Here is a 115,343-nt window from a genome sequence, read left to right as displayed (position 1 = left end):
GCATCACCTGTGATGTTTAGTGCGGTACGAATCATGTCGAAGATACGGTCAAGCGCAAACAATAGTGGGAGACCTTCGATTGGAATACCAGCAGCAAGCAGTACCGCGACTACTAGGAATGAAGGACCAGGAACACCTGCTTGACCTACTGCGCCCAGTGTCGAAGTGACGATGATCGCAACGTAAGCGCCCATGCCTAGGTCGATGTTGAACAGTTGCGCAAAGAAGATTGCCACTAGGCCGTAGTAAATCGCGTTACCTGACATGTTGATGGTTGCGCCAAGCGGTAAAACAAATGAAGCGGTTGAGTTTCTTACGCCCAACTCTTTCTCACACGTATCCATTGTTACAGGCAGCGTTGCCATTGAAGAGGCGGTAGAAAGGGCAACTGCTTGTGGCTTCTTCATTGCTGATACGAATTTCTTCGCCGATGTCTTAGTGAAGATATGTACCATTGCTGGGTAAACTACGAAGCCGAACACTAGGATTGCCGCTACGTAAACGACGAACAGTTTGAAGACCACCATTAGGGCACCAAAACCGAATGTACCTACCGCTTCAGCCATCAGACCAAATACACCGATAGGCGCAATGATCATCACTTTGTTGATCATCCAAACCATAGCGTCAACGATGCAGTTAACACCATTGATGATTGGCTCGCGACGTGATTTTTCTTGTTTTGAAATCGCGATACCGAAGAACATACAAAACACAAGGATCTGAAGGATGTTCGCTTCGTTTAGTGATTGGAAAACGTTAGTTGGGATCATACCAGTGATGGTTGCCCAGAAAGTAGGTAATTCACCTTTTGAAGCGTATTCAGCTGAGAACATACCTTCAACGCCAGAAACGTCGATGCCCATGCCTGGTTGGAATACTTCACCCATAAACAGTGCTAGTGCGACAGCTAGGGCAGACGTTAGACCAAAGTAACCTAGGGTTACCAAGCCCACTTTACCTGCAGATTGGCTATTGCCTAGACCTGCTGCACCTGAGATAAGCGCTACTGCGACCAGAGGGATCACAAGCATCTTGATCAGGTTAATGAAGATAGCACCTAGTGGTGCAAATACTGTCGCGCTTTGACCCATGAAGGCACCAACGGCAGTACCTACGATCATTGCAATGACGACTTGTACGCCAATGTTGTTTAGTAAACTCTTTTTGTTTAACACTTCCATAACCTCTGTGCTAATAAAATGTAAAATCCTAAAATTACCCACCAATATAAAGTTGTTATTTGGATAATTATATCGCCTTGCTTTTTACACTTATCATTCACAATTAGCAATACAATTTCCGTACAAACTTATCAACTGATCGGGAATTCATTGATGAATGGTAGTTTTTTAATCACAAGCAAACGATTGCCATCGATCGTGCTGATATTTTTACTCGGTGATGTTTATAAAATATATGGTAAGAAAGAGGGAAATTTAGAGAATGGATGTTAAAAAAAAGATCGATTCCGAATGGTAAATAAGGAATCGATCTCATATTTATGCGAGTAGCAATACGTTATTTTTGTGTTGCTGCTTTCATAGCAGAAACGAATTCACTTAGCTTGTCTAGCATGATTTGTGGTTGCTCAACGTGCGCTTCAATGATCTTCACCACGGCTGAGCCAGAAATCGCACCAGCGGCACCAGATTCTAGTGCTTGTTTCACCTGTGCCGGCTCAGAGATGCCAAAACCAAGTAATGCTGGTGGCGCATCAAATTGGTTCAGTCTATCGAGCATGTGACCTACAGGCATGTTTGCTTTGGTTTCTGCGCCAGTAACACCTGCACGAGATAGTAGGTAAGTGTAGCCGCCACCTAACTCTGATACTTGCTTCAGTGTTTCATCACTTGCCGTTGGTGGTGCGATGAAGATTGGGTGAATACCAAACTTTTCTGCAGCAGCAACAAATTCGGCACTTTCATTAGTTGGTACATCTGCAATCAAAACAGAATCGATGCCTGCTTTTGCGCAACGCTCATAGAAGTTCTCGATACCACGAGAGTAAACAAGGTTCGCGTACATCAGAAGACCAATAGGCAGGTCTGGGTACTTAGCTCGGATCTTACTAATTTGCTCGAAGCAGATGTCTGGTGTTGCACCTGAATCTAACGCGCGAATGTTAGCGCCTTGGATGGTTGGGCCATCGGCTAGCGGATCTGAGAATGGAATACCAAGTTCAAGGGCATCTGCGCCAGACTCAACCAGTGTTTCCATGATTTTGTAAGATTGCTCTGCGTTTGGATCGCAAACCGTTACGAACGGTACAAATGCGCCTTGGTTCTTTTCGTTTAGGCGCGCAAACATCTTCTCATAACGGCTCATTAGATCGCTCCTTTTTCTTCTAGGATGGCATGTACAGTGAAGATATCTTTATCACCACGACCAGATAGGTTAACAACCAGCAATTGCTCTTTTTCTGGATTCTCACGTGCCATACGCAGTGCGTGTGCCACGGCGTGAGAAGATTCAAGTGCAGGGATGATGCCCTCATGGCGTGCAATCTCTTGGAATGCTTCTAGCGCTTCATCATCTGTTACGTTGTCGTATTCAGCACGGCCAATTGCGTTTAGGTGTGCGTGCTGTGGACCAACTGAAGGGAAATCAAGACCCGCAGAAACAGAGTAAGACTCTTCAACTTGGCCGTTTGGATCTTGCATCAATGGCGCTTTCATGCCGAAGAAGATGCCTGTTTTACCATGTTTAAGTGGTGCACCGTGTTGGTCTGTATCGATACCTTTACCTGCTGGCTCAACACCAATTAGGCGAACGCTTTCTTCTTCGATGAAGTCAGCAAACATGCCAATCGCATTTGAACCACCGCCCACACATGCGATAACCGCATCAGGAAGACGACCTTCACGTGCCAAAATCTGATTCTTCGTTTCTTCACCAATCATGCGTTGGAAGTCACGCACGATGGTTGGGAATGGGTGAGGACCTGCCGCTGTACCTAATAGGTAGTGCGCGTCTTCATAAGTTGCAGACCAGTCGCGTAGCGCTTCGTTACATGCATCTTTAAGTGTCGCTGAACCCGAGTGAACAGGAATGACTTCTGCGCCCATTAGCTTCATACGGAATACGTTCGGGCTTTGACGTTCAACGTCTTTGGCACCCATGTAAACGCGACACTTAAGTCCAAGCAGCGCACACGCAAGTGCCGTTGCAACACCGTGTTGACCTGCACCCGTTTCAGCGATGATTTCGTTTTTACCCATGCGTTTCGCAAGCAGAGCTTGACCTAACACTTGGTTGGTCTTGTGCGCGCCACCGTGAAGCAAGTCTTCACGTTTTAGGTACAGTTTGGTTTTCGTACCTTTGGTTAGGTTACGAGTTAGAGTCAAAGCCGTTGGACGGCCCGCATACTCTTGAAGAAGCGTCATGAATTCGCTCCGGAACTCTGGATCTTCTTGCGCGTCGATAAACGCTTGCTCTAGTTGCTCCAATGCTGGAACTAGAATTTGCGGAACGTACTGACCGCCGTATTCGCCAAAGTAGGCATTCAGTTTTGCCATCGTTATATTCCTTCTCGTATTTTTCGCTACGAATAGCTTTAAATTTTTTAGCTGATATCCAGCTTTAGTAGTTGCGAATGGCGGTGAATGCCGCGAGCAACTTCTGTGAATCTTTTTTGCCTGGTGCGCTTTCTACACCAGAGTTTAAATCTAATCCCAAGCAACCTAGTGTCGCTGCTTGTTGAGCATTTTCTGGCGACAGTCCGCCCGCTAGCATAATTTGACTTGGGTCGCCAATCAGTGACCAGTCGAACACTTGGCCGGTTCCGCCTGTTTGAGTGCCGACTTGCGCATCTAGTAGATGGCGGTCAATGTTGTCTGCAAGCAGTTCTGGCTTCGCATCTGTCACACCGTAAGCTTTCCAAATTTCTACCGCTGCTGGCAGTTCGGCTTTGAGTTGGTTTACGTAAGCTTGGTCTTCTTGACCGTGCAGCTGCACTGCTTTTAAACCCAAAGAGGTCACGACAGAAGCAACAAAATCGATATCGTGATTTTGGAAAACGCCTACGTAGTTCAGTGGAGCACCGCTCATGGTTAAGCGAGCACCCTCAAGGTCAACCGCACGCTTCGACTTCTCGACAAAAATCAGGCCACCAAATACTGCGCCAGATTGATACGCTTTTGCTGCGTCATCTGGATGCGTTAAGCCACACACTTTGTTTTCACCCAACGTGACTTTGCGTACTGCAAGTTCAAGGTTGTCTTCTGCCATCAGCGAGCTACCAATCAAGAATCCGTCTGCGTATTTCGCTAAATCACGAACTTGTTGATGCGTATAAATGCCAGACTCTGAAATCACGGTCGCGTTTGGTGCTAATTCGCGAATTGTCGGTGCCAACTCTTTAGTACGATTCAAATCAGTACTTAGGTCGCGCAAGTTCCGGTTATTGATGCCGATAACGCGTGCGCCTAGCTTAACGGCACGATGAAGCTCTTCTTCGTTGCTGACTTCGGTCAGGATGCCCATGTTCAGGCTGTGTGCTGCTTCTTCTAGCGCTTTGTACTCTTCGTCATTGAGGACAGACAGCATTAGTAAGACAGCATCAGCACTGTAATGACGCGCTAGGTAAACTTGGTAGGTATCTACCATGAAGTCTTTACAAATAACTGGTTGTTTGACTTGACCACGCACTTGAGGAAGAAAGTCAAAGTTACCTTGGAAGTACTTTTCGTCTGTTAAGACTGAAATGGCATCTGCATGGTTGTTGTAAACCGATGCAATGTAATCCAAGTCGAAGTGATCACGAATTAAACCTTTAGAAGGAGATGCCTTCTTACATTCGGTGATGAATGCCGTCTTTTCGCCACTCAGAGCATCGTAGAAGCTGCGGTCCGATGGCAGCAAATCAGACTGAAATGTGCTTAGCGGTTGAGACACCTTACGGTCTGCTACCCACTGATATTTGTCGCGGACAATTTTCGCCAGTACTTCTGCCATTTCTGCTTCTTTCTTAGAAACGTGTTCAGACAGGTTGCCAGCTTGCTGAGTGTTGAAGTCAGTCATCTTCTTCAATTCCTTAAGCGTGTGCGGCAAGTTGTTGTACCAATTGGTACGCCTTGCCTGAATTCATTGCCTCAATCGCTTGTTGCGTGTTGGCTTTTAAATCTTCGTGGTCGAATAGACGCATTAGCAGAGCAACGTTTACTGCCACTGCGCCCAATTGTGCGTCTGTACCTTTACCCGTCAGAATATTGGTAATGATCGCTTTATTTTCTTCAGGATCGCCACCTTTGATCGCTTCTAGTGGGTGTGCTTCTAGACCGAAGTCTTCAGGCGTTAGTTTGTATTCTGTGATCTTACCGTCTTTGATTTCGGCAACGGTTGTTTCACCGTGAATTGCTACTTCGTCCAAGCCACTGCCGTGTACGACCGCGGCGCGCTTCATACCCATTTGTAGCATGGTTTCTGCGATAGGACGAACCAGTTCTTCACTGTAAACACCCATCAATTCGATGTTTGGACGAGCTGGGTTAATCAGTGGGCCAAGAATGTTAAAGATGGTACGTGTTTTCATGGTTTGACGCACTGGCATCGCATGGCGCACACCACCGTGGTATTGAGGTGCAAATAGGAAAGCAACACCGATATCGTCTACCGCTTTGCGCGTATCTTCTGCGCTCATTGCTAGATTGATACCAAATGAATCAAGAAGGTCAGAAGAGCCTGATTTGCTGGAGACGCTGCGGTTACCGTGTTTCGCTACTTTTAGACCACATGCTGCAGCAACAAACGCCGCAGTGGTTGAAATGTTGATGGTGTTGTGACCGTCGCCGCCAGTACCTACGATATCTGCGAAATCGTAATCTGGGCGAGGGAATGGGTTTGCGTTTGCCAGAAGTGCTTTCGCCGCGCCTGCAATTTCATCTGGTGTTTCGCCTTTGATTTTTAGTGCAGTCAGTGCTGACGCCATCAAAATTGGGTCTAGTTCACCACGGATAATGATGTCGAATAGCTGTTGGCTCTCTTCCTGAGTAAGCGATTCTTGCTCGTACAGTTTAGTAATAATAGGGTTGATGATTGCTTCCATATTTCCTCTCCTAAATTTCTTATGTGCCAAGTGCTTTTTAAGCAGTGAGTGGGTTCGCTGAAGTTTGTTCTTCAAGTGCCCATTCAATGGCATTGGCCAACAGTGTTGCTCCGTAGGTCGTCATAATAGATTCCGGGTGGAACTGGAACCCGCAAACTTTATCTTCTTCATGTACAACAGACATTACCAAGTCATCCACTTCTGCTGTGATGGCTAGGCTCTCAGGAACCTTGGTCGCAACTAGCGAGTGGTAACGCGCAATCGCAAGTGGTGATGGTAGGTTTTGGTAAATCGCATGGTTTTGGTGCTCCATCATGGAGACCTTACCGTGAATGATTTCGCCTGCACCAGCAACGGTACCGCCGTACGCTTCAACAATCGCTTGGTGACCAAGACAAATGCCGATCATTGGAACTTTGCCTTTCATCAGTTGAATCAGTTCTGGCATTGAGCCTGCTTCTGACGGTGCACCAGGACCAGGCGATAGCAGAACCACTGGGTTTTCAAGCTCGTTCACCGCTTGTTCAATGGTTTGTGCTGGGATGTTATTTCGGTAAATCTTGACTGAGTGACCTAGCGAGCGGAATTGATCCACAAGGTTGTAGGTGAACGAGTCAAAGTTGTCGATAAAAATGATATTAGCCATCTCTGAACCCTATTCCTTATTGTGACTTATGCGCTGCTTGGATAGCAGAGATTACTGCTTGTGCTTTGCCGCGCGTTTCGTCTGCTTCCGCTTGTGGATCAGAATCGAATACTACGCCAGCACCAGCTTGAACTTGAGCAATGCCGTTCTCAACGTACGCTGAGCGGATCACGATACAGGTGTCGAGTGTGCCTTCACCAGTTAGGTAACCCACAGCACCACCGTAGCTACCGCGACGTGCGCCTTCTACATCGCGAATCAACTGCATTGCGCGAATCTTAGGTGCGCCTGTCAACGTGCCCATGTTCATACACGCTTGGTATGCGTGCAGTGCGTCTAGGTCTTCACGTAGTTGACCGACCACACGAGATACCAAGTGCATTACGTGGCTGTAGCGGTCGACTTTTAGAAGGTCTGCTACGTGGCGAGTGCCAGCTTGAGCAATACGAGCGACGTCGTTACGTGCCAAGTCAACCAACATCATGTGTTCTGCGTTTTCTTTCTTGTCGGTGCGCAGTTCAAGTTCGATGCGGCTATCTAGGTCGAAATCAATCTCGCCGTTAGGGCGCTTGCCACGGCGACGAGTGCCTGCGATTGGGTAGATTTCAATTTGGTTGGTATCGGTTTCGTACTTAAGCGCGCTTTCTGGTGATGCGCCAAACAAAGTGAATAGCTCATCTTGCATGTAGAACATGTAAGGGCTTGGGTTGCTCTGTTTAAGTTCTTTGTAGGCTGCCAATGGAGAAGGGCAAGGTAGCGTGAATCGACGAGATGGTACGACTTGGAATACATCGCCTTTCACTACGTACTCTTTAAGGTCACGAACGATTTGGCAGAAGTCTTTATCTTCGATGCTAGGTTGAGCGTGAACATTCTCAAGTTGGGCGGCACTAGGTAGCAGCTTAGGAGAAGTACATTGAGTACTGATTTCTTCGATTCTTGCTTTTAACGCTGACTTTTGAGAATCATCGACAAACAAAGTTGCCTGCAAATGGCAAGACTCTGTCTGATGATCCACAACCAATAGCGTTTCTGCTACGTAAAACACGTAGTCTGGGCATTGGTTAGTTGCTTCTGCATTGCCCAACGGTTCGAAGTTCGCAACTAAGTCGTAGGCAAATAGACCACCAAGGAAAATTGCGTGTTTGTCTTGCTCTGAGATATCGAAGCTGTGCTGAACCAAGCGAAGTGCATCAAAAGATGACGCTTCACGTAGACGAGAATCTTCATCCAGTGTGTCGCATGGTTGTGTAAATTCTAGCGTTAATGTGTCAACGTCAAATTGACGAGAGACATCACCACGGACATTTTGGTTTAAGTGTGCTAGTAGGTTTTTGCCGTTACCCGTGAGAGCTTGCATGGTGACAGTGTGACCAAAGCAGACGATACGAACTGCCGAATCAACCAGTAACAGGGATTTCAAGTCTTGCTTTGAATCGATTTCAGCAGATTCCAGCAATAGGCTGTCAGTTTTGTTCTCACATAGCGTGTGGAACAAGCGAGTCGGGTCTTGAGTATAAGGGACGGAAGCCGTAAGCACTTCAAGCTGTCCAAGTTTCTTAATTTCAATGGCCTTGTTCACAAGACCTCCTTATAGCTGTTTACATCTTCCTGCCGTACATAGTCGCATAAAGCAAACGTTCACCCAATCAAGTTTTGGTCATATTCGATGAATGTTTAAGCAGTTGAATGTGAGATGGACGACAAAACAAAAAGCCCGCTGAAGTAGCGGGCTTTGTGACATTTAATTCTCTAAACTAGAAGTACACGTTCGCCCACCAAGAACTTGTCCAAGTGCGCCACCAAGCAACGTCTACGGAATTCATCTTATTCAGACGAACCGCAACTTTCGCTTTCTGGTTTTGGTTAAATTCTTGTAACATGGTGAGCCTTAAATAGGTACTTCGTATTTGTGTACTAGTTAACTAGTGCGGAGATAAAAAGTCAACCCCAAAACAGCATTAAAACGACAAAAAGATGAGAATTGATTTACACAGCCACACTACAGCCTCGGATGGTCGATTTGCGCCGAGTGATTTGGTGGATCGGGCACTAAGTTTTGATATCGAGGTTTTGGCGATCACGGATCATGATACGGTTGACGGCTTAGCTCCGGCCAAGCAATACGTTGAAGAAAATAATCTGCCGCTCAAAATCATTAACGGTATCGAGATCTCGACTGTTTGGCAGAACAAAGACATCCATATTGTGGGTTTGAATATTGATCCGGAAAGCCCAGCATTGGTTGAGTTAATTCAGCAACAGAAAACGCATCGCGTAGCAAGGGCGCAGCTGATTGCAGAGCGTCTACAGAAAGCCACTCGCGATGGGGTGCTCGAAGAAGTTCAGTTAATTGCCGGTGATGCGCCAATCACACGAGCTCACTTTGCTAAATGGCTTGTGGACAATGGCTACGCAAAAAACATGCAGATGGTGTTCAAGAAGTTTTTGACGCGTAACAATCCAGGTTATGTTCCACCGAACTGGTGTTCGATGAAAGACGCTGTCGACGCGATTCATGCTGCTGGTGGACAAGCTGTTTTAGCACATCCAGGGCGATACCAACTTACCGCCAAATGGGTGAAGCGAATGCTGGCTGCGTTTGTGGAGGCGGGTGGTGATGCTATGGAAGTGGCTCAGCCCCAACAAGCACAACAAGAAAGACGCAACTTGGCTGATTATGCTATACAATACAAACTATTAGCTTCTCAAGGCAGTGATTTTCACTATCCGTCACCGTGGATGGAGCTGGGAAGAAACCTCTGGTTGCCTGCGGGTGTAGAACCAGTTTGGAAAGATTGGGGTATTGATCCTTCGTTGAATGCTCAACCTGACGAAGTCGAAACGCCATAAAAAATATAGAGCCGAGAGGTTCGATAATGAGGAATTACAATGAGCCAGTTTTTTTACGTTCATCCAGAAAACCCACAGGCTCGCTTGATCAATCAAGCAGTAGCAATCATTCGTAACGGCGGTGTGGTGGTTTACCCAACCGATTCAGGTTACGCACTAGGCTGTCAATTGGAGAACAAGCAGGCGCTGGAACGAATTTGTCAGATCCGTCGTCTGGATGACAAGCATAACTTTACGTTGTTGTGCCGCGATTTGTCGGAGCTTTCTCTGTACGCACGAGTGGATAACTCGGCATTCCGACTACTGAAAAACAACACACCGGGTCCTTACACTTTTATCTTCAAAGGCACAAAAGAAGTGCCACGTCGTTTGATGAACGCAAAACGCAAAACGATTGGTATCCGTGTTCCAGATAACCGTATCGCATTGGACTTATTAGAAGCGCTTGGCGAGCCGTTGATGTCAACATCGCTAATTTTGCCAGGTAGTGACGTGACGGAATCGGACCCTGAGGATATTCGTGACAAATTAGAGCACGCGGTTGATGTCATCCTTAATGGTGGGTATCTGGGTGAGCAACCGACAACAGTGATTGACTTTAGTGATGGTGAGCAAGTGATAGCACGCGTAGGTTCTGGAGACCCAGCGCCATTTGAGTAAGCTCGTCAACTCAAAAGCAAATACGAAACTAGCACAAAGCTAAATAAGAAAGGGAGGCGAAGACGCCTCCCTTTAATTTTTGAATCAATGAGTAGAAGTTCACATTCGTGGATTATGCGAAGTCAAAGATATCGATATTGTGGTGCTCAATGTAGTTCATGTAACCCGCATCAATACCTTTCAACGTTACTTCCACATTAAACTCGTCGCTAGAGAACACAGCCCAACCAAAGTCGTTGTATGACAGCGTTAGGTCGTCTGCGGAATCGAGGAACGTGTCGCGAATACCATCGTCGTTGGTATCGAGACCCATATCAAACACAAGCTTATCGTGGCAAATGTTGAAGTCTAGGATCTCTGCTTTCACTTCAATGTCGTTTGAGGAAACTGGCTGATCTGGAACGCCAACCGCAAGACGGTTTGTCATTACGAACGTGTCATCACCACACCCACCAGCAATCACAGAGTTGCCATCACCAACGACGACCGTATCATCACCCCAACCGGCATTGATGAAGTTGTTGCCAGAGTAGTCGAAAATCGTATCGTCACCACAACCACCAAATAGAGAGTCATTACCCAAGCCGCCAGACAAGTAATCGTCGCCTGAACCACCAGCTAGTAAGTCATCACCTCTGCCGCCTAATAGAGTGTCGTCACCACGGCAACCAAAGACATAGTCATTTCCGTCGAAACCAACAAACTTATCATCGCCACCAAAACCGACGAAAACGTCGTTGGTATCTGAGCCTTTTGTTCCGGTCATGTTGTCGTCTTCTGAGGTGCCAAATATCCAATTTAGGTCAAGATTTGTATGAGACATTTATTATTCCTTTTCATCTGATTAAGGGAGCTAGCAAGCTGAACAGTTATCTTTCTTATAACCTTGATAATTTTATCAGGTGCACCAAAAATTCAGAGGTGTGGACAGACCCATAATAGTGCGGTTCTACCCTAGTGCGGCTTAGTACTAAGTTGGAGAAGATGATGAGTTAAGTGTGAGTTTTAGAGCGAGATTTTAACGAGATAATCTGGACGATTTCACTTACATTAAATGGGAGAATCTCGTATAATGTCCGACCGAAAAAATCCCATTTACATGGGTAACTTGCAAAATGAAGACCAATTCTGGTCTCGACGTCTGTGAAGACGACACATAGGTAGATAAATGAGCGAAAAGTTACAAAAAGTATTAGCACGCGCAGGTCACGGTTCTCGTCGCGAGATTGAATCGTTAATTAAATCTGGTCGCGTTAGCGTGAACGGAGTCGTAGCTAAACTTGGTGAAAGACTAGAAGATGAGAACAGCGTAGTTCGTATCGATGGTCACGTTGTGTCTGCGAAGGTACAAGAAGAAGTGATCTGTCGTGTTTTGGCTTATTACAAGCCAGAAGGTGAACTGTGTACTCGTCACGACCCAGAAGGTCGTCGCACTGTTTTCGATCGTCTGCCAAAGATCCGTGGTTCTCGTTGGATTTCAGTAGGTCGTCTTGATGCTAACACATCAGGTTTGCTGCTGTTTACAACAGATGGGGAACTGGCGAACCGCCTTATGCACCCAAGCCGTCAGGTTGAGCGTGAATACCTTGTTCGTGTTTTCGGCGAAGTAACTGAACAGAAAGTGAAAAACTTAGTTCGTGGTGTTGAACTTGAAGATGGTATGGCACGTTTCGAAGATGTGGTATATGCGGGTGGTGAAGGTATGAACCACACGTTTTATGTTGCTATCAACGAAGGTCGTAACCGTGAAGTTCGCCGTCTGTGGGAATCGCAAGATACGACGGTTAGCCGCCTAAAACGTGTTCGTTACGGTGATATCTATCTGGATAAGAAACTGCCTCGTGGTGGTTGGATGGAACTTGATCTTAAAGAAGTAAACTACCTACGCGAATTGGTAGAGCTTCGTCCAGAAAAAGAAACCATGCTTGATCTGAACAAAGACAACACCTCACGTAAACGTGAACGTGCTCGTAGCCAAAAAATCCGTCGCGCTGTTAAGCGTCACGAAGAGCGCGTAAATACGCCTAAAGGCCGCAGCAACAACCCTTCTCGCCGTAAGCCAAAGAAGAGCGCAGGTGATCAGGGTGCACGCAACAAGCATCGTTAATCGATAGCGAAAATTAGAAAGGCTTGCCACTTGGCAAGCCTTTTTCTTATCTAGCGTTTCGCGTTCGTAATCTTTCGTGTTTGCCAATCACACGTAACTTTAACTTACTGACATAAAAAAACACCAGCGAGAGGCTGGTGTTTTTGATCATGATGAGGAAATCGTTAATCACGTTTCCAAAGCATATGGCAGAACTTATGTTCTGGGTCTCGACTGATTAGCATACGAGCAAAAACGTCATCAAGTACGTCATTTTCCTCGTTTACTAAGCCGATTCGAACTTCTGCATACACTTCTTTGTCGATGTCGAAGCCAACATGTTCAACCCAGTCATCACCGGTTTCAACAAGCTCTGCGGCACCACGATCTTCAAATTGCGCAGTAAACAGAATGACATCAGCTGGCTCTAGGTTATCTGGAGCCATTTCAAGGAAGATGTCGTACGCAGCGTCGATAACGTCGTCGTAAGAAATCAAATCAGACATGCTTATGCTCGGCTCATGTATTTACGTTCAGTCGTGTTGATGATCACGCGGTCACCAGTCGCGATGTACTCAGGAACTTGAATTACAAGGCCTGAAGCAAAGCGTGCTGGTTTAGTACGTGCAGATGCAGACGCACCTTTAATTGAAGGGTCAGTTTCTTCAATCACTAGCTCAACAGAAGAAGGAAGCTCGATACCAACAGCAGAGCCGTTGATTAGAATAAGGTGGATACCTTGAGTGTCTTCGTTGATGAACAGAAGCTCATCTTCAACTTCGTTGTGTTTGAATGTGTATTGTGAGTAGTCTTCGTTATCCATGAAGATGTGCTCATCGCCATCAGCGTATGAGTACACAACTGCACGTTTGTTCATTTCTACCGTTTCAACCACATCATCAGATTTGTAACGCTCATCTACACGAGCGCCAGTGTTTAGATCTGTACAACGCATTTTGTAGATCTTAGCGCCGCCACGACCACCAGGAGTCGTAACTTCGATGTCTTTAACTAGAAGAGTTTTACCATTAGACTCGATTGCGAAGCCTTTTTTGATTTCACTTGCCTTTGGCATTGTATTTTCCTATTTACACTTATTAAGCAAAACTTGGTGATTATAGCGCTAACTTGTTTGTCTGGCACCAAAATTAATCGTTGTTGTTTAATCCTAATGAAACGGCTGAATGGGCTTGATTCAAAACCATAGCTAGTGGATCATATTGACCATCGTTCGCTAAAAACTCGAGATCGCGTTTCAATCAATGTCTCTCTCTGTTATCAATCCAAAACAACCTTTCCAACCAGAATTTGAACCTCTTATTCGAGAGGTGCTAGCGTGCCTAAAAGGCGGCCTCGGTGCTAACCTGCATAGTGTTTACGTGTATGGCAGTGTTGCGCGAAAAAGTGCCATTGCAGGTAAATCAAATCTTGATCTGGTGGTGGTAACGAAGTCCAATTTTGACAACAACCGAGCAACAATACTCAACACCATCAAATGGCGAGCGCAGCAGGGACACCCACAAGTTCAAGGTGTTTCTATTCGTACCGCGCTGGTGAGTGAGGTAGCAAACCTAGACAGTATTTTTACTTGGGGGTTTATGCTCAAGCATTGTTGCGTTTGTGTGTATGGTGAGAGCTTAGGCGATTGTTTTGGCGATTATGTTCCAAGTTGGGAAATTGCTAAACACTGGAATATGGATGTGGAAGATTGGATCTCAGTCTATCGAAGTAAGATTAGCCAAGCCAGCAGCGTAAAAGAGCAGGTAGCGGCACAAATCGTGATTGCGAAGAAATTACTGCGAGCGTCTTATTCGTTGGTGATGTATCGAGATAAACGTTGGTTTGATGATCCTGTTGAATGCGGTGAGGTATTTTTGAAGTATCACCCTGAAAAGCAATTGGAGGTCGAACGTTTGGGTATCTTGCTGGCTGGTCGAGCAATTCCCAAACGCTCTGTAGTTGGTTTGATGGATGGCTTTGGAAGTTGGCTTGTAAAGCAGTATCAAAAAACCGAGTTCCGAATAGGTTAAGCCACGCCATCTATGCGTAGTATCTTCTAAAATAATCCCATTTGAGGCGCTGACAGTTGCTCAAAGTCAGTGCCGATAAACGGCAGAATAGCATCGGCGACCGGCTTTAGTTGTTTATCAATGTAATGTTGGTAATCGATAGGACTGTTTAGGTATTCGTGTGGCTCTGGTCCATTTACGGTAATCAGGTATTCGATTCGACCACGGTTTTGATACTGCAACTGTCTCCCAAGTTTAGCATTGATGTCATCTGCTAAGCGTGCGGCTCGCACCTGTGGTGGAATGTTCTTTTGGTATTCGTGCAGCTTTCGACGCAGGCGTTTCTGATACACCAATTGATCATCGAATTCGCCGCTGTTGGTTTTCTCGACCATTTCTCGCACGTAGTCACTTGGATCTTCACCGTGAAAAACCATTTGATACAAGGTGTTCTGGAACTTCTGTGCCAGAGCCGTCCAGTCAGTCCGAGCGCTTTCTAATCCTTTGAAGATAATGCGCTCTTGTTCGCCTTCGCCAATCAGCCCGGCGTAACGTTTCTTAGAGCCTGTCTCTGCTCCACGAATTGTCGGCATTAAGAACTTGCGGTAATGGGTCTCGTATTCAATTTCGAGAATAGACGTTAAGTTGTATTCACTCCGTAAGTGTTCCGTCCACCAGTGGTTGATGTAGTCGACCAGCGTATTCCCAACCTCATCCGCCTCTTCTTGGCTATAAGCGCCATTTAAAGATACGAAGGTGGAATCGGTATCGCCATAAATCACTTGATAGCCTTTGTCTTCAATCAGCACTTTGGTTTGCTTCATGATCTCATGGCCACGCATGGTGATGCTTGAAGCAAGGCGGGTATCAAAGAAACGGCAGCCAGACGAACCTAGCACACCATAGAATGAGTTCATGATGATCTTAATTGCTTGCGAAAAGGCTTTCTCGTTATTCTTTTTGGCGACATCACGCGCGGCCCACAGCTTCTCAATCATCTCCGGTAGGAAGTGTTTCGAGCGATGGAACTGACCGCCACGGAATCCCGGGACGGCTTCATCATCTGCCTTGCCGATTTCGAGCTGTAAACCTTCGACTAAGCCCATTGGGTCAATCAAGAAAGAACGAATGATCGATGGATATAGGCTTTTAAAATCCAATACCAAGACTGAGTCATACAGATTCGGAATAGAATCCATCACATAACCGCCTGGGCTAGCGATCCAGTTCTCGGGGTGTAGGTTAGGTGCGACATAACCTGCACGGTGAATCTGTGGCAAATACAAGTTAGTAAACGCTGCCACTGAGCCCCCTACGCGATCCAGTTCCACTCCCGTTAAACGTGATCGTTCAATAGCGAAGTCGAGGAGGTGGGTATGGTCGAAAATCTTATTTACCAAAACGCAATCTTGCAGGTTATATTTTGCAAGAGAGGGCTTATCCAATCGGTACATGCGATTGATCTCGTCCATACGGTCATGCACGTTATGAATTTCTTTACCTTCGCCAAGCAACTCTTGAGATACAGACTCAAGTGACCATGAACGGAAATGATATGTTGCTGTCTTTAAGGTATCGATACCATCGAGAACCACACGGCCGGGAATCGAGATAAACCCTTGCTGGCTTTGCGCTGAACTCCGGAAAAAGCTGGCTTGATCCGCTCGACCAATCATTAGCTTCATACTGTGCCATTCTGCACGTTTGTGTAAGAGGCGGAAGTCGAAGTCAATGACGTTCCAGCCAACTATGACATCCGGGTCGAACTGCTTAAACCAATCAATCATAGCTTCAAGTAATGCTCTCTCGTCTTTCACCCATTGGATTTTTGTTTCTGCGGGCTCCGGTTCACCAATCATGATTACGCGAGAATCTACAGGGCTGTCTAAACCGATTGAATAAAGAATGCCTTTCTCTGAACATTCCAAATCAAGGGAAACAACGTGCAGATTTGGTTCATATTCGCCACTACGGCATTTCGCATTTTGGACACGTTGGAAGCCATTAAGGAACTGTTGGTTGCCCGTAAACTCAATACTACCTTTGATAAAACGTTCCATAAGGTAGCGATCAGCTAAGCGCACATCCCCTTCATAATGAATGATGTCATTTTGTGTCAGAGCATCTTGCAAAGCGAAAGCGTCTTTGGTGTTGTGGGTGTAGCAAGCCGCGAGAGCTGAGTGTTGGAAGTTTTTGAGTTGGAGTGGTTTTACTGACACCTCGAGCTGTTTTGAAGCAGCCAGCATATTGACTTGTTCAAGGTGCGCTTGTTCAACAAAGAACACCGTTTTTTCCCCATGAATCAGCAATTGAGTTGGTCCGTCCTCTGTCGAAAGCCAAAGTTCAATTTGCGTTTGGCCTTTGATGTCTCGTGCTTGACGAGTGAGTAGGAAGCCTTGTTGGATATTCAAAAGAGAGAAACCTTATAATTCTTTGAGTTCACTATTCTAACATTAAGAACTGTAAAAATAACCAGTAAAACCCTGAGTCGGTATGGGGGAAGAAGAGCCCATGTTTTCGCTTGTTAGGCCACGTTTGCTCGCTTATGGAATAGCCATTTAGGGTTGATATTGCGCACTGCTAAACAATATGAAACCTAGTTGCTTGATTTATGGGAATTTCTGTTGTTAATTAGCTTGTCTTAAATTTCGGCTTTGCAGGTCTTTCACTCAAATAATAGAGTGGTTTATGAATAAGTTCTTGCCAAATTTTGCGTTTGAGCACATATTCATAGAAAGCAATTTTTTGCCTAATGCGTTATTATATAGGCACTCATACTGATATCCACATTTAACCAAGTTATGTGGGTGCAGAGCCAATAAAAGTGTGGAGATACAAGTTTGATAAATGTTTTCCTTGTAGATGATCACGAGCTGGTTCGCACAGGGATACGACGTATTATTGAAGACGTCCGTGGAATGAACGTAGCAGGAGAAGCTGACAGCGGTGAAGAAGCAGTAAAATGGTGTCGCAGTAATCATGCCGACGTTGTTTTAATGGATATGAACATGCCAGGAATTGGCGGCTTGGAAGCCACGAAAAAAATTCTTCGCGTGAATCCTGATGTAAAAATCATCGTACTAACCGTTCATACGGAAAATCCGTTCCCTACTAAGGTGATGCAGGCAGGGGCTTCTGGTTATTTGACCAAAGGCGCAGGTCCTGATGAAATGGTTAATGCAATTCGTGTAGTTAATAGTGGGCAGCGTTATATCTCCCCAGAGATCGCGCAACAAATGGCGTTGAGTCAATTCTCACCAGCCTCTGAGAACCCATTTAAAGACCTTTCAGAACGCGAATTACAGATCATGATGATGATCACCAAAGGTCAGAAAGTTACGGATATTTCTGAACAATTGAATTTAAGTCCAAAAACAGTCAACAGCTACCGCTACCGTCTGTTTAGCAAACTGGACATTAACGGTGACGTTGAGTTAACACACTTAGCGATTCGCCATGGAATGCTGGACACCGAGACCCTTTAGTGTGAATCCTCCCTTCGATTCGGCTTCCTTTCTCAAGACAGTAACTCATCAGCCCGGCGTTTACAGAATGTACAACGCCGAGGCTGTTGTTATTTACGTAGGCAAAGCCAAAGATCTTCAAAAGCGTCTTTCCAGTTACTTTCGTAAAAAAGTAGACAGTGAAAAGACCCGCGCCCTCGTTAGCAATATCGCCAAGATTGATGTCACAGTAACTCATACAGAGACGGAAGCGCTCATTCTTGAGCATAACTACATCAAGCAGTATTTACCCAAGTACAATGTCCTATTACGTGACGATAAATCCTATCCTTACATTTTTATTAGTGGACATAAACATCCTCGATTATCTATGCATCGTGGTGCTAAAAAACGTAAAGGTGAGTACTTTGGTCCATATCCTGATTCTGGTGCAGTGCGCGAGACGTTGCATTTATTGCAAAAAATCTTACCCGTTCGACAGTGTGAAGATACGGTTTACTCTAACCGAACTCGACCGTGCTTGATGTATCAAATTGGTCGCTGTGCAGGACCTTGTGTCAGTACCATTATTTCCGACGAAGAATATGCTGAACTGGTGGGTTTGGTCCGGTTGTTCTTGCAAGGCAAAGATAAGCAAGTGCTAGAGCAACTCATCGAAAAGATGGAGTTGGCCAGTCAGCAGCTCCGCTTTGAAGACGCGGCTAAGTTCCGAGACCAAATTCAAGCTATTCGTCGTGTTCAGGAGCAGCAATATGTTTCTGAAGACAGCATGGACGATATGGATGTACTCGGTTTTGCACAAGAAAACGGCATCGCTTGTATCCATATCCTGATGATCCGTCAGGGTAAGGTGCTAGGCAGTCGCAGTCATTTCCCTAAGATCCCGCACAATACCAGTCAACAAGAAGTCTTCGATAGCTTTCTTACTCAGTACTATTTGAGTCATAACGAGGCGCGTACCATCCCTTCTCGCATTATTTTGAACCAAGAGCTAGGTGAGGATGTGTTGTCTATACAGCAAGCGTTAAGTGACGTAGCAGGGCGTAAGGTGCAATTTCATACTTCACCGACAGGCTCTCGTGCTCGTTACCTCAAACTGTCCAACACCAACGCATTGACGGCGATTACGACTAAGATTAACCATAAGATGACCATTAACCAACGCTTCAAAGCGCTGCGTGAGGTGTTGGGAATGGAGTCGATAAGTCGTATGGAATGTTTCGATATCTCGCACACGATGGGCGAAAGTACGATTGCGTCGTGTGTGGTATTTAATGGTGAAGGCCCGGTAAAACAAGAATATCGCCGTTACAACATCACGGGCATTACAGGTGGTGATGACTATGCTGCGATGGGGCAGGCGTTAGAGCGTCGTTATTCAAAGCAGTTGGACGTAGAAAAGATCCCAGACATCATCTTTATCGATGGTGGTAAAGGTCAGCTAAATAGAGCTCATGAGATCATTTCGCAATATTGGGGAGACTGGCCAAAGCGTCCAACGATGATCGGTATCGCAAAAGGGGTAACCCGTAAGCCGGGGCTTGAAACCTTAATTACCGTAGATGGTGAGGAGTTTAACTTGCCAAGTGATGCGCCAGCACTGCACCTCATTCAACATATTCGCGATGAAAGCCATAATCATGCTATTGCAGGTCATAGAGCCAAACGCGGAAAAACCAGACGTACCAGTGCGTTAGAAGGGATTGAAGGCGTTGGTCCCAAACGTCGTCAAGCTTTGCTGAAATACATGGGCGGTTTACAAGAACTCAAGCGGGCAAGTGTCGAAGAAATCGCCAAAGTGCCAGGAATTAGTCACTCTTTGGCAGAAATTATTTTCCAAGCATTGAAACAATAAGGAAAATCCCGCAACATTAACACGCAATGTGTAAGAGAATAATAAAATGCGTTTGAATATCCCGAACATTCTGTCTCTACTTAGACTGTTCCTAATCCCAGTTTTCGTGGTTGTTTTCTATCTACCTTACTCTTGGGCTCCTTTTGCTGCGGCAATGGTTTTCTGGGTTGCGGGTTTTACCGATTGGTTAGATGGCATGTTAGCCCGTAAGTTAGGCCAAACCTCTCGATTCGGTGCTTTCATTGACCCAGTAGCAGACAAGGTACTGGTGGCGACAGCGCTGATTTTGATTACTGAGCATTACCACTCGATTTGGGTAACGATTCCAGCCGTCACAATGATTGCTCGTGAAATCATCATCTCTGCATTGCGTGAATGGATGGCAGAAATCGGTAAACGTGCGAGTGTTGCGGTTTCTTGGGTCGGCAAAGTCAAAACCGTATCTCAGATGTTCGCCCTTTGGGTTCTGATCTGGCGTTACGACGACTGGATGGTATGGCTTGGCTTTGGAGCGCTTTACGTTGCCACGTTCTTAACATACTGGTCTATGGTTCAATACCTAGCTGCGGCGAAAGATGATTTACTTAATGAAGAACATCACTAAGTAATCGAAACAGATGAATTTAGAAAGCAGGCTATTAGCCTGCTTTTTTATTGCTTGAGGGAAAGCTGCCTTAAATAATAACTGTGATCTAAGTCTGGTTTTTACTCGCTGGGCCGTGGTCGGATACTCAAGTACGAATTTCTCTACTGTTGGGGGCTAGCGGAATACATGATAAAGGGAAGGAAAGTAGCCCAAAATTCATGATAAACAAGTGTTTTTGGGAGATTCTCAGTATTAAAACTAATCAATTTACCGTCTTTCGCACAAAATCTGGTCAAACGATTTAAAAAAATAAAAATAGTGTTGACTCGATCGCTCGAATCCGTAGAATGCATCCCGTACCCAAGAGAGCATTGCTCGAAAGGGTGGTGAAAGAAGTTGACCTTCCTTCACAAATGAGGCGCCTTGGCAGAGTGGCTATGCAGCGGATTGCAAATCCGTGGACCTCGGTTCGACTCCGGGAGGCGCCTCCATTATTCTCTTTGAGAATGAATGCGACACTAGCTCAGTTGGTAGAGCGCAACCTTGCCAAGGTTGAGGTCACGAGTTCGAACCTCGTGTGTCGCTCCAAATAAAAATGATATGGCGTTAAGCGGTATCAGATGATGGTGTTTTACTTTTCTGTAAAGGCATCACAAAGAAATTTGTGTGCCCTGGTGGTGGAATTGGTAGACACAAGGGATTTAAAATCCCTCGACGTTCGCGTTGTGCCGGTTCAAGTCCGGCCCGGGGCACCATCTCAACATCTGCGACACTAGCTCAGTTGGTAGAGCGCAACCTTGCCAAGGTTGAGGTCACGAGTTCGAACCTCGTGTGTCGCTCCAGATTCGAAAGCCCAGCATTTATGCTGGGCTTTTTCGTATCTGTCATTCCGCATGGCTGTTTTCATCAAGGCTTCATTTTTAGTGGTGGGCTTTGAATATGCCTCTCACGCTTTTTCTTTTCAGATCTTCTGAACCGTTTCTTCCGTTCCTCGAATCGCTGTTATCGATAGTCTGTTTCCTCTAAAGCACGAACCTTTACGTTGCAAAACTGCAGCGATACGGTTTGATATGATTAAAAATGAATGGAGTAAACGTTTGCTGTTGTTTGTGATCTCAATCAATATGCAACCTGTGAAAATATATTGCCAGAAGATTTTATTTTGTGATAAATTCGCGCGCAATCTCGGAGCGTAACTTTTACGACATTTGATTCTCTGGGGGATACGCGTAGTGACCATTCAAGCTGATTGTGACACTACGTAGGGTAGGTATCGGCAAAGCCATTTGTCGATAGACGGGATACTAATGCTGTAAACGCAGCATGTTTATGGGAAACCCAACATTGAAACCTTTTAACAACCACACACTAATCAGCTTCATACTGCCGAAATGTCCTGTTTTACAAAACGGATGCATTACGGAACCTTGATTACTTCCCAATATTTATAAAAGTCGCGCTTGTCGTGACGGGTTATCTGTATTTGTCATTTAAGTAATGACGAATGCGGAGGTGTATCTGTATCTCCTGTTATTTAATACTAACGATAATAAATACAGGAAAGAGAATCATTATAATTCAAGGGATTATGTAGTATGAGCACTGCCTTTGAAGTCGATAATACTATCGCAAACTTTTTTTCTTCCCAGGTTCCTGTAGTTGAAGGAACGTATGATTTAACGCCAGATCAAATTCTTATTGATCAGGCGGAGCATGAATCTGAGGTTCGATCTTATCCACGTCGTCTGCCAATCGCGATAAAACAAGCCTATGGTTGTTTGGTTGAAGACACTCGTGGTCAAATCTTCTTAGACTGTCTTGCGGGGGCGGGCACTTTGGCTCTGGGTTATAACCACCCAGAAATCAACCAAGCGCTAAAAGAACAATTGGATTCTGGTTTGCCGTACCAGACTCTGGATATCGCAACATCTGCGAAAACGCATTTCATTAAGTCTGTTAAAGGCTTCCTACCTCAAGAGTTGAGCGACAACTGTGTGATTCAGTTTTGTGGCCCTTCTGGTGCAGATGCTGTTGAAGCCGCGATCAAACTGGCGAAGCAAACCACAGGTCGTAATACCATGTTTGCTTTTCGCGGTGCCTACCACGGCATGACGAACGGCACTATGGGCATGATGGGTAACTTGGGCACTAAGGCTCGTCGTACCGGTTTGATGTCAGACGTACACTTTATGCCCTTCCCATACAGCTTACGTTGTCCGTTTGGTCTAGGCGGTGACGAGGGTGCGAAAGCGAGTATTCGTTACATCGAGCGTCTACTGAACGACGACGAAGCAGGCATCATGAAACCTGCTGCAATCATTGCAGAACCGGTACAAGGTGAGGGCGGTGTTATTCCTGCTCCTGCGTTCTGGCTACGTGAACTACGCCGTATTTGTGATGATCATGGTATCTTGTTGATCTTCGATGAAATTCAATGTGGTGTTGGCAAGTCGGGCTACAACTTCGCGTTTGAAGAAGCGGGTATTGTTCCTGATATTTTATGTTTGTCTAAAGCGATCGGTGGTGGCTTGCCAATGTCACTATTGGTGATCAACAAACAACACGATACATGGAAGCCAGGTGAGCACACTGGTACTTTCCGTGGCAACCAGTTAGCAATGGTGTCAGGTGCGAAAGCACTAGAAATCATCCAGCGCGACAACCTTGTAGAGCATGCAAACGTTGCAGGCCAGTACCTACGCTTTGGTCTTGAGAGCATTCAAAAACGCGTAAACTGTATTGCAGATGTACGCGGCAAAGGTTTGATGCTTGGCGTTGAGATTAAACATCCAAGTGGCGAGCTAAACAAGTTTGGCGAGCCTTTGTCGGATGGCCAACTTACTCTAGATATTCAACGCGCGGCACTTGAGCGTGGCTTGATGGTAGAAAAGGGCGGCCGTGACGGCTCTGTGATTCGTTTCCTTCCACCACTTATCATCTCTTTCGAGCAAATCGACTTTGCCCTCCGAGTATTGGAAGACGCCATTATCGCGGCGGGTGGTAGCCACGTTGAAACAGACCCACAAGAAGAGTGGAAGAAGCACTTCATTCAAACCGGTGAGCTTGGTGGTGCTGAGTTTGCGTCTGTGATGAATCACATGACTGCAGCAATGAAGTCAGTGTTTGAGCAGGTGAATTCACCATACTCGGGAATGGAGCCAAAATTGCTGGAAGCGGCGATTAACGCGGTCGACCTAGACAACAAAAACGCATCGCTAAAATCAGTGATTGATGAATCAGCAGAGCTTGTTGCGAAGAATGCGATTTTCACTCAGCACCCTGATTGTATTGCTCACTTGCATACGCCTCCCCTCATGCCTGCGGTAGCGGCAGAAGCCATGATTGCTGCGTTGAACCAATCAATGGATTCATGGGATCAAGCATCGTCTGCGACTTACGTTGAGCAGAAGGTAATTAACTGGCTGTGTGACAAATACGAGCTTGGTGATAAGGCGGATGGCATCTTCACTAGCGGCGGTACACAAAGTAACCAGATGGGCCTGATGCTGGCGCGTGACTGGATTGCAGACAAGTTAAGCAACCACTCAATCCAAAAGCTCGGTCTTCCTGATTACGCAGACAAACTGCGCATTGTGTGTTCTAAGAAAGCACACTTCACGGTTCAAAAGTCAGCATCTTGGATGGGGCTAGGTGAGAAAGCCGTGATGACCGTCGATGCGAACGCTGACGGCACAATGGACATTACTCAGTTAGATCAAGTTCTAACGCAGGCAAAAGCAGAAGGTTTGATTCCATTCGCTATTGTTGGCACTGCGGGTACGACTGATCACGGTGCAATTGACGACCTAGATTTCATTGCTGATATGGCAGCGAAACACGAAATGTGGATGCACGTGGATGGCGCTTACGGTGGCGCATTGATTCTTAGCAGCCACAAATCACGCTTGAAAGGTGTAGAGCGTGCACACTCAATCAGTGTCGACTTCCACAAACTGTTCTACCAAACAATCAGCTGTGGTGCGTTGCTGGTGAACGACAAGTCGAACTTTAAGTTCTTGCTTCATCATGCTGACTACCTAAACCGTGAACACGATGAGCTACCAAACTTGGTCGACAAATCTATCGCAACCACGAAGCGTTTTGATGCATTGAAAGTCTTTATGACGATGCAAAACGTCGGTCCTAAGACGCTTGGCGATATGTACGACCACTTATTGGTACAAACGCAGCAAGTTGCTGACATGATTCGCAACCACGAGCAGTTCGAACTTCTCGCTGAACCAGCACTTTCTACAGTTCTATTCCGTGCAACAAACGTTCCCGTAACAAACGTGTGTGCTGATCTAGATGAACTGAACAAAGCATTGCGTCTTGAGGCGCTGACTCGCGGTATTGCAGTTCTTGGTGAAACCATTGTTGATGGTAAGACCGCTCTTAAATTTACGATTTTGAATCCTTGTTTGACGACAGCGGACTTTGAATCTTTGCTCTTGAAAATCAACACGCTAGCAGTTGAGCTAGTTTAATAAAGGTAACGGAAAACTATGGCAGTTCTACAGATTGGTGCAGGCGGCGTTGGCTGGGTTGTTGCACATAAAGCAGCACAAAACAACGACGTTCTGGGTGATATCACAATCGCATCACGTACTATCGGTAAGTGTGAGAAGATCATCGAATCGATTCAGAAGAAAAACAACCTGAAAGATTCAGCTAAGAAACTAGACGCGCGTGCAGTGAATGCTGACGACGTAGATTCTCTGGTTGCTCTTATTGAAGAAGTAAAACCGGATCTAGTGATTAACGCGGGTCCTCCGTGGGTTAACATGCCAATCATGGAAGCGTGTTACCGAGCAAAAGTTTCATACTTAGATACATCAGTAGCAGTAGACCTATGTTCTGAAGGTCAACAAGTACCAGAAGCTTACGATTGGCAGTGGGGCTACCGTGAAAAGTTCGAAGAAGCGGGCATCACGGGTATCCTAGGTGCGGGTTTCGATCCAGGCGTAGTATCAGTATTTGCAGCGTACGCAGTGAAGCATCTGTTTGATGAAATTGACACGATCGACGTAATGGACGTGAATGCAGGCGACCACGGTAAGAAGTTTGCGACGAACTTTGACCCAGAAACGAACATGCTTGAGATCCAAGGCGATTCGTTCTACTGGGAAAACGGCGAGTGGAAACAAGTACCTTGTCACTCTCGTATGCTAGAGTTCGATTTCCCGAACTGTGGTTCACACAAAGTGTACTCAATGGCGCACGATGAAGTTCGCTCAATGAAAGAGTTTATCCCTGCTAAACGCATTGAATTCTGGATGGGTTTCGGTGACCGTTACCTAAACTACTTCAATGTAATGCGTGATATTGGCCTATTGAGCCCAGATCCGCTAACGCTACACGATGGTACAGTCGTTCAACCTCTTCATGTACTAAAAGCGATGTTGCCAGATCCAACGTCTTTAGCGCCAGGCTACACTGGCCTAACGTGTATCGGTACTTGGGTTCAAGGTAAGAAAGACGGTAAAGAGCGTAGCGTGTTTATCTACAACAACGCAGACCACGAAGTGGCTTACGAAGATGTAGAACACCAAGCGATCTCTTACACAACAGGTGTGCCAGCAATTACAGCTGCGTTGCAATTCTTCCGCGGCGAATGGGCAGATAAAGGTGTGTTCAACATGGAACAGCTGAATCCAGACCCGTTCCTAGAAACGATGCCAACTATCGGCCTTGATTGGCATGTTCAGGAATTAGAAGCAGGCCAAGGTTTGCCGCTGATTCACGAACTGAACAAATAAGTTTAACGTCAAACTTATTTAGATAACTCGAGCAGTCATGGCGTGAAGCCGTGGCTGCTTTTGTCGTATTTAAGGTTAACCCCTCCCAGCCTCCCCTTGAAAAGGGGAGGAGCAAAGACAGGCCGTTAGTGGCTTCAATCTCTCCACTTTTTTGGCAAGAGTAGAGGTGGCTTGGTTTAATCCTCCCCCTTTCTAAGAGGGAGTTAGAGGGGGTTAATCGTTGATAAATGGTTAGTTATGAGTAAAGAGCAACTGAAAACCCCGTACTTCATGATCAATGAAGACAAGTTGGTTGAGAACTTAGAGAAAGCAAAACAGCTGAAAGATATCTCTGGTGTGAAGCTGGTGTTGGCACTGAAGTGCTTCTCAACATGGGGTGTGTTCGACATCATCAAGCCTTACCTAGACGGGACAACCAGCTCTGGCCCGTTTGAAGTAAAGCTTGGCTACGAAACTTTCGGCGGTGAGACGCACGCATACAGCGTGGGTTACAGCGAAGATGATGTCCGTGAAGTAGCCGATATCTGTGACAAGATGATCTTCAACTCTCAGTCACAGTTGGCGGCATACCGTCATATTGTTGAAGGCAAAGCGTCGATTGGTTTGCGCTTAAACCCTGGAGTGAGCTACGCAGGTCAAGACTTAGCGAACCCTGCTCGTCAGTTCTCTCGTCTTGGCGTACAAGCAGACCATATCAAGCCGGAAATCTTCGATGGCATTGATGGCGTGATGTTCCACATGAACTGTGAGAACAAGGACGTCGATGCGTTTATTAGCTTGTTGGATGCCATATCTGAACAGTTTGGTGAGCATTTAGATAAGCTTGATTGGGTAAGCATGGGCGGCGGTGTGTTCTTCACATGGCCGGGCTATGACATTGAGAAGCTAGGCTTAGCACTAAGAGCTTTCTCCGAGAAGCACGGTGTACAAATGTATTTAGAGCCGGGCGAAGCCATCATTACCAAGACCACGGACCTTGTGGTTACCGTAGTGGACGTCGTAGAAAACGTGAAGAAGACGGCGATTGTGGATTCTGCAACGGAAGCGCACCGCTTAGACACGCTTATTTACAATGAACCCGCGTCAATTCTGGAAGCCTCAGAAAACGGCGAGCATGAATACGTGATTGGTTCTTGCTCTTGCTTAGCGGGTGACCAGTTCTGCGTAGCGAACTTCGACCAACCGCTTGAGATCGGCCAACGTCTACATATTCTAGATAGCGCGGGCTACACCATGGTTAAGCTGAACTGGTTTAACGGTCTGCGTATGCCTTCGGTATACTGTGAACGTTCAAACGGCGAGATTCAAAAGTTGAACGAGTTTGATTACTCAGACTTTAAGCGTTCGTTATCTCAATGGACAGTGAAGTAATCACCAAATTGTCCAAGAAAAACCGAAAAAGAGCAGCATAACACTGCTCTTTTTATTGGATGATAGAGTGGGGACAGGGCGTTAACCTTCCACAATAACGCGCGTATCTTCACTTAGTGCTTCTAGCTCATTCGCTACGTCATCAATGCCTAACTCACTTGGTAACTTAATCGCCATTTTGGCACTGAATAGACTTGAGCTAACGCCACCTCCGCCAGCAATAAACACACGTTGGCAGTCCATATCGAGAATAGAGATGCCTTGTCCGTCTAGGACATGAGTGATTTCATTGACGATACCAGCTCGATCGTTCGCATCCAGACGTAATTGAAAAACCGTATCTTCTGAGTGAGCATGCGGCTCTGAATCCACAAATTTTACGACCAATGTTTGGCACGCTGAAAACGCTTCTTTAACAATGTCTGCGTTTTCTTCAGGAAGCTCAACCTTGATAACACCGGCGACCTGATCTTCAATAAAGTTCACTTTACTGATTAACCATTTGCCGTCGTTTTCGTGTGTAACAGCTGCAAGCTGTTTAATGGTCGCTGGTGATGCCTGACCGACAAAATTAACGATAAACACTGTGTTCATAATGTCCCCTCCCGGAATAAGGTTTGGGTGCGGCACGGTAGACGTATCGCTATAGTTATTTGGGCTTAAGGTTCAAGAACTTAAGTTATTAGAGTTTTTCCTTAAATTCAGTGTAGATGTTGGGGGAGGGTTAGGTTTGACAAAGGTCAATTTTTCACACTAATTCGTGATGTAAATAATGAAAACTATGCTTGGGGCACAAAAAAAAGCAGCTCGTGAGCTGCTTCTTAAATGTTTGGTTTTAGAAGGTTACCTTCATTTCAAAACCGTAGAAGACGTTGTCGTAGCTTGCGCCTGCGTCCATCGCGAATTTCGCGGCATCTTGGTTGCCGAACCAAGGCGATGAGCTGAATTGGAATTCTGCGCTACCACCCCAAGCGTCGGATACCCAATAGTGGATATGACCAACCGGGTTTAGGAAGAACAGAGACACATCCCCCATTGTTTCTGAACCCATCACCTCGCCACCACCTGCAATAATGTCTTGCTCGGCTGTTAGCATCATCTCACCAACCACGGCACCAAAAAATGGAGTAATAAACAAGTCTTGCCATGATGGGATTTCTGCAAATGCTTCTACGCCGTATTCCCAGAAGAACGTCGACATGGTCGCAGAATATAAAAACGATTCAAACTCGTTGTAGCCTGCGTGACGTGCAGCCGTATAGTAAACACCGCCAAAGTATGGGTGCATAACGTAGTTTAGGAAGTGTTCATCACGATCCCAAACTGGACCGCTTGAAACGTTGTCTTTCCATTTACTACCAAGCTTACTCATGTCACGATCTTCATCGTCCCATTTCGTGATGCTTTCAGGTAGCAGTGTCATCAAACCGACGGTTGCGACACTCAAGCCAAGAATGGTGTATGTCTGCCCCATTAAATAGTCCCAATCTTTATCTTTAGGGATGATGAGGTGTTTTGGTTGAAGACCAGCGTCAAGGTTTAAAGAGTCATCATTATCCAGACCCATAGCGAAACTACGATTTTGTGGCTCGAAGCTATACAGAGTGGTTGTTTCGCAGTAACCTGACAAGCAATCAGGCGTGTAAGAAAACTCAATATGATTAGTCATATCGTACTGGCTTGCGTTTGCTGAAGCAGATGCTGTCAGAACAAGACCACTTAGCGTTTTCTTGAACATGGATGATTTTGACACAGAGGTCTCCGAGTTGTTGGTTTGATGATCGGGCTCACAATTATCCCTTAAAAGAACAGCCATTTAAATACTTGACCTACATTTAATCTCAACAATTTGACTAAGAGATTAGTCTAATAAAAAGAAAACGATATAGGCACAATGTCGAAAAAAAGTGAATTTTGCCTATTTCCAGGAGTCAGTTGTGAAAATTGCGATGCTTAGTACCGGAGAAGAAGTGCTTCACGGTGATATTGTTGATACGAATGCAGCTTGGTTGTCGAGCTTGTTTTATCAACATGGATTTGGCTTAACCAAGCGCTCGACGGTCGGAGATAAACAGTCGAGCCTTATTGAAGAATTTCTCATGCTTAGCTTTAACAACGATGTTGTTATTGTTAATGGAGGTTTGGGCCCAACTACAGATGACATGAGCGCCGCGGCAGCGGCAAAAGCCGCCGAATGTAAGTTAGTACTGTTCAAAGATTGGTTAGAGAATCTGGAGTCGATGTACGCTCGTCGTGGTATCCCAATGCCAGACAGCAACCTCAAGCAAACGATGTTGCCAGAGACGGCAGAAATCGTAGATAACCCAATCGGCACCGCTTGTGGTTTTAAGATGCTGATCAACGATGCGGTTTTCTATTTTACCCCAGGTGTGCCAAGTGAATTTAAGTTGATGGCAGAGGCGCAGATTCTGCCTGATTTAAAAAAACAGTTTCCTGAAATCGAAAGCTCGTCATGCAGTCGAATTTATACCTTTGGTCTCTCTGAATCTGGTATTTCTGACAAGCTCGATCAAATGAAATTGCCGCAAGGTTATGAGCTTGGCTACCGCTCTTATTTGCCTTTTATTGAAGTGAAGCTGTTTGGGCCATCTAATCAACTAGAGCAGCGTATGAAGCTCATGCAGCTCATTCACAAGCACCTTGAGAGCAACACGGTGAGCGTTGACACACCAATGGTTGAGCACGTCGGCCACTTGCTGGTGGAGAAAGGATTAACCTTATCGGTTTCTGAGAAGAGCAGTGCCGGGCATTTAACTTATTGGCTCAATGGCGATGAGAACGTCGAAAAACAATTTGGACATGGATGGGTGCTCTCAGCGCAGAGCCAAACCATTACTGATGAAGGTGATCCGTTAGCGGCGACGTTTGCGCTGGCGGGGGCGACGCGTGAGAAGTGTGGTACTGATTTAGCGTTAGTCACAGGTAAGCTTGATGAGGGCGTTTTCTCTGTCGCACTTTCCACTTCAACGGGAGAGTGGGGCGCGTTGTATAAGTTATCGAGAAAATACCAACGTGACGACCAAGTGAAAGTCATCAGCGCGGCGGCACTAGATATGCTACGTCGTTATTTGGAACGCAAGCCAATGTCTGCACAATACGCTTTCTTAGAGAAAGTCAAAGAAATGCACATTCCAAGTAGTGCGCTTTAGGCTAATGGCAGACTGCCCAATTTACATAGCAAAAAGCCAAGACGATTTGTCTTGGCTTTTTTGTATTTGTTAGAGCTAAGCTTATGCGCGTTTTTCTTTCATCGCATAGTTTACGCCACTAAGCGAAACACTGGATTTCGCTTTGCAAATACAAGGCAGAATCTCATCTGGCTGAGTGTAAGCCATTGCAAAACCTACATACTCTACCTCACCAGATTCTAACTTGCAGCGACAAGCACCACAGTGGCCGTCTCGGCAGTTATATTCTGGTAACAGTCCAGCTTGCTCCATCGTCTCCAAAATAGTATTGGATGGGTTAGACTCAATGCTGACGAGTTTGTTGATTTTGATGGTTGGCATTACAGCTCAAATCCTTCGAAGTCGTCTGCGCTTACTTCGTTGTCAATTTGACCAACAAGGTAAGAAGAAATCTCTGCTTCTTGTGGCGCTACTTGAACGTTATCCGATGACAACCAAGCGTTGATCCATGGGATAGGGTTCGTTGTTGCTTCTGGGTATGCCATTGGTAGACCTACCGCTTGCATACGGATGTTGGTGATGTACTCAACGTATTGGCTCAGGATATCTTTGTTCAGACCGATCATTGAACCGTCTTTAAATAGGTACTCTGCCCATTCTTTTTCTTGCTCAGCCGCTTCTTTGAAAAGATCAAAACAGTCTTGTTTTGCTTCTTCAGCGATTTGCATGAATGTGAAGTCATCTTGACCGTTGCGTAGCAAGTTGATCATGTGTTGCGTGCCGTTCAGGTGAAGGGCTTCATCACGTGCGATCAGCTTGATGATTTTCGCGTTACCTTCCATCAGCTCACGCTCTGCGAAAGCGAATGAACAAGCAAAACTTACGTAGAAGCGGATGGCTTCTAGTGCGTTTACTGACATCAAGCACACGTACAATTTCTTCTTCAAGTCGTACAGGCTAACTTTAACCGTTTCGCCATTTAGAACGTGCTCGCCTTCACCGTAGCGGTGGTAGTCATTTGTCGCTTGGATCAAATCATCATAGTAGTGTGCGATGTCTTTCGCGCGCTTTAGGATATGCTCATTTTCAACGATGTCATCGAATACAACACTTGGGTCATTCACGATGTTACGGATGATGTGCGTGTATGAACGAGAGTGGATCGTTTCAGAGAAAGACCAAGTCTCAATCCATGTTTCTAGCTCTGGCAAAGAAACAAGCGGAAGTAGTGCTACGTTCGGGCTACGACCTTGGATTGAATCTAGAAGCGTTTGGTACTTCAAGTTCGAGATGAAGATGTGCTTCTCGTGATCTGGTAGCTTGTTGTAATCGATGCGGTCGCTTGACACGTCAACTTCTTCTGGACGCCAGAAGAACGACAATTGTTTTTCGATTAGCTTTTCGAAAATTTCGAATTTTTGTTGGTCGTAACGAGCAACGTTCACGGATTGACCAAGGAACATTGGTTCCTTTAGCTGGTCATTTTTGTTCTGGTTAAAAGTACTGTAAGCCATAATGCCTCAATTCCTTTTAGACCTCCCCAAGAGGGGGAGGCGTTCGATAGTCTGTTTTTACGTATTGTTCAGTGGGGAAGATTAAATCTTACAACCGCCGCCTGCACAATCGTCATCTTGTGGTTGAACTGCGTCTTTCTGGTCGTCTTTCGCGCCATCACGAGTGTTATGGTAGTAAAGTGTCTTCACACCAAACTTATACGCAGTTAGCAGGTCTTGAAGAAGCTTCTTCATTGGAACCTTGCCAGTTTCGTAACCTGATGGGTCGTAGTTTGTGTTAGCTGAGATCGCTTGGTCAACGAATTTCTGCATGATACCCACAAGATGCAAGTAACCGTCGTTAGAACCGATGTTCCAAAGCAGTTCATAGTTGTCTTTCAGCTCAGTGAAATCAGGCACAACTTGCTTCAGGATACCGTCTTTCGATGCTTTTACTGATACATAACCACGTGGTGGCTCAATACCATTTGTTGCGTTCGAAATTTGAGAAGAAGTCTCTGATGGCATCAGCGCAGTCAGTGTTGAGTTACGTAGACCGTGTTCAACGATTTCTTTGCGTAGACTATCCCAGTCGTAATGAAGTTCTTCTTCACAGATAAGATCGATGTCTTTCTTGTAAGTGTCGATTGGCAATAAGCCTTTCGCGTAGTTCGTTTCGTGGAACGAAGGACACTTACCTTGTTCTTTCGCAAGTGCTACCGATGCTTTCAATAGGTAGTATTGAATCGCTTCGAATGTACGGTGCGTTAGACCGTTTGCGCTACCGTCAGAGTATTTAACACCGTTCTTCGCTAGGTAGTATGCGTAGTTGATAACACCAACGCCCAGCGTACGACGGTTCATTGTCGACTTGTATGCTGCTGGTAGTGGGTAATCTTGGTAATCAAGTAGTGCATCTAGTGCACGGACTACAAGTTCAGATAGCTCTTCGAAATCATCAAGAGATTTGATTGCACCAAGGTTGAACGCAGAAAGCGTACATAGTGCGATCTCGCCTGAGTCATCTTCAACGTTCTTCAGAGGCTTAGTTGGTAGTGCGATCTCTAAACATAGGTTTGATTGACGAACTGGCGCGACTTCTGAGTCGAACGGGCTGTGAGTGTTACAGTGGTCTACGTTCTGAATGTAGATACGACCCGTTGATGCACGCTCTTGCATTAGCAGAGTGAACATTTCAATCGCTTTAACGGTCTCTTTCTTGATTGAAGGATCGTTCTCGTATTTCACGTATAGACGTTCAAATTCTTCTTGGTTTTCGAAGAATGCGTCATATAGGCCTGGTACGTCAGATGGTGAGAACAGCGTGATGTTGCCACCCTCTACCAAGCGTTGGTACATCAGTTTGTTTAACTGAACACCGTAATCCATGTGACGAACACGGTTCTCTTCAACACCACGGTTGTTTTTAAGAACCATCAGTGAACGAGCTTCACCGTGCCATAGTGGGTAGAACACCGTCGCAGCACCACCACGAACACCACCTTGAGAACAACATTTCACTGCAGTTTGGAAGTATTTGTAGAATGGGATACAACCAGTGTGGAATGCTTCACCACCACGGATTTCAGAACCTAGCGCACGGATACGACCTGCGTTGATACCGATACCAGCACGTTGAGATACATAACGTACGATTGAGCTCGCCGTTGCGTTGATAGAATCAAGGCTATCACCACACTCGATCAGCACGCATGAGCTGAACTGACGAGTAGGAGTACGTACACCAGACATGATCGGTGTAGGTAGAGAAATCTTAAATGTCGATGTCGCATCGTAGAAACGCTTGATGTAATCAAGGCGTGTTTCTTTCGGGTAATTTGCGAACAGACAAGCTGAAACTAGGATGTATAGGAACTGAGCACTTTCGTAGATCTCGCCAGATACACGGTTCTGTACGAAGTACTTACCTTCTAGCTGTTTTACAGCAGCGTAAGAGAAGTCTAGATCGCGTTTGTGGTCTAGGTACGCATCAAGTTCGTCTAGTTCTTCTTTTGTGTAGTCTTCCAGAATGTGCTGATCGTACTTACCCATATCAATAAGACGAGCTACGTGATTGTATAGCGTTGGCGGCTCGTATTGGCCGTATGCTTTTTTACGTAGGTGGAATACCGCTAGGCGAGCAGCTAGGTATTGGTAGTCCGGTGTTTCTTCTGAAATCAGGTCTGCGGCAGACTTGATCATCGTCTCATGGATATCTGACGTGGTGATGCCGTCGTAAAACTGGATGTGAGCACGCAGTTCTACTTGAGATACTGAAACGTTGTTAAGACCTTCGGCAGCCCAAGTGATAACGCGATGGATTTTTTCCAGATCGATAGTTTCTTTACGGCCATCACGCTTGGTGACGGTAAGTTGTTGGTTCATTCTGCTTTATTTCCCTAAGAAAACTGATAAAAGCCGTGTTTTTGTTTGTTTATGTGCAAAACTTGTAAAATTTGCGGCGGCTTTGTGATCAAAGTCTATCTATATATTGTAGCTTAAACACAACATATAGGGGTTAATTTGTTTTCGAGTTACAAGATAGTGCTGTTACCCCAATTTTTCAAGGCACAGGTTTGGGATGACTTGTGGATAACTAACAAAATAAAAAAAATCAGTAAGTGAACACTAACCGATGAGAAAAGGGCGGACTTGAATGGGGAAAATTACGTTTTTCAGATCGGTTCATAAATAACCGCATGTAAAAATATTTTCCTTGATCTTTGATAGTTTTTGTCTGTTAAAAATAGATTGGTCAAAATGGAATCTAGAGCACTATTTTTATACAGGATATGACAAAAAAAGCGGTGCATTTATGCTACCGCTTTTCACTTAATTTCATATTTTAATGAAAGGATATCTCTTGGCGAGATGGTGACATTATCAATACTTCTGAGTGTGTACGATGTAGTTTACATCCACATTACGGCCTAGTTTGTAACTGTCGTTTAGTGGGTTGTAATGTAAGCCGGTGATGCCCATTTCTGTTAGGTCAGTTTGGTCTATCATCTTCATCATTTCTGCTGGCTTGATGAACTTTTCATGGTCGTGCGTGCCTTCAGGAACAATCTTTAATAGTTTTTCAGCACCCACAATCGCAAACAAGTAAGATTTGATGTTGCGGTTTAGTGTAGAGAAGAAGACATGGCCACCAGGTTTCACAAGTGCCGCACACGACCGAATAACTGAAAGCGGGTCTGGCACGTGCTCAAGCATTTCCATACAAGTGACGACATCGTAAGACCCCGCATTTTCTTCTGCATGGTCTTCAATCGTGCTTTGGATGTAAGTCAACTTGGTGCCTGTTTCAAGCGCATGAAGACGAGCAACTTCGAGAGGCTCTTTACCCATATCTAGCCCGGTAACTACGGCGCCTTCTTTTGCCATACTCTCGGCAAGGATGCCACCACCGCAGCCAACATCGAGCACTTTCTTCCCAAACAGGCCATCGGCTTTGTCTAAGACATAGTTCAAGCGAAGCGGGTTAATTTGGTGAAGAGGTTTGAACTCGCCCTCTAAATCCCACCAACGAGAAGCCATCTCTTCGAATTTCTTAATTTCACTAGGGTCGACGTTTTGTGCTTTAGTCATGATAGTTATATCGCTTCGCTAATAGTCCTTTGGAAGGCGCGATTATACTCCAATGGTACGATACGTTAAAACTGCTTCTTTTCTCACAATCGCTACAGGGGAGATTTTTGAACGACGTTGGTGGAAATATAGTCAGTTTTCAGAAAGATATGGGATGAATGTGCAAATTCTCTTCATTTAACTCATAACGAAGCTCACAACCTGATAAAAGGAGCGGGAAAGTGATGCCCCGTTGATGAATTGTGTGTTATATTTTTGCACCTTACACGTATCGTAATTACGATCAGATAATAGAGGGATAATGGCTCTATGAGCGATTTAGCTAAAGAGATCACGCCCGTAAACATTGAAGATGAGCTTAGAGGTTCATACCTAGACTACGCGATGTCAGTAATCGTGGGTCGTGCTCTTCCAGATGTGCGTGATGGCCTAAAACCAGTACACCGCCGCGTTTTATTCGCGATGAACGTACTAGGCAACGATTGGAACAAACCATATAAAAAATCAGCCCGTGTTGTCGGCGACGTAATCGGTAAATATCACCCACACGGTGATAGTGCTGTGTACGACACAATCGTACGTATGGCTCAGCCGTTCTCACTTCGTTACATGCTGGTCGATGGTCAAGGTAACTTTGGCTCGATCGATGGCGACTCTGCTGCGGCAATGCGTTATACCGAAGTACGTATGGCGAAAATTGCCCACGAGCTTCTGGCTGACCTAGATAAAGAAACCGTGGACTACGTACCTAACTACGATGGTACGGAGCAAATCCCAGCGGTTCTTCCAACGAAAATTCCTAACCTATTGGTAAACGGTGCTTCTGGTATCGCGGTAGGTATGGCAACCAACATCCCGCCACACAACCTTGGCGAAGTGATCGATGGCTGTCTTGCATTCATCAATAATGAAGAAATCACCATTGATGAACTGATGGATTACATTCCTGGTCCTGATTTCCCTACGGCAGCACTTATCAGCGGTCGTAAAGGCATCGTAGACGCGTACAAAACTGGTCGCGGCAAAATCTACATGCGTTCAAAAGCGGACATCGAAGTGGAGAAGAATGGTAAAGAAACCATCATCGTCACTGAAATCCCTTACCAGGTAAACAAAGCTCGCTTGATCGAAAAGATCGCTGAGCTAGTGAAAGATAAGAAAGTAGAAGGCATTAGTGCACTGCGCGACGAGTCGGATAAAGACGGTATGCGTATTGTTATTGAATGTAAGCGCGATGCAGTGGGTGAAGTTGTACTAAACAACCTTTACGCACAAACTCAGCTTCAAACGACTTTCGGTATCAACATGGTTGCGCTAAACAACGGCCAGCCACAGCTATTCAACCTAAAAGATATGTTGAAGTGCTTCGTTGACCACCGTCGTGAAGTGGTAACTCGTCGTACTATCTTCGAACTGCGCAAAGCGCGCGAGCGTGCTCATATCCTTGAAGCACTGTCTCTTGCTCTTGCAAACATCGATGAAGTTATCGAGTTGATCAAAAACGCACCAACACCAGCAGAAGCAAAAGTTGGCTTGGTATCGCGTGGTTGGGATCTTGGTAACGTAGCATCAATGCTTGAGCGTGCTGGTACTGATGCAGCTCGTCCAGAATGGCTAGAAGATCAATACGGTATCCGTGATGGTCTGTACTACCTAACTGAGACTCAAGCGCAAGCAATCCTAGAACTTCGTCTACACCGCCTAACCGGTCTAGAGCACGAGAAGATTCTTGATGAATACAAAGCACTTCTAGAAGAAATTGCAGAGCTAATGCATATCCTTGCAAGCACTGAGCGTCTAATGGAAGTGATCCGCGAAGAATTAGAAGCAGTTCGTGATAGTTACGGTGATGTTCGTCGTACAGAAATCACAGCAGCAACCCATGACATTGACATGGAAGAGCTGATTGCTCGTGAAGACGTGGTTGTGACTCTGTCTCACGAAGGTTACGTTAAGTACCAAATTCTAAGCGACTACGAAGCTCAGCGTCGTGGTGGTAAAGGTAAGAGTGCAACGAAGATGAAAGATGAAGACTTCATCGAGCGTCTACTTGTTGCAAATACTCACGATAACATCCTATGTTTCTCTACTCGTGGTAAGACTTACCGTCTGAAAGTTTACCAATTGCCGCATGCAACTCGCACTGCTCGTGGTAAGCCAATCGTAAACATCCTTCCGCTAGAGGAAGGCGAGCGTATTACTGCAATCCTTCCTGTTGATGAGTTCTCTCCAGAGAAATTTATCTTCATGGCAACGGGTGACGGTACGGTTAAGAAGACCCCACTGAACCAGTTTGCTAACGTACGTTCAAACGGTCTAATCGCTGTTAACTTGCGTGATGATGACTCGCTAATTGGTGTTGATATCACCAACGGCGATAGTGACATCATGCTGTTCTCTAAAGCAGGTAAAGTGGTTCGCTTTAGCGAAGACAAAGTACGTGCAATGGGTCGTACAGCGGCGGGTGTTCGCGGTATGAAGTTAGCAGACGATGACCAAGTGGTTTCTCTGATCGTTCCATCGAACGAAGGTGACATCCTAACCGTTACTCAAAATGGTTATGGTAAACGTACTGAACTAGCAGAATACCCAACGAAAGGTCGTGCAACTCAGGGCGTTGTGTCTATCAAGGTTTCTGAACGTAACGGTCCAGTAGTTGGTGCGGTACAAGTAGAAGAAGGCGACGAGATGATGATGATCACCGACGCTGGTACTCTAGTTCGTACACGTGTTGCAGAAGTTAGCCAAGTTGGTCGTAACACTCAAGGTGTGACTCTGATCCGTACAGCAGAAGACGAGTCAGTGGTTGGCCTACAGCGTATCGATGAAGTTGAAGAAGTTGAATTGCCTGAAGGCGAAGAAGCAGAAGCAGCCGAAACGACAGAAGTGAATGCAGAGCAACAAGCACCTGAAGCGCCAAAAGCAGATGACGCAGAAGAAGGCTCTGAAGAAGAATAATCTTCACCTTCATAGCTAAATGTGAAAGCCGAGCGAAATGCTCGGCTTTTTTGTATTTGTATCACCGCAATTCAAATCATAAACCAGTAAACTGTGCGTACATTCTCCGATAGGTCGTGTTATGTCTGTTTGGTTTTTTGTTGCCATCACGTTGATGGGTTTGTTCATCGTCTTGTTGTCCTTGAGCGCGTCTCGAATAAAACCGGCAAAATGGTTTGGTTTTTGCGTATTAGTTTTCGTTCTGACGACCGCTGGCTTTTTGCTATTTCGACAACCGCCGCCACCGCCGATTCAAGCCGAAATGTCACGCATGATGACCACTCGCGACATCATGGAAGAGATTCAAACCCAACTTCGGGAGGAGCCTAATAATGCCGAGCTTTGGTTCCAGCTAGGGCAGGGCTATTTGCTCGAAGGAGAGTTTGATGGTGCTCTTATTTGTTTCGACTACGCGATCCAATTGACTGACCCTGTCAGTGCTACTCAGCTTGCCGCTAAAGCGACGACCCTGTATTACATTCATAAGCAAGCAATGACGGATGAAGTGGGTTTGTTGCTTGAACAAGCGCTACAACTTGAACCTCACAATGAAGCGGCTTTGTCTTTGATCGCAAATGACCATTTTTTGTCATTCCGCTTTCAGGAGGCCATTGATACTTGGGTACTATTATTAGATTCTAATGATCCAAACTTAGATAGAGTGCAAATCATTAACTCTATCAACAAAGCAAAAGAGCTGTTGTAGGCGTACAATTTAATAAGCAGTAGAGGGAAAGGTGGGCAACGAATGAAAAATAAAGCACTGAGCATATTGGTTTTGCTGTGCGGCTCTATATTGGCGGGTTGTAGCTCTTCCGATCATTCTGGCTCTTCCTCTTCGGTTTATTATTCTTCAGGTTACTATGATCCTTGGTGGTACGATCATGACGACTACTGGATTTATTACTACCCGGGTTGTTGCGACAACGACGATGAATACAAAGAGAAGCTCGAAGAATGGTGGAATGGCTTAGATGAAGACCAACAGCAATCGATTAAAGACAAGGTAGAAGATTGGAAGGACGATGATATGTCCGCCAATATTGACAATATGAAGCGTCAGTTAGACGACCATTGGCAATCGCTTCCTGAAGAACAAAAGCAGGAGATTCAAACCAAGTGGGAAAATCGTCCGGAGCGTATTGAGCCTGCAGCTTTACAAGACAAAGCCTTGAAAGAAAAGGTTCAACAAAGAAAAGCATTACCTGAAACGAAAATCCAGCGACCAGTTGCTCGTCCAAATGTGCAGATGCCTAAAGCACGTCCAAATATCCAACCTAGGCCGAGGCTTCCTCGTCGCTAGTGAATCTAATTTTTATCTCTCGATAAGATCGAGGGTGAAGAAATAAAGAAAGGGGCGTACTGTGCGCCCCTTGTCGTATCTATTTAACCATATCTGTCAGTTTAATTAGTACGTGGCTTCGCGTTCGGCTGCAGCCTTATCCCAATCTGGAGCAATGGTTTCCAAGAAGTCTTTCTTATCGGCGTTCATTTTCTCCATGTCCATACCGAGTGCTTGCTGCGCTTTCGCTTTAGTGGAGATGTCCGGGATCTGTACTGGTTCGGTAATGCCTTTCTTCGCAAGTAGACGAACAAGTTTAGTACGCGCATCCGCAGCACGGTCAACGGCGGTACCGAGCACTTCGAGCGCAACTTCAGGTGCATGCATGTGGACACCGTGAGACGCTATTGCATAGTCCCAACGCCATTGTGCGTGACGGATGTCTTGTAAGATTGGTTGCATTTCTTCTTCTGTTGCACCGGCATCCCAAGCCGCTCCTGCTTCAAAGTGTGCAGCAACGATTTGTTTCTCGGCGGTTAGCTTCATGTTCAATACTTGCGCCTTACGTGTTGAAACGATGCCCTGTAGCTGCTCTTTTGTTTGAGTGTGGCATTGCGCGCACGTATCATCAAAGCGATCAAATGGGTTACCGACTTTATGATCGGTATACACAGTGCCATCTTCTTTGGTTACTTTCGGCATGTGACAGTCTACACAAACTACTTTGTTCTTACCGTGGATGCCTTCTCGCCAAGTTTCGTAACCAGGGTGTTGTGCTTTTAACATGGGTGCTTTAGAAACGGCATGCGTCCAATCTTTGAAGTTTAGTGCGTCGTAATACTTCTCCATGTCGTTTACTGAAGTTCCCATATCCCAAGGGAATTTGACCGCTTTTGTTGGGCCTGTGAAGTAGTATTCAACGTGGCATTGTGCACAAACAGAGGCTTGTTGATCGAGGCGGGATTGGTCATCAAATTTTTTTCCAAACGTATCAAAAACTCGCTCAACATACGGGCGAGTGACCGCAAGTGCTGGCTCGCCATTTTTGAACTCCTCAGAGCGAGTATCGTGACAGTCAGAGCAGCCAATAGGATTTACGATTTCTGAGCCCAAGCGTGCCCATTTTCCCTCGAAATACCCATCTTCACCTCGTTCATCAATCACACGTGCGACATCTGGGCTCTTACAGCTCCAACACGCCATTGGCATGGGGCCTGATTTTTCATCGGTGGGCGCACCAGTGCGAAGTGTTTGACGAACATCATCGAGAGCGTAAAAGTGCCCGCGAGCCTTATTGTAGTCTTTAGCGAAGCCATAGCCAGCCCAAAGAATGACCATATTAGGGTCTTCTCCGAGTGCATCTTCAATATGTTCGCTTTCAGATGTCGCTTTCCAAGAATGGTATTGGTCAGGGTGGTTTTGTTCGAAGGCGTCATTGCGTGGATCGATGAGACCTTTATCTTCCGCCGCCAACGGAGCGCCGACCAAAAATAATTGGCTGGCGAATAAGGTCGCAACCGCGATAGGTGTGCTCATCCAGTGTTTTATGCTCACGGTGTTATCTCCATATTCATTTTTATTAGCAGCGTTGTGAGAAGCTATTCCAAATAAGAATCGGAGATCTACTGTTTATAATATGACTTAATTAAATAGATGAAATAGTGAGCGGAACTTGTTTTGTTTTAGATCAATTTATACCAGTGATCTCAATCATGTTTGAATTTATATAACCCTAAAGGGGTAGTTATCAATGCTTTGTTTGATAAGGGGTTAGCTTTTTAACCATTTTAAAAATAGGGTGATTAAGCTCGCTTTTTGAACGGTTGTCTCTACCTCTTATGAATAATAGAGGTATTATAAATATAGGTTTAGCGTTGTGGCTTTCTGAAATAAGAATTGATGTCATTTGAAGATGTTAAAAATATCTTCAGAGGAAATTAATTGTCGCTCAAATAAATAATTGAGAATAATTATCACTTATTTAAGAGCTAAGGAAAGAAAATATGGGCAATATAAAATTGGCCATAGAGACAATGTTGAAACTTCTCTTCATCTTTGCCGTCTATGGTTTTTCCATCGCCGCCCATGCGACTTCTTCAGAGCCTGTTGAAGGTGTTCAAACCGAGCGCCATCAAGTCGAATTAACCCGTGACAGAGACTATAAATGTCTCCAGTGTCATAAGGACGCCAAAGATACTCTGAATCTATCGCATGACCCGCAAGCGCTATTAAGCCAGGGCAAACAGCTCAACTGCACGAATTGTCATAGTAATATCGGACCCGATCACCGTGAAGGTGCTTCGGAGGTGATTAAGTTTTCCGCAGCACAATCTCAAGCCGTTCACGATAAAGTCTTTCTTGATCCAAGTTTAATCCTTAAAGCCAATAGTCAATGTGTGGATTGTCATACACCGTTGAAGTTACGTGAAAGTCACTGGACGCATGATGTACACGCGAAAAACCTGACGTGTTCAAATTGTCATGATGTGCATGCTGCGAAAGCCAAAGCGCTGGCATACGACCGTAAAGAACTGATTAAGCAATGTGTCGACTGTCACTCTGAATTTGCCATCGAGCCTGAACTCGCAAAAGAGGAGGAGAGATAGCATGAAATGTTCTAGAAGAAATTTCTTAGCCGGTAGCGGCGCACTGATTTTGACCACAGGCGTTGCAGGCACTTCCGTTGTGAGCTCTTCTCTTTATGCCAGTGACAGTGAGCGAGCTAAACGTTTAGGTATGGTACACGATGAAACGGCTTGTATTGGTTGCACCGCGTGTACTGATGCGTGTCGTGAAGTGAATAATGTTCCGGAAGGTGTGACTCGTCTTAAAATTCATCGGGGAGAGCCGATAGGGGAATTCCCTGATGTGGAATACCAATTCACTCGTGAATCTTGCCAGCACTGTGATAACCCACCTTGTGTGTATGTTTGTCCAACAGGCGCTGCATATAAAGACGAAACGACAGGCATCGTCGATGTGCACAAAGAGAAATGTGTCGGCTGTGGTTATTGCTTAGCGGCCTGCCCTTACCAAGTGCGCTTTTTCAACCCTGTTGACCACTCTGCAGATAAATGTAATTTCTGTCGCGATACCAATTTAACGCAAGGTAAACAGCCAGCTTGTGTGGAGTCTTGTCCGACGAAGGCACTGATATTTGGTGATTTGAACGATCCGACGAGTGAAGTGAGCAAAGTGATAGAAGGCCACGTTGTTTACCGGGATAAATCGCACCTAGGTACGCAACCTAAGCTGTATAAAATTCCGCATAGCAAAGGGGAGGTGTCATCATGAACGGCTTTGAAAGTGCTTTCCACTTTGACTCGTTAGTCTGGGATTGGATTATCGCGATCTATTTGTTCTTAGCGGGTATGTCCGCTGGTGCGGTGATGATTGCCATCTATCTAAAACGTAAAGTCATCGAGGGTGACCCAGCAAATAACGGCATCATGAAGGCCATGGCTTGGTTGGCGCCATTTGGTATCATTGCTGGTTTGGTTATTCTGATTTTCCACCTAACTAAACCGCTAGAGTTTTGGAAGATCATGATTTACTACAATCCGACTTCCGTGATGTCGATGGGCGTTATCCTGTTCCAAGTGTACATGATTGTGTTGTTTGCCTGGATCGGCGTAATTTTCCGCCATCCTATCATCAACTTCTGTGAAGGAAAGCTGCCAAGTAAGCTACTGGACTTTGTTGATGGTCTGCTTATTAAGTTAGGTAAAGGCAACAACGCCATAGAACTTTTTCTGGGATTCTTAGCGATAGTCTTAGCTGCATACACCGGTTTCTTACTGTCTGCATTGAAGACCTACCCAATGCTTAACAACCCAGTGCTGCCTATTTTATTCTTGTTCTCGAGCTTGTCTTCTGGCGCAGCGGCTTGCTTGATGTTCGGAATTCTCGTCTTTAAAGAACCGACTAGCAGCCCTAGCGTGTCTTGGGTTCACGGGTTTGAACGCCCAGTGGTGTTGTTCGAATTGTTCGTATTGGTGACATTTTTCACGGGCTTAATCTTCAGTGGAGGGCAAAATGAAGCAGCTGCGTGGAACGCGATATCCAGTGGCTTTTGGGCGCAGTGGTTCTGGGTTGGTGTAGTACTAATAGGTATGCTAACACCTCTTACCATGAACTGGCTGATACCTTCAGAAGTGCGCCATAAAGGCAGTTATGTCTTTGTCGTTACCACTTTGAGCTTGGTCGGTGTAATCATGCTACGTACGTTCATCCTTTATGCAGGCCAAATGACGGTTGTATAAGGAGGTAAAATGGAAGCTGAATTGGGGTTTTTCTTACTGGTATTGGTGGTCATGGCGTCCAGCAGCGCAGCATTGTTGCACTGGTTTCGACGTGCTATCGGAAAGAACGTGGCGTTAACACATCAAATTGCCACGTCGCACATCATCAGTTTAGCTTCCGTTATCTGTCTATTGCTTCTTGTTCTTTGTTTCATTAAAGACAACTTCGCTCTTGAATATGTCATAGCTCACTCTAATAGCCATTTGCCAGTCTCTTTTAAGGTTGCTGCCGCATGGGGAGGGCATCAAGGCTCGATGCTGTTTTGGGTGGTAACGCTTAGCGTGTGGGCGTCATTTATTGCGTTTAAATCTCCTATTAGTACGCAATATATAGGTGACTGCTTAGGCATCATGAACGTCTTAATAGCCGTCTTTGCGTGGTTCACATTAACAATTTCTAACCCCTTTGAATACGCTCAAGTCCTAGCTACAGAAGGACGAGACTTGAATCCGATGTTGCAAGACATTGGGCTTATTATTCATCCACCACTGCTTTACTTAGGTTATGTCGGTTATGCCGCGATATTGGCCTTTGCTTTAGCTGCTTTGCTGGGTAAATGTCCTCTGAGTGAATGGTACGGGATTGCTCGTCGTGCCGCTTTCTTTGCTTGGGGGACACTCACTGTCGGTATTTTGGTTGGCTCTTGGTGGGCTTACAACGAGTTAGGGTGGGGCGGTTGGTGGTTCTGGGACCCAGTAGAGAACGCTTCATTATTACCATGGTTAACCGGAACCGCACTGTTACACAGCGGAGTTCTAGCTCAAAGACATAAAAGTGCTCTATGGAGTACCTATGCGTTGGCATTTGCGACTTTTAGTTTGAGTATTTTGGGAACATTCATTGTGCGCTCTGGGGTTCTTACCTCGGTGCATGCTTTTGCGGTTGATCCAACCAAAGGCTTATTACTGCTGGCGGTGTTGAGTCTGTTGGTCGTGGTCACTTTTGGGATACTTATCGTTCGAGGTGACGGCATCAAAGCTTTTAAGCTAGTTTCTCTTCTTAGCCGAGCATACTTGACTTACGTTGCGATAGGCTTGTTCGTCATTACTACAGCGATTGTTTTCTTGGGTACGTTCTACCCGATGGTCTACCAACTGTTAGGACTTGGTAATATTTCCGTTGGTGCTCCTTACTTCAACAGCTTTCTATTCCCATTGTCATTATTAGCATTGGGCGTAATGGCGATTATTCCTTTGCTTAGGTGGCAAAAGGGAGCGGATAAAAATGCTTTTATCTTTGCCTTGATTGCTATGTTGGCAGTGGTGAGCTCTGCTTTCGTGTTTGTTTTCTCGGTTGAAAGCGTGCGTACAACCAGTTTGATCACGATTATGTTAGCGGTGTGGGTTGTGGTCGCCCATTTTTTGCTGATATTAACGTCTGAGGCTAAGGTGACGCTGATTCCTATGGTAATGGCACATATTGGTTTTGCCCTCGCCGCAAGTGGGGCGGTGATAAACAGTGACTATTCTTATGAATATCATTTGCGAGTTGAGCCTGAGAGCTCGCACCAACGTTCAGACGTTAGTATTGATTATCATGGCATTGAGTGGGTAATTGGTCCAAATTACACCGCAGAACGAGCGAGTATTTATCTTCATTTGGAAGATGGTCGTACCTTGTCCCTTCAACCGGAAAAACGCCATTATCCAGTTCGAGTTATGAATATGACCGAGCCAGCCATTCGTTCATTGTGGCATGGAGACTACTATGTCACGCTAGGCGATAAAGTAGATTCCAATGCCTATGCAATTAAACTTCAGTATCGAGCCGGTATCTGGTGGATTTGGAGTGGTGGGCTAATCGCAGTATTTGGTGCGTTAATGACACTCGCGAACAAAAGAAAAAAGGTGGCACATGGTGTCGAAGAATACGCTTAAGTTGTTATTTCTTGTTAGCGTTGTGGCTTTGTTTGCTGTTCTTACGGCAACCGCTCTGTCTGACAGGCCCAATGTTGAATTGTCTGAGCAGCGCAAGTTGGTGATTCCTAGCTTTACCTCGATATCATTGCTTTCTGAAAAGGAAGTAAACCAAACCGTGTTTAAAAGCGAAGGTTATAAATTGCTGAATATTTGGGCTTCTTGGTGTGGAATATGCAAGAGTGAGCACGATGAATTACTTCTATTAGCAGAGCAGGGTGTACCCATCATTGGTTTGAATTACCGAGACCAAAAACAAGCTGCTCGTGAATATTTGAGCTTTAAACGAAATCCATATAAAGAGGTGATCAGTGATCCCAATGGAAAGCTTGCTGTTGAACTTGGTGTAATAGGTACACCAGAAACTTACTTGATTGATCAAAATGGAATCGTGTTGATCAAATATCGTGGAGAGCTCACTAAAGGTAAATGGAATGATATATTTTCGGAGTATTTTGATGTTTCGATTTAATTATCTACTCGCCTGTTTGTTAGCTTTTACGTTATTTTCATCTTTAGTGAAAGCGGAAGACATTAAGCAGAATGTTGATCTATTTCAGTTTTATTCTGTTGAAGTGCAACAACAGGCAACCGCTCTAGCCAAGACATTACGCTGTCCTCAATGCCAAAATCAAAACCTTGTTGAATCAAATGCCCCAGCGGCAAAAGACTTACGTTTAAAGGTCTACACGATGGTGAATGAGGGGAGTAGTGAACAAGAGGTCAAAGAATATTTAGTTGCAAGGTATGGGAATATTGTTCTTTATCAGCCGCCGTTTAATTATTCCACAGCATTGTTGTGGATCTTTCCTGCGCTATTTTTGATCTTTTTTGTCTTATATTCGATCCGAATGACAAAACGTAATTAATGTGATGATAATTCCACTATTAAAAATAAATTGTGCACATAACAAGCAGAATGTTATCATTTTGCAGAATTTATGAAGGCTCCAGTGAATAGCAGACCATAAAAATGAGCTGGAGAAGTAATAAAAGAACGAAAGGTGTACGCAGTGGATTCAGTTATATCGCAATTAAAAAAGGACTTTTATTCGCAGATTCGTGCATTGCAGTCACCGAAGCTGCCACAAGTCACTTCGTCTCTCGCCGTCTTAACCGACGAGGAAATTCAAGAACTCGAAGCCGTTTGGATTGAGCTCGCTGTATGGAAGCGAAGCCAAACTCATTAAACCGATTCAAACTTAGCGACTTTAAACCCCAGGCAAATTTGTCTGGGGTTTTTTTATTGTAGTTAGCTGTAAATGTTATACTATAACAAATGTAAAGTCGGCAGTTGGGGATCATTTTCGCTATGAATTCTCGCTGTTGCTAGAATAAGAGTACGCCTTGTTGTGATCTCAACATTGAAAAATGCGGTATCAATCCCCATAGTTGAAGAGCAAATGAGAGCAATCCCATGAATGCGATAACGAAAATGCATCAAGCAATAAATCGAGTGAGTGTAGATATGGCGGAAGTACGTGCCAGAGTAGATTTTAAAGTCGGGGCTAACAGCAACATAGATGCCGAAATCCTGTCTTTCCATGGCCTAAAGACAGATAAAGAGCATGTAGCAATTATCTTTAAACAAGCGGATCAAACGCAGGATATGCCTTTAGTGCGTATGCATTCTGAGTGTCTGACTGGCGATGTGTTCCACTCTTCACGCTGTGACTGCGGTGAGCAACTAGAAGAGACCATCAATCGAATGGGCGAATCAGGTGGCATTATCCTATACCTTCGTCAAGAAGGCCGCGGTATCGGTCTTTATAACAAGATTGATGCATACCGTCTTCAAAGTCAGGGTATGAATACCTACGAAGCAAATAATCATTTGGGCTTCGATGATGACTTACGTGACTTCACAGAAGCAGCACAAATGCTTGAAGCACTAGGTGTGAATAAGATTCAGCTTGTTACTAACAACCCTAAGAAGATACGCGAGTTGTCAGAGTACGGAATTGAAATCGCAGAGGTTGTCAATACTTCTGCGCACATCAAAGATGGCAATGAAAATTATCTGAAGGCGAAAGTTTCCCATGGTAAACATCACCTAAAGGTTTAATCTTTAAAGATAAATCTAACAATAAAGCATTTTAAAAGCCTCATATTTATGAGGCTTTTTTTGTATCTAGAGTTGCAAATAAATTGTAAATTTGTATTATCTCGGGACAAAAGTGCAAATAAGAATAATTAGCACTACGAATAAGATTATTAAAAACGCTCAACAAGGATGCTTCTGATGAATGCAAAAAAAGTGTTAGTCCAATCTATTGCTGCATCACTTCTCATTGCTAGTGGTTCTACGGTTGCTGCTTCAGTAACTCAACAACAAGTTGTCGAACATTACGCGGACGTTGCTCATGCTGTATTTGCTGATTCAGTGACAACAGCTAAAGCACTCGACGTAAAAATCGACGAATTCCTAAAATCCCCATCTGCTGCAAAGCTTGAAGGAGTAAAACAAGCTTGGCTTGACTCTCGTGTACCTTACCAACAGTCTGAAGTTTTCCGTTTTGGTAACGCAGTCGTTGATGATTGGGAAGGCCAGCTAAATGCATGGCCACTGGATGAAGGGCTGATCGATTACGTTGCGACAGATTACCAATACGAATTAGGTAACGAAGGCGCCTCTGCTAACATTATTGCCAATACAAGCCTACAGATTGGTGCGTCTAAACTCGATGTATCAAAAATTACACCAGAATTAATTGCGGACTTGAACGAAGTTGGCGGCTCGGAAGCAAACGTGGCTTCTGGTTACCACGCGATTGAGTTCTTATTATGGGGCCAAGACTTAAACGGCACTAACGCAGGTGCTGGTCAACGTGCTTACACAGATTTTGTTGTGGGATCTGAATGTACTAACGGTCACTGTGACCGTCGCGGCGAGTATCTAAAAGCCGCTGCTGATCTGCTGGTTCAAGACCTTGAGTGGATGGAAAAACAGTGGTCTGCAGAAGTGAAAGGCAACTACCGCGAAGAGCTACTTGCTGGCTCGGCTGAAAATGGTCTACGCAAAATGCTATTCGGCATGGGTTCTCTTTCTCTAGGTGAGCTGGCGGGTGAGCGTATGAAGGTGGCACTAGAAGCGAACTCGACAGAAGACGAGCACGATTGTTTCTCAGATAACACGCATAACTCTCACTACTACAATGAGCAAGGTATCTACAACGTTTACACTGGTACCTACAAAGGTGTAAACGGTAAAGAACTGTCTGGTCCAAGTATCGCTGATCTTGTTGCTCAAAAAGATCAAAAAGCAGCGAAAGAGATCCAAAAGCAGTTTGACATGACTCGTAGCCAAGTTGGTGAATTAGTAACGTCTGCTGAGAAGAACAACCAGCACTTCGATCAATTGATCGCAGCGGGCAACGCACAAGGCAACGCGCTAGTAAACGACACCATCATGTCATTGGTAGCCCAGACCGGTGCGATTGAGCGAGCGGCAAACATTGTCGGCATCGACAGCCTAAGCCCTGATACTGCTGACCACGAGTTTTAATCGTTCATAACCATAATAAATAAGGGCTCTTTGTGAGCCCTTTTGCCGTTTGAGCTCGTTGTTATCACCCTTGTTGTATATGTAGAGCAATGATATGAAGCCATACCTAATTTCTGCGCTAGCCGCGCTCCTTTCTTCTTCTGCCATGGCTTACGATGTTAAGTCTGGTGGCAAAACCAGTGTTAAAAAAGACGGCGCGAATGCGTATTCTCTTCCTGCTGCCAACTTGCCGATGAGTAAGCGCCTCGATTTCAGTGTAGGTAACAGCTTTTTTCGTAACCCTTGGGTACAAGCGCCAGCGTCAACAGATGCTCGTGATGGCTTAGGCCCGCTTTTTAACACTAATGGTTGTCAGAACTGTCACATCAAAGATGGCCGTGGTCATCCACCAGAAAAAGACGATTTACATGCGGTGTCTATGCTGGTGCGCTTAAGCATTCCTGCAATGACCCCAGAACAAAAGAAAGCGTTCATCAAAGACGGCGGAATTCCTGAACCAACATACGGCGGCCAGTTACAAGATTTTGCACTCCAAGACCAAAAACCAGAAGGAAAAATCGACATTACCTATACCGATGTTCCGGTGCAGTTTAAAGATGGAACGACAGTCGTTTTGAGAAAACCAAACCTGAAAATTACCGAATTAGGCTATGGTGACATGCACCCAGATACGGAATTTTCCGCGCGTGTTGCGCCGCCAATGATCGGTCTTGGTTTGTTGGAGAGTATTCCTGACGAAACGCTACTTACTTGGGCTGATGAGCAAGATGCCAACAAAGATGGTATCTCAGGCAAAGTAAATAAGGTGTGGGACATTGAGAAGGGTGACTTCTCAATTGGTCGTTTTGGATGGAAAGCAGGACAACCGACGTTGATGCAGCAAAATGCGGCGGCATTCAATGGCGATGTGGGTTTGACAAGCCATTTATTCCCGAACGAAAACTGCACCTCGAAGCAAAGCATTTGTGACGACATGCCAAATGGCGGTAAACCAGAAGTGAGTGAAAATATTCTCGACTTCGTTGAGTTTTACAGCCAGCACTTGGCGGTGCCGATTCGTCGCAATGTCAAGGATCCGAAAGTGCAACTAGGACAGCAGATCTTTGCATCATCGGGTTGTGAAAGCTGCCATAAGACCAGTGTAAAAACGGCGAAACGACCTGAATTGCCAGCGCTTTCTAAGCAGCTTATCCACCCATACTCAGACATGCTTCTGCATGACATGGGTGAAGGCTTAGCCGATAACCGCCCGGAATACTTAGCAAACGGCCGTGAGTGGCGAACTGCGCCGTTATGGGGCATTGGTTATACCGAAGAAGTAAACGGTCACACGTACTTCTTACATGACGGCCGTGCTCGTAACCTAATGGAAGCGGTGTTGTGGCATGGCGGTGAAGCTGAAACGGCAAAACAAAACGTCTTAGCACTGAACAAAAAAGAACGAGATGCATTGATTGCGTTTCTGAATTCTCTATAAGGAAGCAACCATGAAAAAAACACTGTTAGTGAGTGCGATTACCGCAACGTTAAGTTTGGTTGGTTGCCAATCGACCATTAGTTCGAGCTCTGCAAAGCCTGAGAGTACAAGTCATATTTCTCAAAGCGTGTACGAGGTCGAGTTTCAATCAGCTCAGACGTTTTTAGCGCAAAGCACAGAACTTGAACAACGCTTCGCAGATTATTGCGCATCAGAGTCGAAAAATGATGCTCAAGTAAAGCAGCAATGGCACCAAACCATGTTGTCTTGGATGTCACTTCAAGGCCAAGAGCGCGGTCCTGCTACGGCATTAGAGCAAAGTTGGAATGTTCAGTTTTGGCCAGATAAAAAGAACACCACTGGACGTAAAATGTCGGTACTGACGAAATCTGAACAAGAATGGACATCAGAGCAGATTGCGACACAAAGCGTTACTGTGCAGGGCCTGGGGGCGTTGGAATGGTTGATTTACGACAATGCATCGACACTTTCTACCAATAACAATACTTGTGCAACTGGCGTTGCGATTGCTGAAAACTTGCATGAGAAAGCACAGATCATTGCAGATTCTTGGGCAGAAAATCCATGGAAGTCATTAGAGATGGCGGAATGGGAGTCAGAGTACATTTCTCTTCTGTCGAATCAGCTTGAATACAGCATGAAGAAGCTCAGTCGACCACTAGCGAAGATTGGTAAGCCTCGCCCGTATTTTTCAGAATCGTGGCGTTCAGAGACCTCGCTTTCAAACTTAAAAGCCAACCTTCAAGGGATGGAAGCGTTGTACTTTGCTAATGGAAATGGTCTAGATGCGCTACTGAGAGAGCAAGGCCATGCAGATCTCGCAGACCGTGTCGTTCATCAGTTTGAAATGGCGTTAGAAACTTGGCCAGAAGATAAAAGCTTATTTGCTGCACTACAAACAAAAGAAGGCTATCGCATGGTGCTCGCTCAATACAATAAGCTAGAGCAATTGAAGTACTTGATCCACGAAGAAGTGGCGATCGAACTTGGTGTCGTAATAGGATTCAATGCTACCGATGGTGACTGATCAAACCCGCCGCACATTATTAAAGGCCGCTCTGTTTGGAGCTGCAGCGCCCGTTATGCCATTTGGTTGTGCTTCGACAACATCGCGAGAGGCTGCATTGATTGGCTGTTCAATCATAGGCCGAGATAAGTTTGCAGCTGTCGTCGCTGATGAACACGGTATGCCGATCACGACATTGCCGATCCCAGAGCGTGGTCATGGTGTGGCGACAAACCCACAAGGTCATGCCGTGGTTTTTGGCCGCCGACCTGGTACTTTCTTCATGGTGTTTGACTATCGCTCAGAGCAGATGATCAAACTGCAGCTAGCAAAACCGAATCGCCATTTCTATGGTCATGGTGTTTACTCCCATGATGGCACGTTGCTATTTGCCACAGAAGGGGAGAGGGGGACAAGTCGTGGGATCATTGGTGTTTATGATGTGCAAAAGCAATATCAAAAGATCGATGAGTTAACGGGCTTTGGCCTTGGGCCTCATGAAGTGATCATGATGCCGGACGGCGCATTAGCGATTGGAGTCGGTGGAGTACACACCAACGGTCGTGAACCGTTAAACCTCGACAATATGGCACCTAGCTTGAGCTACCTCTCGCAAGATGGCGAGTTATTGGATCAGGTTTCTTTACCAGATCATAAGCTAAGTATTCGTCATTTAGCTCATGATGGTGCGGAAACCGTGCTTTGTGGTCAGCAATATCGTGGCGAACCGGACGAGTATCCAGCCTTGATCTCCATGCACACGCGTGGTGGTGAAATGCAAGATCTTCAAGCTGAGCCTGAAGAGTGGGCCCGATTCAATCACTATGTGGCGAGTATTGCTGCGACAGATGAATGGATTTTAGCGACTTCTCCCCCTGGTAGTTGTTATGGAATCTGGTCTAAATCTACCGGCAAGTTGGTTGAGCTTAATGCCTTGCCGGATGCGTCTGGCGTCGTGATTTATGGCGATGAATTTCGAGTGAGTTCGGGTGCAGGAAAAGTGGTTGAGCAACGGCCATTAGAGTCAAAAAAAAGCTTCTCTAGCGGCATCCAATGGGACAACCATTGGTCGCGAATTATCTAGAAAGATCATGACTTAATTGCTTATTGAGAAATTTGTTGTCGATTTCATCTTCAGATTCTTAATTTTAAAGCTGCAACCCGTGAGATATTTGCCATACTTTTTTTATGGCAAACAACGGAAGGATCGATTCAGTGATTGCTAGATTCCTTATAATAACGGCACTTATGGTGCCGTTTTGCAGCTTTTCTACTGTAGTTTCTCTCGATGCTTCTGCACAAACAGAGCAAGAAGGGGCAGTTGCTCAGCTGTCAGTCGAGAAGATGATCCATTACCCAGAAGTGATTGATCAACTTTACCAAAGCACCAATTACCGCCTGAATTGGGAAAATGACAGTGATGTCGATCGATTAGTGTTCCAGATGAATTTGGTGGCACTAGCAGACGTAACTCAAGAGTTTGACGATCAGCTTCGTCGTATCGAACAAGTTAGAGCACAAGGTGATAAGCTTGACTTCGATCTTGTGATGACGGACTCATTGCTCATGTATCTTAGTTACCTTGAGCAAGTGCCTGAAGAAGGCATCAATTGGTTGTTCGCAAACAAAGACCACATCAAGCTTCCTGCTCCGAGCATTGAAACCCTTTCTCTGTTGAGTAATGAAATCACTGTCGGAAAGATGGGCCAATTTCTTGATGGTCTTCGTTCCCCCCTACAAATGGATGAGTCGTTTAACACGGCATTTGCGTCTTTGTCGACGTACGCCAAATTTGAGTTCCCTTTGTATCAACAAGATCAACGCTTGGCGAAAGTGGGTGACGACTTGTTTGATAAAGCAAGTTTGATTGCACGAATGCAAATTGTCGGTGTTGACGTAGGACATTTGGAGACAGAAACAACACTTTATGATGAAAATCTAGAGCTTGCAGTCAAAGAGTTTCAGCGTATTCATGGCCTAAAACAAGACGGTGTGATTGGTCCAAACACGCTTCGTTGGATTAATTTTTCGCCACAACAACGTTTACATTCATTAGCGTTAAATGCTGAGCGCTCTCGTATTTGGGCAAAAGAGCGTGACAATGTCGTATTTGTTAATGTGCCTGGGTATGAGGTCACTTATTGGCATGATGGCCAAGCTCTGTTTGAATCGAAGGTAGTGGTTGGGCGAGCGTCACGTAAGACACCAATCATGACGGGGACGTTAGATTCCGTCATTCTTAATCCTACATGGAACGTGCCTTGGAAAATCATGGTGAAAGACATCATTCCTAAGGTGAAGCGTAATCCAATGTACCTGATGGAACACAACATTCAGATTATTCGCTCTTGGACATCGCGTGAGATCATCGACCCTACGACGATCAACTGGGCAACCGTAAATCCAAGAACGTTCCCTTACCGCATGCGACAGTCTTCTGGTGCGCACAACGCATTGGGTCTGTACAAATTCAACATGCCTAATCCACAAGCGATTTACTTGCACGATACGCCAAGTAAAAACTTGTTCCAGCAAGATCGACGGGCTTATAGTTCAGGTTGTGTGAGAGTAGAGAATGCCGATCAATTAGCAGAATTGCTGTTCAAAACTCAAGGCTTAGAAGAGCGGTTAGCTAAGAAGCGTCAAAGCTCACGTCGTTCAAATAACTCCGTACCATTGAGTGAACGCATTCAAGTGCATATCATTTATCAAACGGCATGGTTAGAAGAGGGTGTGCTTTACTATCGTGATGACATTTATCAATACGATCATCAAGGGTGAGATTCGTTCTCAATTTAAAAAAATTTACAATTCATAAAATCTGTTTGCTGTTCAATAAGTAAACAAGAATTCCAGCCTAAATGTGACAAGCCGGACCAATTTATGCATTTGACGCGCTAAATTGGTTTCGGTAATGTCCGCTGCTTGTACAGTAAATGAGCAGTATCTTTTAAATGGTAAGTCGTAATTTTTCCCGTCGTGATTTTCTTAAAATGACCGCTGGTGGTGTGGTTGTCGCATCTGCAATGCCAAGTATCTCTTGGGCTGCGTTGCCTGATGAACCACGAGTACTCGCAATGAACAACTTAAACACAGGTGAGTTGCTAGAGTCCTGCTACTTCGATGGTAAAGGTTATGTGGATGAAGAGTTGAAACGCTTGGATCAGTTCTGTCGCGATCATCGCCGTAACGAAGTGCACCCAATGGATCGACGCTTGTTCGACCAAATCAGCCAAATTCAAAAGTTAATTGGGACTGAGTCAGAAGTCATTGTGATTTCCGGCTATCGCTCTCCGGTAACCAATGCATCTTTACGTAATGGCTCTTCAGGTGTAGCGAAGAAAAGCATGCACATGGAAGGAAAGGCCATTGATTTCCGTTTAGATGGCGTGAAGCTCTCTACCGTGCGTGAAGCCGCGCTTAGCTTAAAAGCGGGTGGGGTTGGTTATTATCCACGCAGTAACTTTGTTCATATCGATACCGGAGCAGTACGTTCTTGGTAACACCTTATTGATACTCTATTTTTTGCGATAAATCGCCGTGAACAACCCGTCCCACAAAGCTTGAAGTCGCTTAGGGTTAGTGTCATAGTTGCGGCAGTTTTCATGCAAATTTATTCGGTATAGGTTATCTATGGCTCTGAAATACCAAGTTGTTCCAGTAACATCTTTCTCTCAAAACTGCTCTATCGTTTGGTGTGATGAAACCATGAAGGGGATTGTGGTTGATCCAGGTGGCGACGAGAAGCAACTAGCAATGTTAATCAAAGAACTGGGTGTTGACGTTGTGAATCTAGTATTGACCCATGGTCATTTGGACCATGTAGGTGGCACTGAGCCTTTGGCTGCTATGCTGGGCGGTACAGAGATTGTTGGTCCTCATAAAGCGGACAACTTCTGGTTGCAAGGCCTAGAAGGCCAAAGCCAAATGTTTGGTTTTCCTTTGACAGAGGCCTTTGAACCTCATCAGTGGCTGAATGAAGGTGACAAGGTCACTTTTGGTCAGCAAACCCTAAATGTCATCCACACGCCAGGCCATACTCCGGGCCACGTAGTGCTTTATAGCGAAGACGCGCGTTTGGCATTTGTCGGTGATGTTCTGTTTAACGGCAGTGTTGGTCGTACAGATTTCCCACAAGGTGATTTCAACACGCTTATTGGCTCGATCAAAGAGAAACTCTGGCCACTTGGTAACGACGTTACTTTCGTCCCAGGTCATGGTCCTCAATCGACTTTTGGTCATGAGCGTAAAACTAACCCGTTTGTCGCTGATGAGATGCCGCTATACTAGAGCATGCAGATTTAGCTCTCGTAAATTATGCATCTGGCTCGGCTGCCGCTAGGTACCGTCGAGCCAACCCTACAAACTCTTCCGCCTCTCTATCCAAATCACTGGCCGAAATAAACACATCATAGCCATAGAACTTCCTTTGATATCTCATTCTATTTGCTAGCATGGCTTGTAGGCCGTCGAATTGCATTCCGTCCTCATTGATGTAGGGAGCAGGGTCGAGCACCATGTCTTCGAACTTTGTCTCGCAGTTATTTTGTCTCGCTCCCAAATAGAGCAGTGCGCGTTGGCCCAATAAAATTTCAGTTGCGATACGTGGACATATCGCGTTGAGGTAGGGCGAGTAATGCTTGAGGCGTATGCCTATCCAAGGTAGTGGTTGATGCCACCCTTCTTGCTCATAAGTACACACACCAATGGAGTCGATATTCTTCCAACGGACGACCCATCCGCCTTTGAAAAGGTGCTGCTGAAAATGCGAAGCGGTCAAGGTATAAGATACTTGGCTCTTTTTAATCATCATGATTGCAAAGCCGATGATGATGGTCATCAGCACCACAGAGAGCATCGCTTGCTTCCAGCCAGGTGAAATTAGAACCAGAAACAAGGTAATCAGCACCACAAGGAGCATGATCAGTTTGTTCACTGGGGAGTTGGATTTGAAATGTGAGTTAGTCAGATGCAGCGTTTCCATGCTTTTAACCTCAATGAATAATGAGTCTGAGGTCTCTGATTTTGATTGCTCAACTTATTGCTTATTAAGTGCAAAGAACCTCTGTTTTTATACCCAGTATTCAATAAATCCGTTCACAATTTATCTGATTAAATAGTAGACGTTCTATGCAGTGAGCGCATTTTTCATCGCGTTTCGCCGCTAAAACCTACAAATCGCTTGTGAATTTTGGTATAAAACGCGCTTCAAATTTTCATCCCTGCTGAGATGCAGTGAACTGGAGAAATATTCGATGAGACTTGCTCATAAGCGTAAGGTGCAGATGAAACTGCAAAAACGCATTAAAGCGACAGTAGCAAAAGTAGCTGCTGCACCTAAAGCGGCTAAGCCTGCTGTTGAAAAAGCAGCAGCACCTTCTGTTGCTGAGAAAGTTGTAGCTGAAAAGAAAGTAGCTGCAGCAAAAACGGTTGAGGTTGCACTTACTCCTAAGCAGCAACAAGTACTAGACATCGTTGTAGCAAATGCTGAAGGTATTAACCCTAAAGGTATTGGTCAAGCTGCAGGTCAAGAAGACACTAAAGCGGCATCATGGGCTACTGGCGCACTGAAGAAGCTTCTTGAAGAAAACCTAGTTCAAAAAGAGCAGTTAGCAGGTAACAAAGTTATCTATAAAGCAGTTTAATTACCGCTGTAATTCTGTTTTCTAATTAAATGCCTCGACATTAGTCGGGGTATTTTTTTACCTGCGATACGCTTAATAGAGTTTCTAATTGAGAATTCTAAAGATATAAAGCCGTCATTTGTCACATTTTTTTAAATACTGTGTAAATTCTTCTGCAGTCAGATACTTAAGTAGTTCCTTATTCTTATAATCCAGAATGCTAACTTAACTATCTGATTAATAGACTTTATAAAATTTAGCCATCATAAAGACTACGTATAACTACGTATAACTACGTAATACTAATGGCTAAAGCCCGTTTCAAAGCACAAATTTGTGCGTGTTCATGCCCATTTCTTACTTCCATGTAATGTCCCATCTTCTATAGCGAATCCTTATGTAATGGATGACAACAATAACCTTGGTGACAAAGGACGTGAACGATGAGTCTTATCCAAAAATCTCTGAAACGAGTGCTCAAAGCGACAGCGATGGTTGCTGTTATGGCATTTGTAACTACTTCTGCTCATGCTGCTGACGACAAAGTTTATCGCTTAAAACTGGCGGAGACATGGGGGCCAAACTTCCCAATCTTTGGTGATGCGACTAAAAACATGGCGAAAATGGCAGAAGAAATGTCAAACGGGCGCTTACAAATCCGTATTGACTCTGCGAACAAACATAAAGCTCCACTGGGTGTGTTTGATATGGTGAAATCTGGTCAGTACGACATGGGGCACTCTGCGTCCTATTACTGGAAAGGCAAAGTTCCAAACACTCTTTACTTTACTTCTATGCCTTTCGGTATGTTGCCTACAGAGCAATACGCGTGGTTCTATTACGGTGGCGGCATGGAATTGATGGAGAAGGTTTACTCTCCTCATAATTTACTCTCTTTCCCTGGTGGTAACACAGATACTCAGATGGGTGGCTGGTTTCAGAAAGAAATCAAATCAGTCGATGACCTACAAGGTCTGAAAATGCGTATCCCGGGCTTTGCTGGTGAAATCCTTGCTGAGCTAGGTGCGAAGCCAACCAACATTGCACCGGGCGAACTATACACCTCGCTTGAGCGTCGTACGATTGATGCATTGGAGTGGGTAGGTCCTTCTCTTGATTTACGTATGGGCTTCCACAAAATTGCGCCTTACTACTACACAGGTTGGCATGAGCCGGGCACTGAGCTGCAGTTCCTAGTGAACAAGCGTACTTGGGAACGTCTACCAGATGATTTGAAAGCGATCCTTCAAGTTGCGATGAAAGCCGCCGCGTACGACATGTACACTCAGTCTAAGCACGAGAGTGGTAAGAACTGGGCATCAATTCAATCAGAATACCCTGATGTTCAAGTCAAAGACTTTCCACCGGAAGTTATCTCTGCGCTACGTGAAGCGAACGAACGTCTTCTAAAACAACATGCGGAAAAAGATGCATTGGCAAAAGAGATTCAAGAATCTCAAGCGAGCTATATTGAGCAAGTGCGTCCTTGGTCTGACATTTCTCACCGAGCTTACTTAAACAGCCAAGCTCAACAGTAACTTCAATATGTTGGCTGAATCTATTGGTTCTAGCCAGCTAGCGAAGCCCAAGAAAAACTTCTCTTCGAGAAGAGCATAACAAGTGCTCCGCGAGCCAGCGGAGCCAATTCACACGTTCCATGGAGTTCGGAATGAGAAGCCTTATTTATATTGAGCGAATCTTTAACCGCTTCGGTGATTTTCTGGGGTGGTTATCCAGCATCCTATTTATATTGTTATTAGCGAACGTGGTGTACGACGTTGTCATGCGTTACGTGTTTAATGATGTCTCTATTGCCTTTCAAGAAATGGAATGGCACCTCTTTTCTGCGGTATTTTTACTCGGTGTTCCTTACGCGATTAAGTCCGGTGGTCACGTTCGAGTGGATATTTTCTATGAGCGCTTATCGTATAAAGCGCAATCCATCATCGATATCTTAGGCACGTTACTTTTTCTTTTCCCATTCTGCTTATTGGTTGCTTGGTTCGGTATCGATTTTGCCAAAGAGAGCTACGCTCTTGGAGAAACGTCTGGAGACCCTGGTGGTTTACCATATCGATGGATCATAAAAGCCATGATTCCACTCTCATTCTTGTTCATGGCAATCAGTGGTATGGGATTGCTGCTGCACTCCATCAACAAAATTGTTAACCCTCATCTTATCTATGCCGGTAATAACGGTAAGTCGTAAAAGGAATTCAGTATGATCGGTATAGTGATGTTTTTTGTCGCCTTGTTTGCGCTACTGCTCGGTTTTCCTGTTGCTTTTACTTTTGGCGGGATCGCATTAATTTTTGGCGTTTGGGCAGAAGGGATCGAGATGTTCGCCTTCATGCCATATCGCATTCAATCCATCATGGAAAACACGGTATTGATGGCTGTACCTCTCTTTGTCTTTATGGGGTTGGTATTACAAAAGACACGGTTAGCGGAGCAGTTGTTGGAATCCATGGGACGTCTATTTGGTGGCGTTCGTGGTGGTATTGCGATTTCTACCGTGCTAGTGGGGGCGTTATTGGCGGCATCGACTGGTGTGGTTGGTGCGTCTGTCGTCGCGATGGGTTTGATCTCTCTTCCCGTCATGCTCAAGTATAACTACGATAAAGGGTTAGCTTGCGGCACTATTTGCGCGTCGGGGACACTCGGCCAAATTATCCCACCTTCGATTGTATTAATTTTATTGGGCGATGTACTTGGTGTCCCAGTTGGCGATCTGTTCCAAGCTGCGGTGTGGCCGGGTATTGTGCTGGTGGGTGCTTATGTTATCTATATTCTGATTTACGCCAAACTTAACCCAGAAGCAGCCCGTCCTATTGATCGTGATGAATCGATCAGTCGCAAAGAGGAAGTGATCACCGCGCTGAAAGCTGTATTGCCGCCTTTAGCATTGATCATTGTGGTGCTGGGCTCTATTTTTGCGGGCATTGCGACGCCAACAGAATCTGCTGCACTCGGTGGTGCAGGCGCGATTGTGCTGTCACTGTTGTATAAACAGTTTAGCTGGTCGATGGTGTACGAAGCATCGAAAGAAACGGTAAAAGTCACAGCGATGGTATTTGCTATTTTGTTGGGTGCGACGGCGTTCTCTATGGCATTTACTTATACTGGTGGCGACTACTTGGTAGAAGAGTGGATGCTGCAAATTCCGGGAGAAAAGTGGGGCTTCTTGATCATCACCATGCTCGTGATTTTGATTCTCGGTTTCTTCATCGATTTCGTTGAGATTTGTTTCATTATTGTCCCAATCATTGCGCCTGTTGCTGAGCTCATGGGCATCAACATGACGTGGTTTGCGATTCTGATTGCTATGAACTTACAGACTTCATTCCTCACACCACCGTTTGGTTTTAGCTTGTTCTATCTGAAAGGGGTGGCGCCAGCAGGTGTGACAACACGAGATATTTATAAAGGGGTAATGCCGTTTATCGCGATTCAAATTGTTGTACTCGCCTCTCTGTTATTCTTCCCTGGTTTCTACGGCATGTCCTAATACGCATGCAGTGACACTAGCGTAGCAATGCAAAGGTGAAAGGCGAATTTGTGAGCTGAGAGTTTTTACCTTTTGAGACAAGTTGTTAAGCTGATTAGTCATTAAGCTAATCAGCGTTTCATTGGAGGAAAGGGATGCCTCTTAAAGCCAAACTTATCTTGCTGGCGTTGATCCCCGTGTTGTTGGTGTCCGCAAGCATCAGTTGGATTTCCATTTATCAAGCGAAGACGCTAGGTCAACGAGAGGTGGAAATCTTTCATCAAAGCTTGATTCAATCTAAAGAAGTCGCGTTGAAAGACACCGTTGATTTGGCTTTCGACGCGATTTCGCACATCTACAATGATCCCACCATAGAAGAGCATGCTGCTAAAGCACGAGTGAAAGCGATCCTCAATCGACTTCGTTACGGTTCCGATGGCTACTTCTTTGCCTACGATAAACACGGAACCAATTTAGTTCATCCTATTTTGCCCGATTTGGTTGGGCAGAACTTACTGCATATTCAAGATGAAAACGGCGACCACCTAATCGAAGCGTTGCTCTATCAGGCTCAGCTTGGAGGCGGCTTTCATCAATACCTTTGGCAGAAGCCTTCCACGGGGGAAGTCGTGCCTAAGTTGAGTTATGCCGCTTGGCTGGATAAGTGGGAGTGGATGATTGGCACAGGTTTGTATATAGAAGATGTCAGTCGCGAAGTGGCTAATATGCGCGCTGCTGTAAATCAAAATATCGAGACAACGTTTTTCACCGTGGTTGTCATTTTGGTGGTGACAGTCGCGGTCATCATTGTTCTAACTCTTGCAATCAACCTACATGAGCACAGGTTAGCCGATAAACATCTAAAAGAGCTCGCTCACAAGACGGTGATGTTCCAAGAGGACGAGAAGAAGCATTTAGCTAGAGAGTTGCATGATGGCATTAATCAGTTATTGGTTTCGAGTAAATGCCATTTAGATCTAATGGGGCATCGGATCGATGATGAAAAACTCAAATCACACCTCGATAAATCTCAGCGTTCGTTGATTACGGCAATCAATGAAGTTCGCCACATTTCCCATCAGTTGAGACCAAGTGCGTTGGATGACATTGGTCTTGAGGCGGCGCTATCAACCTTATTGCAAGATTTTCATTCGCATTCCGGTATTGATATCGACTGCCATTTTGATACCAACCATGTGAAGTTAAAATCCGAAGTAGCGACAACGTTGTATCGCGTTGCTCAAGAGTCGTTGAACAATATTGAGAAACACGCGAAGGCAAAAAAGGTCACGGTAATTTTGCAAAAAATGGGCAATATGCTGCAATTACTGATACGTGATGATGGTACGGGGTTCTTAGTTAACCAATCGGTTCATCGGCAAGGTATAGGATTGCGTAACATGCGCGAGCGGGTCGAATTCATTGGTGGTGAGTTTGAACTGATGAGTGAACCAAGGTTAGGGACAGAGATTACCGTTTTGTTAGATTTGGATGGATTAGTTTATGGATAAACCGATTAGTGTGGTGATTGTGGATGACCACCAAGTCGTGCTTGATGGTTTTATGGCACGCTTGGAGCTTGAGTCTGACATCAATGTTATCGGTACTGCGAGTAACGGGCTGGAAGCCATCGAAGTCGCTAAGTTACTTAACCCTGATGTCATCTTGATGGACATCAGTATGCCGATCATGAACGGTATCGAAGCCACGGGGGTGATTAAGGAGGAACGACCCGAGAGTAAAATCTTAATGCTTACCATGCATGACAATCGTGAATACATCATGAAGGTGATGCAAGCGGGTGCGGTCGGCTACATGCTTAAAGAAATCTCGGCAGAAAAAATGGTGCAAGCGATAAAAACCGTCAACCAAGGTTCAACATATTTTTGTGAATCGGTTACTCAAACATTATTTACACAAGATGTTGTACCTGCGGCACAAAAGCCGAACCCACTCAGTCGCCGTGAAGAAGCGGTATTGAAACTGGTGGCTCAGGGCAATAGCAGCAAAAAAATTGCTACGCTTTTAGATATTAGCTATCGAACGGTAGAAACGCACCGCCACAACATTAAGCACAAGTTGGATCTGCACTCGACAGCGGAATTGGCCAAATACGCGTTTGAGACTGGTTTGACAGAGTGATTTCTGGGTAGGAGAAAGCGCTCATCACTGGACGAATGAGCGCTAACAAAGCATGTTATTCAGGTTTGGTGATGCTACCGATCTCTAGCATTGGTGCAACATCGATATCTTCCGCATTCATCATGGTAGAAATGCGCTGAACAGACGAAAGCAGCAAGCTTTGCTCCCATTCTTCCAGTTTTTGGAAGCGGCTGATGAAGTGCTCTTGAAGTGGCGTTGGCGCTTGTTTTAACGCTTCTTGTCCTTTTTCTGTTAGCACTGCATGCACTTTACGCTTGTCTTCCACACTACGGCGGCGTTCAACAAGCTGATTACGCTCTAAACGGTCTAAAATAGTGGTAGCGGTTGCCTGACTCATATTGGTGTGGCTAGACAGTTGCTTAATCGTGACATTGTCTAATTCACTAATGGCACGCATAAGAATCAGCTGTGGAGCCGTCAAACCAGACTCTTTGCTCAACTTTTTAGAATGTAAATCAATGGCGCGGATGATCTGACGAATCGAGACCAAGACTTCTTCGTACTTTTCCAATTTAGTAATCCAGTCATTAAGGGATCATGTAACGACGCGACACTAACTCAAAAGCGTTGCTAATAAAAGGGGTTAGTCAGGGATCGCGACACCATTTTTCAATTATTTGCCTTGGCTCTCCTTATTAAATTTATGGTTTTTTGCGGGTAAAAAAGGATGACCTAGAATTATTATAGTAAGAAATGTTTGTGGTCTAATTATTGCTGTGGTTGTTTTCGCTTTTTTTGGTGGATTTTTCTGATTGAAAAGTAAGTTATTGGATTTTTTATCAGCAAAAGATAGACAAAAACGCCTCAAATGGTAGGATCTTCCACTTTCATGGAAAATAAAATGTATCGTGTTCGAAAGGTTTTTTGGCGCTGCGTCGAAAAACTAGAATGCAAAAGAGAGGAACAATGACAAAAGGTATAGATAAGTACAGTATCGACAGTACCGACTATACGGTTGGTCAAGACAACGTGCAAAAATGGGGTTTTGACGTACATAATCCTGTTTTTGGTATCAGTGCGGGTTTCATTGCACTATTTCTTATTGCTGCATTAGTTCTTGATGCACATACCGCAAAAACAGCGTTAGATGGCATTAAGCTGAAAATCATCAGCTCATTTGACTGGCTGTTCATCCTTTCCGGTAACATCTTCGTTATCTTCTGTTTGGTATTGATTGTTTCACCAATGGGTAAGATTCGCCTTGGTGGTAAAGATGCCGTTGCCGATTACTCTTTCATATCATGGCTTTCTATGCTGTTCGCTGCAGGTATGGGTATCGGCTTGATGTTCTGGAGTGTTGCTGAGCCAGTGGCTTACTTCACCGGTTGGTATGAGACACCGTTGGGTGTTGAAGCGAATACACCAGAGGCGGCTAAGTTAGCACTAGGTGCGACCATGTTCCACTGGGGTCTACACCCTTGGGCAATTTACGGTGTGGTTGCGCTTTCACTCGCCTTCTTTACCTATAACAAAGGTTTGCCGCTATCAATGCGTTCGATCTTCTACCCGTTATTGGGTGATCGCGCTTGGGGTTGGGCTGGCCATATTGTTGATATCCTAGCGGTACTAGCAACTCTATTTGGTCTTGCGACGTCTTTGGGTTTAGGTGCACAACAAGCAGCAAGTGGTATTCACCACGTGTTCGGTGTTGAGCCTGGGCTTGGCTTGCAGATTGTTGTCATTACTGTTGTGACTTTACTCGCTGTTGTATCCGTTATTCGCGGTATTGACGGTGGTGTGAAAGTCATTAGTAACATCAACATGGTTATTGCCTTTTTACTTCTTATCCTTGTTGGTTTAATTGGTTGGGCTGTGAGCCTTGGTTCTATTCCGACGACATTTATGTCGTATGTAGAGAACCTAATTCCGCTGAGTAATCCGTTTGGTCGTACTGATGAAGCATGGTTCCAAGGCTGGACGGTATTCTACTGGGCTTGGTGGATTTCATGGTCACCATTTGTTGGTATGTTCATCGCGCGAGTTTCTCGCGGCCGTACAGTTCGTGAGTTCATCACGGCGGTACTGATTGTCCCTACAGCTGTGACGTTGATTTGGATGTCAGTATTCGGTGGTCTGGCTATCGACCAAGTGATCAACAATGTGGGTGAGCTAGGTGCAAACGGTCTAACTGACGTTTCATTAGCGATGTTCCAAATGTTTGATGTTCTGCCATTTGGTAACATCCTATCTATCATTGCGGTTGTTCTGGTATTGGTATTCTTTATTACCTCTTCAGACTCTGGTTCTTTGGTTATCGACAGCATTACCGCTGGTGGTAAAGTGGATGCGCCAGTTCTACAACGTGTATTCTGGGCATTTATGGAAGGTGCAATTGCGGTTGCACTACTGTGGATCGGTGGTTCAGAAGCGGTTCAAGCACTGCAAGCTGGTGCTATCTCAACTGCGCTTCCATTCACATTCGTATTGCTTGCCATGTGTGTCAGTTTATTGATGGGCATGAGAACAGAACGACAATAATTGATAAGATTTATAAATATCTCTTAGATATTAATGAGTTAAAAAGCCAGCGTAATGCTGGCTTTTTTTGTGCGATTTTTCTGACGCTTGCCAAAAAAATGGCGAATCAAATTCTTTATTTTACAACAGGTTATCGTATTAAATTTGTGAACAATCTTCGTGATTACTTTGTCAGAAGTGTGTAAGATTCAGCCTCCTTAACTGTTCTCCCAACTTCTTATAATAATTATGAAATTATCATTAAAACAAAAGCTAATTGGCGCAAGCCTCTCTGCTGTTGTAGTGATGGCAACAGCATTAACTTGGTTGTCGGCTGGTCAATTGTTTGATCAGACGCGTTCAGGTGTCTATTCACGAGCACAAAGCCTAAGTAACGCAGCATCAGAAGGTATTTCTGACTGGGTTGCGATTCGCAAAGACATTGCGACGGCTTTCAACGATTACTCAACTGAGCAAGACGTTGTGCCTTTCCTACAACAAGCACGCAAAGCGGGGGGCTTTGACGATATCTTCCTAGGTACTCCGGAAGGTGGTATGTACCGTTCTCATCCAGAACGCAACCGTGCCGATTACGATCCTCGTACTCGCCCTTGGTACACTGAAGCGAAATCAGCGGGTAAGCAGATCATCACTGAAGCGTATCAAGATGCGATCACTAACGCGCTACTGGTGACCATTGCCGAACCGGTAATGAAGAACGGCAAATTCATTGGTGTAGTGGGTGCTGACGTTCTGATTGATCAGTTGATCAATGACGTGATTAGCTTGGACGCGGGTGAAAATGCGCATGCCATGTTGATCGACATGAACGACGGTACTTTCCTTGCGCACCTGAACAAGAGCTTGACACTTAAGCCAATTACGGATCTTTCTAACCAATTTTCAAAAGATTCGATTGAGCGTGCAGCCAATACAGGTTCGATTGAGACAACAACGATCAAAGGTCAAGAGAAGCTTTACTACTTCAGCAAAGTGCCAGGTACAAACTGGATGTTCGCGATTGAAATGGATCGTGCAACTGAAGAGGCGAGCCATGCACAATTACTACGCGAAATGCTGATTACAGCTGTTCTCATCACCATCGTAGTGATTGCAGCGGTGTCTTGGTTAGTTGGCTTCTTGTTCCGCGATCTTGGTCGTGTATCGCAGGCGCTTGAAGAGATTGCTTCTGGTGAAGGTGACTTAACACAACGTCTTGAACCACGTAGCGATGATGAAGTTGGTAAACTTGCCGAAAACTTTAACCGCTTTGTAGGCAACATGCATACGATGGTAACCAAGCTTAGTCACGTTTCTGCATCGTTGTCAGAGCAAGCTCGTACGACCGCTCAGCAGGCTGAGGAGCGTAGCCAACGTATTTCTTACCAGCAAGACGAAATCAACATGGTTGCGACTGCGGTAAATGAAATGGCTGCGGCGACACAAGAGATTGCAGGCAATGCTGACAATACTGCATCAAGCTCGGAAGAAGCGGTGCAAGCATGTGTTCATGGCTCAGGTCAAGTGACTCAAACTCAAGGCTCTATCCAGAACCTTGCACAAGAAGTCCAAGTGGCGACGAACGTGATTCAAGAGCTGGAAGCACACGGTAATGCAATCAATACGATTCTTTCCACGATCCAAGGTATTGCAGAGCAAACCAACTTACTTGCGTTGAACGCTGCGATTGAAGCGGCGCGCGCGGGTGAGCAAGGTCGTGGTTTTGCGGTGGTTGCTGATGAGGTTCGTGTTCTGAGTCAACGTACTCATGCGTCTACTCAAGAGATTCAAGAAACGATTGAGATGTTGCAAGGTACGACAGCAAAAGCTGTAGGTATTATGGATGACAGCCGTCGTCTTGCTGACACCAGCGTGGATGATGCGAACTCAGCAGCGGTGAGCCTCACTCAAATTCACACTGCAGTAGAGCGCATTAGCGACATGGCAACACAAATTGCGTCTGCTGCTGAAGAGCAAGCGTCCGTAACAACAGAAATTACGCGCAACACAGAAGGCATCCGCGATGTCTCCAACGAGTTGTCAGTTGAAGCGCATCAGGCCGCAGAGCAAGCTGCGCACCTATCTGAACTTTCTCATGAGCTAGAACAAGAGATCAATCGCTTTAAACTGTAAGTGATTTGAGCATTAAAAAGGAGCCGATTGGCTCCTTTTTTGTTTATCAGCGGAAAGTATTCTCGATTCGCTATGACCTACAGCCAAAGACTACTGATAGGTTGCTCTTCGCTGTAGTGATGGGCAATTTGGGCTTGAAGTAGTTCTGCTGTGGCGATTGCATCCGTTAACGCATGATGAGGTGTATAATCCGGCAGACCATAACGGCGACGAGATTGAGCTAAGCGCAATGACTTCGGCTTATTCCCTTTTAACTTGTTCCAAAGGCCGCCAGAGAGGCGCTGTTGAATGTCCTCTTCAATTTGCAGCGTATCCAATACAGGGAACTCGATGCCTTCCTTAATGCGCGCTCGCAGCGCTTGGTCGAGGAATTCGCGCTCAATACGACGATAGTGAACGACAACAATTTTGCCCGCTAAGCTTTCCAATAATGGTCCGAGGATCTCTCCTAAGTCGGGTGCGTCTATCAGCTCACTGTGTGTAATGCCGTGAATGATGACTGATTCTTCATCGAGCTTTTCTTGCGGTCTTACTTTCCAGTGCTTTGCTTGGCGAAGGAAAATACGATTAAGATTAAACGGCACCAAACCAATGGTGATAATTCCGTTCTTTTGCGGATTCAACCCAGTAGTCTCAAAGTCCAAGGCGACAAACTCTACCTCCGATAATGGTGTTTCTGGCGCAGGCAGTGCGGTGCTGTAGAAAGCGACCAGACGTTCATCCTTCGCGTTTTCTAATTTGCTTTGAAACTTGGTTAGCCATTGGACAAAAGGTTTTTGAAACAGCTTCTTTATCATTCCGTGTCTCACTTAAACTTACTGCTGGCCTGATAACGGAACTTGAGGAAGTTCTGACCATTACTCAAGATTTGGAAAGCATCCTTAAGATTACGTCGCTCAAAATCCGATAAGTTCTCTGGTTCGATGTTGTTATCCGGCTCAATACCGAGTTCAACATCGATGGCTTGGTGACGGATGCGAACCATAGAGATGAACTCCATTGCGTCCTTCAAGTCCTGCGCACGTCCTTTTGGTAAGATGCCCGCGTCAATGATGTCATCCAAACGCTCAAAAGAGTTTTGAGCTCGAGAACCTACCGCCAAAGAGTGAACACGAATCAAATCTACCAATGGTGCAGTACCACGACGTTTTAAGTTGATCGAGTTTTTGTGTTGACCATCTTTTTCCATCACGAAGTCTTTGAAGAATCCAAGTGGAGGCGTTCGATTTAAGGCGTTGCGAGCCAAGCAAGCGAGGAAGCGGTTATTCTTACGCGCGCGACGAACGATAAAGCTGGTCAGTTGTTCTGCCCATTTTAAGCGGCCATAAACGCCATCTAAGTCAAAGAAAATAGACGCATTCAGTAGCGCTTTCGGGTTAGGGTCATCAATCCAGTCTGCAAAGCACTCTTCCCATTGTGAGCGAGTCATACGCCATTCAGGGTTGGTTGCCATAATGTCGCCGGTACAATACTTGTAACCACATACGTTCAAACCGTCACTGACATATTGCGCCAGCGCTTCAAAATACTTGCCGTGCTTGTCTTCTTTGTATGTATCATCAAGGATGATGGCATTGTCTTGGTCTGTGACCAACAATTGCTCATCTCGACCCATTGAGCCCAGTGCTAGGAAGCAATAGGGAATGGGTGGTGGGCCTAATTCTTCTTCTGCCATCTCAAGCAAGCGCTGTTTGAAGCTGCGCCCGATCACTGACATCGCACTGCCAACCATGTGAGAGTTTGCGTCTTCATTTACTAAACGTACAAAGCTGCTTTTCACTTCGTCGGCAACGATCGCTAAATCTTCGATGGTTTGTTGCTGGAAAATACTGCTCACCAACAACAGAGAGTTTTGAGATTCGTAACGAACGATATCGGTGGCTTCAATAATGCCAATTGGCATCTGGTCTTTCACGACAGGTAAATGATGCACGTTATAGCGCAGCATGGTTAGCATGGCTTCATACACATAGGCGTTGTGATCGAGGGAAATAACTTCTGTTGTCATCACCGTTGAAACGTCATCTTGAGGCGACAAACCTTCGGCCAAAACACGGGTACACAAATCGCGGTCAGTAATAATACCAACGACAGGCGATTGCGGGTCATCTTCATCAAGAACAAATTCAGGGTCGACAATCAACAACGAAGAGACATTGTCTTGCGCCATAAGCTGTGCGGCTTCTTGAATGGTTTGGCCTCGCTCAATGGTCGGCGCATCGCGCGTCAGCAGTGTTTTTACTTTCGATGTCGTCAGATCATTCGCGTCATTATTTTCAGACACGGCTTGGCGTAGTCTTGCACTGTTTTCAACTTCGACAAAGTCGGCAAACGAGTCAAAGTTATCGTAAAGCTCTTGGAAAATGTCTTGCGGAATGCAGTAGAGCAGGGAGTCTTCGATTGCCTTTACTGGAAAGCGAACTTTGTTGTTAGTAAGAAGGCCCATTTGACCGAAAAGATCACCTTCATCGAGGCGGTTGTAGAGCTCACCTTTGCGTCGATAGACTTCAACTACGCCACTTCTTACCATATATAGGTCGTCAATTTGGTCTCCTAAATGGATGATAGGGGTGTCCAGACGGTAGTAAGAGATCTCGATGTTCTCTGTCACTTTGATGAGCGTTTCTTCCGGAAGCTCGTTGAATGGGGGATACTTGGCGAGAAAGTTATATATCTCGAGAAGTTCTGCTTCCATTAAGGTGCCTTTTGATTTGCAAGTGATAGAGTAATCTTAACTTAGTTTTAAAACAGAATCTTATCGGATCACTGTTTTTCGTGCGCAATGATAAGATTCAGACAAGTCGCACGGCAAATCGCCATCAATTCGGCTACGCTGTCATCAAGATGCCGAATTAAATCAATAAACTGTAGAGAGCATAAGTACTTTTGGATGACACTCATGGAAGGAAGTAAAATGGTAAGATTGTTATTAGCTGCACCTCTTGTAGCATTACCTATAATGAGCGTTGCCTCAGAGGCAGAACAAGCCGCAAAATTTGGGTATGAACACATTAACCTCGACCTCGGCGCGGGTACGACCAACGAAGAATGGTTAGATAACTCGAATGCCACCACCGTAGGATTGGGTGGTAACTATCTGCTGACCGATAACTGGTTGTTTAATGTGGATTACTCCGCACAGTTTTTCCACCCAGACGACTTCACTTTGCGCATTGACCGTTTAATGTTTGGTGGTGGATACCGTTATGGTATTAACGAAAAACTGGATGTGTATGGCGTTTATGGGCTCGGTGCCATAAAAGCTAAGGCAACCGATGATAAGAGTGACAATACGATTTCATCAGAAAGCGAGTTTATTCAAGGCGTGACGATCGGTGCTAACTACCTGTTCAGTGAAAAATTAATGGGTACGGCTGAAGTGCATTTAAATCGAAGTGATATCGTTGATGAGAACAACTACAAGATTGCTTTCAATTATCAGTGGCATGATGTGATTGGTACAGGTTTGTACTATCAGTTCCGAGATACGGATTATCAAAATCAGAGCTCTGATCATATTAACGAAGTGGGCATCAGCTTTAAGTTCGTTTATTAGAGCAATGGTTGAATTACATCATCGGCTTGTGACGGTGCTGTTTGAAATGAAACACACAAAAACAAAAAGGTCAGCATGTGCTGACCTTTTCTGATTGTGCTTTCTATTAGCTAAAGCGGAGTTATAGAACTGCCGCAATGCCTTTACATAGAGGACCCATGTTTGACTTCGTCATGCCTGCTACGCTGATACGACCAGAGCCAACAATGTAGATTGCAAACTCTTCCTTCAGGCGGTTCACCTGTTCTTTAGATAGACCAGAGAAGGAGAACATACCGTTTTGGCGCTCGATGAAGCTGAAGTCCGCGTCTACACCTTCAGCTTTCAGAGTTGCAACGAATAGCTCACGCATCTCTTGGATACGGTCACGCATTTCTGCTACTTCAGCTTCCCACTCTGCGCGTAATTCTGCATCGCCAAGGATATGCGTAACGACAGCACTGCCGTGCGCTGGTGGGTTAGAGTAGATAGAACGGATGATCGCTTTCACTTGCGAGAATGCGGTTGTTGCTACTTCTTCTGATTCAGCAACTAGAGTGAACGCACCTACACGCTCGTTGTATAGGCCGAAGTTCTTAGAAAAAGAGCTCGCCACTAGGATTTCTTTGTTGTACTTCGCGAAAATACGAAGACCTTCGGCATCTTCTTCGACACCTTTCGCAAAACCTTGGTATGCAAAGTCAAATAGAGGCAGTAGTTTCTTGTCTGCCACTAGCTTCGCCAGAGCTTCCCACTCTTCAGCCGTTGGATCGATACCAGTAGGGTTGTGGCAGCAGCCATGCAGAAGCACAACATCGCCTTCCGATGCAGCTTGAAGATCTGTCAGCATCGCATCAGAGTCTTTGTCTTTCGTTTCTGCGTTGTAGTAGCTGTATTGTGCCGTTTCGATACCAGCAGCTGTGAACACGCCGTTGTGGTTTGCCCAAGTTGGGTTGCTGATCCAGATCTTCACTTCGCCAAGCTGACGTTTAATAAACTCGCCGGCAACGCGCAGAGCGCCCGTACCACCAGGTGCTTGAGCTGTTTTAGCTCGCTTGCTCGCAACGATTTCTGCGTCTGCACCAAATAGCAGTTTTTGTACTGCCAGACCATATTCTGCTGTACCTTCGATTGTTAGGTAAGATTTGGTTTTTTCAGTTTCAATCAGTGCTGCTTCGGCTTTCTTTACGGTAGCAAGAACAGGGGTTTCACCTTGCTCGTTCTTGTAAATACCAACGCCTAGGTTGATTTTTTCAGCGCGAGTATCTTTTTTAAACTCTTCAGTAAGTCCAAGAATAGGGTCGGCCGGAGCGGCAACTACTTTTTCAAACATAATCTTCATCCATGTTAATCGAAGGGGTCTGCTGACATTTATACCTTTCAGCAATATTCGTTACAACAGTTAGTGAAAAGAAAACTTAAAAAAGTTTTGATTTGAAACAGAATTCTAACATAAGCAAAGATTTTGCTATGAAAACCCCTCTTAACTGTGGAGTTAAGAGGGGGATAATTCGCTAAGCGGCGAGATCTTGAGCATCTTGATATTGATGTGCGATATGCTGAAACTGTGCTTCTACAGCAAGGAAAGCGTCGACAACTTGCGGGTCAAAATGTTTGCCATTTCCTTCAAGAATGATTGATTTTGCCTTGTCATGACTGAACGCTGGCTTGTATACACGCTTTGAAATAAGTGCATCATAAACATCTGCGAGTGCCATCAATCGGCCAGAGAGGGGAATGCTTTCACCCGAGAGTTGATTTGGATAACCACTTCCATCCCACTTTTCATGGTGTGTCAGCGCGATCTCTTTCGCAACTCGCAAAAATGAGCTACTTCCTAGCTGTTTTTCTGCGATTGACAACGCTTCAGCACCAATTTCAGCATGACCCTTCATGATCTCAAATTCTTCGTCGGTCAATTTACCCGGTTTGAGTAACACACTATCAGGCACGCCGACTTTACCCACATCGTGAAGCGGGGCCGATTTATACAACAGTTCAATGTAATTGTGAGTCAGTAACATGCGATGTTGTTCAAACTGACTTAAGTGCTCTGCCAGCACTTTGACGTATTCCTGCGTTCGCATGATATGAGCACCAGTTTCGTTATCGCGAGACTCTGCCAAGGCGGACAGGCTGACAATGGCAACATCACGCGTCGTTTTCACCTCGTCTTGCGAAACTTGCAAGCTGTCTAGCATTTGGTTGGTGAGGCAGGCCATTGAGCCTAGTTCATCATGTTGGAAGACCGGTAGGCGTTGAGCCACCTTACCTTGAGTGACTTCCAATAATGCTTGTTCTTGGCTAAACAAAATCTTCTGCATCAAGCGAGTCCATAACACCATGATGGCAATAACGTATCCCCCTACAACCAACGCGATATACACCAGTTCCTTGATAAAACTGATCTTGCCTAAACCATTGCTGATTTGTTCTGGGTTTTGCTCTAACCAATAAATGTCTTTTACTGCAACCATGGTTAAGATTGCGGTGAGAGTGATCAGTAACGCAATCATCATCCCGATCATCTGTTTGACCATAGACTGGCGTTGCCCTGAGAGGACAAAATCGAATTGGTTTTGCTGGCGCAAGTCATTAAATTGAGCCAATTTGCTTTGCAGTTGAAGGATAGAGCCTGTCAGGAAGCCAAACAATCCCATGCCAAATAGGACCTTTACATTGCTATCGAAAGTAAAGTCATACTGGAGGTTGTAATAAGCCGCGAAAGGGATGCTAACCGCAGTAAATAAAATCGTATCCAACTTCGCTTGGCGGTTTTGTGCAATTAACGGGTGTGTTGCGAGAATAAAGTGACGCACTAAATAGATGAAGGTAAACACCACGGCGCAGTGCAAAATGACTTCGTAAACGCTGAGCGTACTGAGCATGGGGCAGACGCGTCCGCCATAGGTGCCAAAAAAGAATGCAGCGGCTAAATAAAGTTGCAATGTTAGCAGTGCGTTGTAGTTAGTATTCGCCATGATTAACCTTTCTAAGATCATCCTCAACATCATTGTCTTCGCTCTTGGTTGCGCTTCTAGAGAGGAACTTGGTTATGTTATTGATGCTGTTGATTGATCTGTCACTTGTAAAATCAAAGACCTGCGATTCTAGCGATAGATTTCATTAAGCGCTATAAGGACAGGGAAAGGGAAATAGGGTGCATCTTTAACTTGAAAGTAAAACCGCACTTCGACTTGCCTCACAGGGACACTCATTAATGTGAACAGAGCGGCGAATAGATGATTGCATGAATATCGAGATTTCTAGGTTTTATAAGGTCTGATGATGTATTTGCATAATTTATTTAAGGTTGTGTTCTAATTATCTTTCTCTATGTATTTGTTCTTCCTGTGTTGCGTTTACCTCGAAAAATCCGAAAGGTTAAAAGTGCCTTTAGGAGACACTTCTTTCCTCAAAAGCTCTTTGTTGATGACGAAGTTTCGGTAGAAAACAAAAATCGGAGCCAGTGCTCCGATTTTTATGTGCGCAATCTAAGTCGACTTAAGGCATGTACATGTCATTGAGCTTTGACACTTCTTTGTGCTTTCTACGTTTGATGAAGTAGTTAGAAACCACACCGAACATCAAGACCAGACCACAGAAGCCGTACACTTGCATGATAGTCGGATCGCTTGAGACAAAACCGAAGTCTGAAAACATCACGTAAGCACCCAATACCATGTAGATGATGACCGCTGATGCTTCAAATCGGAATGACCATGGCGTCACATCGATATTCTCATTCACTGGCATTACGTAGTCTGTATCACGCGGCATGAAGTGACCAATCGCAAACATCAGAGCAGTACACACGACGAATAGAATTGCTAATTGGTGTAGGAAGTGAATTGGTGTACCAAAGACCAATTGCATCGCAGCGTAGGAGCTAACAAACACGACTAAAGCAACTTTAGCAGCAATAGCAGGAACACGTTTTGAAATGTAGCCCACAAACACGATAGTGAAGATAGGCACACTAAAGAAGCCCGCAACCATTTGTAGGTATTGGAACAAGCCTTCCGGTGCGTACATGATGAAAGGGGCAATACAGACCGAAATGATCGCAATGATAACGCCGAAGATACGACCTTTACCGACCAACTCTTCATCCGATTTGTCTTTGCCAAATAGTGGTTTGTAAACGTTCAAAGCAAACAAGGTGGTTGAGCTGTTCAATACGCCGTTAAAGGTACTTAGGATAGCGCCGAACATGACCGCAACGAAGAAACCAACAAGCGGCTTAGGCAATACTTCGTTCACCAAGCGTGTGTACATCGTATCTGGGTTGCCCGCATCTGCGCCAAACATATGGAACGCAATGATGCCCGGAATGATTAGGAAAAGTGGAGAGATAACTTTAATCGCACCCGCCAGAATCACGCCTTTCTGACCTTCTTTGAGGTTTTTCGCGCCAAGTGCACGTTGGATAATAGATTGGTCAGTACCCCAGTAGTACAAGTTCACCAGCAATAGACCTGTGAACAGAGTAGAGAACGGCAGTGGATCGGTCTCTTTACCTACGGATTGCAGCTTTTCCGGTGCGGCTGTCAGCAATACGTCTAAACCTTCCATAAAGTTACCGCCGCCTAATGCCATCAGACCAAATACAGGGATCATCAAACCGCCGGTGATCAAGCCTACGCCGTTGATCGTGTCTGCAATTACCACGGCTTTTAGACCGCCGTAAATCGCGTAAAAGAAACCCAGCAAACCAATAGTGGCAGAAATCAGGGCGATAGAGCTGAACTCTGAAATGCCCAGTAAACCTTGCACATCAAAGATTTCGCCCAGTACCACTGCGCCAGCGTAAAGAGTGGTAGGTAGAATGTTGATGACGTATTGGCACAAGAACAACAGGGTAACGAACTTCTTCACCGACATGTCGTAACGGCTTTCTAAGAAGTCTGGAATGGTGGTGATACCTTGCTTGAGGTAGCGAGGAACAAGCAACAGCGCAATGATAACCAGTGTAACGCCAGATGCCACTTCCCAGCCCATCACACTCATGTTGTGGGTGTAAGATTGCGCACTCATACCAACAAAACTGGTGGCACTCAGGTTGGTTAGAATCAAGGAGCTGGCAATCAGACCGCCTGTTAAGCTTCGTCCACCAAGGAAGAAGCCGTCTTGAGAGGTGTTTTTATCGTTTTTAACTTTGCTGTAAGTGAACACCACAACAAAGCCTGTAAACAGCAAGAACGAAAGTAATACTGTAATAGACATTTTGTTTCCTTAACAAGTTAAGCAATTAAGTTTTGCTTGTTAGTTGTAGGGTGTCCCTCTAGCGCGTATAGGAGTGTTTTATCAGGAACAACGCGAAGTTGAAACCCGGTCGCTAGAGGGCACAGATAGAGGTTTACATTTTCTTAAGATGAACAATGAGCGCCGATTCTGGATCGAGAATCGGAAGCGTTACCCCAATTTCTTTTAAGTTATCGCCACTTAGCGTCAGGGTTTTGTCTAGCCATTGCGGACGTTGCTTCATCAACTGGAAGCTGGTTTTTGGCATTTCAACAATCTTGACTTCGTAACGGGCGTTTTTATCCGCACAGCTAACGCGAAGTGGAGATGGCAGCGCATGATTTGGCATGGCCAACTGACACACCGTAATCAGCATTTCTTGCCCGTTCTCAACGCCATAGATGTTCTGGTTTTGATCGGCAGGGTCGATGCGGAAAGTACGTCCCGAATGAAGCAAATCGCGATACTGTTTGTGCAGTTGAATGTAATGAGCAAACGCTTGTTTTTCTTCCGCGCTTTCTTTTACTGGATCGAGCTCCACACCCATGTGACCACTTAACGCCGTCACGCCACGCATGTTGATCGCATGGCGACGATTGGTTGAGTGACACTCTGCAGGACCAATGTGAGCGCCCATGACTTCAGGTGGGAAGAAGTAGCTCATACCACGTTGAATCGCTTGACGTTCCAGCGCATCGTTACAATCAGAAGCCCAGAAACGGTGAGTGCGTTTAAGGATTTCAAAATCAATACGACCACCACCCGATGAACAAGACTCAATTTCAACCGCAGGGTGTGCTGCTTGAAGCTCGTCTAGCAAGCGGTAAAGCGCTTTCGTTTGACCATGCACAGCAGGTTTACCTTGATGCCCTGGTTGAACCAATTCACGGTTCATGTCCCACTTGAGGTAACCAATGTTGTAGCGAGTCAGCAAGCCATTCAAACGCTCAAACAGGTAGCTGAAGCAATCTTGATTTTGCAAATCCAACACGTATTGCCAGCGACCTGAAGGCTGGTGGTAGCCTTGCAGACTCAATACCCAATTTGGATGTTGGCGATATAGGTTTGAGTCTTGGCTGACCATCTCTGGCTCTACCCAAAGACCAAACTCCATGCCTTTGCTGTTTACGTGCTCGATGACAGGCTCAAGACCATTCGGGTACTTCGTTTCATCCAAGTACCAGTCACCGAGCGCAGCGCGTTCGCCATCACGACCAATGAACCAACCATCGTCAATGATGAAGCGCTCGACACCCATCTCAGCAGCTTCGGTTGCCATCTGCATGATGTATTCAGGTTTGTGCTCGAAGTAGATGCCTTCCCATGTGTTTAAGTGAACAGGGCGAGGTTTGTTGTTTGGAAATTGAATAATATTGGCACGAACAAATTCGTGGAATCGCTCTGATATTCCATTCAAACCCGAGTTACTGTATGTCGCGTAAAGCCATGGTGATTGGTAGGTTTCACCGCTTTGTAGACGCTTTTCACCAGACAGTAGCAGTTCACCAGCTTGAACAAAGCGACGACCGTCACTGCGAACATCGGCACGAAGTTGGTGGTTACCACTCCAACCAAGATGGAAGCCCCAAACTTGCCCCAATTGCTCACTAAAGCCATTAGTGCCCGCGAACAAACCTGGGAAGTTTTCGTGAGAGGTGCGACCGCGACGGTTTTCTTGCATAAAGCCACCATGCTCAAAGCTCAAACGCTGAGTTTGAAACTCATGACACCAACGCCCGTGGAACGTCATCAGCTCGTTTGCATGGTTAGGAAGTGGCAGGGTAGAGGAGAGCTTACCCAAGCAATACTCACCGGCAGTCGTGTTTTTCACGGTGATGCGTTTCTGTACCACATCACTGTTAAAGTCCAGTTGTAGCTCAATCAATAATTCAAGACCAGCAATGTCATCTTGCAGAGTAAATGTCGCGCTGTTGTCATCGTGCTCAATGGATGTGGTTGTGAACACGGGAGCCCAGTCTTCGCCATTGCGATGCCCTTCAATCCCAGGCGCATTAAAGTGACCGCTACCCAACTCAGGGCAAAGTGATAAGGGTACGTCGACATCAAGACGAGCCTGAGAGATAGGACGCTCGGTTGAGAGCATTAAATCGGGATCGATTTGCGCGATTTTTGCGCCCCAATGAAGGATTTCAGGAACACGATCCACTTTAATGATCATGCTGTGATTCTTGGATTTTAAGTGAACAATTTTTTGCATGTTGTTTCTCTGTTTTCGCAAACATTTAATCTGCAAATAATCATGCGCTTGTTTGGTTTTATTTCGATTGAATAGCCGTCTAAATGTGACTTTGAACAGGTTTTAGAACGTGGTTTTGTGTGCTAGATCTGCTGTTTTCGGGAACATTTTTTCATGTTTTTTACGACATTGTTCACGAGAACATTCGAATGAATTTGGTAGAGTGAACAGTAAATCAGAATAGGAGAACGCAGTGGCAGTTACGTTTAAAGATGTTGCACGGTTAGCTGGAGTATCGACGCAAACCGTGTCGCGCGTAACCAACGGCGCGGATAACGTCGCAGAAGAAACACGAAAGCGAGTCAACGACGCAATCAAAAAGCTTGGCTATGTGCCGAACAAAGGGGCACAAATGTTGAGCCGAGCGAAGTCGCGGATCATCGGTATTGTCTCTTTGGATATCTCACTGCACGGTGTTGCTCTTATTGCTAATGGCGTTCGCAATCAAGCGCATGAGATGGATTACGCGACGGCGCTGGCAGTGTTAGGTGACAACTCCATTGAGGAATTCCGTAGTGCAATCCGAGAGCTCATTGCCCAGCAAGTTGATGCCATTATCATCAACGCCCCAGTAACCAGAGAGATGGCAGAAAACCTTGTGGAGCAGTTCAGTCAGCTCACGCTGGTTTTTATTGATGTACCCGAGGGGACGCCCGTCAATTCTCTCAGTTGTGACCATAAAGCTGGGGCAAATTTAGCGATCTCTCACTTGATCGAACATAAGCGCGAATCCTTCGTGTGTATTTCTGGCCCCAAGGCATCTACGGCTTCTCAGATTCGTTACCAAGAATGGCAATCACAGATTCAGCAACATGAATTGGTGCAAGCGGCATACTATGAGGGAGATTGGCAAGCAGCCAGTGGCTACAACGCTATTAAAGACGCCGTGTTAAAAGGTGTGCCTTTTGATGCTGTATTGGTGGCGAATGATCAGATGGCGCTTGGCGTGTTATGCGCGCTTTCGGAGGCGGGTATTAATGTACCTAAAACCGTCTCTGTGGTTGGGTTCGATGGCATTCAAGACAGCCAGTTTTTCTCACCCCCTCTGACAACGATTAAGCAAGATTTCAATGAACTTGGACGTAGGGCGGTCAAGTTAGTACTGAGTCAGATGGAAAAAGGGCAAGGCGTTGTGTCAGAAGTATTGCCAATCAGCTTGGTTGAACGACAAAGCACATCAGCAAAGGCGGACACGCTTTATGACAAGCAAGAAATACTGACGCACTTAGAGAACATACGTCGTCTATTACCTTAGTTGAACTGTTAATGATTTTTGCCGCGGTTACAAAAAAAGCCCCGTCCATGCGGGGCTCTATCAGGAATCGCTAAGTTTACTTCTTCAGATTCATTTCTGATTCTACAGCGTTGGTTTCGATGTCTGGGTTAGAAGACAGTTTGCCTGTTGCCCAGTCATTCATGTGTTTTAGAATAGCTTTTAACGCATGTTTTTCAGTCGGCGCTTCTGATGTTTCAACTTCAATTTTTTGCTTAGGGTGAGAACCCGTTGCGTCTTCAGCCACGTGCAACCAATCTGGGTGCCAGTAATAAGGTTGACCTGATGGTGTGCTCCATGCATGAACACCGTTGGTTTCGCCTTTGTATTGGATGTCGTTTTCGTTGTACTTAGTCATTATTATCGTCTCTCATAGTCATGAGTTGAGGTGTGCATCACCATTACTCTATAAATGTAACAGATGTCATCGAAAATAATGTGACAACTATCTATTAATCTTGTTGATAAATAATCGATTCCGCTGCACAGCTCTCATTCAGGTCAGTTAACGTACTTTTTCTGATAGTAACCCTATTTAAATTAGGTGCTTAGCTCGGTTTACTGACCATTCAGATGCTTGATGATAGCCGCTTTAGCGTGTTCTTCAGTCGCCGTTTCACCAATTGGAACGTCTAAGTCCGCTTTTGGGTGGACTCCGAGTGCATCTTCTGCAATATGTAGCCAATCTGGATGCCAATAATATGGGTTACTTCCTTCTGGGTGATCCCAGCTATGAACGCCTTGGTGTACACCTCGGTATGAGAGGTCATCCATCGTAAACATTTTCATCATTTCCTCCCGTGTTGATTTTCATGCCTTTGAAAGTATGGAACATAAATTCTCATTTCGTATAGCGAATTGGTATCACTAAGGTTGATTAATTACGTTACGACTTTGATAGTGGTGATATCGGATTGCGGGCGTGAAGTATGCTAAGGTGCCTCGGTAGTGATGAATGAGGGAAACATGAACCGATACCGCCAACTCGCTGAATTGTTCAAAATTCAAATTCAGCAAAATACATGGAGAGCAGGGGAGAAGCTCCCTTCAGTGCGTGTCACCAGCCGCAATCACAATGTTAGTGCAGGGACGGTCTTACAGGCGTATCAACTGCTAGAGGCGCAAGGTTGGGTGAGCGCTAAACCTCAGTCTGGCTATTTTGTTACGGCGGAACTGGAACGTTTAGAACCGAATGACCTAGATAAGAGTCTCTATCGCACTTCGGTAAACGATGAGTTGTATGAGTTCCTTAAACACCAGTCTGCGCCAGAGAGTATTAAGCTTGGATCGGCATTTCCTGATCCGACGTTGTTTCCTCTGGATGCGCTTAACCGCAACCTAGCCAGTTCAGGCCGCAAAATGGGGCCAGAGACACTACTTGATAATCTTCCTCCAGGCAGTGAATCGTTACGCCGTTTAATTGCACAGCGTTATATTCAGCAGGGACTTGTGTTGAGTCATGACGATATTGTCATTACCTCTGGCGCGATGGAAGCGTTAAATTTGAGTCTTCAAGCAGTGACTCGACCTGGTGATACGGTTGTAATTGAAACTCCGACTTTCTATGGGGCTCTTCAAGCGATCGAGCGATTGGGCTTAAACGCGATAACAGTCCGTGTGGATGCTAAGGATGGTCATTCGCTTGAGCAAATAGAGGCTGTGTTTGCCAATCATGATGTGCGTGCTTGTTGGCTAATGACCAATTTCCATAATCCGACCGGAACTTCCCTTAATGACTTGCAAAAGCAAGGAATCGTTGAGTTGGCAAATCGTTACGATGTGTATGTAGTAGAGGATGATGTTTATTCAGAGTTGTATTTTTCAGAGACGAAACCTGCGCCTTTAAAATCGTTTGATACTCAGGAGCGAGTGCTGCATTGCGGTTCATTTTCGAAAAGCTTATGCCCTGGTTATCGGTTAGGTTGGGTAGTAAATAAACGCTTTAACGAGCCGATTCAAAAACTTCAACTCATGTCGACCTTGTCGGGCAGTGCTCCTATTCAACAAGGCGTGGCGCACTATCTGCAAAATGACAGCTATGACAATCATCTTAGAAAGCTGCGCAAAGAATTACAGTTACGCCAAACAAGGTTTGTGGCTTTAATAGATAAATACTTACCTAAATCCGTTGACTATTGTCTTCCTCAAGGCGGGTACTTCTTGTGGCTTAAATTACCTCCAAGTTTGAATGGTAAGGCCATTTACCAAGCTCTAATCTCTGATAACGTGACGGTGGCGTATGGCAAGCTTTTCTCTGTTGATGACCAGTATCAAGACTATCTAAGGCTGAACACCTCCCTGCCTGTTGATGAAAACCTAAAACAGGCTATATGCAAATTGGGTGACTTACTTCACTAAAGGAACTGTTTAACGTTTTTTGGGCCTAACTGTACTAAAGTGGTTTACCGGTCATGTGCTTCAATCGATTGTAGAGTAATTGCAATGTTGGAGTGACAATGAAAAAACAGTTGGTAAAACATGAAGTAAGATTGATAGCCGTTGCTATTTTTAGCGCATTTCTGTTGGTATTTGCGCACCTTATTTTGGCGAAGTCTTTCTCGCATATGGCTTGGACAGAGTACACTGCGGCCGTGATCCCTTTCATTATGTTTGGCTTATGTGTGTTGGGCGTTAAGTACGCAGAACATGCAGATAGAGAAGGGGATGGAGAGCAGTAAAATCATGAAAAATTTAGGAAGAGAGAATGAAGAGTGCATGGTTGCTTGCGTTATCTATGATCGCCTTTGGGTGCTCAGCGAAACAAGATGTAGAACCTAAGTCGGTTACCCTAGTCTATGATCACTCAAAAGTGACTGCGGAGATACAAGCCGACAATCATTTCGAGGCTCATGTCGATAATGATAAAGAGCGTATCGATTTATCTGGCTTGGTAAGGAAACTTCACCCTGACTACCGGTTAGATGTCTCGGTAATTAAGTCTAGTAAGACTCAGCATGCAACAAATCAAATTAGTACATCATTGTTGATCAAACAAAAAGAGATTGAAAAACCTATTTTGATTGGTGGTGTTTATCAGCATACGGTTGTCAATGACGAGAACAACAACCCGACAGTGACAGAATCAGCCAGTGTGATGAGCGTTAAGTTGAATTTATAGTAGTTGGCAACGGAACCTATCTGTGAGATCCGCGACAAAATAAAAGACCTCCACAAGGGAGGTCTTTTTCATTCTGTATCACTCTTGGTGATTAGAAGTTCGCAGAGCGAGGAGTACGTGGGAACGGGATAACGTCACGTACGTTGCCCATACCAGTCACGTAAGATACTAAACGCTCAAAGCCTAGACCAAAGCCAGCGTGTGGCACTGTGCCGTATTTACGTAGGTCACGGTACCAGCTCATGTGTTCTGGGTCGATACCCACTTCACGCATGCGCTCGTCTAGGATGTCTAAACGTTCTTCACGCTGAGAACCACCGATGATTTCACCGATGCCCGGTGCTAGTACGTCCATTGCAGCTACCGTCTTACCGTCATCGTTAGCACGCATGTAGAATGCTTTGATGTCTTTCGGGTAGTTCTTCACGATTACTGGCGCTTTGAAGTGCTCTTCCGCAAGGAAACGCTCGTGCTCAGAAGACATATCGATACCCCATTCAACTGGGAATTCGAATTCACGACCTGAATCAAGAAGGATCTGGATTGCGTCAGTGTAGTCTACTTGTGCAAAGTCAGAAGATACGAATTGCTCTAGACGAGTGATTGCTTCTTTGTCGATGCGTTGAGCAAAGAACTCAAGGTCATCACGACACTCAGCAAGAACCGCTTTGAACACGAATTTCAGCATGTCTTCAGCCAGTTTCGCTACGTCATCCAGTTCTGCGAACGCAACTTCAGGTTCAACCATCCAGAATTCCGCTAGGTGGCGGCTGGTGTTTGAGTTTTCAGCGCGGAAAGTTGGACCGAACGTGTAAACTTTACTTAGTGCACAAGCGTAAGCTTCTGCGTTTAGCTGGCCAGATACGGTTAGGAACGTCTCTTTACCGAAGAAGTCTTCGTTGTAGTCCACTTTACCAGCGTCAGTACGAGGTAGGTTTTCCATGTCTAGCGTAGATACGCGGAACATTTCACCAGCACCTTCTGCATCTGAAGCTGTAATCAACGGCGCAGATACCCAAAAGTAACCTTGCTCATGGTAGAAGCGGTGGATTGCTTGAGATAGGCAGTTACGTACACGTGCTACCGCACCGATTACGTTTGTGCGCGGACGTAGGTGCGCCACTTCACGTAGGTACTCGATAGAGTGACGAGTTTTTGCCATTGGGTAAGTGTCAGCATCTTCAACCCAACCAACTACTTTAACGTTAGTAGCGGCTAGTTCGAAGTCTTGGCCTTTCGCAGGAGAGGCAACAATCTTACCAGTTACTTCAACAGAGCAGCCAGTGGTTAGCTTAAGTACTTCGTCGTCGTAATTATTAAGATTATTAGGGACCACGGCCTGAATCGGGTCGAAACAAGAGCCGTCATAAATGGCAAGGAAAGAGATTCCAGCTTTGGAATCACGACGTGAACGGATCCAGCCACGAACAGTTACTTCACTGTCTACTGCTAGCTGACCTTTCAAAACGTCTGATACAGGCGCGTAAGTCATGTTTGAAATATTCTCCATTGAGGTAAAAATTCAACTCAACACTTACTACATTGCTTGCTTTAAACGGCTTTGTTTAAAAAACGAGCGAAGCGTTGAATTGGATAGAATTTTACAGATTCATCGGGACATATTACCTGTCAATTCGTCAGCTTCAACCTTTATATTCAATTTGGAGGGGAGAAATTTCTTATTTACTCGCCCTTTGTTCCTCAGACAGCGTAAATTGGTTAAGTAATAGCTCTAGACGTTCCGAAAGCTGCTCCAAATCAACGCTGATGTCACGTGTGTGAGATGCAGATTGCGAAGTTTCATTCGCGTGTCTTGTGATGGTGTCGACTTTCAACTGAATGTGTTTGCTCACCTCTGACGTAGTTTGTGTTTGATGTTGAATGTTTTCTGCATGTCTCAAAACTTGATGCATTTCGTCTACTACATCGCGCATGGTTTCGGAGAGCGCTTCGACATCGACGGAACGCTGATGAGCAAACTGGCACACATTATCGACCGAAGTGAGCGACTCTTCACTGCCTTGTTGAAATTGCACGATGATGCTTTCTATATTGCTGGTCGCTTGCGCTGTCCGAGAAGCAAGGTTACGGACTTCATCTGCGACAACCGCAAATCCACGGCCTTGGTCACCTGCACGAGCTGCTTCAATTGCGGCATTGAGAGCAAGTAGGTTGGTTTGTTCCGCAATACCTTTGATGACACCCAGGATGGATGATACTTCTGCGGTTTGTTGATTCAATGTTGTGATCTTCTCGCGCACCTTGTCGATATCGGTCACTAGGTTCTTGATGTCTTCACTTACATGGTGCGCTTGACTTGCACTGGCGGTTGCGACATCAACGGTATGGTTGACCAACGTTGTTGCATCAACGGTCGCTTGTTCTACGACACTTTGTTGTTGCAGCATGTCAGTGATATTGGTTTGCACTTCATTGGTTTCTACTTGCTGGTTGTCTGCCGCTTCATCGGTAGATTGAGCAACGTCGGTTAAGCGTCCGGCTGACCCTGCCAGTGAATGCGATGTTTCCTGAACTTTGTCCAAGCTTTGTGAGACCGTATCCATAAAGGAATTGATAGAATCCGATAACTGTCCAACTTCGTCTTTTTGCTTATGCTCTAAACGTATGGATAGATCCTTGCTCGCACTGACATTCGACATAAAACGCGACGTCATTTGTATTGGTCTAACGATGATTCTACGAATCAATCCCATGGTAATTAAAAAGCCCACAAACGCGATAACTGACATGATACCCATCGCAAACATGGCTTGTTTATTGATAAGAGAATTCACATGGCTCATGTTGTATTCCAAGCGGATTGTACCTAACACTTCGCCTTCTGGGGCAATATGGCAAGACACACAATTCGTACCACGATAGTTTTCGCTTGATTTCATAGGCAGTGCAACCACCAACCCTTTCCCCCAATCCGCACTGAAAGGCTCAATCACCAACTCACCGTTTAATGCTCTCTGGTCAATGTCATCTATCGGTTTTTGATTCGCATCGCCAGCGCCGTAAAATTTAGAGACTGCATCAGCACGAAGTACGCGCACTTGCTCTATGCCTTCTTGAGCGAGCGCTTTTTGTCGTAGGGTTTCTTTTTGCGACATCGTACCGGTGAGCATCATCATATTTAGGCTATCGAAGTAGTTGCTTGCCTTATCGTGTAGTTGTTCACTCAGCACGTCATTAATAAGTGTTTTTTGTTGAAAGTATTGATAGCCAGTCGATGCAGCTAACACGCAAGTGAAGACAACTATCAGTGCCAGTAACAGTTTGAAGGTAATCGTTGAGCGCATATTTTTATAAGTGTAATTGGAACGAATTCCACAATATTAAGGGCTTAGCGTGGTATGAGCGATGGATAGGGCGAATGAATGTGACCCTAAACAACGTAGGGTTATGTAAATGTGATGTAAGTAGGGTGTAATCAATGGATTGGCGCTGCGCCAATTTTTAGACGAAGGGGGGGCCTAAATTTCAATTATTCTTTCTTGTTTAACCGGTTGTTAACCCGAGGTCGTGTAATCTCTTTTTGTACTCTTAGAGTCGTCAAAGTAGGGAAGTTTGGGGTATGTATGACCCTACTTCATTTTCCTAACCATTTTTCTGGAATCTCCAGATTTGGCAATCTTCAAGATGCTTGGAGGTTGCCGTTTTTTATCAGTTAATCATTCTGAATCAATGAATCGTTTTCCTCTTTCTCATGTTATTGATAAAGGTTGTCATTAAAGGGTGAATTCCTTAGTATTGCGTGTCTTTTTAAAGCCTGAGAATCAAGATGAAAACAGAATTATACAAAGAGTTTATGTTCGAAGCAGCACATCACTTGCCGCACGTACCGGAAGGTCACAAGTGTGGTCGTTTGCACGGACACTCTTTCTTAGTTCGTCTTTATGTAGAGGGTGAAGTTGACCCACATACAGGTTGGGTGATTGATTTTTCAGAAATCAAAGCGGCATTCAAACCAACTTACGATCGTTTGGATCATTACTACTTGAATGATATCGAAGGTCTAGAAAACCCAACAAGTGAAGTACTCGCGAAGTGGATTTGGCAAGAGCTTAAGCCAAGTTTGTCGCTACTGAGTAAAGTTGAGATCAAAGAAACTTGTACCGCAGGTTGTATCTACAAAGGCGAATAATTTCGTTCTGTACACAGACAATAAAGGCAAGCTAATCGGCTTGCCTTTTTCTTTTGTTAGCCTGAAATCAGAGACAAAAGAGGTCAGTACCCAATTCCGTTTCGTAGGGCGAATTGGACTAACTCAGAATGAGTTTCTAATTCCAGCATGTCCATCAACCGGTATTTGTGAGATTCAATAGTTCGTGGACTCAAATTAAGCGCTATCGCGATTTGTTTTGCAGACAAGCCGTTGGCTATGTGCCCGAGGACATCACATTGACGACGACTTAGTCTTAACATTTTGTTGTTCTCATTACTCGTCTTCATGTCTGGCTTGTGTAAGCTGCGATGCAACTTAGAGTGCTGCCAATAAGAAAGCCAAACTTGCGAAAGAAATGTGACTTGATTCAATTGGGCTTCATTCAAACCACAACGATTTTCGCCAAAAATAGTAAATGAAACGCCACCCCAGCGTTGACCAAACTGACTCAGTGGGATGGTGTAATGGCAACATGCGCCTTGTGCTGCCAGCATTCTTAGTAATGCCACATCACTACTTTCAAGCGAAGCTCGGTTGAAAATCTGAGTTTGTTCCGAGTTACCGATAAGACGAAGGTACCTCTCGGCGTCTTCTATGCCGACTTGCTCTGCTGTGACGACTTTATGTGGTGGACGTGCGACAGCAAGCGTTTTCCCTTGGTTGAAAAACAGCATTGAGTTGGGAAACATGGTCATTCGATCGATTTCGAACCAGTTCATGGCTTCCGTCATGAATTCGCGAAGTTTGACTTCGCACTTGTCTGCTTCAGAGGAGGTAAGTGATGTTGCTTGCCTCATCATAAGCGCTTCAAAAGTTTCAGCTTCTATTGTCTTACCTATCTCACTGTCCATTAAAACGACTCGTACGGAATGAATTTTATAAATGCAGTAATTTTACTCTACATTCTGACTATCAGATTTTGCAAAATGTCGGTGCTTTATTTCGAACTTCTTGGAATAACGCACATGCTTCCTATTTGGTGAATGGGTGGGGGAAGATCTATTCTAAACCTAAATATTACACCTTTATAGGCAGATACACAGACTTTAAGTATAGGTTTTTGGCGAGCAGCTGTTTCAAATTTGGCTAATTTTATCGCCATCCGGAGGGGTAACAATGAAAATGATGAAGCTTCGCTACCGTGCAGGGGCGTATGGTAAATGGGTTGAAGTAGTGGTGTCTGCGTTTGTTGCAGAAGAGTTAGCAAAGGAGTACACCGGTTACGGCTGGCAAGCTGAAGTCGTAACGGTATGATTTTGAGAGGAAGGCAGGTGTGCTAATTACCCTGCCTTTACAACATAAATAACATCGATGCCTAATCTATCAGTTCAGAGAATGACGCAAGATCAGCGCCTTTCCACTCTCTTCATAAATTGTCTTTTGGGTGTTATCGAACCCTGCCGATTCAAACAATCTAATTCCAATGTCATTACTACTAGATACTGTCGCACACACAGAGCTGCTTTCAGTGTCAATCGCGTAGCCATAGATCATCAGTTTTTGTAGCGTTGCTTTTCCAATTCCTTGCTGTTGAAAGCGCTTATCGACCATAAGATAGCTTAAACCCAATTCATGGCGTTTGGCGAAGGGAGCGTGTTGGGCGAAGGCTTTGTCTATCACTAAATATCCGACAATAAGATAGTCATGAAAGATGGTATAAAACACCTCTGACTTACTACGTTGCTGGTAAGCCTGTTCAAATGGCTTAAAAAATCCTTTTTGATCTTCTTGCACTTCCAGTTGCATCAAGCTGGCAAAATCTTTCAGCTTGGCAGGTTTAATGGCGATCATGGTCTGAATCTGTTCAGAGGCGGTAAACACAATACCGCCATTATAGTTGTGGACATTAAAAGGACGCAATCTGGTTCTGTGTGGATTTTGCTATTAAATAGAGGTCGCTAGCGGCAAAGCGGATAATAAAAGCCTTGATGAATGTGCGCACCAAGTGTGGTTAGTAAATGGGCACATTCTGCGGTCTCCACACCTTCCACGATGACTGCACAGTGGTATGTGTGTCCCATCGCAATAAGCTGACGTAACGTTTCTACTTTTTTGTCGTCTTGCTTCAGGTTGATAACAAACAAACGGTCAATCTTGAGATAACTTGGTGTAATTTGACTGATGAGCTCGACATTGTTGTTACCAGTCCCGAAATCATCAATGCTGATTTTGCACCCGATGGCTTTGAGCTTGTTGATGTTATTGAAGATCTCCTGCGTATAGTACATCGACGCATTTTCTGTGATTTCAATCGTCAGAAGTGAACAGTCCAATTGAGCCAATAAGCGATACAGGCGTGTGAAATTACGTTTCTCCAGTAGAGAAGGGCACACGTTGATACTCAGAGGAGCGAGTAAGGATTTTGATTTGCCATACACGAGCCTGATGACCAATAAGGTATGATTGATTAGAAATCCATTGGCGATTAATGACTCAATAAACTTTTGAGTGTTTTTAACCTTAAAGCGCGATAGGACTTCATAGTGGATATTCTGTCGATTTGATGTGTTGTGGATAGGTTCAAGTTTGAGATTGAACTGACGGATAGCCCAAAGGTAAGTGGCTAATGAGCGAAGTTTGTTATGTCTAAAGGCAAGCATTAGAATAAAGCTCAAAACAAGGATGCTACTAATAGGCCCTTTTACGTAATACACCTCTTTGTAACCGTTTTCGTTGACGTTATACAAGAACGATTGCCCGTTGGTATCACCAATTTCTAGCGCTGTGCCAGTATTGGTACACACTTTCATGCCAGACAAAAACATGCGAGACATATGGCTCTCAAAGCTATTCGATACATTCACGTTTTTTACTCTGACGAGGACTTGTGCACCGTTAAATATAAACGAATGGGTTGTGTAGTTTTCGTTGTTTAACCAGCTTTCTCTGTCTTTTTTGTTCACTGGGACCACTGCTTCTGGCGTGACTAGACAACGAATGTTGTGCCTGTCGATCATCAATGCTGACTCGACTAATTGAACATTATCAAATAAGCCTTTTAATTGGTCTTCATGCCCAAAACAACTCTGTTGGGCGAGATCTTGTGCGAAGTTCATTGCATCATCAAAATAGTTTTGCTTAACAATCGTCCCGATGCTGTAAAAACAAATGGCAATATACAGCGCGATGGTAAAGCCAATAAAGCACAACAAATTCAGGTATAGCGCTCTACTACGTAAGCAAATAGCAGCGGCCATTCTTACGCTATGAACGGCTTGCTGGTGGATTCTCGCTTGTTGAAGAAGCCCATCTTTTTGTGCGTGTTGGCTATCGTATGGCACAAAATATCCCTTTCGGTGAATGTTTTCGATGAGAGACTTTTGGGTCTCTATATGATTCTTTGTTAGTTGCCTGAACTTTTTCCTTATGGACGCAACAGCGTTCTTAAATCCATTTTCCGGCAACATCAAGTGATGTTGCGCTGACAACTTCTTTTCGATTTTCCTCTGGCTAATAGGCGCGTTTAAGCTCCCAAAAGCGGCAATGGTGCTAAGGATTAAGTATTCGATTCTGCTTACGGGAATAGAAGAGTGGATGGAGTTATTGAGCTGTAATGAAAGTTCTTTTTCGGACAAGCAAACGCAGATTTGGTTTCCAAGTTCAAACCTAATCATGTGTTAAAGCGCTCCAGGATTAATTTTTGAATACGTTATCAATATTGAGATAGCAGGTATGTGACCTTCTACGGGCATATCCTAAACTTCTGGATATAGTGACAATTTTAGATTTTTTTATAAAGCTCAATCCAGAGAGATTTTACATGGGGAAAGATCTTTAGGCGAAAAAAAGCCCGAGCGAGTTGCTCGGGCTTCTGATGGGAGAGGTTGGGAGATTAGCAGATAACTTTTACTGCTAGGCCGCCTTGAGATGTCTCACGGTATTTTGCGTTCATGTCTTTACCAGTCTCTAGCATAGTTTCGATAACCTTATCTAGAGAAACTGTCGGTGCAGATGAGCGACGCAGTGCCATACGAGTTGAGTTGATCGCTTTTACTGCCGCGATACCGTTACGCTCGATACACGGAACCTGTACCTGACCTGCAACAGGGTCACACGTTAGACCTAGGTTGTGCTCCATTGCGATTTCTGCAGCCATACATACTTGCTCAGGGCTACCACCCATAAGCTCAGCAAGGCCTGCTGCTGCCATAGAACATGCCACGCCAACTTCACCCTGACAGCCTACTTCTGCGCCAGAGATAGACGCGTTGCGTTTGTAAAGACCACCGATCGCGCCAGAAGCGGCGAAGTAACGGATGTAATCTTTTTCAGTCACGGTTTGGATGAACTTGTCGTAGTAAGCCAGTACCGCAGGGATGATGCCACATGCGCCGTTTGTTGGTGCTGTCACAACACGACCACCTGCTGCGTTCTCTTCGTTTACTGCGAAAGCGAACATGTTTACCCAGTCAACAACCGACATTGGATCGTTTGTTGTTTTTTCAGAAGTAAGCAGTTGCTGACGAAGTGCTGCTGCACGACGAGGTACGCGTAGTGGACCAGGCAGAATACCTTCTTCGTTCATACCACGATCCATACATTCGCGCATGGTGCGCCAGATGTTCGCGAAGTATGTACGAGTTTCTTCATCAGAGTGAAGAGAGTGTTCGTTTTTCATCACAAGTGCACTAATAGAAAGACCACTTTCTTTACACTGGTTAACGAGCTCTTCTGCTGTCGTGTATTCGTAAGGAACCTTGATTGGGTTCTCAATCTCTTTACCGAAGTTTTCTTCATCAACGATGAAGCCGCCACCGATAGAGTAGTAAGTCTTTGAGTACACTTTTTCGTCTTCGATCCACGCGTGGATCTGCATGCCGTTTTCATGTAGCTCAAGGTTAGTAGTATGGAAGTTCATACCACCGTCTTTCGGGAACGATACTGTGTGACAGTGCATGCCAACAGGAAGGCGTTCAGTTTCTTCTACTCGAGCGATGAAGCCCGGAATAGAGTCGATATCAACTTTCTCAGGGGAGTTGCCTGCAAGACCCATGATGATGGCGATATCCGTGTGGTGACCTTTCCCTGTCAGTGATAGTGAACCATAAACGTCAACGGTGATTTTAGTGATGTCGCGCAGTTTTCCCATCGCACGAAGGTCATCAATAAACTCTTTACCCGCTTTCATTGGACCTACAGTATGTGAGCTTGAAGGACCAACACCGATCTTATAGATATCAAAAACACTAATCATATCGATTACCTCAGAACAAAGCCTCCCAAGGGGAGTTGGGAGGCTTTTTATTATCGTTATATTCTTGGATTAATCATGCTTTATAAAAGAGCAGTGATTAAAGAGCGCCGTAGATTACAGAACTAATTGCCGCAAGACCACAGATTGCTGTGAAAATCTGTACAGGTGCTGAAGTTTTGTACTTCGCCATTGCTGGCACTTTCTGCATCGCGAATACAGGCATCAAGAATAGGATAGCTGCAATCATTGGTGCACCCATCGTTTCAATCATGCCTAGGATGCTTGGGTTAACGATAGCAACAATCCAAGTCGTCACAACGATGAAGATAAGAGACGCTTTTTCAATCTTGCTCTTAGGAGATTCAGAGCGAGACTTGATTAGACCTACTAGACCTTCGTGAGCACCTAGGAAGTGACCGAAGTAGCTAGAAGTGATTGCTGCGAATGCAACCAATGGGCCCATGTAAGAGATCAGTGGTGATTCGTGAACGTTCGCTAGGTAAGAAAGAACTGAGATGTTTTGCTCTTGCGCAGTTGCTAGTTGCTCTGGAGATAGAGAAAGCACTACAGAGAATACGAAGAACATTACAAAGCCCATCAGCATCATCGCTGCGCCGCCAGTGATAGAGTCAGTCTTCTTAACTGCGTCATCACCGTACACACGACGTTGTTCTTTAGAGAACTGAGAGATGATTGGGCTGTGGTTGAATGAGAATACGATGATTGGAATTGCTAGCCAAACGATTGAAGGCATTTCGCCCCAGTTTGGAGACACTTCCATCATTGATGTATTCCAATCAGGAATTAGGTAGAAAGACAGTGCTAGTAGGACAAATACTAGAGGGTAAACCATTGCTGATGTTGCTTTCAGCATTAGCTCTTTACCGAATACTACACCCGCAGTCATCGCAGCGATTAACGCGCCAGAAAGTAGCCAGCGAGGAATAGATTCCATACCCATTTGGTTAACTAGGAAAGAGTCAACCGTGTTTGTGATACCAACACCGTAGATAAGTACGATAGGGTAGATAGCGAAGAAGTATGCAAAAGTAATAAGGTTTGCGCCTGTCTTACCGAAGTGCTCTTCTACTGTGTCAGTGATATCAGCTTCAGGGTTTTTCGCAGAAAGTACGAAACGAGCGAGAGATTTGTGTGCGAACCAAGTCATTGGTGCCGCGATTAGAGCAAGGATAACTAATGGCCAGAAACCGCCAGCACCTGCTTTAATTGGAAGGAAAAGTACACCTGCACCTACTGCTGTACCAAATAGGGACAAACACCAGGTGAAGTCTTTGTAAGAAAACTTACTAGACGATTGTGCGGTTGAAGCCGCAGTAGTAGTTGTATTCATTTTTGAGTTACTCATTTTGGGAACAGGAAATAAGTCGGGAGCAATTTTGCAAGATTTTGCACTAGGAAAATTAGATCTAAATCATGTATTGCTCGAGCTTATTGAATGATATGTCAAAAACCTGCTTTTTATCACGAAAATGGCGTGCTACACGTGATAATTGCTAATGAGTGAAATTAGAAAAACTTATCTGAAGCGGTTGTTGTATAAATTTTTCTCACCGCAAGCGTTTGCCTTATAAAAATCAAATTAAACTAATGTGAATTGATGTTTGAAAAATAACTTTTTATTAATATAGATGCACATGATGTTTGGTTTTAAAGTCAACTTAATATTGATAAAGCAGTTACTTAGAAATGATGTGTTTTTGCATAGATTCGATGATCTGTGCGGTCATTCCCCAAATAAAATGCTGCTGATATGGGATGGCAAAGACGCGATGACTAGTGTTTCTTAGGTTGAATTTTGAACTGTACAGCTTTTCAGGGTTTAAAATATGATTGGCTGGGACTTCAAAAACTGAGGCAACTTCGTTGGGGTCAATTTGCGTTGTGTAGTCTGGAGAAATGAAGGCCAAAAACGGTGTCACATTAAATTGGCTAATCGTTGGCAGCTTTGGCAGCTGACCAAATACCTTTATATGCTTTTCATGAATACCAATTTCTTCTTCGGCTTCTCGCAGTGCCGTATTCACAAGAGTGTGATCCTCAGTCTCATATTTTCCCCCTGGGAAGCTAATTTGGCCAGGATGGTGTCGTAAATGTTCGGCTCGCTTGGTCAAAATCACTTGCATCCCTTCTTTTCTCTCAACAAAGCCAATTAACACCGCGGCATCACGAAGTGAGGTGTCTTTCAAATGTGCTAATCGGCCCAAAGACTCTTGGTGATAGCCTGTCGGTAAATGGAATTGGAAGTTTTGCAACAATGTTGTTTTATCAATGACCAAATCGGAGTCCTTAAGAAGTCAGCTGACGAATGGATTCGTATTATATTAATTTGAAACTTATAGCGTTATACACCATTCTTTATTTTAAGACGTCACTATAAGGTTAGCTGAATACGATGAAAGGAATCATTTTCACGGAGTTCATGGAGTTAGTGGAAGAGAAGTTTGGTCTTGAGGTTCTCGATCAGGTTTTGGATTTATCTAACGACGAAGGTATTTACACCTCAGTAGGCAGTTATGATCATCGAGACCTTGTTAAGTTGATCGTTAATCTCAGTAAAGTGTCTGATATTCCCCCTGAAACGCTTCAAGAAGTGTTTGGTGAGTGTGTCTTCCAGAATCTACTCAAATCGATTCCGAATCACGCCAGTCTGCAACAGTGCAGCACGACGTTCCAATTCGTGCGCCATGTAGAGGACTTCATTCACGTGGAAGTGAAGAAACTCTATCCCGATGCAAATCCTCCGCAGTTTGACTTTATCAGTGAGACAGAATCGGAAATGGTGTTTGACTATCGAAGCGCGCGCTGTATGGCTCATGTTTGCTTCGGTCTAATACAAGGGTGCGCTCAGCACTTTAATGAAACGATAGAAATTAAACATCAGAATCAATCGGAAGATGGAAGCCAAGTGCGTTTTTGGCTGGAGGCTCAATAACCAAATATGACGGGAAATTCCTCATTAGAAAGGAAACTCAAGCGAGAAGTCGCGTCGCGTAAAGCCGCTGAATCACTGTTAGAGCAAAAGAGTTTAGAACTGTATGAATCTAACCAACAGTTAAGTGTGGCGCTAAAAAAGCTCGAGATGAAGTCAGAGAAAGATCTGCGCAAATTTGAGTTCGAAGAGCAAATCGATGCCACCTTGATTAGGTTCGGACGTACTTTCCTTTCTAGCACCTTCGATGAAACCATGATTGCCAGTTTCTTGGAACAGCTGACATCAAACTCTGTTGTGTCGGGGGCTTACCTGTATTTAGAAGCTGAGCGTTTGAGCTCATTACGTCGGCATCAATTTGGACATTTGGCGTTAGCGCATGATGCGCCTATCGCCAATAAACCGCGTTGGAACGGGAATGCTCTCTATCTCCCAATTACAATAGACGCCAATATTCTTGGTGAGTTGATCTTTTCTGTTGCGCTTGATCAAGTCGAACAGGAGTTTATTTCTAAGCAAATGGTGTTGGTTTCAGACTTGGTTCATGGCGTTATTAGCCGTCACTTGAGCTTAGAACGTGAGGTTGAACTGCGTAAGCGTGCCGAGGCCTCCGAGAAGGCGACCAAAGAGTTCGTTGCCATGATCAACCATGAGCTGAGAACGCCGCTAAATGGTGTGCTCGGCAGTGCCGATCTGCTGAGTAAGACCGCCCTTGGGGATGAGCAACAACAGTATCTGAGTAATCTTACGCATTCTGGGGACCTACTTAGAGTCATCATCAACGACTTGCTCGACTTCAGTAAGATGAACGCTGGGATGATGGAAATCATCGATAAAGTTTTCGCTTGGAAAGCGCTAGAGGATGCATTAACTGGCGTATTTGCGGCTAAAGCTGCCGAGAAGCGCATTCATTTCTCTATTGATAAGAAACTCGGGATACCTGAGTTTTTGGTCGGAGATTTTGAGCGGATTACCCAGATCTTGGTTAACCTAATCGGTAATGCGATTAAGTTTACTCAACTCGGAGGTGTGGTACTGCGTGTCGAATGGAACAATGGCTTTGCACATTTTGAAATAGAAGACACCGGCATTGGTATTCCGCTAGAAGCACAACAAGCGTTGTTTGATCCTTTTGTTCAAGCAGACCGCTCTACAAAGCGCAGTTTTGAAGGGTCAGGTTTAGGTTTGGCGATTTGTAAGAACCTTGTCGATCTGATGAAAGGACAGATCAGCTATGTCAGCGAGCCACGCAAAGGGACAACGTTCCAAGTCGTGGTACCGCTTAAACGAGGAGACGCGCCCGCAAATTTAGCCGGGTCGGAGGCAACCGGTCGACAAATTGAGTTGGCAGGAAGAAACATTTTAGTTGTAGATGATATTCGGATGAATCAGGTCATCGTCACTCAAATGCTTAAAAAACTCGATATCACACCCGATCTAAAAAATAACGGCTTGGAGGCATTGGAGGCTGTTAAAAACAAAGACTACGAATTGATATTCATGGATTGTCGAATGCCAGAGATGGATGGGTATGAAGCCACGGTTCACCTTAGAGAGGATGGCTTTAACAATCCCATTATTGCACTCACAGCGGGGACGACGTTAGAAGAAAGGAAAAAGTGCATCGAATCTGGTATGGATGACATCCTTACCAAGCCCTACACCGCGGCAGATATCGAACAAGTGATGTGTAAGTGGCTCAAAGAATAGCGCTAGTAGAATAAAAACAAACGGCTCTGTAAGAACAACAGAGCCGTTTTTAGTTTCTTCCACGTTAACTTTTACTTTAGTGCTGGTAGAATTTTCGAAAGCTTGTCTAAGGTTTCTTGATATTCCGAGGCACAATCACTGTCAGCCACCACACCGCCGCCAGCCCATGCATACAGTTTGTTGTTTTCTGCAACGAGCGTTCGAATAGTGATGCTGGTATCCATACGACCATGGCGTGAGATATAACCAATACTGCCACAGTAAGCGCTGCGACGATGCGGTTCTAGTTCTTCAATGATTTGCATCGCACGGACTTTAGGTGCTCCGGTGATTGAACCGCCTGGGAAGCAAGCTCGAAGCAAATCCGCCGCGGAATATTGCGGATCTAGATTGGCTCGAATGGTACTCACCAAATGGTGAACGGCAGGGAAGCTCTCAATATCAAACAACTTTGGCACATGGACACTACCTGGAGAAGCAACACGCCCAATGTCATTACGCAGCAAGTCCACAATCATCAAGTTTTCTGCCTGATCTTTCTCTGCGGTTTGTAAATCTTGCGCATTGGCTTGGTCTTGAAGGGTATCCGCACCGCGTGGTCGAGTGCCTTTGATTGGTTTGGTCTCGATAACGTTGTCTTTCAGTTCCAAGAATCGTTCTGGAGAAATACTCAACAGCGTAGATTTTGGCATACGAATAAATGCTGAGAAGGGCGCTTGGTTTGCTGCTTCCAGCTTTAAATACGCTTGCCACTCGCTTCCTTGATAAGAAGCATTAAAGCGTTGCGCCAAGTTGATTTGGTAACAGTCGCCACTCAACAAGTATTCTTGAACACGGTCAAAACGTGAAGCGTAAGACGCTTGCGTCATGTTCGATTGCCAATCGCCAATCAGCTTGAAGTCTTCAACATTAGCTGGAGATTGTGAATTAAGCCACTGCCATGCTTGTTCAATGTTTTGGCCTACAACACACGCTTTTTCTAGTTTGTGGTCTACCACCAATGCCCATTCATACAACCCAACAGCCATGTCTGGCGTTTGAAGATCTTTGGTTGCAAGTTCTGGCATAGATTCAACACGGCGACCTAGATCGTAACTGAAATAACCCAGCGCACCGCCGACAAACGGCAGATCCCACTTTGCGCCCAACTCAAGGTTTGGCAAAAGCTGTTGTTGGAGCTCGTCTAACAGCGAGAACGGGTCATCTTGAGAGACGAATTCTTGCGTGTCTGTTTTGATTTGCGTATCGCCAGCGACGGTCTCTAGCGTTGCGATTGGATTGGCAACCAATACATCAAATCGGCTGTCTATGTGCGTCTCAGAAGCGGAGCGTAAAAGCATCGCCCAAGGCTGCTGTTCGATACGAGAAAATAGGGAAATAGCGAGGTCGTTGGCGTAATCCAATGCCTTAAAATCAAGCAATTGCGTATCCATGTTGTTCATTTGTTTAAATTGTGACAAAGAGTTCGTTCACTGCATGGCATGTCATGGGCTGCAAGAGTATCATAAACGCCACTATACCCAAATAATCTCTAGATACATGATTCAGCGAGAATGATTTGGTTCGCATACGCGACGACGATTCGTATTTTTTAGTGGGTCTAAATCAAGAATCGTCAACACTGTATGCGAGTCAAAGCAACTCGCCCTTCGGGAGCAAGCCACTGCTTTAAGAGAGCTTTGCGTTTGAACTTTCGTAAGTGTTTTACAACGATTCACTTACTGAGTTCTCTAAGTGGCGCCGCTATGAACTTGTATACGGGGGTTATTTGGGTATAGCGCCAAACTACCTCTATACAAGGGTTTGAGGTGGTTTTACTATATGGAAGGCGACTTCATCTAATCGTGTGTCGATATCAGCCGTTCGACAATTTGTTCACATAAAACGAAGCTCATTTAGAGCAATAAGCTCAATAAACACGAAAGAAGCCAGCCAATAATGGAAGCAAAGCATAACAATAATGAGGCATGCAATGACGGTAATACGCACGCAGGATGTCATCAGCAGTGTTGCTGATGCGCTACAGTATATTTCTTACTACCACCCGCTAGACTTTGTTCAAGCCCTTGAAAAAGCCTACCATCGAGAAGAGAGCCAAGCCGCGAAAGACGCGATTGCGCAAATCTTAATTAACTCCCGTATGTCTGCTGAAGGTCACCGACCGATCTGTCAAGACACCGGCATCGTCACCTGTTTTGTGAACATCGGTATGGGCGTCCAATGGGACTCAACCGACATGACAGTACAGCAAATGGTGGATGAGGGCGTTCGACAGGGGTACACAAATCCGGATAACCCATTGCGTGCTTCGGTTCTGATGGACCCAGCAGGTAAGCGAATCAATACCAAAGACAACACGCCAGCCGTTGTGCACATTAACATGGTGCCAGGCGATAAAGTCGAAATTCAAATCGCGGCGAAAGGCGGCGGCTCTGAAAACAAAACCAAGATGGTGATGTTAAACCCATCTGACGACATTGCAGAATGGGTAGAGAAAACCCTACCAGCAATGGGCGCAGGTTGGTGTCCACCGGGCATGCTCGGCATTGGTATCGGCGGTACCGCTGAAAAAGCTGCGGTATTGGCAAAAGAATCTCTGATGGGGCACGTCGATATTCAAGACTTGATTGACCGTGGCCCTCAAAACGCAGAAGAAGAGCTTCGCCTTGATATCTTCAATCGCGTAAACAAGTTGGGTATTGGTGCACAAGGCCTTGGTGGTTTGACTACTGTTGTTGATGTAAAAATCAAAACTGCGCCAACGCACGCGGCTTCAAAACCAGTGTGTTTGATCCCGAACTGTGCAGCAACACGCCACGTTCACTTCACGCTTGATGGCAATGGCCCAGCAGAGCTAACGCCACCGAAGCTAGAAGATTGGCCAGACATTACTTGGGAAGCGGGCGCAAATACACGTCGTGTTAACTTAGATACAGTAACCAAAGAAGAGGTCCAAGAGTGGAAGACTGGTGAAACGGTTCTTCTGTCAGGCAAAATCTTGACCGGTCGTGATGCTGCGCATAAACGCATTCAAGGCATGCTAGAAAGTGGCGAAGGCCTACCTGCTGGTGTTGATTTCAAAGGCAAGTTCATTTACTACGTTGGCCCTGTTGATGCCGTCGGTGATGAGGCAGTAGGTCCTGCAGGCCCAACAACCTCAACACGTATGGATAAGTTCACAGACATGATGTTAGAAGAAACCGGCATCATGGGGATGATTGGTAAAGCGGAACGTGGCCCTGCGACGGTTGAGTCGATCAAGAACCACAAAGCGGTTTACCTCATGGCCGTTGGCGGCGCAGCATACCTTGTCGCGAAAGCAATCAAGAAAGCTCGCGTGGTAGCATTCGAAGACCTAGGTATGGAAGCGATTTACGAGTTTGAAGTCGAAGATATGCCTGTAACGGTTGCCGTCGATTCTAATGGTACGAACGCTCACCAGATCGGTCCTGACACTTGGAAAGTGAAAATCCAAGAGATGGAAGCGTAAGAGACTTGGTCATCATTCGAACGTCTCAATTGGGAGAATGTGACAAAGTGCTGATTTACCTAGCAAACATTTGACAAAAGTGCAGCGAAAGCTGCACTTTTTGTCTATATAATCAAATATAAACTTATAGGCATAGCAAATCTCACTGTTATGCTGACCATGATTAGGAGACGGCATGCCTCGTTTTATTCAAATTCTACAAATAGTTCTTGCTGTTGTGATCGGTAGCTTTGTTGGCTACGACTTGATTCTTCACGGCATCAGTATCTTCGATGAAAAATACGTCACCATCACTTGTGTGTTGTGGCTGATTCTAGAAGTCTGCCTATTCGTTATCTACAAGTTGATAGAAGACGATTAGATTGCCCTAGCGCAGATAGAATCACTAAGCCTCTGATATTCTCAGAGGCTTTTGTGTTTTTGATGTAGGTAAATTTTGTCGTGAATACTTTGTTCATCTTTGATTAAGGTTGATAAAATTACACTGCGTAGCAAGAATTGATGAGATAAATAAAAAGTATGAAAAGAATAACGCAAGAAGTGAATGACTTTATCAGCCGAGGAATGGATTCTAACGTGCGAATCGCAGTGACTGGCTTGTCTCGTGCGGGTAAAACCGCCTTTATTACTTCTCTGGTTAATCAATTACTGCATACAGCAACACACGACAACTTGCCGCTGCTGACAGCGGCGCGTGATAAGCGCTTGATTGGCGCGAAGCGTGAGCCTCAAGCCAACATGATGGTACCGCGTTTTGCTTACGATGATGCGATGAACCAAATTCACGCAACGCCGCCTCAATGGCCAGTACCGACTCGTGACGTCAGTGAGATTCGTCTGGCTCTAAAATACAAGCCAAATAAAACCACCAAAAAACTGCTGAGTAAAACGGCGGTACTGAACGTTGACATCATCGACTATCCGGGCGAGTGGTTATTGGACTTACCACTACTTGATATGGATTTTGCGACATGGTCGCAGACGCAATTTGAAGCGTTAAAAGGGCAACGTAGCGAGCTTGCTCAAGCTTGGCTAGAAGAGCTAGACCAAGTCGACCTCAATGCGGACGTCAATGAGAAAAAGCTAGAGAGAGTCTCACAGGCTTACACCGATTATTTGCATGCGTGTAAAGCGTCTGGCTTGCACTGGGTTCAGCCGGGACGATTTGTTTTGCCTGGAGAGCTTGCAGGCGCACCTGTTCTGCAATTTTTCCCCTGTCGATTAGAGGCCGAAGGAAAAACGGTAAAAGGCAGCAATTTAGCGATGCTAGAAGCGCGTTTTCACGAATATCAACAAAAGGTCGTGAAAGCATTCTATAAACACCACTTTGCGACATTTGATCGCCAAATTGTGCTGGTGGATTGCCTGCAACCATTAAATGCGGGTGATGAAGCTTTTTATGATATGCGCCAAGCACTTGAGCAGATCATGCACAGTTTTCGTTATGGTCGGAGTAGCTTCTTACGCCGCTTGTTCTCGCCAAAAATCGATAAAGTACTGTTCGCCGCGACGAAGGCTGACCATGTGACGCCAGATCAGCATCCTCAACTTGTCTCTTTGCTGCAACAAATGGTGCATCCTGCGTGGCAAACGGCTTCTTACGAGAACATTGAAATGAGCTGTATGAGTATTGCCTCTATTCAAGCAACGACATCTGGCTTTATCACTTCGGGTGATAAAACGGTTCCAGCCCTACAAGGGACAACCATAGAAGGGGAGGCGATAACGATGTTCCCTGGGGAAGTACCAAAGAAACTTCCGAATGCTGTTTATTGGCAAAACAGTGGCTTTGATTTTACGTCTTTCCGACCTATGTCATCAGAAAGTGACGAGCCGATGAAGCATATTCGTCTAGACAAAGCACTTGAATACCTACTGGGAGACAAATTGAAATGAGCGAGCTAAAACAAAAACAAGTCTTCTCTGAAAAGGTCGTGCACAGTGAAGAAGAGGATGTCTCGCCAGAGTTTACGGCGCAAAAGACATTCTCGGAAAACGAGACTTTCGTTGCTGTTGAAATAGAAGAGCAACCGGAAGACACCGAGCAAGAATTACAGCTTGAACATGTGATTCGTCCAAAACCTGGGCGTAAATGGCTTACAACAGGGTTATTTGCCACCTTTGCTGGTCTGGTCGGGTGGCAGGCGGTGGATTCGATTGTCACGGCTGTGCAAGCTGCAGATTGGCTTGCATTGGGCTGGGCTGGCTTTATCTCCACTATTGCCTCTTTTGGTTTAGGAGCGTTAGGCAAAGAACTATGGAAGCTACGCAAACTTCGCAACCACTTTAGCGTGCAGGAAGAAAGTGAGGCACTTATCGACAGTCAAAGTGTTGGCAAAGGCAAAGTATTTTGTGAAAAAGTGGCTGAGCAAAGTGGTGTACTTGCTGAAAATCCGGGTTTTGATCGTTGGAAGAATAGCGTGAACCCAGCACACAGCGATGCCGAAATCCTTGAAATGTACGACTCAATGGTTGTCAGTCAGCAAGATAAACTCGCGACCAAAATTGTTTCACAGCACGCGACAGAGTCAGCCGCGTTAGTTGCCGTTAGTCCACTAGCTGCGGCTGACATGCTGTTAGTGGCGTGGCGTAATTTCAAAATGATCGATAATCTCTCGAAAGTCTATGGCGTTGAACTTGGGTACGCATCTCGAATCAAGCTACTTCGTGCGGTTTTTGTGAATATGGCGGCGGCTGGTGCAAGTGAACTGGCGATCGATGCGAGCATGGATTTGATGTCGATGGATCTCGCAGGAAAGGTGTCTGCTCGAGCAGGGCAAGGCTTGGGAGTGGGTATTCTCACCGCACGCTTAGGTTTGAAATCCATGTCATTGCTTCGCCCACTGCCTTGGTACCCTGAGAGACAGGTGAAACTCGGCGCTATTCGTAAAGAAGTGGTGGCGAAAGTTGCATCAATCACGATGAAACCGTAATCAATATCACCTTTGACGGTGAGGATTGCTTGACGCCATTCCAAGCTTGGTAGAAACTACTGTCAACTTTTCCTGACAGTTGTGAATTGGGATATTTTAAGTGCGTCTTGAAGTCTTTTGTGAAGATAGACTCGGTTTAACCCGAGAATTGCTCGATATTTTAGCGTCTAAAAGCATCGACTTACGTGGTATCGAAATTGATATCAGTGGCATCATCTACCTGAACTGCCCAGATATCGATTTTGATACTTTCAGTGAGTTGATGGCCGAAATCCGCCGTATCCCGGGGGTTAAAGACGTACGTAAAATCCAATTTATGCCAATGGAGCGCCACAATACGGAGCTGCTTTCATTGGTGGATAACTTACCTGATCCGGTCTTTGCCATCGATCTGAAAGGCGCGGTAGACATGGCAAACATGTCTGCACTTTCTCTGCTTGGGCAACATAAGCAAGATGTGATTGGCACACAAATTGGTATGCTATTGCCAAGTGTGCGCTTTAATCGTTGGACAGAAGGAGTGAATGCCCGTACCAGAGAAAGCCTTGTCATCGATGGTTTGGATTATATCCTTGAGTTGATGCCGGTTTATATTAAAGATGAAGCTCAAAACTCCACGCTCGCCAGTACGCTAATGACCATTCGTTCAAGCCAGCATGGCGTGCAAATCGAAGAGACATTGCCGTTACAAAACCAATTGGGTTTCGAGCATTTTGTCGGTTTATCCAATCGCCACAAAGCATTGATCAATCAAGCAAAGAAACTTTCTGTGCTTGACCAACCGTTGTTAATTGAAGGTGAGACTGGTACTGGTAAGGAAATGCTAGCAAAAGCGTGCCATAGCCGCTCTGGTCGTGCGAACAAACCATTCCTAGTACTTAGCTGTGCTTCTATGCCTGATGATGTAGCAGAGACGGAACTGTTTGGTCATGCCCCAGGTTCATTCAATCATGAACTTGGCCACAAAGGCATATTCGAACAAGCAAACGGTGGTACGGTGTTCCTCGATGAAATCGGTGAAATGAGTTCGCATCTACAAATTAAACTGTTGCGCTTCTTACAAGACGGTAATTTCCGTCGTGTTGGTGCTGAAGATGAAATGCATGTCGATGTTCGTATTATCGCATCAACAAAACATAACCTTGCCGAGTTAGCCGAGGCAGGGCAGTTCCGCGAAGATTTATACTATCGTCTCAATGTACTCACCTTGAATATTCCTCCTCTGCGCAAGCGTTCAAACGACGTCGCTCCGTTGCTGGATTTATTCGTCACGAAACACGCGCAACAATTGGGCATTGATAAGCCAGAATTTGATGATGAATTGGTTGATGCGTTAGCGAACTATCAATGGCCTGGTAATATGCGTCAGCTAGATAACATGGTGCTTCGAGCGTTGACGGAAATGGAGGGTAGCTTGTTGAAAGCGGATAACTTCAATCTACCGCAACCTCAAGCAATGGGCGGTGGCTCAGCAACGTTGAACTTAGATGGTTCGTTGGACGAAATTATGCGAGATTACGAATCGCAAATCTTAGAGCGTTTGTATCAGTCTTTCCCTTCAAGCCGTAAGCTTGCGAAGCGATTGAATGTTTCGCATACCTCGATTGCGAACAAACTGCGTGATTATGGTATTCGAAAAGCCTAAGGCTTCAGCAAAATTGTGGCTTCAGCAAAAGCTGGAGTACCAGCAAGAACTTATCTGGAATCAAATGGAAGTTGTCAATAACAATGGAAGATAAAAGCTCCTCAATCGCCGTTCACAAGTTGGACGGCGACTTGCTTCTACGCACTGCAGATATTGGTGATGCCGATATGATCGCAGCGTATTTTCAAGCGAACAGAGAATATTTAAAACCCTATGAACCTAAACGCGAGGAAGCTTTCTATTCGGTTAATGGCTGGCTGCAAAAGCTGATCAAGTTGAAAGAGCTTCACCGTATGGGCTTAGGCTACTATTGTCTGCTTGTTCATGTCGATTCTGGTAAAATGCTCGGAACACTTTCTTTCAGCAACCTGACTCGCTTTCCTTTTCATGCATGTAACGTGGGTTACTCGCTCGCAGAAGAGGCTCAAGGAAACGGCTATATGCGCCGCGCGTTGAAAATGGCATGCGATTATATGTTTGATGTGCAAAAAATGCATCGCATTCAAGCGGGTTACATGCCGCACAACACACGCAGCGAAGCGGTGCTACAGCATGTAGGCTTTGAGAAAGAAGGCTATGCAAAGGAATATTTGTTGATCAATGGTGAGTGGCAAGATCACGTGCTGACGTCCTTGACCAACCCGAATTGGAAGGCAGAGGCTTGATAAATGGAAAGACTGGAAAAGCAATTAGCGTTATTGATTGAACTCGATCAACTGAAAAGCGTGCTGCGTAGAACCCGTGTTAAAAGTGCTGAGGGTCGCTTAGAAAATAGTGGTGAACATAGTTGGCATGTTGCTTTAATGGCTGTGTTGATGCAAGAGCACGCGAATGCACCTGTCGATATTGGTCGAGTGATCAAAATGCTGCTTATCCATGATGTGGTAGAGATCGACGCGGGCGACACCTTTGTTTATGATGTTGCAGCCTCGAAAGAGCAAGAAGAAAAAGAATTGAAAGCCGCAGAGCGGTTGTTTGGCATGCTGCCAAGTGACCAAAGTAGCGAATTACTTGCTTTGTGGAATGAGTTTGAAGCCGCACAAACTGACGATGCCAAATATGCTAAGGCGCTGGATCGCCTTATTCCTATGCTACTGAACTATCATAATGATGGTCAAAGCTGGATAGAAAATGGGGTAACGCGAGAACAAGCGTTAACCGTTAACAAAAGAATTGAACTTGGCTCTGTCACGTTATGGGACAAAGCCAAAGAACTGATTGAAGGTGCCACCGAGAAAGGTTGGCTGAAGTCGTAAAAAAGGAGACTGAATGTCTTATTTGCCTTTGGACGAATACCAAAGAAAATGGATTTTTACTCACCAGTCGATGCCTGTGCCAGAAGAAGACCTCGCTTTTATCAAGCCGATGAGTCAGGCGCGTGCAGCGCAGTTTTGGAAAGAGAACGTCAGTGCACAAAGTCCTGATATGGACCGCTTGAGCTCGTCTGATTGGCCAATGAAAGAGCTGAACTGGTCACAAGAGGTTGATTGGATGGCTGCATGGGAAGACGACGAACAAGGGCTTCCTGAAGAAGTGATTACTTTTATTGATTGGCAAGACGACGTCACGGTTTATTTTTGCTACGAGAAGTACAACGTGATTGAAACCAAATGGTCGATTTTTAAAAAGTACTGGAAGAACTTTTTGTTCTACGATGATGGTCCAATGTTACTTGGACGGCGTCGTTCTGAAGCGCTGTGGTTTGACTCGAAAGGTAATGCCAAACTGGGTGAGCGCAGCTAAACACAAATCTAATTATGAAGCCACCAGTACGGTGGCTTTCGTTTTTCTATAAGTTTGATAACGGACTCAACACTCCACCCGCGCCGCGCTCAATGACGTGTGTGTAGATCTGGGTTGTTTTCACATCTGTGTGTCCGAGTTGTTCTTGAACCGTTCGAATATCAGCGCCGGACTCTAACAAGTGAGTCGCAAAACTATGGCGTAAAGTATGGCAAGTAATGGTCTTCTCGATACTTGCATCTTTGGCTGAACGCTTTACTGCTCGTTGGATAGCACTTTCATTGATGTGATGACGCCTTAATTCCCCAGTATCTTTGTCTGGGCTTAATTTTGTTGATGGAAATAGAAAGTGCCAGTTGAAATCTAGCTCCGCATCAGGGTATTTTCTTCTCAGCCCATCTGAAATATACACACCAGCATAGCCCGCAACATGACGATCTTTTTGATAGTAGTCACGAGCTAAGTTCATTTGTGCTTTTAAGGGGGCGTGGAGCTCCTTTGCGAGTGTGACGGTTCGGTTTTTGCCCCCTTTTCCTTGCCAAACACGAATAGCTCCGTAGTCGTAATCGATATCCTGTATTCTTAGCCGCAGACATTCCATGACTCTTAGCCCTGACCCATAGAGTAACTGTATATGTAGTTTGTATTTTGGATCGATATGCTGAACGAAGCGCCTTACTTCAGCTTTCGTTAACACTACTGGCAGTTTCTTTTCTGTCAGAGACTTTTGAAAACGCATATCAAGTGAAAGTGGCATTCTAAAATACTCACGGTACAAGAAAGAGATGGCATTCAGGGCGAGCGCCTGTGTTTTTACGGCGACTTTTTCATCTGTCGCTAAATAGCTGAGAAAGCGTTCAACATCGTTTTCAGCTAATTTAGACGGATGAGCGAGCTGGTGGAATACGATGAATCGTTTGATCCAAAAGATGTAACTCTCAATGGTTTTCTTCGCATAGTGACGAGCGATCATATGTTCTTTTATGCTAAGCAAAAACTGACTTTTCATAACTAAATTCACATGGATATTTATACAGTTCTATAAACTTAGCGTCTCACATCTAATTAGGCTTCACCACGCCGTCTAATTGCGTGGTTGAGCACACAGATTCATACTGATTTTCTATTTGTTTCATAAAGATAAGTGCTAGCATGCAGTTTTCTTTTGGAATGAAAGAAGGCGGTAGCGTGCCTGAAAGGCAGCATAGAGCCGTATAGAAAGCGTTATGTAAATCTGAAATTGACTTGCCGCACGGATCTGACTGGCAGGTGGTGATACACTCGTATCATATGCAACTTATTTGGTTTAATTATGCGCTATATCTATACTTTAATATTATCAATACTATCTTTTTCCGCTGTATCTGGTTCAGAGGTGGATGCTTGGTATACATCAAAAGGCGGAGATTACCTTGTAAAAGACTCTATACATGGTGTGACTTATGGCTTGATTGGGGTTTCTAAAGCGGGTGATATGGCGGTTTATTTCCAATTTTGGGAAGAGGAATGTTCTTCACTTTTAGGTGATGGGGTGCAAGCTCATGATCCAGTCAAGGTTAATGGTCAATTAGTACGGATGCTGCAGAGCTGTGATGGCAAATGGAGAACGATTTTTGCTGCGAGTGATAAGGGACGTGACTACATCATAAATCAGTTTAAAAAGAAGAATTTCGTCGAGCTTAAGGGATACGATGATAGCTATAAACTGTTATTTTCTGCCAAAAACTTTACAAAGCTATTTAATTTAAAAGTATCTTCATCAGCTGCTATCTAAGATTTACATAACAATCTGTTTAAGAGTGATTCGCAACGCTTGGCATTTTTGCTATGCGTTGCGTTTTGTGTTTAAGGTGGTATGCGGCGACATAGGTAATTCGTTGCTCACACCTTAACAGGGCGTTATGTGAATTCAAGGGATTTGAGTATATGAAGAAGTTTTTAGTAATATTTGTGGCTGTTTTGTGCCTGATGTCAGTTGGTGCACAAGCTAACGATCACAAATTGAAACAGGCATATGAAAACCATCAAAGTGACCTTCAAGTTCAGGGTGTAGGCACTGTAATTCGTTTGTTACCCGATGATAATGATGGAAGTCGACATCAAAAGTTCATCATAAGACTGAATAGTAAACAAACCTTACTTGTTGCTCACAATATCGATCTTGCGCCTAGGATTCCTAACTTAAGAGTAGGCGATCGAGTTCAGTTTTACGGTGAATATGAATGGAATAAAAAGGGTGGTGTAATGCACTGGACACACCACGATCCTAACAATAGACATCCGCATGGTTGGTTAAAGCACAACGGTAAAAAGTACGAGTAAAAATTCACATAACAAAGCATTCAAGAGTGATTCGCAACGCTTGGCAGTTTCGCTTCGCTCAAGTATAGCCAAGCGTGCTCACACCTTAATGCGGCGTTATGTAAAGCGGGTAAAATCGGCATTATTCTGTCTTTTCGGTCTCTCTCGCTATCGTTCTTTATCGTCGGCAAAACCCGCTTTTTCAGCCCCGATTCTTTGCCAAGTTCGCCGTAAAACATGCCAATGTTCGTGAGTTGCCTCATTCAGTTTCTCGGTCAGTTTGTGGTCAGTTTCGCGGGCTTAAAGTGTGGAAAGGGCAAGGTTAACGACAGTCTGTATTTGTTGATGGTTTCTTTCGTTCGGTTTGCCAGATTCAAAAGCATTTTTGGTCGCTGGTCATCACCATTTTTCGCTTGTTGAAGCTTGGTCTGTAACATTGCTGACTATGCAAATTCGTGAACACTGTTGGGTTCTTTGGTTTTGGCTATTTCTTCGGTCGTACAGCCTTGGTTTTTCATGGTAACTTTGGCTTATGTGGCTGAATTTACATAACAAAGCGTTCAAGACGGATTCCCAACGCAAGGCGTTTTCGGCTTACTTTGAGTTAAGTGTTTATGTCACAATGCTTTAGGTAGTGTGGTAGCGTTGCTCACCACTTAACGCGGCGTTAGTCGCCAGAAAAAGCTAGCAATCAAAATCATGTTTCTGAGCTCAAAATTTGGCAGCTGTTTGTTTGGTATACAGATTCATCGTCGATGGTCAAAACTCAGTTTCAGCTGTTTAAAGTCCAAAGTTTTGCAAGTGTCCTCGCGGTTGTTTTGTTCTTTGGTGGTGACATAGCAGGGCAATCGAGAATTTGTTTTTGGTTGCAACTTTACTCGGTGAGTTTGGTGGTTCAAAAGCTGATTTATTCGCTGAAAGAACGTTTTCTCTGGTGTGGTAAGTTCCACGTGGTTTCAGTGACTTTGTTGAAAGTCCGCACTGTGAGATTGGCTTTCCAAAAGCGCTTTTTGGTGTTGTCAGTCCGTTTTCTGCGGCGTTGTTTGTTCCAAGTGGTTTCATTGAGTAGCCGCTTCGAGACTGCGCCTGACTTAAATGCATCAAAGCACATAAAGTTTGTTGTTCGCAAAGTTTAATTCGGCTTAAAATTGTCGCTCGGTGCCTCGCGACTAACAAACTGTTTAAGAGTGATTCGCAACGCGTGGCATTTTTACTATGCGGTGGTTTTAGTGTTTAAGGTGGTATGCGGCAGCTTCGGTATTGCGTCGCTCACACCTTAACAGGGCGTTAGTTTGCAAGAGGAAAAACGCAGCTATATCGCAAGATCTAGTGGTAAAAGTTCAAAGTTTAAGTTGTCGTATCTGCTTTCAATTACAGTGTTAACTAGCGTGGTAAAAATCCAAAATTGGCATCGTTTCAACGGTTGATTTGTTCTTTGGTGCGGTGACTTTGGGGTTCTCTGAGTCGAACTTTTTTGGTGAAACTCTGCTCGTTGAGCTTGTCGATACAAAAGCAGATTTACTTGCTGCAAGGACGTTTTCTTTGGTGTGGTAAGTTCACGTGGTTTCAGTGGCTTTGTTGAAAGTCCGCATTGTTAGATTAGCTTTCCAAAAGCGCTTTTTGGTGTTGTGAGTTCGTTTTCTGCGGCGTTGTTTGTTCCACGTGGTTTCATTGAGTAGCCGCTTTGAGACTACGCCTGACTTAAGTGCATCAAAATACCTAGAGTTTATTGTTTTCAAAATTTAAAATAACGTAAAATCAACGCTTTGGGTTTGCAAACTAACAAACTGCTCAAGAGGGATTCGCAACGCGTGGCATTTTTACTATGCGTTGGTTTTAGTGGTTAAGGTGGTTTGCGGCGGCTTTTGTATTGCGTTGCTCACCCCTTAGCAGGGCGTTATGTGCTTTGGTGGAAATGGATATGGAAATTACAATCAGGCGTATCGAAACAGAAAGTATTGAGGACAAAAGTATATTCGAGGCTTTGTTTAGAGAGTATCTATCTGGATTCTCAGTTGAGTTAGATCTCTCAGTAATTGCTCAGCTATTTGCGTTGCCTTATTTCCATGGATTTATCAGTTTTGTTGACAATAAGCCTGCTGGTTTTGCGGTTTGCTTTGAATCGTTCTCAACTTATCGTGCGCAAAGAGTGATGAATATCCATGATTTTATGGTGTCGGATAACTTTCGTGGTAAAGGTGTTGGCAAGGCGCAACTGAATGGTATCGAACAGTATTGTCGTGATAATGATTACCTTAAAATCACATTAGAGGTCGGTGATGATAATGTTGTAGCTAAAAAGCTCTACAGCTCATTGGACTACGAAGATTACAGAGTAGTTTTGAAAGGGCAGCAACATTGGCAAAAGTACCTCAATTAGCACGCACATAACAAAGCATTTAAGAGTGATTCGCAACGCTTGGCAGTTTCGCTTCGCTCAAGTATAGCCAAGCGCCGCTCACACCTTAATGCGGCGTTAGAGGTCTCAGGAAATATAATGAATAATGTGAACAAAAAATATCAAGTCTTCGTAAGTTCAACTTACGTTGATCTTGTGCCTGAAAGGCAAGAGATCATGAATACTCTTCTTGAGTTGGATTGTATTCCTGCTGGTATGGAGTTATTCCCTGCGGCTGATGAAGATCAATGGTCGTTAATTAAAGGCGTAATTGATGAGTGTGATTACTATATTGTAGTTATAGGTGGACGCTACGGTAGCTTGGGTCCAGAAGGACTTAGCAACACAGAGATGGAATATCGTTACGCAATTGAAACTGAAAAGCCAGTAATCGCCTTCTTGCATAAAGAGCCTGACTCTATCCCCGCAAAATTTGTAGAGCAGACAGAAGAAGGTAAAAAGAAACTCAAAGACTTCAGAGAACTGTCGCAACAGAAAGTATGTAAGTATTGGAGTACACCTTCGGAACTTGGTTCTGTTGTAAGTCGTAGCTTAATCATGCTCCAAAAAAACATCCTGGTATTGGTTGGGTTCGTGGTGATCAAGTTGCTAGTGCAGAGGCTAGCTCAGAAATACTTCGTCTTCGACGACGTATTGAAGAGCTTGAATCTGAAGTTGCATCGTCTCAAACCGAAGCCCCAAAAGGTACAGAAGCTTTAGCGCAAGGAGATGATAAGTTTACTGTTCACTGTGAATTTACTTCACGCGAAGTGGAGACTTACAAAGAGTTCAGTTGGAACTGGGAAATAGATGCCTCATGGAACGAAATATTTTATGAGCTATCTCCATTAATGATGCATGAAGCTAGCAACCTTCAGTTGTCTGGAAGGTTTGGTGAGTTTATCCGTCGAAAAATTAATGAAGAGGTCCCTGAGTCAAGTGAGTTCGAGGGGAATTCAAATATAAGGGGGATCTCTCATGATAAGTCTGACTTTGAAACGGCAATCGTACAATTAAATGCATTAGGATTAATTGTTCAAAATGTTAAGAACAGAAGCGTTAAGGATCGTGGTACATATTGGACTCTGACGCCGTATGGGCAGGCTGTTTTAAACCGACTTCGTGCAATTCGTAAGTCAGACCTCTAACAAACTGTTTAAGAGTGATTCGCAACGCGTGGCATTTTTACTATGCGTTGCGTTTGTTGTCTAAGGTGGTATGCGGCGGCTTCAGTATTGCGTTGCTCACACCTTAACAGGGCGTTAGGCTTTAGGAGAAATATGCAAGATATCTGGTTGGTGATTTCAAAATGGGACTGGAGTGGGGTCGTACAAGCTGGTTCGGGACTACTTACTGTTGTTGTTGCCTATTGTGCTCTTTCCTCATGGAAAATTCAGCAAAAATCAGCGCAAGTAAACGCTTTGTTTGATGAGTTAATTACTGAAGTAAATGAATTTATTCGTCATTCTGTAGTACCCGCACAGATTGTGAAATTTAGCCATATTCGGTTTGAGTCACATAAAGGCTACATTGAACTAGACAAGTCACTCCCTCATCCTGAGGTCGTTTATGTAATAAATGAGTTTGGCAATGACTTATCAAAACAGTTAATTGCGGCTCTTGAGCCATGTGGTCAGAATTCAAGTCGTATAAAATCTTTGCTTGTTCGCATCCAACTTCATCAACCGCTTGGTTTCGAAGATTGTATTAACGCATGTAATTACATTGTTTGGCAACATGACAGAATGCAAGCATTCGCTATGACTTTAGGTAGCCCACATATGAACTGGGAAAACCCAATGGTAGCTAAAAGTGTTGAAAATTCATTAGCCATAACGGCAGAAAACATCGAAGAACACACCAACGAAAATTATGCTAAATTACTAAAATATATTACAAAAACCTACGGCATCATCTACAAAAAGCCTAACAAAGCATTTAAGAGTGATTCCTAACGCTTGGCATTTTTGCTTCGTCTTTGGGTTCAGTGTTTACAGTGGTATGGTTAAGTTTCGTGGTCGCGTTACTCACACCTTAATGCGGCGTTAGGTTTCTCCGCGGGAAACATCGAATTCGAGGATTTTGGGTCATGGATTATGAAACGAAGCTACAACTTGCGCACAAAGAATTAAGTGACAAAGGTGTTTGGAAGTCGAACTACAATCCTCCATTTGTAAAGTTGTTACGTAAACTCGGACTGTGTATTCCGCCGCCTTACTACCAAAGCTTTTTTGCAAACGTTATGCTTTGTGTGGCTTTCTTTGCTCCTGTTTGGGGGATCTTCCAATGGTTTCTTGTGTGGGACGAGCTAGGCAAACCAGTTTTAGAAGCGGTTTATATCTCGTTACTTACTGGCGCATTGTTTGGTTTAGTTATGGCAACCTTCTACTACATTAGGCGCAAGCAATTAAATCTAACAGATTGGGGTTCATTGGGAGAATAAGCCCAAAACCTAACAAACTGTTCAAGAGGGATTCGCAACGCGTGGCATTTTCACTATGCGTTGGTTTTAGTGTTTAAGGTGGAATGCAGGGGCTTCAGTATAGCGTTGCTCACCCCTTAACAGGGCGTTATATTTTCGGAGGTTCTGTGAAATTAGTTGATAGCGCAGGAGTAGCAGCGCTCCTCACGGCGTATTTATATTGTGTGAGTACTGCGTTTACTCACGGTTACTTCTATACGCTGGGTTTAGATAGTGATCTCCTTGATCGAAACTTTCACCAAATCATCTATTCGGGCTTGATACAGAGCTTAAATAGTTTTGTATGGCTTGCTTTAGTAGTCTTTATCTTAGTGACAATTTATTCTACGTGGCGAGTCGCTATCAGCTACAACGTACGCAAGGGCTATAAAACTGCAAGAAAAATAGTAAGGTTTAAGAAGCGGTGTGGAATCCGCACAAAGAAACCAACTAAACTAGAAGCTCGCTACCAGCTGCACTTTAATGCTGCTGTGGGTCTTTTTATGGCGACACTAGGGTTCGTTGCTCTACTTCTTATACACGAGAATGAAGGGGTCAAAAGAGCCAATTTAGTTATTGAGTCAATCCAGAATGAACCCGAAATTACTTTTAAAGCTGAGAACTATGAGAATGAGTTAGTGTTTTTGTATTGCGGAGTGCGAAATTGTGCAGGTTATGACCCAAAAGTAGACAGGGTCGTATATGTACCTCAACAGCAGTTGTCACTTCAAAGCAAAAAATATAACAAACTGTTTAAGAGTGATTCGCAACGCGTGGCATTTTTATTATGCGTTAGTTTTAGTGTTTAAGGTGTTATGCGGGTGCTTCGGTATTGCGTTGCTCACACCTTAACAGGGCGTTATGCGTCAGAGGGAAATTATGAATCCAGGTATTTATTTAGACGATTTTGAAATTACAGAAAATACGGAAGAACTACAGGCAATACTTGGACGTTGCTTGATAGTTGCAACTCGTTTTGATC

The 115,343-nt window shown here is 44.9% G+C and carries 100 protein-coding genes, 4 tRNA genes, 1 pseudogene and 1 other annotated feature (1 of these 106 running past the window's edge); of the genes and pseudogenes, 66 read left to right on the top strand and 39 right to left on the bottom strand.

All coding sequences use genetic code 11. From position 1 onward, the window contains the following. The 8 genes from ATB76_RS18425 to ATB76_RS18390 all read right to left on the bottom strand — a co-directional run. Positions 1-1,184: the 5' portion of a dicarboxylate/amino acid:cation symporter gene (locus ATB76_RS18425; protein ID WP_038871875.1), read on the bottom strand. Its footprint begins 76 nt before the window's first position; 1,184 of the gene's 1,260 nt are visible here — the first part of the coding sequence; the start codon lies at positions 1,182-1,184; its stop codon lies beyond the left edge, outside the window. Positions 1,185-1,521: 337 nt separating this feature from the next. Continuing rightward, on the bottom strand, positions 1,522-2,328 hold the full coding sequence (gene trpA / locus ATB76_RS18420) for a tryptophan synthase subunit alpha (protein WP_061035879.1): 807 nt from the start codon (positions 2,326-2,328) through the stop codon (positions 1,522-1,524). Then, positions 2,328-3,518, bottom strand: coding sequence for a tryptophan synthase subunit beta (trpB, locus tag ATB76_RS18415; protein ID WP_005376781.1), 1,191 nt, complete (start codon positions 3,516-3,518; stop codon positions 2,328-2,330). Before trpB ends, trpA begins: the two co-directional genes overlap by 1 nt. A 64-nt stretch (positions 3,519-3,582) precedes the next feature. Further along, complete coding sequence (gene trpCF / locus ATB76_RS18410) at positions 3,583-5,022, bottom strand: bifunctional indole-3-glycerol-phosphate synthase TrpC/phosphoribosylanthranilate isomerase TrpF (protein WP_061035878.1); 1,440 nt, start codon at positions 5,020-5,022, stop codon at positions 3,583-3,585. A 13-nt stretch (positions 5,023-5,035) separates the two neighbouring features. Next, positions 5,036-6,046 (bottom strand): anthranilate phosphoribosyltransferase, encoded by a 1,011-nt coding sequence (gene trpD, locus ATB76_RS18405; protein ID WP_061035877.1) that lies wholly within the window; start codon positions 6,044-6,046, stop codon positions 5,036-5,038. A 37-nt stretch (positions 6,047-6,083) separates the two neighbouring features. Further along, entirely contained in the window at positions 6,084-6,692 is a 609-nt protein-coding gene (locus ATB76_RS18400; protein ID WP_038880512.1) for an aminodeoxychorismate/anthranilate synthase component II, read from the bottom strand. Positions 6,693-6,708: 16 nt separating this feature from the next. Next, positions 6,709-8,274, bottom strand: a complete 1,566-nt coding sequence (locus ATB76_RS18395; protein WP_042603981.1) for an anthranilate synthase component 1 — start codon at positions 8,272-8,274, stop codon at positions 6,709-6,711. A 125-nt stretch (positions 8,275-8,399) separates the two neighbouring features. Next, positions 8,400-8,503, bottom strand: a sequence feature (Trp leader region). After that, positions 8,450-8,575 carry a trp operon leader peptide gene (locus tag ATB76_RS18390; protein WP_042603980.1) on the bottom strand — a complete coding sequence of 42 codons (126 nt, stop codon included), beginning with the start codon at positions 8,573-8,575 and terminating at the stop codon, positions 8,450-8,452. (Overlaps the previous feature by 54 nt.) A gap of 94 nt (positions 8,576-8,669) precedes the next feature. Between ATB76_RS18390 and ATB76_RS18385 the strand changes: the two genes are divergently transcribed. Together ATB76_RS18385 and ATB76_RS18380 are read left to right on the top strand one after the other, a co-directional pair. Further along, a complete protein-coding gene (locus ATB76_RS18385; RefSeq protein ID WP_038880503.1) occupies positions 8,670-9,545 on the top strand; it encodes a PHP domain-containing protein in 876 nt (291 codons plus the stop codon). 39 nt (positions 9,546-9,584) lie between these two features. After that, complete coding sequence (locus ATB76_RS18380; protein WP_038871858.1) at positions 9,585-10,205, top strand: L-threonylcarbamoyladenylate synthase; 621 nt, start codon at positions 9,585-9,587, stop codon at positions 10,203-10,205. 112 nt (positions 10,206-10,317) lie between these two features. Here ATB76_RS18380 and ATB76_RS18375 read toward each other — a convergent pair whose 3' ends face one another. Then, on the bottom strand, positions 10,318-11,028 hold the full coding sequence (locus ATB76_RS18375; RefSeq protein ID WP_038871856.1) for a calcium-binding protein: 711 nt from the start codon (positions 11,026-11,028) through the stop codon (positions 10,318-10,320). A 345-nt stretch (positions 11,029-11,373) separates the two neighbouring features. Here ATB76_RS18375 and rluB point away from each other — a divergent pair, with 345 nt between their 5' ends. Then, positions 11,374-12,312 carry a 23S rRNA pseudouridine(2605) synthase RluB gene (gene rluB, locus ATB76_RS18370; RefSeq protein WP_038871854.1) on the top strand — a complete coding sequence of 313 codons (939 nt, stop codon included), beginning with the start codon at positions 11,374-11,376 and terminating at the stop codon, positions 12,310-12,312. Between the two features lie 164 nt (positions 12,313-12,476). Here the strand turns inward: rluB and ATB76_RS18365 are convergent, their stop codons facing one another. Together ATB76_RS18365 and yeiP are read right to left on the bottom strand one after the other, a co-directional pair. Continuing rightward, a complete protein-coding gene (locus tag ATB76_RS18365; protein ID WP_005431208.1) occupies positions 12,477-12,797 on the bottom strand; it encodes an HI1450 family dsDNA-mimic protein in 321 nt (106 codons plus the stop codon). Between the two features lie 2 nt (positions 12,798-12,799). Beyond that, entirely contained in the window at positions 12,800-13,366 is a 567-nt protein-coding gene (gene yeiP, locus ATB76_RS18360) for an elongation factor P-like protein YeiP (protein ID WP_005431209.1), read from the bottom strand. A 187-nt stretch (positions 13,367-13,553) separates the two neighbouring features. Here yeiP and ATB76_RS18355 point away from each other — a divergent pair, with 187 nt between their 5' ends. Beyond that, on the top strand, positions 13,554-14,321 hold the full coding sequence (locus ATB76_RS18355) for a nucleotidyltransferase domain-containing protein (RefSeq protein WP_061035876.1): 768 nt from the start codon (positions 13,554-13,556) through the stop codon (positions 14,319-14,321). 26 nt (positions 14,322-14,347) lie between these two features. On the opposite strand, the gene ATB76_RS18350 is transcribed toward ATB76_RS18355, so the two are convergent. Continuing rightward, complete coding sequence (locus tag ATB76_RS18350; protein ID WP_061035875.1) at positions 14,348-16,711, bottom strand: DNA polymerase II; 2,364 nt, start codon at positions 16,709-16,711, stop codon at positions 14,348-14,350. Between the two features lie 429 nt (positions 16,712-17,140). On the opposite strand from ATB76_RS18350, the gene uvrY reads away from it, so the two are divergent. The 10 genes from uvrY (at position 17,141) to nspC (ending at position 27,335) form a co-directional block, all read left to right on the top strand. Further along, a complete protein-coding gene (gene uvrY / locus ATB76_RS18345; RefSeq protein WP_005434947.1) occupies positions 17,141-17,785 on the top strand; it encodes a UvrY/SirA/GacA family response regulator transcription factor in 645 nt (214 codons plus the stop codon). Between the two features lies 1 nt (position 17,786). Next, positions 17,787-19,619, top strand: a complete 1,833-nt coding sequence (uvrC, locus tag ATB76_RS18340) for an excinuclease ABC subunit UvrC (RefSeq protein ID WP_096030925.1) — start codon at positions 17,787-17,789, stop codon at positions 19,617-19,619. 46 nt (positions 19,620-19,665) lie between these two features. Next, positions 19,666-20,223, top strand: coding sequence for a CDP-diacylglycerol--glycerol-3-phosphate 3-phosphatidyltransferase (pgsA, locus tag ATB76_RS18335; RefSeq protein WP_005530466.1), 558 nt, complete (start codon positions 19,666-19,668; stop codon positions 20,221-20,223). Positions 20,224-20,622: 399 nt separating this feature from the next. Then, positions 20,623-20,696: transfer RNA gene (locus ATB76_RS18330), tRNA-Cys, on the top strand. Positions 20,697-20,717: 21 nt separating this feature from the next. Continuing rightward, positions 20,718-20,793: transfer RNA gene (locus ATB76_RS18325), tRNA-Gly, on the top strand. Between the two features lie 80 nt (positions 20,794-20,873). Next, positions 20,874-20,960, top strand: a tRNA-Leu gene (locus ATB76_RS18320). 11 nt (positions 20,961-20,971) lie between these two features. Further along, positions 20,972-21,047 (top strand) — tRNA-Gly (locus ATB76_RS18315). A gap of 753 nt (positions 21,048-21,800) precedes the next feature. Further along, positions 21,801-24,692 (top strand): pyridoxal phosphate-dependent class III aminotransferase, encoded by a 2,892-nt coding sequence (locus tag ATB76_RS18310; protein WP_061035874.1) that lies wholly within the window; start codon positions 21,801-21,803, stop codon positions 24,690-24,692. 18 nt (positions 24,693-24,710) lie between these two features. Then, the gene (locus ATB76_RS18305; RefSeq protein WP_009706907.1) at positions 24,711-25,964 is read left to right on the top strand and encodes a carboxynorspermidine synthase; all 1,254 of its coding nucleotides are present in this window, start codon (positions 24,711-24,713) and stop codon (positions 25,962-25,964) included. Between the two features lie 237 nt (positions 25,965-26,201). Further along, a complete protein-coding gene (gene nspC, locus ATB76_RS18300; RefSeq protein WP_061035873.1) occupies positions 26,202-27,335 on the top strand; it encodes a carboxynorspermidine decarboxylase in 1,134 nt (377 codons plus the stop codon). Positions 27,336-27,416: 81 nt separating this feature from the next. Here nspC and ATB76_RS18295 read toward each other — a convergent pair whose 3' ends face one another. Both ATB76_RS18295 and ATB76_RS18290 read right to left on the bottom strand, forming a co-directional pair. Next, positions 27,417-27,929 (bottom strand): ACT domain-containing protein, encoded by a 513-nt coding sequence (locus ATB76_RS18295; RefSeq protein ID WP_038871841.1) that lies wholly within the window; start codon positions 27,927-27,929, stop codon positions 27,417-27,419. Positions 27,930-28,170: 241 nt separating this feature from the next. After that, complete coding sequence (locus tag ATB76_RS18290) at positions 28,171-29,073, bottom strand: DUF3943 domain-containing protein (RefSeq protein ID WP_038871838.1); 903 nt, start codon at positions 29,071-29,073, stop codon at positions 28,171-28,173. A 199-nt stretch (positions 29,074-29,272) separates the two neighbouring features. On the opposite strand from ATB76_RS18290, the gene ATB76_RS18285 reads away from it, so the two are divergent. Beyond that, positions 29,273-30,505, top strand: a complete 1,233-nt coding sequence (locus ATB76_RS18285) for a CinA family nicotinamide mononucleotide deamidase-related protein (RefSeq protein ID WP_061035872.1) — start codon at positions 29,273-29,275, stop codon at positions 30,503-30,505. A gap of 81 nt (positions 30,506-30,586) precedes the next feature. On the opposite strand, the gene yfaE is transcribed toward ATB76_RS18285, so the two are convergent. From yfaE to ubiG, 4 genes are all read right to left on the bottom strand, one after another. Beyond that, the gene (gene yfaE / locus ATB76_RS18280) at positions 30,587-30,865 is read right to left on the bottom strand and encodes a class I ribonucleotide reductase maintenance protein YfaE (protein WP_038871832.1); all 279 of its coding nucleotides are present in this window, start codon (positions 30,863-30,865) and stop codon (positions 30,587-30,589) included. Then, a complete protein-coding gene (gene nrdB / locus ATB76_RS18275; protein ID WP_038871828.1) occupies positions 30,865-31,998 on the bottom strand; it encodes a class Ia ribonucleoside-diphosphate reductase subunit beta in 1,134 nt (377 codons plus the stop codon). Before nrdB ends, yfaE begins: the two co-directional genes overlap by 1 nt. Before the next feature lie 81 nt (positions 31,999-32,079). Then, on the bottom strand, positions 32,080-34,362 hold the full coding sequence (nrdA, locus tag ATB76_RS18270; RefSeq protein ID WP_038871826.1) for a class 1a ribonucleoside-diphosphate reductase subunit alpha: 2,283 nt from the start codon (positions 34,360-34,362) through the stop codon (positions 32,080-32,082). Between the two features lie 498 nt (positions 34,363-34,860). Beyond that, a complete protein-coding gene (gene ubiG, locus ATB76_RS18265; RefSeq protein WP_038871823.1) occupies positions 34,861-35,568 on the bottom strand; it encodes a bifunctional 2-polyprenyl-6-hydroxyphenol methylase/3-demethylubiquinol 3-O-methyltransferase UbiG in 708 nt (235 codons plus the stop codon). 309 nt (positions 35,569-35,877) lie between these two features. Between ubiG and gyrA the strand changes: the two genes are divergently transcribed. The 3 genes from gyrA to ATB76_RS18250 all read left to right on the top strand — a co-directional run bounded on the left by gyrA (position 35,878) and on the right by ATB76_RS18250 (position 39,868). Further along, positions 35,878-38,526, top strand: a complete 2,649-nt coding sequence (gene gyrA / locus ATB76_RS18260; protein ID WP_038876068.1) for a DNA gyrase subunit A — start codon at positions 35,878-35,880, stop codon at positions 38,524-38,526. 121 nt (positions 38,527-38,647) lie between these two features. Next, positions 38,648-39,271, top strand: coding sequence for a tetratricopeptide repeat protein (locus tag ATB76_RS18255; protein ID WP_042602730.1), 624 nt, complete (start codon positions 38,648-38,650; stop codon positions 39,269-39,271). Between the two features lie 42 nt (positions 39,272-39,313). Beyond that, entirely contained in the window at positions 39,314-39,868 is a 555-nt protein-coding gene (locus tag ATB76_RS18250; protein WP_042605894.1) for a hypothetical protein, read from the top strand. A 105-nt stretch (positions 39,869-39,973) separates the two neighbouring features. On the opposite strand, the gene nrfA is transcribed toward ATB76_RS18250, so the two are convergent. Further along, positions 39,974-41,401: an ammonia-forming nitrite reductase cytochrome c552 subunit gene (gene nrfA / locus ATB76_RS18245; protein WP_061035871.1), complete on the bottom strand. Its 1,428-nt coding sequence runs from the start codon at positions 41,399-41,401 to the stop codon at positions 39,974-39,976. 449 nt (positions 41,402-41,850) lie between these two features. Between nrfA and nrfB the strand changes: the two genes are divergently transcribed. The 15 genes from nrfB to ATB76_RS18170 all read left to right on the top strand — a co-directional run bounded on the left by nrfB (position 41,851) and on the right by ATB76_RS18170 (position 56,364). Further along, positions 41,851-42,453 (top strand): cytochrome c nitrite reductase pentaheme subunit, encoded by a 603-nt coding sequence (gene nrfB / locus ATB76_RS18240; protein ID WP_061035870.1) that lies wholly within the window; start codon positions 41,851-41,853, stop codon positions 42,451-42,453. A gap of 1 nt (position 42,454) precedes the next feature. Beyond that, positions 42,455-43,141, top strand: coding sequence for a cytochrome c nitrite reductase Fe-S protein (gene nrfC, locus ATB76_RS18235; RefSeq protein ID WP_061035869.1), 687 nt, complete (start codon positions 42,455-42,457; stop codon positions 43,139-43,141). Continuing rightward, positions 43,138-44,109 (top strand): cytochrome c nitrite reductase subunit NrfD, encoded by a 972-nt coding sequence (nrfD, locus tag ATB76_RS18230; RefSeq protein ID WP_061035868.1) that lies wholly within the window; start codon positions 43,138-43,140, stop codon positions 44,107-44,109. The genes nrfC and nrfD overlap by 4 nt, the downstream gene beginning before the upstream one ends. A gap of 9 nt (positions 44,110-44,118) precedes the next feature. Beyond that, positions 44,119-46,026 (top strand): heme lyase NrfEFG subunit NrfE, encoded by a 1,908-nt coding sequence (nrfE, locus tag ATB76_RS18225; RefSeq protein ID WP_061035867.1) that lies wholly within the window; start codon positions 44,119-44,121, stop codon positions 46,024-46,026. Next, positions 46,004-46,537 carry a DsbE family thiol:disulfide interchange protein gene (locus ATB76_RS18220; RefSeq protein WP_061035866.1) on the top strand — a complete coding sequence of 178 codons (534 nt, stop codon included), beginning with the start codon at positions 46,004-46,006 and terminating at the stop codon, positions 46,535-46,537. The genes nrfE and ATB76_RS18220 overlap by 23 nt, the downstream gene beginning before the upstream one ends. Continuing rightward, positions 46,524-46,934, top strand: a complete 411-nt coding sequence (locus ATB76_RS18215) for a cytochrome c-type biogenesis protein CcmH (RefSeq protein WP_061035865.1) — start codon at positions 46,524-46,526, stop codon at positions 46,932-46,934. The genes ATB76_RS18220 and ATB76_RS18215 overlap by 14 nt, the downstream gene beginning before the upstream one ends. A 144-nt stretch (positions 46,935-47,078) precedes the next feature. Further along, complete coding sequence (locus ATB76_RS18210; RefSeq protein WP_038871948.1) at positions 47,079-47,255, top strand: hypothetical protein; 177 nt, start codon at positions 47,079-47,081, stop codon at positions 47,253-47,255. A 227-nt stretch (positions 47,256-47,482) separates the two neighbouring features. Continuing rightward, entirely contained in the window at positions 47,483-48,130 is a 648-nt protein-coding gene (gene ribA, locus ATB76_RS18205; protein WP_170946265.1) for a GTP cyclohydrolase II, read from the top strand. Between the two features lie 177 nt (positions 48,131-48,307). Further along, on the top strand, positions 48,308-49,570 hold the full coding sequence (locus tag ATB76_RS18200; RefSeq protein ID WP_061035864.1) for an imelysin family protein: 1,263 nt from the start codon (positions 48,308-48,310) through the stop codon (positions 49,568-49,570). Between the two features lie 94 nt (positions 49,571-49,664). Then, the gene (locus tag ATB76_RS18195) at positions 49,665-51,047 is read left to right on the top strand and encodes a di-heme oxidoredictase family protein (RefSeq protein ID WP_061035863.1); all 1,383 of its coding nucleotides are present in this window, start codon (positions 49,665-49,667) and stop codon (positions 51,045-51,047) included. Between the two features lie 10 nt (positions 51,048-51,057). Further along, positions 51,058-52,095, top strand: coding sequence for an imelysin family protein (locus ATB76_RS18190; RefSeq protein ID WP_038876080.1), 1,038 nt, complete (start codon positions 51,058-51,060; stop codon positions 52,093-52,095). Next, the gene (locus ATB76_RS18185) at positions 52,076-53,158 is read left to right on the top strand and encodes a DUF1513 domain-containing protein (RefSeq protein WP_045422410.1); all 1,083 of its coding nucleotides are present in this window, start codon (positions 52,076-52,078) and stop codon (positions 53,156-53,158) included. Before ATB76_RS18190 ends, ATB76_RS18185 begins: the two co-directional genes overlap by 20 nt. Before the next feature lie 104 nt (positions 53,159-53,262). Then, positions 53,263-54,855, top strand: a complete 1,593-nt coding sequence (locus ATB76_RS18180) for a L,D-transpeptidase family protein (protein WP_038876084.1) — start codon at positions 53,263-53,265, stop codon at positions 54,853-54,855. Between the two features lie 173 nt (positions 54,856-55,028). Then, positions 55,029-55,577, top strand: a complete 549-nt coding sequence (locus ATB76_RS18175) for a DUF882 domain-containing protein (RefSeq protein ID WP_038871788.1) — start codon at positions 55,029-55,031, stop codon at positions 55,575-55,577. A gap of 130 nt (positions 55,578-55,707) precedes the next feature. Continuing rightward, positions 55,708-56,364, top strand: coding sequence for an MBL fold metallo-hydrolase (locus ATB76_RS18170; protein WP_038876088.1), 657 nt, complete (start codon positions 55,708-55,710; stop codon positions 56,362-56,364). 25 nt (positions 56,365-56,389) lie between these two features. Here ATB76_RS18170 and ATB76_RS18165 read toward each other — a convergent pair whose 3' ends face one another. Next, the gene (locus tag ATB76_RS18165) at positions 56,390-57,058 is read right to left on the bottom strand and encodes a DUF2982 domain-containing protein (RefSeq protein ID WP_061035862.1); all 669 of its coding nucleotides are present in this window, start codon (positions 57,056-57,058) and stop codon (positions 56,390-56,392) included. A gap of 271 nt (positions 57,059-57,329) precedes the next feature. Here ATB76_RS18165 and ATB76_RS18160 point away from each other — a divergent pair, with 271 nt between their 5' ends. The 6 genes from ATB76_RS18160 to ATB76_RS18135 all read left to right on the top strand — a co-directional run bounded on the left by ATB76_RS18160 (position 57,330) and on the right by ATB76_RS18135 (position 63,327). Beyond that, positions 57,330-57,719, top strand: coding sequence for a MarR family transcriptional regulator (locus ATB76_RS18160; RefSeq protein WP_038871782.1), 390 nt, complete (start codon positions 57,330-57,332; stop codon positions 57,717-57,719). Positions 57,720-58,141: 422 nt separating this feature from the next. Then, entirely contained in the window at positions 58,142-59,236 is a 1,095-nt protein-coding gene (locus tag ATB76_RS18155; RefSeq protein WP_061035861.1) for a TRAP transporter substrate-binding protein, read from the top strand. A gap of 131 nt (positions 59,237-59,367) precedes the next feature. Beyond that, positions 59,368-59,907 carry a TRAP transporter small permease subunit gene (locus tag ATB76_RS18150; RefSeq protein WP_009706883.1) on the top strand — a complete coding sequence of 180 codons (540 nt, stop codon included), beginning with the start codon at positions 59,368-59,370 and terminating at the stop codon, positions 59,905-59,907. A gap of 12 nt (positions 59,908-59,919) precedes the next feature. Beyond that, positions 59,920-61,206: a TRAP transporter large permease subunit gene (locus tag ATB76_RS18145; RefSeq protein ID WP_038871776.1), complete on the top strand. Its 1,287-nt coding sequence runs from the start codon at positions 59,920-59,922 to the stop codon at positions 61,204-61,206. 134 nt (positions 61,207-61,340) lie between these two features. Continuing rightward, on the top strand, positions 61,341-62,696 hold the full coding sequence (locus tag ATB76_RS18140) for a cache domain-containing protein (protein ID WP_042602708.1): 1,356 nt from the start codon (positions 61,341-61,343) through the stop codon (positions 62,694-62,696). Further along, positions 62,689-63,327 (top strand): response regulator transcription factor, encoded by a 639-nt coding sequence (locus ATB76_RS18135; RefSeq protein WP_038871772.1) that lies wholly within the window; start codon positions 62,689-62,691, stop codon positions 63,325-63,327. Before ATB76_RS18140 ends, ATB76_RS18135 begins: the two co-directional genes overlap by 8 nt. 55 nt (positions 63,328-63,382) lie before the next feature. On the opposite strand, the gene cosR is transcribed toward ATB76_RS18135, so the two are convergent. Then, positions 63,383-63,859, bottom strand: coding sequence for a MarR family transcriptional regulator CosR (gene cosR, locus ATB76_RS18130; protein WP_038871769.1), 477 nt, complete (start codon positions 63,857-63,859; stop codon positions 63,383-63,385). A gap of 395 nt (positions 63,860-64,254) precedes the next feature. Between cosR and ATB76_RS18125 the strand changes: the two genes are divergently transcribed. Both ATB76_RS18125 and ATB76_RS18120 read left to right on the top strand, forming a co-directional pair. Further along, positions 64,255-65,826 carry a BCCT family transporter gene (locus tag ATB76_RS18125; protein WP_038871767.1) on the top strand — a complete coding sequence of 524 codons (1,572 nt, stop codon included), beginning with the start codon at positions 64,255-64,257 and terminating at the stop codon, positions 65,824-65,826. Positions 65,827-66,054: 228 nt separating this feature from the next. Next, the gene (locus ATB76_RS18120) at positions 66,055-67,938 is read left to right on the top strand and encodes a methyl-accepting chemotaxis protein (protein ID WP_061035860.1); all 1,884 of its coding nucleotides are present in this window, start codon (positions 66,055-66,057) and stop codon (positions 67,936-67,938) included. A gap of 77 nt (positions 67,939-68,015) precedes the next feature. On the opposite strand, the gene ATB76_RS18115 is transcribed toward ATB76_RS18120, so the two are convergent. Both ATB76_RS18115 and ATB76_RS18110 read right to left on the bottom strand, forming a co-directional pair. After that, positions 68,016-68,735 carry a 3'-5' exonuclease gene (locus ATB76_RS18115; RefSeq protein ID WP_081094936.1) on the bottom strand — a complete coding sequence of 240 codons (720 nt, stop codon included), beginning with the start codon at positions 68,733-68,735 and terminating at the stop codon, positions 68,016-68,018. An 8-nt stretch (positions 68,736-68,743) separates the two neighbouring features. Next, complete coding sequence (locus ATB76_RS18110; protein ID WP_061035859.1) at positions 68,744-70,633, bottom strand: DUF294 nucleotidyltransferase-like domain-containing protein; 1,890 nt, start codon at positions 70,631-70,633, stop codon at positions 68,744-68,746. A gap of 219 nt (positions 70,634-70,852) precedes the next feature. Here ATB76_RS18110 and ATB76_RS18105 point away from each other — a divergent pair, with 219 nt between their 5' ends. Next, positions 70,853-71,494 (top strand): outer membrane beta-barrel protein, encoded by a 642-nt coding sequence (locus tag ATB76_RS18105; protein ID WP_038871763.1) that lies wholly within the window; start codon positions 70,853-70,855, stop codon positions 71,492-71,494. A gap of 121 nt (positions 71,495-71,615) precedes the next feature. On the opposite strand, the gene ATB76_RS18100 is transcribed toward ATB76_RS18105, so the two are convergent. The 4 genes from ATB76_RS18100 to ATB76_RS18085 all read right to left on the bottom strand — a co-directional run bounded on the left by ATB76_RS18100 (position 71,616) and on the right by ATB76_RS18085 (position 78,935). Then, positions 71,616-72,806, bottom strand: coding sequence for an amino acid aminotransferase (locus ATB76_RS18100; protein WP_061035858.1), 1,191 nt, complete (start codon positions 72,804-72,806; stop codon positions 71,616-71,618). 181 nt (positions 72,807-72,987) lie between these two features. Continuing rightward, positions 72,988-74,454: an HD domain-containing phosphohydrolase gene (locus ATB76_RS18095; protein ID WP_061035857.1), complete on the bottom strand. Its 1,467-nt coding sequence runs from the start codon at positions 74,452-74,454 to the stop codon at positions 72,988-72,990. Positions 74,455-74,977: 523 nt separating this feature from the next. Beyond that, entirely contained in the window at positions 74,978-76,699 is a 1,722-nt protein-coding gene (locus ATB76_RS18090; protein ID WP_005438848.1) for a solute:sodium symporter family transporter, read from the bottom strand. 133 nt (positions 76,700-76,832) lie between these two features. Then, positions 76,833-78,935, bottom strand: coding sequence for an alpha-galactosidase (locus tag ATB76_RS18085; RefSeq protein WP_061035856.1), 2,103 nt, complete (start codon positions 78,933-78,935; stop codon positions 76,833-76,835). A gap of 232 nt (positions 78,936-79,167) precedes the next feature. Here ATB76_RS18085 and ATB76_RS18080 point away from each other — a divergent pair, with 232 nt between their 5' ends. After that, complete coding sequence (locus tag ATB76_RS18080) at positions 79,168-80,229, top strand: LacI family DNA-binding transcriptional regulator (RefSeq protein WP_061035855.1); 1,062 nt, start codon at positions 79,168-79,170, stop codon at positions 80,227-80,229. A 76-nt stretch (positions 80,230-80,305) separates the two neighbouring features. On the opposite strand, the gene ATB76_RS18075 is transcribed toward ATB76_RS18080, so the two are convergent. Together ATB76_RS18075 and ATB76_RS18070 are read right to left on the bottom strand one after the other, a co-directional pair. Continuing rightward, the gene (locus tag ATB76_RS18075) at positions 80,306-80,605 is read right to left on the bottom strand and encodes a hypothetical protein (RefSeq protein WP_038873539.1); all 300 of its coding nucleotides are present in this window, start codon (positions 80,603-80,605) and stop codon (positions 80,306-80,308) included. A 200-nt stretch (positions 80,606-80,805) separates the two neighbouring features. Next, positions 80,806-81,036, bottom strand: a complete 231-nt coding sequence (locus ATB76_RS18070; protein WP_038873536.1) for a hypothetical protein — start codon at positions 81,034-81,036, stop codon at positions 80,806-80,808. 177 nt (positions 81,037-81,213) lie between these two features. Here ATB76_RS18070 and ATB76_RS18065 point away from each other — a divergent pair, with 177 nt between their 5' ends. The 3 genes from ATB76_RS18065 (at position 81,214) to ATB76_RS18055 (ending at position 83,365) form a co-directional block, all read left to right on the top strand. After that, positions 81,214-82,605 carry a PLP-dependent aminotransferase family protein gene (locus ATB76_RS18065; RefSeq protein WP_045422426.1) on the top strand — a complete coding sequence of 464 codons (1,392 nt, stop codon included), beginning with the start codon at positions 81,214-81,216 and terminating at the stop codon, positions 82,603-82,605. A gap of 98 nt (positions 82,606-82,703) precedes the next feature. Further along, positions 82,704-82,925 (top strand): hypothetical protein, encoded by a 222-nt coding sequence (locus ATB76_RS18060; RefSeq protein WP_038873530.1) that lies wholly within the window; start codon positions 82,704-82,706, stop codon positions 82,923-82,925. A gap of 26 nt (positions 82,926-82,951) precedes the next feature. Next, positions 82,952-83,365 carry a hypothetical protein gene (locus ATB76_RS18055; protein WP_061035854.1) on the top strand — a complete coding sequence of 138 codons (414 nt, stop codon included), beginning with the start codon at positions 82,952-82,954 and terminating at the stop codon, positions 83,363-83,365. A gap of 91 nt (positions 83,366-83,456) precedes the next feature. Here the strand turns inward: ATB76_RS18055 and asnS are convergent, their stop codons facing one another. Together asnS and ATB76_RS18045 are read right to left on the bottom strand one after the other, a co-directional pair. Further along, positions 83,457-84,857 carry an asparagine--tRNA ligase gene (gene asnS, locus ATB76_RS18050; protein ID WP_038873525.1) on the bottom strand — a complete coding sequence of 467 codons (1,401 nt, stop codon included), beginning with the start codon at positions 84,855-84,857 and terminating at the stop codon, positions 83,457-83,459. Positions 84,858-85,044: 187 nt separating this feature from the next. Further along, entirely contained in the window at positions 85,045-86,670 is a 1,626-nt protein-coding gene (locus tag ATB76_RS18045; RefSeq protein WP_061035853.1) for a methyl-accepting chemotaxis protein, read from the bottom strand. A gap of 482 nt (positions 86,671-87,152) precedes the next feature. Between ATB76_RS18045 and queD the strand changes: the two genes are divergently transcribed. After that, positions 87,153-87,515, top strand: coding sequence for a 6-carboxytetrahydropterin synthase QueD (queD, locus tag ATB76_RS18040; RefSeq protein WP_061035852.1), 363 nt, complete (start codon positions 87,153-87,155; stop codon positions 87,513-87,515). Positions 87,516-87,598: 83 nt separating this feature from the next. On the opposite strand, the gene ATB76_RS18035 is transcribed toward queD, so the two are convergent. Then, positions 87,599-88,387, bottom strand: a complete 789-nt coding sequence (locus tag ATB76_RS18035; protein ID WP_038882453.1) for a LuxR C-terminal-related transcriptional regulator — start codon at positions 88,385-88,387, stop codon at positions 87,599-87,601. Between the two features lie 265 nt (positions 88,388-88,652). Between ATB76_RS18035 and ATB76_RS28485 the strand changes: the two genes are divergently transcribed. Continuing rightward, positions 88,653-88,790, top strand: coding sequence for a hypothetical protein (locus tag ATB76_RS28485; protein ID WP_164492046.1), 138 nt, complete (start codon positions 88,653-88,655; stop codon positions 88,788-88,790). Positions 88,791-88,859: 69 nt separating this feature from the next. Here the strand turns inward: ATB76_RS28485 and ATB76_RS18030 are convergent, their stop codons facing one another. The 5 genes from ATB76_RS18030 to ATB76_RS18010 form a co-directional block, all read right to left on the bottom strand. After that, positions 88,860-89,327, bottom strand: a complete 468-nt coding sequence (locus tag ATB76_RS18030; protein WP_038873543.1) for a GNAT family N-acetyltransferase — start codon at positions 89,325-89,327, stop codon at positions 88,860-88,862. 107 nt (positions 89,328-89,434) lie between these two features. After that, positions 89,435-91,150: an EAL domain-containing protein gene (locus tag ATB76_RS18025; RefSeq protein ID WP_061035851.1), complete on the bottom strand. Its 1,716-nt coding sequence runs from the start codon at positions 91,148-91,150 to the stop codon at positions 89,435-89,437. Positions 91,151-91,368: 218 nt separating this feature from the next. Then, positions 91,369-92,730: an L-serine ammonia-lyase gene (locus tag ATB76_RS18020; RefSeq protein ID WP_038866452.1), complete on the bottom strand. Its 1,362-nt coding sequence runs from the start codon at positions 92,728-92,730 to the stop codon at positions 91,369-91,371. Positions 92,731-92,827: 97 nt separating this feature from the next. Beyond that, the gene (locus ATB76_RS18015; RefSeq protein ID WP_038866453.1) at positions 92,828-94,081 is read right to left on the bottom strand and encodes an aromatic amino acid transport family protein; all 1,254 of its coding nucleotides are present in this window, start codon (positions 94,079-94,081) and stop codon (positions 92,828-92,830) included. A 346-nt stretch (positions 94,082-94,427) separates the two neighbouring features. Next, positions 94,428-95,027 carry a CoA pyrophosphatase gene (locus tag ATB76_RS18010; RefSeq protein ID WP_038866455.1) on the bottom strand — a complete coding sequence of 200 codons (600 nt, stop codon included), beginning with the start codon at positions 95,025-95,027 and terminating at the stop codon, positions 94,428-94,430. 116 nt (positions 95,028-95,143) lie between these two features. On the opposite strand from ATB76_RS18010, the gene ATB76_RS18005 reads away from it, so the two are divergent. Both ATB76_RS18005 and ATB76_RS18000 read left to right on the top strand, forming a co-directional pair. Next, positions 95,144-95,683 carry a heme NO-binding domain-containing protein gene (locus tag ATB76_RS18005; protein ID WP_042602318.1) on the top strand — a complete coding sequence of 180 codons (540 nt, stop codon included), beginning with the start codon at positions 95,144-95,146 and terminating at the stop codon, positions 95,681-95,683. Between the two features lie 6 nt (positions 95,684-95,689). Further along, positions 95,690-97,390 (top strand): ATP-binding protein, encoded by a 1,701-nt coding sequence (locus ATB76_RS18000; protein ID WP_061035850.1) that lies wholly within the window; start codon positions 95,690-95,692, stop codon positions 97,388-97,390. 71 nt (positions 97,391-97,461) lie between these two features. Here the strand turns inward: ATB76_RS18000 and pabB are convergent, their stop codons facing one another. Continuing rightward, positions 97,462-98,832 (bottom strand): aminodeoxychorismate synthase component I, encoded by a 1,371-nt coding sequence (gene pabB, locus ATB76_RS17995; protein WP_061035849.1) that lies wholly within the window; start codon positions 98,830-98,832, stop codon positions 97,462-97,464. A gap of 530 nt (positions 98,833-99,362) precedes the next feature. Between pabB and ATB76_RS17990 the strand changes: the two genes are divergently transcribed. From ATB76_RS17990 to ATB76_RS17955, 8 genes are all read left to right on the top strand, one after another. Continuing rightward, on the top strand, positions 99,363-100,880 hold the full coding sequence (locus ATB76_RS17990; RefSeq protein WP_038881943.1) for a fumarate hydratase: 1,518 nt from the start codon (positions 99,363-99,365) through the stop codon (positions 100,878-100,880). A gap of 175 nt (positions 100,881-101,055) precedes the next feature. After that, positions 101,056-101,241: a hypothetical protein gene (locus ATB76_RS17985; RefSeq protein ID WP_009706856.1), complete on the top strand. Its 186-nt coding sequence runs from the start codon at positions 101,056-101,058 to the stop codon at positions 101,239-101,241. A gap of 158 nt (positions 101,242-101,399) precedes the next feature. Further along, entirely contained in the window at positions 101,400-102,776 is a 1,377-nt protein-coding gene (locus ATB76_RS17980; RefSeq protein WP_039973762.1) for a YcjX family protein, read from the top strand. Next, positions 102,773-103,813, top strand: coding sequence for a TIGR01620 family protein (locus ATB76_RS17975; protein ID WP_061035848.1), 1,041 nt, complete (start codon positions 102,773-102,775; stop codon positions 103,811-103,813). Before ATB76_RS17980 ends, ATB76_RS17975 begins: the two co-directional genes overlap by 4 nt. Before the next feature lie 100 nt (positions 103,814-103,913). Next, complete coding sequence (tyrR, locus tag ATB76_RS17970) at positions 103,914-105,458, top strand: transcriptional regulator TyrR (protein WP_038866464.1); 1,545 nt, start codon at positions 103,914-103,916, stop codon at positions 105,456-105,458. An 83-nt stretch (positions 105,459-105,541) separates the two neighbouring features. After that, positions 105,542-106,123, top strand: coding sequence for a ribosomal protein S5-alanine N-acetyltransferase (rimJ, locus tag ATB76_RS17965; RefSeq protein ID WP_038866466.1), 582 nt, complete (start codon positions 105,542-105,544; stop codon positions 106,121-106,123). A 3-nt stretch (positions 106,124-106,126) separates the two neighbouring features. Beyond that, a complete protein-coding gene (locus tag ATB76_RS17960; RefSeq protein ID WP_061035847.1) occupies positions 106,127-106,714 on the top strand; it encodes an HD domain-containing protein in 588 nt (195 codons plus the stop codon). Positions 106,715-106,727: 13 nt separating this feature from the next. After that, a complete protein-coding gene (locus tag ATB76_RS17955; RefSeq protein WP_061035846.1) occupies positions 106,728-107,201 on the top strand; it encodes a DUF2947 domain-containing protein in 474 nt (157 codons plus the stop codon). Positions 107,202-107,247: 46 nt separating this feature from the next. Here ATB76_RS17955 and ATB76_RS17950 read toward each other — a convergent pair whose 3' ends face one another. Next, positions 107,248-108,210: an integron integrase gene (locus ATB76_RS17950; RefSeq protein ID WP_061035845.1), complete on the bottom strand. Its 963-nt coding sequence runs from the start codon at positions 108,208-108,210 to the stop codon at positions 107,248-107,250. Positions 108,211-108,513: 303 nt separating this feature from the next. On the opposite strand from ATB76_RS17950, the gene ATB76_RS17945 reads away from it, so the two are divergent. From ATB76_RS17945 to ATB76_RS28895, 8 genes and pseudogenes are all read left to right on the top strand, one after another. Then, entirely contained in the window at positions 108,514-108,975 is a 462-nt protein-coding gene (locus tag ATB76_RS17945; RefSeq protein WP_061035844.1) for a hypothetical protein, read from the top strand. A gap of 152 nt (positions 108,976-109,127) precedes the next feature. Continuing rightward, positions 109,128-109,523 (top strand): DUF3465 domain-containing protein, encoded by a 396-nt coding sequence (locus ATB76_RS17940; RefSeq protein ID WP_061035843.1) that lies wholly within the window; start codon positions 109,128-109,130, stop codon positions 109,521-109,523. Positions 109,524-111,423: 1,900 nt separating this feature from the next. Next, entirely contained in the window at positions 111,424-111,882 is a 459-nt protein-coding gene (locus tag ATB76_RS17930) for a GNAT family N-acetyltransferase (RefSeq protein WP_061035841.1), read from the top strand. A gap of 117 nt (positions 111,883-111,999) precedes the next feature. Next, positions 112,000-112,620, top strand: a complete 621-nt coding sequence (locus tag ATB76_RS28555; protein ID WP_208989755.1) for a DUF4062 domain-containing protein — start codon at positions 112,000-112,002, stop codon at positions 112,618-112,620. A 560-nt stretch (positions 112,621-113,180) separates the two neighbouring features. After that, positions 113,181-113,855, top strand: coding sequence for a hypothetical protein (locus ATB76_RS17920; protein WP_061035840.1), 675 nt, complete (start codon positions 113,181-113,183; stop codon positions 113,853-113,855). 134 nt (positions 113,856-113,989) lie between these two features. After that, positions 113,990-114,343: a DUF6404 family protein gene (locus ATB76_RS17915; RefSeq protein ID WP_042603261.1), complete on the top strand. Its 354-nt coding sequence runs from the start codon at positions 113,990-113,992 to the stop codon at positions 114,341-114,343. Beyond that, positions 114,322-114,463: pseudogene (locus ATB76_RS28900) on the top strand (DUF3265 domain-containing protein). The gene ATB76_RS17915 and the pseudogene ATB76_RS28900 overlap by 22 nt, the downstream one beginning before the upstream one ends. A gap of 26 nt (positions 114,464-114,489) precedes the next feature. Continuing rightward, positions 114,490-115,170, top strand: a complete 681-nt coding sequence (locus ATB76_RS28895) for a hypothetical protein (protein ID WP_308619453.1) — start codon at positions 114,490-114,492, stop codon at positions 115,168-115,170. Positions 115,171-115,343: the final 173 nt, after the last annotated feature.

The organism is Vibrio sp. MOR3 (genome assembly GCF_001557775.1).
Classification (GTDB): Bacteria; Pseudomonadota; Gammaproteobacteria; order Enterobacterales; family Vibrionaceae; genus Vibrio; species Vibrio jasicida.
The sequence above is the reverse complement of the archived record's forward strand: the minus strand, read 5'-3'. Positions and strand labels throughout refer to the sequence as shown.

Coding starts and splice junctions, on each gene's coding strand:
- trpA (WP_061035879.1), bottom strand. CDS start 2,328: ATGAGCCGTTATGAGAAGATGTTTGCGCGCCTAAACGAAAAGAACCAA.
- trpB (WP_005376781.1), bottom strand. CDS start 3,518: ATGGCAAAACTGAATGCCTACTTTGGCGAATACGGCGGTCAGTACGTT.
- trpCF (WP_061035878.1), bottom strand. CDS start 5,022: ATGACTGACTTCAACACTCAGCAAGCTGGCAACCTGTCTGAACACGTT.
- trpD (WP_061035877.1), bottom strand. CDS start 6,046: ATGGAAGCAATCATCAACCCTATTATTACTAAACTGTACGAGCAAGAA.
- ATB76_RS18400 (WP_038880512.1), bottom strand. CDS start 6,692: ATGGCTAATATCATTTTTATCGACAACTTTGACTCGTTCACCTACAAC.
- ATB76_RS18390 (WP_042603980.1), bottom strand. CDS start 8,575: ATGTTACAAGAATTTAACCAAAACCAGAAAGCGAAAGTTGCGGTTCGT.
- ATB76_RS18385 (WP_038880503.1), top strand. CDS start 8,670: ATGAGAATTGATTTACACAGCCACACTACAGCCTCGGATGGTCGATTT.
- ATB76_RS18380 (WP_038871858.1), top strand. CDS start 9,585: ATGAGCCAGTTTTTTTACGTTCATCCAGAAAACCCACAGGCTCGCTTG.
- ATB76_RS18375 (WP_038871856.1), bottom strand. CDS start 11,028: ATGTCTCATACAAATCTTGACCTAAATTGGATATTTGGCACCTCAGAA.
- rluB (WP_038871854.1), top strand. CDS start 11,374: ATGAGCGAAAAGTTACAAAAAGTATTAGCACGCGCAGGTCACGGTTCT.
- ATB76_RS18365 (WP_005431208.1), bottom strand. CDS start 12,797: ATGTCTGATTTGATTTCTTACGACGACGTTATCGACGCTGCGTACGAC.
- yeiP (WP_005431209.1), bottom strand. CDS start 13,366: ATGCCAAAGGCAAGTGAAATCAAAAAAGGCTTCGCAATCGAGTCTAAT.
- ATB76_RS18355 (WP_061035876.1), top strand. CDS start 13,554: ATGTCTCTCTCTGTTATCAATCCAAAACAACCTTTCCAACCAGAATTT.
- pgsA (WP_005530466.1), top strand. CDS start 19,666: ATGCGTTTGAATATCCCGAACATTCTGTCTCTACTTAGACTGTTCCTA.
- ATB76_RS18310 (WP_061035874.1), top strand. CDS start 21,801: ATGAGCACTGCCTTTGAAGTCGATAATACTATCGCAAACTTTTTTTCT.
- ATB76_RS18305 (WP_009706907.1), top strand. CDS start 24,711: ATGGCAGTTCTACAGATTGGTGCAGGCGGCGTTGGCTGGGTTGTTGCA.
- nspC (WP_061035873.1), top strand. CDS start 26,202: ATGAGTAAAGAGCAACTGAAAACCCCGTACTTCATGATCAATGAAGAC.
- ATB76_RS18295 (WP_038871841.1), bottom strand. CDS start 27,929: ATGAACACAGTGTTTATCGTTAATTTTGTCGGTCAGGCATCACCAGCG.
- ATB76_RS18290 (WP_038871838.1), bottom strand. CDS start 29,073: ATGTTCAAGAAAACGCTAAGTGGTCTTGTTCTGACAGCATCTGCTTCA.
- yfaE (WP_038871832.1), bottom strand. CDS start 30,865: ATGCCAACCATCAAAATCAACAAACTCGTCAGCATTGAGTCTAACCCA.
- nrdB (WP_038871828.1), bottom strand. CDS start 31,998: ATGGCTTACAGTACTTTTAACCAGAACAAAAATGACCAGCTAAAGGAA.
- nrdA (WP_038871826.1), bottom strand. CDS start 34,362: ATGAACCAACAACTTACCGTCACCAAGCGTGATGGCCGTAAAGAAACT.
- ubiG (WP_038871823.1), bottom strand. CDS start 35,568: ATGACTAAAGCACAAAACGTCGACCCTAGTGAAATTAAGAAATTCGAA.
- gyrA (WP_038876068.1), top strand. CDS start 35,878: ATGAGCGATTTAGCTAAAGAGATCACGCCCGTAAACATTGAAGATGAG.
- ATB76_RS18255 (WP_042602730.1), top strand. CDS start 38,648: ATGTCTGTTTGGTTTTTTGTTGCCATCACGTTGATGGGTTTGTTCATC.
- ATB76_RS18250 (WP_042605894.1), top strand. CDS start 39,314: ATGAAAAATAAAGCACTGAGCATATTGGTTTTGCTGTGCGGCTCTATA.
- nrfB (WP_061035870.1), top strand. CDS start 41,851: ATGGGCAATATAAAATTGGCCATAGAGACAATGTTGAAACTTCTCTTC.
- nrfC (WP_061035869.1), top strand. CDS start 42,455: ATGAAATGTTCTAGAAGAAATTTCTTAGCCGGTAGCGGCGCACTGATT.
- nrfD (WP_061035868.1), top strand. CDS start 43,138: ATGAACGGCTTTGAAAGTGCTTTCCACTTTGACTCGTTAGTCTGGGAT.
- nrfE (WP_061035867.1), top strand. CDS start 44,119: ATGGAAGCTGAATTGGGGTTTTTCTTACTGGTATTGGTGGTCATGGCG.
- ATB76_RS18220 (WP_061035866.1), top strand. CDS start 46,004: ATGGTGTCGAAGAATACGCTTAAGTTGTTATTTCTTGTTAGCGTTGTG.
- ATB76_RS18215 (WP_061035865.1), top strand. CDS start 46,524: ATGTTTCGATTTAATTATCTACTCGCCTGTTTGTTAGCTTTTACGTTA.
- ribA (WP_170946265.1), top strand. CDS start 47,483: ATGAATGCGATAACGAAAATGCATCAAGCAATAAATCGAGTGAGTGTA.
- ATB76_RS18200 (WP_061035864.1), top strand. CDS start 48,308: ATGAATGCAAAAAAAGTGTTAGTCCAATCTATTGCTGCATCACTTCTC.
- ATB76_RS18195 (WP_061035863.1), top strand. CDS start 49,665: ATGAAGCCATACCTAATTTCTGCGCTAGCCGCGCTCCTTTCTTCTTCT.
- ATB76_RS18190 (WP_038876080.1), top strand. CDS start 51,058: ATGAAAAAAACACTGTTAGTGAGTGCGATTACCGCAACGTTAAGTTTG.
- ATB76_RS18185 (WP_045422410.1), top strand. CDS start 52,076: ATGCTACCGATGGTGACTGATCAAACCCGCCGCACATTATTAAAGGCC.
- ATB76_RS18180 (WP_038876084.1), top strand. CDS start 53,263: ATGGCAAACAACGGAAGGATCGATTCAGTGATTGCTAGATTCCTTATA.
- ATB76_RS18175 (WP_038871788.1), top strand. CDS start 55,029: ATGGTAAGTCGTAATTTTTCCCGTCGTGATTTTCTTAAAATGACCGCT.
- ATB76_RS18170 (WP_038876088.1), top strand. CDS start 55,708: ATGGCTCTGAAATACCAAGTTGTTCCAGTAACATCTTTCTCTCAAAAC.
- ATB76_RS18165 (WP_061035862.1), bottom strand. CDS start 57,058: ATGGAAACGCTGCATCTGACTAACTCACATTTCAAATCCAACTCCCCA.
- ATB76_RS18160 (WP_038871782.1), top strand. CDS start 57,330: ATGAGACTTGCTCATAAGCGTAAGGTGCAGATGAAACTGCAAAAACGC.
- ATB76_RS18155 (WP_061035861.1), top strand. CDS start 58,142: ATGAGTCTTATCCAAAAATCTCTGAAACGAGTGCTCAAAGCGACAGCG.
- ATB76_RS18150 (WP_009706883.1), top strand. CDS start 59,368: ATGAGAAGCCTTATTTATATTGAGCGAATCTTTAACCGCTTCGGTGAT.
- ATB76_RS18145 (WP_038871776.1), top strand. CDS start 59,920: ATGATCGGTATAGTGATGTTTTTTGTCGCCTTGTTTGCGCTACTGCTC.
- ATB76_RS18140 (WP_042602708.1), top strand. CDS start 61,341: ATGCCTCTTAAAGCCAAACTTATCTTGCTGGCGTTGATCCCCGTGTTG.
- ATB76_RS18135 (WP_038871772.1), top strand. CDS start 62,689: ATGGATAAACCGATTAGTGTGGTGATTGTGGATGACCACCAAGTCGTG.
- ATB76_RS18125 (WP_038871767.1), top strand. CDS start 64,255: ATGACAAAAGGTATAGATAAGTACAGTATCGACAGTACCGACTATACG.
- ATB76_RS18120 (WP_061035860.1), top strand. CDS start 66,055: ATGAAATTATCATTAAAACAAAAGCTAATTGGCGCAAGCCTCTCTGCT.
- ATB76_RS18115 (WP_081094936.1), bottom strand. CDS start 68,735: ATGATAAAGAAGCTGTTTCAAAAACCTTTTGTCCAATGGCTAACCAAG.
- ATB76_RS18110 (WP_061035859.1), bottom strand. CDS start 70,633: ATGGAAGCAGAACTTCTCGAGATATATAACTTTCTCGCCAAGTATCCC.
- ATB76_RS18105 (WP_038871763.1), top strand. CDS start 70,853: ATGGTAAGATTGTTATTAGCTGCACCTCTTGTAGCATTACCTATAATG.
- ATB76_RS18100 (WP_061035858.1), bottom strand. CDS start 72,806: ATGTTTGAAAAAGTAGTTGCCGCTCCGGCCGACCCTATTCTTGGACTT.
- ATB76_RS18095 (WP_061035857.1), bottom strand. CDS start 74,454: ATGGCGAATACTAACTACAACGCACTGCTAACATTGCAACTTTATTTA.
- ATB76_RS18090 (WP_005438848.1), bottom strand. CDS start 76,699: ATGTCTATTACAGTATTACTTTCGTTCTTGCTGTTTACAGGCTTTGTT.
- ATB76_RS18085 (WP_061035856.1), bottom strand. CDS start 78,935: ATGCAAAAAATTGTTCACTTAAAATCCAAGAATCACAGCATGATCATT.
- ATB76_RS18075 (WP_038873539.1), bottom strand. CDS start 80,605: ATGACTAAGTACAACGAAAACGACATCCAATACAAAGGCGAAACCAAC.
- ATB76_RS18070 (WP_038873536.1), bottom strand. CDS start 81,036: ATGAAAATGTTTACGATGGATGACCTCTCATACCGAGGTGTACACCAA.
- ATB76_RS18065 (WP_045422426.1), top strand. CDS start 81,214: ATGAACCGATACCGCCAACTCGCTGAATTGTTCAAAATTCAAATTCAG.
- ATB76_RS18060 (WP_038873530.1), top strand. CDS start 82,704: ATGAAAAAACAGTTGGTAAAACATGAAGTAAGATTGATAGCCGTTGCT.
- ATB76_RS18055 (WP_061035854.1), top strand. CDS start 82,952: ATGAAGAGTGCATGGTTGCTTGCGTTATCTATGATCGCCTTTGGGTGC.
- asnS (WP_038873525.1), bottom strand. CDS start 84,857: ATGACTTACGCGCCTGTATCAGACGTTTTGAAAGGTCAGCTAGCAGTA.
- ATB76_RS18045 (WP_061035853.1), bottom strand. CDS start 86,670: ATGCGCTCAACGATTACCTTCAAACTGTTACTGGCACTGATAGTTGTC.
- queD (WP_061035852.1), top strand. CDS start 87,153: ATGAAAACAGAATTATACAAAGAGTTTATGTTCGAAGCAGCACATCAC.
- ATB76_RS18035 (WP_038882453.1), bottom strand. CDS start 88,387: ATGGACAGTGAGATAGGTAAGACAATAGAAGCTGAAACTTTTGAAGCG.
- ATB76_RS28485 (WP_164492046.1), top strand. CDS start 88,653: ATGAAAATGATGAAGCTTCGCTACCGTGCAGGGGCGTATGGTAAATGG.
- ATB76_RS18030 (WP_038873543.1), bottom strand. CDS start 89,327: ATGATCGCCATTAAACCTGCCAAGCTGAAAGATTTTGCCAGCTTGATG.
- ATB76_RS18025 (WP_061035851.1), bottom strand. CDS start 91,150: ATGATTAGGTTTGAACTTGGAAACCAAATCTGCGTTTGCTTGTCCGAA.
- ATB76_RS18020 (WP_038866452.1), bottom strand. CDS start 92,730: ATGATTAGTGTTTTTGATATCTATAAGATCGGTGTTGGTCCTTCAAGC.
- ATB76_RS18015 (WP_038866453.1), bottom strand. CDS start 94,081: ATGAATACAACTACTACTGCGGCTTCAACCGCACAATCGTCTAGTAAG.
- ATB76_RS18005 (WP_042602318.1), top strand. CDS start 95,144: ATGAAAGGAATCATTTTCACGGAGTTCATGGAGTTAGTGGAAGAGAAG.
- ATB76_RS18000 (WP_061035850.1), top strand. CDS start 95,690: ATGACGGGAAATTCCTCATTAGAAAGGAAACTCAAGCGAGAAGTCGCG.
- pabB (WP_061035849.1), bottom strand. CDS start 98,832: ATGAACAACATGGATACGCAATTGCTTGATTTTAAGGCATTGGATTAC.
- ATB76_RS17990 (WP_038881943.1), top strand. CDS start 99,363: ATGACGGTAATACGCACGCAGGATGTCATCAGCAGTGTTGCTGATGCG.
- ATB76_RS17985 (WP_009706856.1), top strand. CDS start 101,056: ATGCCTCGTTTTATTCAAATTCTACAAATAGTTCTTGCTGTTGTGATC.
- ATB76_RS17980 (WP_039973762.1), top strand. CDS start 101,400: ATGAAAAGAATAACGCAAGAAGTGAATGACTTTATCAGCCGAGGAATG.
- ATB76_RS17975 (WP_061035848.1), top strand. CDS start 102,773: ATGAGCGAGCTAAAACAAAAACAAGTCTTCTCTGAAAAGGTCGTGCAC.
- rimJ (WP_038866466.1), top strand. CDS start 105,542: ATGGAAGATAAAAGCTCCTCAATCGCCGTTCACAAGTTGGACGGCGAC.
- ATB76_RS17960 (WP_061035847.1), top strand. CDS start 106,127: ATGGAAAGACTGGAAAAGCAATTAGCGTTATTGATTGAACTCGATCAA.
- ATB76_RS17955 (WP_061035846.1), top strand. CDS start 106,728: ATGTCTTATTTGCCTTTGGACGAATACCAAAGAAAATGGATTTTTACT.
- ATB76_RS17950 (WP_061035845.1), bottom strand. CDS start 108,210: ATGAAAAGTCAGTTTTTGCTTAGCATAAAAGAACATATGATCGCTCGT.
- ATB76_RS17945 (WP_061035844.1), top strand. CDS start 108,514: ATGCGCTATATCTATACTTTAATATTATCAATACTATCTTTTTCCGCT.
- ATB76_RS17940 (WP_061035843.1), top strand. CDS start 109,128: ATGAAGAAGTTTTTAGTAATATTTGTGGCTGTTTTGTGCCTGATGTCA.
- ATB76_RS17930 (WP_061035841.1), top strand. CDS start 111,424: ATGGAAATTACAATCAGGCGTATCGAAACAGAAAGTATTGAGGACAAA.
- ATB76_RS28555 (WP_208989755.1), top strand. CDS start 112,000: ATGAATAATGTGAACAAAAAATATCAAGTCTTCGTAAGTTCAACTTAC.
- ATB76_RS17920 (WP_061035840.1), top strand. CDS start 113,181: ATGCAAGATATCTGGTTGGTGATTTCAAAATGGGACTGGAGTGGGGTC.
- ATB76_RS17915 (WP_042603261.1), top strand. CDS start 113,990: ATGGATTATGAAACGAAGCTACAACTTGCGCACAAAGAATTAAGTGAC.